A 112,564-nucleotide genomic window follows, 5' to 3' on the forward strand; every position below is an offset into this window, starting at 1 on the left:
AACACCCCAACTCGCCCTTCAACACGTAGTTATGCGGTGCTTGCACACAGTGCACATGTCTTGTGATGCTATGACCGCTTTTGACCGATGAGTTGACTCAAACAGTTGACGGATAGAGGTGGGGTTGACCGTGCCGGCCAGTACTGCGCCTCAGGCGCCGCAAGCACCGACCGCGAAGACCCGCGGGGCCGACACCCGAGCGCTCACCCAGGTGCTGTTCGCCGAACTCAAGGACCTGCCGCCGGGCAGCCCCGAGCACACCCGCGTGCGCTCGGCGCTCGTCGAGGCGAACCTGCCGCTCGTGCGGTACGCGGCGGCCCGCTTCCGCAGCCGCAACGAGCCGATGGAGGACGTCGTCCAGGTCGGCACGATCGGGCTCATCAACGCCATCGACCGGTTCGACCCGGACCGGGGCGTCCAGTTCCCCACCTTCGCGATGCCGACCGTCGTCGGCGAGATCAAGCGCTACTTCCGGGACAACGTGCGGACCGTGCACGTGCCCCGACGCCTGCACGAGCTGTGGGTGCAGGTCACCAGCGCCACCGAGGACCTCACCACCGCCTTCGGGCGCTCCCCGACGACCGGCGAGATCGCCGAGCGGCTGCGCATCGCCGAGGACGAGGTGCTCGCCTGCATCGAGGCCGGACGCTCGTACCACGCGACCTCGCTGGAGGCCGCGCAGGAGGGCGACGGGATGCCCGGGCTGCTCGACCGGCTCGGCTACGAGGACCCCGAACTCGACGGCGTCGAGCACCGCGACCTCGTCCGGCACCTCCTCGTGCAGCTGCCGGAGCGCGAGCAGCGGATCCTTCTCCTGCGCTACTACTCGAACTTGACGCAATCTCAGATCAGCGCCGAACTGGGTGTCTCGCAGATGCATGTGTCAAGGCTCCTCGCGCGTAGTTTCGCGCGACTTCGATCCGCAAACAGGATCGACGCGTAGCTGAATCGGGTAGACCGGCTCCGCAGAGATTTCTCGACAGAAACCCCGCCAACTTCGGCCACACCCCTTGTTATCAGCGCGTTTTCGCCCTATCCATGTCGACATGTCACTACAGCGCGTTGCCGACATGTGACATTCTGCTGGAACCGCGTTTGGCGCGGCCTTCCCTCCGGTATTCAGGTGGAGGCTGCGCTCCTAAATGACGGGAGCGTCCGCCGTGACCGTCCGCGACCTCAAGGGGGTGGCATGTCCGCAGACCAGGGCAGCTCGAAGGTGCTCACGCTCACGCCCGACGCATCCGTCGCGTCCGGTGACCTGAGCGAGTCCGCGACCGCCGCGCTGATCGACACTCCGCCCGCTCCTGCTCCGGCCGCCGTGCCGGCCCAGGCCCCGGAGAGCCCTGAGGCGTCGGGGCCCCTCGACACCCGCACCCTGTCCCGCTCCCTGTTCCTGCGGCTGGCCACACTCGACGAGCACAGCCCCGAGCGGGGTTATGTGCGCGACACCCTCATCGAGCTGAACCTGCCGCTGGTGCGCTACGCGGCGGCCCGCTTCCGCAGTCGCAACGAGCCGATGGAGGACATCGTCCAGGTCGGCACGATCGGCCTGATCAAGGCGATCGACCGGTTCGACTGCGAGCGGGGCGTGGAGTTCCCGACCTTCGCGATGCCGACCGTGGTCGGCGAGATCAAGCGCTTCTTCCGGGACACGTCCTGGTCGGTGCGGGTGCCGCGCCGGCTCCAGGAGCTGCGGCTCGCGCTGACGAAGGCGAGCGACGAGCTCTCCCAGAAGCTGGACCGCTCGCCGACCGTCCCGGAGCTCGCCGTCGTGCTCGGCGTCTCCGAGGAGGACGTCGTCGACGGCCTGGCGGTGGGGAACGCGTACACGGCGTCCTCCCTCGACTCGCCCGCCCCCGAGGACGACGGCGGCGAGGGCTCCCTCGCGGACCGCCTCGGGTACGAGGACACGGCCCTGGAGGGCGTCGAGTACCGGGAGTCGCTCAAGCCGCTGCTGGCCAAGCTGCCGCCGCGCGAGCGCCGCATCATCATGCTCCGCTTCTTCGGGAACATGACGCAGTCCCAGATCGGCGAGGAGGTCGGCATCTCGCAGATGCACGTCTCCCGGCTGCTCACCCGCACGCTCGCCCAGCTCAGGGAAGGCCTGATCGCCGACTGACACCCGAAGCCCCGCGACACCGGGACCCCGAGCCATCGGGATTCCCGTCGCGGGGTTCCTAATTGACGGACCGTCAGACACACTGGCGCGATGGTGCGCGCATGGGTGCGAGGTCGTAGAGGGGCGACTGTGGCGGCCGCTTCGGTCGCCGCCGTCTGCCTGGGTGGAACCGCCGCGTTCACGCTCGGCGGCGAGGCCCCACGGGCCGGCTATGTGGCGGTGGGTGCGGCGGGCGGCCCCGCCGACGCCTCCGGCCACGGTGCGGCTCCCCGCGGCAAGGTCGAGCTGGTCCCACTGGATCCACCCGGCCCGTCCGGCGCGGCCCGCGACGACGCGGACGGCTCCGCCGGATCGGCGTCCGGGGGCGGGACGAGCGGCTCCGGGGACGGCGGGTCGGCCGCTCCGGGCGCCGGGGACGGCACGGGCCCGGCGTCGCCCGGCTCGGAGACCCAGGCGGGCAGTGGCGGCACAGGCCCTGGCTCCGGCTCCGGCTCCGGGGGCGACACGGGCACGGATTCAGGTACGGACACCGGTACAGGTACGGGCACGGGTACAGGTACGAGCCCGAGCGCGCCCGGGACCTCGCCGCCGGACCCCTCGGGCGAGCCGTCCACCGGCGGCCCCGCCCTGCTCAAGCTCGTCGGCGACCCGGGACTCGACGACACCGATCGGCGCTGGTGCCAGGACGTCACCCTGAAACTGCTCAACTCCGGCGGCAGCGCCGTGCGTTCGGGCACCGTGACCTTCGAGACGCACATCATCGGCGCGCTCGGCGTCGACTGGGCGACCATCGAGAACACGGAGAAGCTCCCCGTGCCGATCGAGGCCGGGGAGAAGAAGGAGAAGACCTGGAAGGTGTGCGTCGACTCCTGGCGCGTACCGCTGGGCATGCACCTGGAGACGCGCGACGTCACGGTGGAAGCCGACTGAGCTCCGGGAACCGGAGCTCACGCAGGAGCTAGCCGAGCGCCAGCCACGCCACCGCCGCGATCACCGCGACGGCGACCACGATGCCGATGATCAGGCCCGCACCGGGGCCGGACTTCGCCGGGGCCGCCTGTCGGGGCGCGCCCTGGGGCTGCTCGTCGACGAATGCGCGGAACATCTGGGTGCTGCCCGCGGGGTCGTAGTTGCCTTCGGGGCCCGGGCCCTGGGGGTTGTGTGCCATGGGGCAGGACCCTAGCGAATCGGCGCGACAGGCGCCACAGCCTGCACAGATGCCACTTGAGCTGCAGCTTTACCCCTTCACACTTCCCCTTTGCCGTGATTTTAGGCTTCCGCACCCCCATTTCGTTTGCCTGCGGCAACCAACTGCTTCTATGGTTGCCCTAAGCAACGAATAAGGTTTCTGTCAGGAGGAGCAGCTGTGGCCGCACAGCGTCGCTACGACGAGCTCACGCGACAGTTCAGCGCCTTCGGCGCCGTCAAGCGGGACATGGCGCGCATACTGCCGCACGACTGCCCGGCCGGCACCGCCGCCGTGCTCACCCTGCTCTCGCGCTACGGCGCCATGCGGATGAGCCGCATGGCCGAGCTGCTCGCCGTCGACGTGTCGGTCGCCAGCCGGCACGTCGCGCACGCCGCCGACCGCGGCTGGATCGAGCGGAACGCCGACCCGGCCGACAAGCGCTCGCGCATCCTCAGCCTCACCGACATGGGCTCGAAGCAGCTGGAAGTGCTCAACGAGCGCACCACGCAGCTGCTCGCCGACCGGTTGAGCGACTGGTCCGACGACGAGGTCGACCAGTTGATCACCCTCATGACCCGGCTGCGCGACAGCTTCGGGGACTGCCGGACCACGGGCTCCGCACGAGCCCACGTCCCGGTCACCGACGCCGTCCCGGCGCAGTCCCCCACCCGTACACCCGCATAGACGTAAGAAAAGGAATCCCATGGCAACATCCACACCGGCCGGTGTGCGGGGCAGCCATGCCAAGCACGGAGGCGCCGCCCCCGACTCCGGCGCTCCCATGACGCACCGCCAGATCATGGAGGCACTGTCCGGGCTGCTGCTCGGCATGTTCGCCGCCATCATCTCGTCGACGATCGTCTCCAACGCGCTGCCGGAGATCATCGGCGACCTGGGCGGCGGCCAGTCCGCCTACACCTGGGTCGTCACCGCCTCGCTGCTCGCGATGACCGCCACCACGCCCCTGTGGGGCAAGATGGCCGACCTCGTCAGCAAGAAGGCCCTCGTCCAGATAGCCCTCGTCGTCTACGTCGTGGGCTCCGTCATCGCCGGTCTCTCGCAGAACCCGGGGATGCTGATCAGCGCCCGCGCCATCCAGGGCATCGGCGCCGGCGGTCTGTCCGCCCTGGCGCAGATCATCATGGCCGCGATGATCTCCCCGCGTGAGCGTGGCCGTTACTCCGGTTACCTGGGCGCCACCTTCGCCGTCGCCACCGTCGGCGGTCCGCTGCTCGGCGGCGTCATCACCGACACCTCCTGGCTCGGCTGGCGCTGGTGCCTCTACGTCGGCGTGCCCTTCGCGCTGATCGCGCTGTTCGTGCTGCAGAAGACGCTGCACCTCCCGGTGGTCAAGCGGAAGGTCAAGGTCGACTGGGCCGGCGCCTTCTTCGTCACCGCGGCCGTCTGCCTGCTGCTCGTCTGGGTCACCTTCGCCGACGACAAGTACGACTGGCTGTCGTGGCAGACCTACTCGATGGTCGGCGGCGCGATCGCCCTGGCGCTGATCTTCCTGTTCGTCGAGTCCAAGGCCAGCGAGCCGATCATCCCGCTGCGCCTGTTCAAGAACCGCACGATCACGCTGGCCTCGCTGGCCTCGCTGCTCGTGGGTGTCGCGATGTTCGCCGGCACCGTGTTCTTCTCGCAGTACTTCCAGCTCGCCCGGGACAAGTCGCCGACGATGTCCGGCGTCATGACGATCCCGATGATCGCGGGTCTGTTCGTCTCCTCCACCGTGTCCGGCCAGGTCATCACCAAGACCGGCAAGTGGAAGGCGTGGCTGGTCTCCGGCGGCGTCCTGCTGACCGCGGGTCTCGGCCTGCTCGGCACGATGCGCTACGACACCCCGTACTGGCACCTCGCGATCTTCATGGCGCTCATGGGCCTCGGCGTCGGCATGATGATGCAGAACCTCGTGCTCTGCACCCAGAACCAGGTCGCCCCCCAGGACCTCGGTTCCGCCTCGTCCGTCGTGACCTTCTTCCGGTCCCTCGGTGGCGCGATCGGCGTCTCCGCGCTCGGCTCGGTCATGACCACGCGGATCTCGCACTACGCCAAGGACACCATCGGCCAGCTCGACCCGCAGGCGCAGGCCGCGGCCGGCAAGGCCGCCGGTTCCGGTCAGATCCCGGACATGGACCTGCTGCCCGCCCCGGTGCGCAACTGGCTGGAGAGCGCGTACGGGCACGGCATCGCCGACATCTTCCTGTACGTCGCCCCGATCGCCGCGCTGGCGTTCGTCGTGACGCTCTTCATCAAGGAGGTTCCGCTGCGTACGTCCGGTGCCCTCGAGCAGGCCGCCCAGGGCGACTCCGCCCCGGCCGCCGCGGCTTCCGCCCCGGTCGCTCCGGTCGCCGAGGAGAAGGTGCCCAGCCTGGTCGCCGCCTCCTCCGCGCCCGTCGCCGACACCCAGACGCAGCAGCTCGCCGCGGTGGCCTCGGTCGCCGGTGACGCTCCGGCGCAGGCCGCCGGTGCGGCGGGCGGCGGCACCCCGGTCCGCGGCTTCGTCCGCGGCGCCGAGTCCGCCCCGGTCGCCCGCGCCGCGGTCACGCTGATCTCCCTCGGCGGACGGCAGCTGGGCCGCGCGGTCGCCCAGGGCGACGGTGCCTACGCGGTCGACGCCCCCGGCGCCGGTTCGTACGTGCTGATCGCCTCGGCCGACGGCTACCAGCCGCAGGCCTCCACGGTGGTCGTCGGCGAGGAGCCGGTCACGTACGACATCCTCCTCAGCGGCACCAGCGGTCTCAGCGGTGTCGTGAAGGCGGCCGAGACCAAGGACCCGGTCACCGGCGCCATGGTCATCGTCACGGACGTGCGCGGTGACGTGCTCGCCACCGGGCTCTCCGGCGAGGAGGGCGAGTTCACCTTCGCCGAGCTGGTGCCCGGCACGGTGACCGTCGCGGTGAACGCCGCGGGCCACCGTCCGACGGCGCTGCCCGTCGAGGTCGGCGGCACGGGTGTCACCCGGGTCGAGATCGAGCTGAACTCCGGTTCGCAGGTGCAGGGCACCGTGCGCGCCACGGGCCGGGCGCTGAACGACGCCCGGGTCACGCTGATCGACGCCGCGGGCAACGTGGTCGCGACCTCGACCACCGGTGAGGACGGCGCGTACGCCTTCACCGACCTGGACGGCGGCGACTACACGGTCATCGCGACCGGGTACCCGCCGGTGGCCACGCACCTCTCGGTGCAGGGCAGTGGCGTCGACGGCCACGACATCGAGCTCGCCCACCCCGGCGAGTAGTCGAACAGGACGCCGGGCCATCTGAAGGTCGGCGCGCGCTTCGAGCGGAGACGCGCGCCGCACCGGCCCGGATGTGGGAAAGGGGCCCCGGACGGTGTGGCGTCGTTAACGGCAGGGGACGGCCGGAGACGCCGCGGTCCGGGGCCCTTTCACGTGCGGGAGACGACCGACTCCCGCACGTACGCAGGAACATGAGCTTGAGCTAGGAGTGGTGACTGATGGGACTCAGTGCGCGGATCCGTACGCGGGACGGGTGGGCTCTGCCGCACGCCGTCGTCACGGTGACCGACATGACCGGCGCGCAGGTGCTGCGGGCCGAGGCCGACGACGAGGGCGCCGTGCACGACGCGAGCCCGCTGACGCCCGGCCCGTACACGGTGATCGTCACGGCCGTGGGCTACGCGCCGGCCGCCTCCACCGCGCTGGTGACGGCCACGGGGCGGGCCGAGGTCGGCACCGTCGTCCTGGCCCGGCAGGGCGGGGCCGAGCTGCCGCCGCCCGGGCCGTGGACCGTCGACCCGGCGCACTCCACGGTCGCGGCCACCGCGCAGCATCTCGGGATCACGTCCGTCCACGGGCGGTTCACGGACTTCGGCGCGCGGGTCGAGATCGCGCAGGACGTCGAGAAGTCGCGGGTCGAGGCGGTCATCAAGGCCGCGTCCATCGACACGGGCAACGGCATGCGGGACGGTCACCTGAAGTCGCCGGACTTCCTGGACGTCGAGGCGTACCCGGAGATCACGTACCGGTCGACCGGTCTTGAGCCCGCGGGCACCGACCGCTGGACCGTGCACGGGGAGCTGACCATGCGCGGGGTCTCCCGGCCCGTCGACCTGGAGCTGAGCTACCTCGGCACCGGGGCGGACCCGTGGGGCGGCACCCGTGCCGCGTTCAAGGCGACGGCCGAGCTGAAGCGGGAGGACTTCGCGATGAACTACAACCAGGTCGTGCAGGCCGGCATCGCGGCGATCGGCGCGACCCTCAAGGTCGAACTCGACATCCAGGCCGTCCAGGGCGACACCCTCCCCGCCGCCTGACCCGGGCGGCCCTACGGTGGGCCGTATGGCTTCGAACATCGCAAGCAGCAACCGGGTCACCCGCGACGAACTGCTCGACTTCGTGCGGCCCCGGCACCGCGCCCTCCTCATCACCACCCGCGCCGACGGCACCCCGCAGGCCTCCCCGCTGACCTGCGGGGTCGACGACTCGGGGCGGATCGTCGTCTCCACCTACCCCGAGCGGGCCAAGACCCGCAACGCCAAGCGGAACCCGCGCGTGAGCGTCGTCGTGCTGAGCGACGACTGGAACGGGCCCTGGGTCCAGGTCGACGGCACGGCGGAAGTGATCGACGCGCCCGAGTCCGTGGAGCCGCTCGTGGAGTACTTCCGGAACATCTCGGGCGAGCACCCGGACTGGGACGAGTACCGGGCCGCCATGGTGAAGCAGGGGAAGTCCCTGATCCGGGTCACGCCGGAGCGCTGGGGCCCGGTGGCCACCGGCGGCTTTCCGGCGCGGCTGGCACAACAGGACTAGGACTGCGCCGCGCGTTCCCGGGCGACCAGTGCCTCGATGCCCGCGATCTGGAGGTCGAGGGCGACCTCGAAGTCGCCGTCGAGGACCTGGTCCACGGAGCCGCCCTCGGGTCCCTGCTCCATCAACTGCTCGGCGTGCCGCACCGCTTCGGCCATCTCCGCCGGCGCGGAGAACCCGGCCATGGCCTTCGTGTAGTACTCGTCCTGGGTCATGCCCACCTCCACGCACCGCTGCCGGAAGTGGCCCTCGATCGTCCCGTAGCCGTAGACGAACTGGAAGACGGACGCGATCGCGCCGCGCTGCCGGGGCAGGGACAGGCCGGTGCGGGCGACGATGCGCTGCACGGCGAAGGAGAACTTCAGCGCGTTCGGGCCGATGTTGAGGAAGTTGCCGGCCAGCGGGGAGATCCATGGGTGCCGCACGATCAGCGACCGGTACGTGGTGGCCAGGTCGCGCAGCCACTCCCGCCAGTCGTCGTCCTCCGCGGGACCGTCCTCGGCGATCCCGAGCTCGCCGAAGACCCGGTCCAGGGCCAGTTCCAGCAGGTCGTCCTTGGTGTCGACGTACCAGTAGACGGACATCGCGGTGACCCCGAGCTCGCCCGCCAGGCGTCGCATGGAGAACTTGGCGAGCCCCTCGGCGTCGAGCAGCCGCACCGTGACCTCGGTGATCCGCTCCCGGTCCAGACCGCTCGGCTGCTCGGTGCGCCGGCCGCGCGGCGCCTTGGCCGGGTCCGTCTCCTCCAGCCAGACGCTCATCCGCGCTGCCTTCGCCATCGGGACACCTTCTCAAAGATCGTCGTGGGGACGGACGGACGGGCGGAACCGTCGGGTCCGGTCCGCCCGTCCACCGATGCTATGCGGAAGCCGGCACCGCTGATTCTGCCCGCTCCGCCCGCCGCAGCAACGCCGCGGCGAGAAGCCCGCCGACGAGTACGGCCACGGCCCCGACCAGTTGGCTGGTCTCCAGACCGGAGGAGAACGCGTCCGCGATCCGGGCCTTCTCCGGCGCCGAGTCCGCGGCGGCGAGCGCCGCCGGGAGCGAGGCGGCGGCGACGGGCACGAGCGCCGCGAAGCGGGCGTTGAGGACCGCGCCGAGGACCGCGACCCCCAGGCCGTTGCCGAACTCGGCCAGCGTGCCGTTGACCCCCGCGCCGACGCCCGCCTTCTCCGGCGGGATCGCGCTCATGATCGCGTTGGCCATCGCCGGCATGGCGAGGGCGATGCCCGCGCCCATGATGATCAGCCCCGCCAGCATCCCGCCATATGCGTCGCCGCCCAGCAGCGCGATCGCCGCGAGACCGGCCGCCAGGCAGGTCATGCCCGCCGCGATGGTCAGCGGCGTGCCCAGCTTGGGCAGCAGCTTGGCGCCCAGGCCCGTCAGGTTGAGCGCGACGACGGTGAGGGCGAGCGGGGCGGTGCGCAGTCCGGCCTCCAGCGGCCCGTACCCGAGCACGAACTGCAGGTGCTGGGTGAGCAGGAAGAGCGAGCCGCCCATGCCGAACGCGACGAGGATCGCGCCGGCCACCGCACCCGTGAACTTCTGGTTCCGGAAGAAGTGCATGTCCAGCATCGGGTACGGGATGCGCAGTTCCCACAGCACGAACGCGGCCATGACGACGAGCCCGATCGCGGCCGAGGTCAGCGTCGGCCCGGAGGTCCAGCCCTTGTCGGGGCCCGAGATGATCGCGTAGACGATCCCGGTCATGCCGACGGTGGACAGGAGCGCGCCGAGCAGGTCGGGGCGGTCGCCGCGCGGGTTCTTGGACTCGGGGACCAGCGCGATCACAGCGATCAGGCCGACGACCGCGACCGGGATGTTGATCAGGAAGATCGCGCCCCACCAGAAGTGGTCGAGCATCACGCCGCCGAGCAGCGGGCCGACGGCGAAGCCCAGCGAGTTCACGGTCGCCCACAGGCCGATCGCCTTGACCCGCTCGGCGTCGTCGAAGATCTGCACGACGACGGCCAGGGTCGTGGTCATCAGCAGCGCGCCGCCGATGCCCATGCCGGCCCGCGCCGCGATCAGCTGGCCGGTCGAGCCGGCGAGGCCCGCGACCAGCGAGCCGACGCCGAACAGGACGAGTCCCGCCGCGAGCATCTTCTTGCGGCCGTAGCGGTCGGCGCTGGAGCCCGCGGTGAGCAGCAGACCCGACTGGACGAGCGAGTAGGCGCTGATCACCCACTGGATGTCGGCCGTCGACGCGTCCAGCTCCCGGGTGAGGGAGGGGATCGCGACGTTCAGCACGGTGTTGTCGAGCAGCACGGTCAGCTGGGCGAGGCAGATGACCCCGAGGATCAGCCAGCGCTGGGGGTGGCCGCCGCCGGCCGGGGGCGCCGTCTGCTCCGGCTGCTCCGGGCCGTTGTGGTTCTCGGCGGTGGTCGCCGTCATTCGGTCTCCTGTCGGTGTCGGTGTCCGGGTCGATGTCCGGTCGGTATCGGTGTCGGTGTCGATCGGGGCCTCTTCGAACCCGTCTCCCATACACCGTAAGGGATTGCTCGTACGCTGTACAACGGCATTTTCGGCGTACCGTTCCGGCATGCCGAATCGCGCTCGCGCGCTCCCCCAAATGGCCCTGTCCGCCGCTCTGTTGAGCCTCATCGCGGCAGCCGCACCGGCCGCCGCAGACACGCCGGGAACGCCCTCGGTCCCGCTGCGCATCGCGACGTACAACATCCACGCGGGGGCCGGGGAGGACAACGTCTTCGACCTCGACCGGCAGGCCGCCGCGCTGCGCGCCCTCGACGCCGACGTGATCGGCCTCCAGGAGGTCGACGTCCACTGGGGCGCTCGCAGCCAAGGGCGCGACGTGGCACAGGAGTTGGCCGAGCGGCTCCGGATGCGGGTCGCGTTCGCCCCGATCTACAGCCTGGATCCGGCGGCGGCCGGACAGCCGCGCCGCGAGTTCGGGGTCGCCGTCCTGTCCCGGTACCGGATCCGCTCCGCCGTCAACCACGACATCACCCGGCTCTCCACCCAGGTCCCGAACCCGGTGCCGGCCCCGGCCCCCGGCTTCGGCGAGGTCACCCTCAAGGTGCGGGGCGTCCCGCTCCAGGTGTTCGTCACCCATCTCGACTACCGGGGCGACCCGTCCGTGCGGACCGCGCAGGTCGCCGACACCCGCCGGATCATGGGCGCCGAGCGCGCGGCCCTGCCCGGCGCCCGCCAGGTCCTGCTCGGGGACTTCAACGCGGCGCCGACCGCGCCCGAACTCGCCCCGCTGTGGCGGGAACTGCGTGACGCGGGGCCCGCGACCGGCGGCACGTATCCGGCGAACGCCCCCGTCAACCGGATCGACTACGTCGCGGTCGGCGAGGGCGTCGGCGTGCGGGACGTGACGATCCCGGCGGAGGCGGCCGCCTCCGACCACCGGCCGGTCGTCGCCGACGTGCGGCTCGACCGGTAGACCTCGTGGGCTGCCGGATCAGGACTTCGGCTGGGTCAGGTCGTAGAACGTCGCCGTTCCGGCCGTCACCTTCTCGAAGTTCTGCTCGACCCATGACGTGATCGTGGACGAGGAGCTCGCCCCGGAGCCCATGCCACCCATGCCGCCGCCCATACGTCCGCCCGTGCCTCCGCCGATGAAGTAGTGGATCTTTCCTTCCGCCACGTACTTCTTGAACTGGGCGAGGGTGGGCGACGGGTCGGTGCCGTTGAAGCCGCCGACGGCCATCACCGGGACGCCCGTGGCCAGTTGGTAGCTCGCCTGGTTCTGGGAGCCGACGGCCGCGGCCGCCCAGGTGTAGGCGTCGGCGTCCTTCAGGAGCAGCCGCTTCGCTTTGGCGCCGACCGTGGCGCCGTCGAGCAGACCGCCCATGCCGCCGCCTCCCGCGCCGCCACCGGGACCGCCCTCGGCCGTGGCTCCGCCGGGAAAGCCACCGGGGAAGCCGCCGCGCTGCTGCCCGCCGGGGCCGTTGCCCGTGGTGGTGCCGGGGCCGTTGCCGGTGCCGGGCCCGTTGCCCTGCGTCCGGCCACCGGGCGGCTGCATCGCACCGCCCCCGCCACCGCCATCGCCGCCGCCCGGGGCACCGCCCGGACCGCCGCGGCCGCCCATCATGCTCGCGCCGGCCGGGCCCGCCGTGACGATCGACCCGGTGTGCCCCGTGTTCAGCGTGCTGAGCGTGTACGCGGTCGGCGCGGCCAGCGACGCGGCGAGGCCGAGCCCCGCGGCGCCGAGCGCGAGCCCGCGCCCGAACCGGCCCGCCAGGGCGAGCCCCAGGCCCGCCGCGAGCCCGCCGATCAGCACGGCCCAGCGCAGCCACGGCAGGTAGTCGGGCGTGCGGCCGAGCAGCACGTGGCCCCAGATCCCGGTGACCGCGACGGCCGCGCCGAGCGTGACCGACCAGACGGGCCTGGCCCGTTCCTCCCACAGCACGGCCGCGCCCATGCCGATCACCGCGGCGAGGTACGGGGCCAGGGCCACCGTGTAGTACTGGTGGAAGATGCCGGCCATGAAGCTGAAGACGAGACCCGTCATCAGCAGGGAGCCGCCCCAGGCGAGGAACGCGGCGCGCGCGGTGTCCGTGCGCCGGGCCTTCCGGGTCAGGACCAGGGCCGCGACGAGCAGGATCAGCGCGGCGGGCAGCAGCCAGGCGATCTGGCCGCCGATCTCCGCGTTGAACATCCGGCCGAGACCGGTCTCGCCCCACTGACCGGTGCCGCCGCCCATGCCACCGCCGTCACCGCCGCCACCGGCTCCGGCTCCGCCTCCGCCGACGGAGCCGGTCTCGTCGCCGTTGATCCGGCCCAGGCCGTTGTAGCCGAAGGTCAGCTCCAGGAACGAGTTGTTCTGCGAGCCGCCGATGTACGGGCGGGAGGCCGCGGGCCAGAGTTCGACGACGGCCACCCACCAGCCGCCCGCAACTGTCATGACGAGCCCGGAGAGGGCCAGTTGGGCGAGTCGGCGGCGCAGCCTCACCGGTGCGCAGATCCCGTAGAGAAGAGCGAGCGGGGGCAGGATCAGGAAGGCCTGGAGCGTCTTGGCGAGGAAGGCGAGACCGACCGCCGCGCCCGCCAGGACCAGCCACTTCGTGCGCCCCCGCTCCAGCGCGCGCAGCACGCAGTAGACCGTGACGGTCATCAGGAGCGCGAGCAGCGCGTCCGGGTTGTTGAACCGGAACATGAGCGCGGCGACCGGCGTCGTGGCGAACACGGCCATCGTGATCAGGCCCGCCGCCGCGCTGAAGCGGCGCCGCACGGCCGCGTAGAGGACCGCCGCCGTGGCCACGCCCATCAGGACCTCGGGCACGAGGATCGCCCAGGAGTTCAGCCCGAAGAGCCGCACCGAGAGGCCTATCGACCACAGCGCGGCCGGGGGTTTGTCGACGGTGATCGCGTTCGCGGCGTCGGACGAGCCGAAGAAGAACGCCTTCCAGCTCTGGCTGCCCGCCTGGACGGCGGCCGAGTAGAAGGAGTTGGCGTAGCCGGAGGCGGAGAGGTTCCAGAGGTAGGCGAGGGCGATGACGAGGAGGAGGGCCAGGAACGCGGGGCGGACCCAGCGGGCGTCGGCGGGACGGTTCTCCGGGTCCGGGGCCGGGTCCGGGTCCGGGTCCGTCAGGGGCGTCGTCAGGGGCTCGGCGGTGGGGGTGTGGGTGGTCATCGTCGGCTCCCGTGGGTGAGCTCGGAGGACATGGCCGTGCGGTCGGTTCGGTCGGGGAAGACCCAGGCGCGCAGCAGCAGGAAGCGCAGCACGGTGGCCGCGAGATTCGCGGCGATGAGCACCGCCAGCTCGGTGGAGTGCGCGGCGCCGCCGTCGGACGCGGCACCGAGCGCGAGCAGCGAACCGCTGGTCAGCACCCATCCGATGCCGAAGACGACGATCCCCTGGGCCTGGTGGCGCACCGCGTTCGCCCGGCCCCGGACGCCGAAGGTGAGCCTCCGGTTGGCGGCGGTGTTGGCGACCGCCGAGACGAGCAGCGCGAGCGCGTTGGCGGTCTGCGCCCCCGAGAACGTACGGAAGCCGGTGTAGAGCAGCAGATACAGCAGCGTCGACAGGCCGCCGACGACGCAGAAGCCGACGAGCTGCCGGGCAAGTCCCTTGGGAACGCCGGGCAGTCGGCGGTCGCGCGGATCGTCGCCGAAGGGGCGCGCGAGACGGTCCAGGGGGAGGGAACCGGTGGCGAGCGCCCGGCCGACCCGCCACACGCCCTTCAGGTCCTCGGTCGCCGTCCGCACGATGTGGACGCTGGAGTGCGGGTCGTCGACCCAGTCGACGGGCACCTCGTGGATCCGCAGCCCGGCCCGCTCGGCGAGCACCAGCAGCTCCGTGTCGAAGAACCAGCCGGTGTCCTCCACCAGCGGCAGCAGCACCTGCGCCACCTCGCGCCGGATCGCCTTGAAGCCGCACTGGGCGTCGGAGAAGCGGGCCTGGAGCGAGCCGCGCAGGATCAGGTTGTAGGCGCGGGACACGAACTCCCGCTTGGGGCCGCGAACCACGCGCGCCGCGCGGGAGAGCCGGGAGCCGATCGCGAGGTCCGAGTGCCCGGAGATCAGCGGCGCCACCAGCGGGAGCAGCGCGTTCAGGTCGGTGGACAGGTCGACGTCCATGTAGGCGAGGACGGGTGCGTCGGACGCGGACCAGACGGCGCGCAGGGCCCGCCCGCGCCCCTTCTCCTCAAGGCGTACGGAGGCGACGCCGGCCAGCTCGGCGGCCAGCCGCCGCGCGACCTGCGGGGTCGCGTCCGTGGAGGCGTTGTCCGCGACCGTGATCCGGAAGCGGTACGGGAAGGTGCGGTTCAGGTGGGCGTGCAGGCGCCGCACACACGCGTCGAGGTCCTTCTCCTCGTTGAAGACGGGGACGACGACGTCCAGGACCGGCACGGCGCCGCTGCCGACGGGAAGGTGCTCCCGCGCCGGCAGCGTCCCCGGCCCGGGGGCGGGTGGAGCGGTGCTCGCAGAAGAGTCGGTTCGCATGCCACCGACCGTCGCCAACTGCTCTGTCAGGGCTGTGTGGTGAGGCTTTGACCCGCCTGTGAGTGTGGTTGCGCCTGTGAGTACGGATGCGCCCGATCCTGAACCTGGTCCTGCCGGTCCTGCCCGTCCTGCCCGTCCTGCCCGTCCTGCTCGGTCCGGGCCGGGAGGTGGACGGTGAACACGGTGCGGCCCGGGGCCGATTCCACGGTCACGGCGCCACCGTGCGCGGCCACGACCGCGTGCACGATGGCGAGCCCGAGCCCCGTGGAGCCCGCCGTGCGGGAGCGCGAGGAGTCGCCGCGCGCGAACCGCTCGAAGACGTGCGGCAGCAGCTCCGCCGGGATGCCCGGCCCGTCGTCCCGCACGTCGAGGCGGACCCACGGCCCGCGCCGGTGCACACGCGTGGTGACCGTGGTGCCGGGCGGGGTGTGCGTACGGGCGTTGGCCAGCAGGTTGACGAGGACCTGGTGCAGGCGGGCGGGGTCGGCGAGCACGGCGGCCGGTTCGTCGGGCAGGTCGAGCCGCCAGACGTGCTCCGGCCCGGCGGCGCGGGCGTCGGCGACCGCGTCCACGACCAGCGGCGACAGATCCGTCGGCGCGTAGGAGAGGGGCCGGCCCGTGTCGAGCCGGGCGAGCAGCAGCAGGTCCTCGACCAGACCCGTCATGCGGTGGGCCTCGGACTCGATGCGGCCGAGCGCGTGCCGGGTGTCGGGGCCGGTCGGCTCGGGGCCGCGCCGGGTCAGTTCGGCGTAGCCCCGGATGGAGGCGAGCGGGGTGCGCAGCTCGTGGCTGGCGTCCGCGACGAACCGGCGCACCCGGGTCTCGCTCTGCTGCCGTGCCTCCAGCGCGCCGTGCACGTGGTCGAGCATCCGGTTGAGCGCGGCGCCGACCTGGCCGACCTCCGAACGCGGGTCGGCCTCGGTGTCCGGGACGCGCTCGTGGAGGGCCACCTCGCCGCTGTGCAGGGGGAGTTCGGCGACGCGGGTGGCGGTCGCGGCGACCCGGCGCAGCGGGCGCAGCGCGACGCCGACCATGACGGCGCCCGTCACCCCGGCCGCGAGCAGGCCCGCGCCGGTCACGGACGCCTCGATGAGGACGAGCCGGTTCAGGGTCGCGTCGATGTCCGTGGAGGGGAGGCCGACGAGCAGGCTGCCGTCCCCGCTCGACTGGACGCGGTAGTCGCCGAGGCCGGGCAGGGCAACGCTGTGCGCACGGCCGTCGCGGGGGACCGAGGCGAGGGCGTCCGCCTGGGCGCCGGTCAGCTCGGTGGTGCGGGTGGGGGAGTCCTGCTCGGAGCGCTCAGCCTTGGTGAGGGAGCCGTCGGCGTCGACCAGCGCGCCCACGGTGTCGCCGCCGCCGGGGCCCGGCAGGCCCAGGAACGCCAGGTCGCTCGCCCGCGCGTCCGTCCCGGGCTCCCGGCCGCCGCCTTCTACGCCGGGCCCGTCGCCGCGCCGGGCCATGTGCACGACCTGGTCGACCTTGCCGTCCAGCTGCTCGTACAGATACGTGTGCAGAGCCAGCGTCGTCACCGTGCCGATCACCACGGCGACCAGCGCGATCAGGCCGACGGCGGTGACGACGAGCCGGGTCCGCAGGGTCCTGACGCGCGGCGCGCGGACCCGCCTCACGGCACCGGCGTCGCTGCGGGCTTGATCAGGTACCCGGCGCCGCGCCGGGTGTGGATCATCGGCTCGCGCCCGGCGTCGATCTTGCGCCGCAGGTACGAGATGTACAGCTCGACCACGTTGGCCCGGCCGCCGAAGTCGTAGCTCCAGACCCGGTCCAGGATCTGCGCCTTGCTGAGCACGCGGCGCGGATTGCGCATCAGGAAGCGCAGCAGTTCGAACTCGGTGGCGGTGAGGTGGATGTGGGTGCCGCCGCGCTCGACGTCGTGGCTGTCCTCGTCGAGCGACAGGTCGCCCACGACGAGCACGGAGTCGCTGTGCCGCTCGGCCGTACCGGTCCTGCGGATCAGACCGCGCAGCCGCGCGACCACCTCCTCCAGGCTGAACGGCTTGGTGACGTAGTCGTCGCCGCCCGCCGTGAGCCCCGCGATCCGGTCCTCGACCGCGTCCTTCGCCGTCAGGAACAGCACCGGCACGTGCGGCAGCTCGCGGCGCAGCCGGCCGAGCACGCTCAGCCCGTCCATGTCCGGCAGCATCATGTCCAGCACGACGGCGTCGGGCCGGAACTCCCGCGCGCTGCGCACGGCCCCGGCCCCGTCGCCCGCCGACCTGATCTGCCAGCCCTCGTAGCGCAGCGCCATCGACAACAGCTCGGTGATGGACTGTTCGTCGTCCACCACGAGCACCCGGACGGGCCTGCCGTCCGGCCTGAGCAGTTCGGTTCGCCCCTGGGGCGCGGCTGTGGTCATGGCACCACCCTGCGACCGCCCTCTGAGAAGCCCCTTTCCTGAACCTGTGAAAACCCTGAGAAACGCACAGCGGGCTCTCAGGAGACCTACAGCTCCGCGGACGGCGCAGGTGCGTCAGTGCATCAGGTGCGTCAGGTGCATCAGGTGCGTCAGGTGCGATCGAGGAACAGCTTCGCCCCGTTGTCGTGGCACACAGCCCGCACCCACGCGCTGCCGAGCCCCAGCCGCTCGATCGCCTCCAGCTGGTGCACGTACGGGTACGGGATGTTCGGGAAGTCCGTGCCGAGCAGCACCCGGTCCCCGAGATCCGCGAGCCGGGCCCGCTCCCGCACGGGGAGCGGCATGCGCTCCTCGCAGAAGTCCGTGAACGCCATCGTGGTGTCGAGCCGCACCTCCCCGTACCGCTCGGCCAGGTCCAGGAACTCGGTGTACTCCGGCATCCCCAGATGCGCGACCACCAGCGGCAGCCGCGGATGCCGCTCCAGGACCTTCGCGATCGGCTCGGGCCCGGTGTGCTTGCCGGGCGCAGGACCCGAACCGCAGTGCGTCACCACCGGCACCCCGGCCTCGGCGAGCAGCCCCCACACGGGGTCGAGCAGCGGATCGGCCGGGTCGTACGCGCCCACCTGCACATGCGCCTTGAAGATCCGCGCCCCGTCCTCGACCGCGCGCCGCACATACGCCTCGGCGCCCGGCTCGGGGAAGAACGTCGCCGTGTGCAGGCAGTCCGGCGTGCGGGCGGCGAACTCCGCCGACCAGCCGTTGAGCCACTGCGCCATCCCCGCCTTGTGCGGATAGAGCATCGACGTGAACGCGCGCACCCCGAACTCCCGCAGCCGCGCGAGCCGCCGGTCCTCCTCCTCGCGGTACGTGATCGGCCACGGGGAGCCGGTCAGCGGACCCGCCGAGTCGAAGTACGCCCACACCTTGCGCAGCACCCGGTCCGGCATGAAGTGCGTGTGCACGTCGACGAGCGCGGGCAGCCCGTGCCGCTCCCGGAACGCGGCGACCTGGGCGGCTTCGCCCGCCCCCGGCTCAGTCACGCTTCCATCCATGGCTGCGCACGACCTCGCCCACGTGCACCGTGTACTCCTCGTACCAGTCGGCGCGGCCCTGCTTCTGCGCGCCGCGGTGCTCGCCCACGGACCGCCACTCCTCGATCGCGGCGGCGTCGCGGAAGTAGGAGACCGTGATCCCGAGTCCGCCCGGGGTCCGCGCGGACTCGTGCCCGAGATAGCCCGGGAGCTCCTTCACGAGCTCGTCCATGCGGTCCGCGGTGGCGCCGTAGCCGCGATCTCCCTCGGTCCGGGTCGAGGTGAACACGACCATCTGGTACGGGGGTTCGAAGGCCGGCAACGGGCCGGCGGGGCTGTTCCCATGACGGTGATCACTCATGCCCCCACGGTCACCGCTCCCCCCGTCCCGTGTCCACACTCCTTACCGAACGGGATCCATCCCTTGACCTCCCGGTCTCCCGACCCGGGCCCTCAGACCCGTCGACCGCCCCGAGCCCCGCCCCCGGCCACCCTCAGAACAGCCCCCCTTGAACCCCGCGGACCTCCCGGACCGCCACCTCCGCGACCGCATCCGCCCCGACCCCTTCCAACGGCCACCCCGCCAACCCCCGCGTGTCCACGGCGAGCCGTCTCCCGCCCGCCTCCACCAGATGCAGATCCGGCCCGGCGACGGCCACCACGACCCCCGCCACCACCGCCCCCTCGACCACCCCGCCCACGACCCCGTCCAGCCCGTCGACCGCCGCGAGCCCGAACACCCCCGCGTGATCCACCACCCGGCACGGCACCCGCTCCAAGGACTCCGGCCACCCCTCCAGCTCCCCGGCCACCGCATGCGCCCGCGCCAGCTCCGCCCCTCTCTGCTCGGGCCCCCCGAGCCCCACCCGCACCAGGCGCTTCTTCGCGTACGGGATCCGGTCCGGCACCCCGAGCCCGACCCGCAGCAGCTCCTCCGCCCGCCGCGCGGCCATCAGCGGCCCCTCCCCGAGCCAGGTGAACGCCACCGCCCCCTGCTCCAGGAGCCGCGCCCCGCCCCGGTCGGCCCGCGTGATCCCCACCTTCACCAGCCCCTCCCCGAACCAGGCCAGATACACCCGGTACGGCCGCGGATCATCGGCCAGCGTGTCCGCCGCGACCGACCGCGCCCGGTCGATCCCCGCGCACTCCGCGCACTGCGCCCGCGTCCCCCGCTCCGGCACCACGTCCCGCCCCGGACACGGCGTGCGCCGCCCGCCCCGCCACACCCCGAGACACCGGCGCGGCCCGCAGACCCGGAACGCCACCCGCTCCCCGAACCGCACCGCGCCCGCCCGCTCCGCCGTCGCCCCCGACGCCGCCCCCGACCACCACCCGAACTCCGGCCCGTCCGCAGCCCACCGCATCCCCGTGCACCACCACGTCATACGGCCAGGATGGCGCACGCCACTGACAATCCCCGGGCCGCTCGCGTCGGCGCCGACTAGGATCCGGACCATGTCCGTGAGCCTGAACGACGTGGACCGCTTCGAGGCCGCGAGGCCCCGCCTGCAGGCCATCGCGTACCGCCTCCTCGGCTCCGCGAGCGAGGCCGAGGACGCCGTGCAGGACACGTATCTGCGCTGGCAGGCCGCCGACCCCGGACACATCGAGGTCCCCGAGGCCTGGCTCACCAAGGTCCTCACGAACCTGTGCCTCAACCAGCTGACGTCCGCGCGCGCCCGCCGCGAGACCTACGTCGGCCAGTGGCTGCCCGAGCCGCTGCTCCCCGGCGACCCGATGCTCGGCCCCGCCGACACCGCCGAGCGGCGCGAGTCCGTCTCGTACGCCGTCCTCACGCTCCTGGAGCGGCTCACGCCGAGCGAGCGGGCCGTGTACGTGCTGCGCGAGGCCTTCGACTACCCGCACCGGGAGATCGCCGAGATCCTCGACATCAGCGAGTCGTCCAGCCAGCAGATCCTGCACCGGGCGAAGAAGCACGTCGCCGACGGCACGCCCCGCGCGCCCCGCACCGAGATCGACGAGGCGACCGCCCAGCGCATCGTCGAGGAGTTCCTGGCCGCCGCCACGAGCGGCCGCACCGAACCCCTCGTCAAGCTCCTCACCTCGGACGCGATCGCGATCGGCGACGGCGGCGGGAAGGTGCCGGCCCGCGCCAGCGCGTTCGAGGGAGCGAAGGCCGTGGCCACGTTCATGCGCGGCCTGTTCAAGCCGGGCAAGGCCAAGCGGGCCATCACCGGCGGCCCGGCCGACATCTACGCGACGACGGCCAACGGCAGCCCCGCGGTCGTGGCGGTCGTCGACGGCCGCGTTATCGGCGTCATGTGCCTGGAGCTCGCCGACGGGCACGTCGCGGCCGTCCGCAGCCAGGTGAACCCCGACAAGCTGGAGCGCGCGACCCGCGTCTGGACCGCCACGGACCACGGAGAACCCCTGATCACAGCCTTCTAGCCAGGCTGTGACTCAGGTCACATCGCACTCCTGTCAGGAATCGACGGGCTGCCCGGTTCAAGGGGCGACACCGTCACAGACAGGAGCTGGACATGCAGCAGCACCGGATCATCGTTCTCGGGGCCGGATACACCGGAGCCATCGCCGCGGGCCGCCTGGCCAAGCGCCTGCACCGCGACGACGTGTCGATCACCCTCGTCAACGCGGAGCCCGACTTCGTCGAGCGCGTCCGCATGCACCAGCTGGCGGCCGGCCAGGACCTGACGCCCCGCCCCTTCGCCGAGATGTTCGCGGGCACCGGCGTCGCCCTGAAGCTCGCGAAGGTCACCGACATCGACGTCGACCGCAAGGCCGTCACGGTCACCGCGGACGGCGCGGCCCCCGAGGAACTCGCCTACGACACCCTCGTCTACGCCCTCGGCAGCGCCTGGAACACCCACGACGTCCCCGGCACCACCGAGCACGCCCACCAGATCGCGAGCCGCCCCGGCGCACTCCGGCTGCGCGAGCGCCTGGCCGCACTGCCCGCCGGAGGGACGGTCACCGTCGTCGGCGGCGGCCTGACCGGCCTGGAGGCCGCCACGGAGATCGCCGAGTCCCGCCCGGACCTGTCCGTCGCCCTGGCCGCCCGCGGCGAACTCGGCGACTGGCTCTCCCCCAAGGGCCGCCGCCACCTGCGCAAGGTCTGCGCCGGACTCGGCATCACCGTGCACGAGAACACCGCCGTCACCGAGGTCGGCCCCGACACGGTCACCACCGCCGCCGGACCCGCGCTCCCCTCGGACGTCACGGTCTGGACGACCGGCTTCGCCGTCCACCCGCTCGCCCGCGCCACCACCCTGGAGCTGGGCGACACCGGCCAGATCGTCGTCGACGGCACGATGCGCTCGGTCTCCCACCTCGACGTGTACGCGATCGGCGACGCCGCCCTCGCCATGGGCGCCGGCGACAAGCCGCTGCGCATGTCCTGCGCCTCCGGCACCCCGACCGCCTGGCAGGCCGCCGACTCGATCGCCGCCCGCCTCACCGGCAACAAGCTCCCGCACGCCCCGCTGCGCTACTTCAACCAGTGCATCTCGCTGGGCCGCAAGGAAGGCCTGATCCAGTACGTCACCGCCGACGACCGCGCGGTCGACGCGGCCCTGACCGGCCGCCTCGCCGCCTTCTACAAGGAACTGATCTGCAAGGGCGCGGCCTGGGGCGTCGCCAACCCGACCATGGGCCTCCCGACCCGCCGCCGCCGCGTCACCGACTCCGTCCGGACCGCGACCCCGGAGCCGGCCGGGGCCACGGCCTGAAACGCGAGAGGCCCCGGACTCTCGTCCGGGGCCTCTCGCTCGATGTGCACTCGGCAGGATTCGAACCTGCAACCTTCTGATCCGTAGTCAGATGCTCTATCCGTTAAGCTACGAGTGCTTGTTTTGTTGTCGTCTCCGTTCCCGGCCTTTCGGCCTGTCCCGGCGACAGGAAGAACATTACATGACTGCCGCCGTCATGTGAAATCCATTGGGCTCACCCCTTGTGACCTGCGAAAACGTCCCTGACGGCCGCTGAGCCCAGACGACCGACGCGACCCCGCGAGCCCTCCGGACACCCCAGAAACAGCGAAGCCCCGGTCCTGGTGGACCGGGGCTTCGGATCTTGCTGCGGAGGCGGAGGGATTTGAACCCTCGATGGGCTTTAAGGCCCAAACCGCATTAGCAGTGCGGCGCCATAGACCGGACTAGGCGACGCCTCCAGCACAAACCCTCCGCGCGAGCGCGTCGAGTTGCGTGCAGATGATGACACAGCTCAGGGCGCGTCACCAATCGCCCCCCACGGTACTAGGAGGGCAGGCCAGAGGGCAAAGCCCCCGCGCGGCGCGCAACGTCGTGGCGGTCCGGGCGTTAGACACGGCATGTTGCTGCGTCGTTTCTCCTCCCGTGCCTCCGCGTCGCCGACCCGCACCGCGGCCCGGCTGCTGCTCACCGCCGCCGCCTCCGCCGCGGCCCTCGGCGCCTCGCTGCCCGCCGCCGCCCACGCCGACACCGGCCCCATCCGCACCGCCCCCGGCCCGGTCGGCCTGCTCGACGGTCTCCTCCCGAAGAGCCCGGCCCCCGCCCCCTCTCCCGACAAGCTGACGCTCACGGTCGCCGACTCGGGCAACGGCAACGACGGAACGTACGAGCTGCGCTGCGCCCCGGCCGGCGGCACGCACCCGGACGCGGCCGCGGCCTGCGCGCGGCTCGACGAGATCGGGAACGAGGGACAGGACCCGTTCGCACCCGCGCCCAAGGACCAGCTCTGCACGATGCAGTACGGCGGCCCCGCCACCGCGCACATCACCGGCACCTGGCACGGCCGCGCGGTCGACGCCTCGTACAGCCTGGCGGACGGCTGCCAGATCGCCCGGTGGCAGCAGCTGAGCCCCGTGCTGCCCGCAACCGCGCAGTGACCCAGGGTCCATCGGTCACAGCGTCATGACCCGGCGCGCCCGGGATCCCCACATCCTCTACGTGGGCTCCCTCTCATCCGGCGTCGCGAGCGCAACCACTGCCCGTAGACTCCCTCCCGAGACACGTCGCGCGCCGCGGGGCAAAGAGGGCCCGTGCGGTGGACGGGTCGCGGTATAGCGGTACATCAGGGAGGAAGCGTCGTCGTGAGCAGCAGGCCATCCCGAGGCGCTGCTCGCCTCGCAGCCATACTCGACGCACTGCCGGACGCGTTGGTGCTGGTCAACACCAACGGGACCGTCGTCAACGCCAATTCGATCGCACTTGAGGCATTTGAGGCCCCGGGCACCGCGCTCGTCGGGCGCGGACTGCTCGATCTGCTGCCGGAGTTCGACTCGCGGCTGATCCCCGGCTCGATGCGCCGTCCGGACACCGCGACCGACGAGCGCGGGCGCACGAAGCCGACCCGGATGATCGCCCGTCGCACCGACGGCAGCGAGTTCCCGGTCGAGGTCACCTCCGCGAATCTGGCCGACGGCGCGCGTGACGCGGTGGACCCCTACGGCTCCGGCGGGCTCGGTGGCGGCGGCTACAGCGGGTCCGAGCTGCTCATGCTCGTCGTGCGCGACCTCTCCGGCACCCTCGACACCGAGGCCGAACTGGCCCGCTCGCAGCGGCAGACCGAGATGATCCTGCGGGCCGCGGCCGAGGGCGTCGTCGGCACCGACACCGACGGCCGCATCGTTCTGGTCAACCCGGCCGCCGCGCAGATCCTCGGCTTCCGCGCCAGCGATCTCGGCGGCAAGGAGCTGCACACCCTCGTCCTGCACTCGCGCGCCGACGGCGACACGTTCCCGTACGAGGAGTCGCCGCTCGCCGACACGCTGCGCTCCGGGCGCAAGCACCGCGTGCGCGGGCAGGTCCTGTGGTCGAAGAGCGGCGAGAAGGTGCCCGTCGACATGACGACGGCGCCCGTGCGGGACGGGGACCAACTGGTCGGCGCGGTGATGACGTTCACCGACCGCCGCCCCTTCGACGATCTCGTCACCGAGCACGCCGACGAGCTGGCGCGACGCGACGCGGCCGCCGAGAAGGAGCGCGAGGAGCGCGCCGCGGAGCTGGAGCGGGTGCGCGAGGAGCTGACCGCCGAGCTCGCCTCCGTCCGCGAGGACCTGACCGGGGAGCTGGCCGCCACGCGCGAGCAGCACGCGGAGGAGCTGTCGGCCGAGCGGGAGCGCGGCGCCGCGTTCGCCGAGCGCGAGAAGGACCGGTTCGAGGCGCTGGCGGCCCGTCACGCGCAGCTGCTCGCCGTCCTCGACCAGTCCCTGCGCGGTCCGCTGGAGGAGCTGCGCCGAGAGCTCGGGCAGCTCGCGGCGGACGACGCCGGGCAGCTGTGGCCCGAGGCCAACCAGGTGCTCCACCACCTGTCGGCCGGCTACTCCCGCATGACGACGCTGGTCGACAACGTGCTGGCGTACCAGCTCCTCGACACCGACGACGAGAAGCTCGCCCGTGTGCCCGCGATGCTGGACGCCGTCGTGGCGGCCGGTGTCGACGGGGCCGTCGAGCTGATCGGTCCCGGCCGGGTCCAGTTCGCCGTGCACGCGCCGCCGATCGAGGCCGAGGTCGACGCGCGGCGCCTCGCGACCGCGCTCGCCCATCTGATCGCCGATGTGGCCGGGATCGACGCGACGGGCAACTCGCGGGCCGTGGCGGGCGCCGGTTACGTCGACTCCACCGTCGTGGTGGCCGCGGCCCAGCGCGGGGACAGCGTCCGCATCGAGGTGCGCGGCCCCTACTCGGGCGGCGACCCGGTGCACGAGCCGATCGTCCGGGGCATCGTGCGGGCGCACGGCGGCGTGCTGCAGACGCACGAGGTGCCGGGCATGAGCGGCAGCGCGTACGTCCTCGAGGTGCCGATCGGGGGCGGGGCCGGGGTGGTTCCGGCCGCTCCCGCGCCGGTTTCCGAGCCGTCCGCCGTCGCGCCGGAGGCCGATGCCACGCAGGACGTGCCGGCGCAGGCCACGCGGGGTGGGCGCCGCCGTGCGCGCCGGGCCTCCGGGCCGTCGGTGGACGCGTTCCTGGAGAGCGGGCTCGCCGAGCCGCCCGCCGCCAGTGGCGGTACGGGCCGGCGGCGCGGGCGGCGGGCGGCCGAGGAGCCGGCGGCCGGTGCCGAGGTTTCCTCCGGTGCGGAGGCGTCGGTCGGGTCCGGTGTCGCGCTTCGGGGTGACGTGCCCGTCGAGGCCGGTGACTCCGGCGGCGCCGGGCGTCCCGAGCTGCCCGCGGCGCAGGCTCCGGTGCAGGACGCCCCTGTCGGTCCTACGGATTCCGGCGCACCGTCCACCGGTACCGGGCGGCGGCGCGCGCGTTCCGCCGACGGCGGCGGCGCGGTGGAGCCCGCGGCGGCCCAGGGTGCCGTCGTGACCTCGGCCGAACACGCGGCGGGCGCCCCGGCTCTCGGCGACACGGTGCCGCCGCAGGGCGTGCCTGCGCCGACCGGGCGGCGGGCCCGGCGGGCCGTGGACCAGGAGCAGCGGGCGCTGCCCGCGCTGCCGTCGGCGTCCGCGCACGAAGCCCCCGGAGCGGGGGCGAACGAGCCGGTGCCGGCCGATGCCGGTGCCGCGGCGCAGTCTTCCGGGCGGCGAGCGCGGCGCGCGCTCGGCACCACGCAGGCGGCGGCCCCCTCGCCGCAGCCGCGGGAGGCGTTCGCGCTGCCCCCGGCGGAGGCCGACCGCACGCCGCGGCCGATGCCTCAGCCCGCTCAGCCTCAGCCCGTTCAGCCCCAGCCCGCTCAGCCTCAGGCATCCGTGCCCGAACAGGTGCCGTTCGTCGTTCCGTCCGTGCCCGCCGCGGCGCCGCAGGACGATCCCTCGGAAGGCGCTGCGGCACCCGCTCCGGCGCCGGTCGCAGCCCCGACCGTGGCCCCCATGCAGTTCGAGGACGACGGCGACGACGACTACGAGGACGTCGGCGGGGCCGGTGCCGATGGCGGCGCGCAGGTCGCCCAGCCCGGCGCGGACGAGCCCCAGCAGCACGCGTCGGCCGAGCCGGACCCGGCCCAGGACCACACCCCGCCGCAGCCGCACCCGGCCCAGCCGACGCCCGCCCGGGGCATGCCGGCTCCTCAGCCGCAGACACAGCAGCAGGCGCAGCAGCAGGCGCGGGCCGCCCAGCCGCTGCCCGCGGAGGCCCCGCAGCCCCCTGCGGGTGACACGAACTCGACGCAGGGCCGGGCCTTCAGCGTGCGCACGCTCGGGCAGGGCGTGCCGTTCGGGCGTCAGATCGCCGAGCAGCAGCGTCGCGGTCAGACGCCGGGCCCGATCCCCGGATCCGTGCCGCCGCAGGCGCCCGCGCAGGCCGGGGCGACCCCGCCGCAGGGCGTGCCGCAGCCGGCGGACGGTCACTCGCAGGGCGGTGGCACGACGAGCGGTTCGGGCCGGCGGCGCAAGCTGTCGACCCGGCAGGAGCAGCCCGAGGCCACCGGTGCGCAGACGCCCGCGCAGGGCACGGCCACCCCGGCGGCCCCCGCACCGGCACCGGCCGCGGCCCCCGCTCCGGGCGCCGCCCGCCCGCACCCGCAGCCGCCCCGGCTGTCCCCGAACGCCTCGGAGGGCGCGGGCCGTTCCTACGCGATCGGCGCCCCCGACCAGAACGCCGCGGAGGGCCCCGAGCCGCTCGACGGTCCCGGCGGTGCCGTGGAGATCGCCAACCGGCCGCAGCCGCAGCCCATGGACGACGAGCTGCCCCCGGAGCCCCTCGACAACCCGCGCCGTCTCCTGGTGTGGCCCGCCCCGGACGTGACGACCCAGCAGGCGCTCAGCGACCGCGGCTACCGCCCGGTGACCGTGCACTCGCGCGAGGAGGTCGACGCGCAGATCGCGGCGTTCCCCGCCGCACTGTTCGTGGACCCGCTGACCGGGCCTATCACCCGGACCGCGCTCCAGTCCCTGCGTCAGGCCGCCGTCGCCGCCGAGGTGCCGGTCCTGGTGACGGCGGGCCTCGGACAGGCGACGCGCGAAGCCGCGTACGGTGCCGATCCGGCCGTGCTCCTGAAGGCGCTGGCTCCGCGCGACAGTGAGCAGCACCCGCCGCGGGTCCTGCTCATCGAGGAGCACGAGGAGATCGCGCTCGCGCTGACGGCCACGCTGGAGCGGCGCGGGATGCAGGTGGCGCGGGCCGCGAGCGACGCGGACGCGGTGACGCTGGCGGGCCAGATGCGGCCCAACCTGGTCGTCATGGATCTGCTCCAGGTGCGCCGCCGGCGCGCGGGCATCATCGACTGGCTGCGGGCGAACGGGCAGTTGAACCGCACGCCGCTCGTCGTCTACACCGCCGCCGTCGACGAGGCGGACCTGCCGCGCCTGGCGGCGGGGGAGACGGTGCTGTTCCTCGCGGAGCGGTCGACGAGCGACGAGGTGCAGGGCCGGATCGTGGACCTGCTGGCGAAGATCGGCACTAACTGACGGACCGGCGGGCCGGCGGACCGGCTGAAGATCCCGTGAGCGAGCACGGAACAGGGGCGGCCCCGAGGCGGGGCCGCCCCTGTTTCACGTGAAACAGTGCGCGGGTCCGGTCGTCAGATCTGCGTGACGTCCAGGTCGCCGTCGGCGTACTGCCGGCGCAGCACCTTCTTGTCGAACTTGCCGACGCTGGTCTTCGGGACGGCGGGGACGATCGTCCAGCGCTCGGGCAGCTGCCACTTCGCGACCTTCTCGGCGAGGAACGCGCGCAGCGTCTCGAAGTCCGCGCTCGCCCCCTCCTTCAGCACGACGGTGGCCAGCGGGCGCTCGCCCCACTTGTCGTCCGGGACGGCGACGACGGCGGCCTCGGCGACGTCCGGGTGCGACATCAGCGCGTTCTCGAGGTCGACGCTGGAGATCCACTCGCCGCCGGACTTGATGACGTCCTTGGCGCGGTCGGTGAGGGTCAGGAAGCCCTCGGCGCTGATGGTGCCCACGTCACCGGTCTTGAGCCAGCCGTCCTCGCTGAACTTGTCGGCGGGGCGCAGCGGTTCGGCGTCCGGGCCGTTGTAGTACGCGCCCGCGATCCACGGCCCTCGCACCTCCAGCTCGCCCGCGGACTCGCCGTCCCAGGGCAGCTGCTCGCCGCCCGGGCCGGTCAGCCGCGCCTCGACTCCGGCGGGGAAGCGGCCCTGGGTGAGCCGGTACGCGAACTCCTCGTCGCTGCCCGGCTCGACGCCGGCCGGCGGGCGGGCGACGGTGCCGAGCGGGGAGGTCTCGGTCATGCCCCAGGCGTGGCAGACCCGCATGCCGAGCTCGTCGAAGGCCTTCATGAGGGAGGGCGGGCAGGCCGAGCCGCCGATGGTGACCTGGGTCAGCGTCGACACGTCACGCGGCTTGGCGGTGAGTTCGGCGAGCAGGCCCTGCCAGATGGTGGGGACGGCGGCGGCGTGCGTGGGGCGCTGGGACTCGATCATCTCGGCCAGCGGCGCGGGCTGCAGGAAGCGGTCCGGCATCAGCATGTTCACGCCGGTCATGAACGTGGCGTGCGGCAGGCCCCAGGCGTTGACGTGGAACTGCGGGACGACGACGAGCGAGGTGTCCGCGTCGGTCAGGCCCATCGACTGCGTCATGTTCACCTGCATCGAGTGCAGGTAGATCGAACGGTGCGAGTAGACGACGCCCTTCGGGTCGCCCGTGGTGCCGGAGGTGTAACACATCGCGGCGGCCTGCCGCTCGTCCAGCTCCGGCCAGTCGTACGTGGTCGGCTTCCCGGCGACCAGCTCCTCGTACTCGTGCACCCGCGCCCGCGCGCCCTCGAGGAGCGAACGGTCGCCGGGCCCGGAGACCACGACGTGCTCGACCGTCGCCATTCCGGGCAGCAACGGTGCGAGCAGCGGCAGCAGCGACCCGTTCACGATGATCACGCGGTCGGCCGCGTGGTTCACGATCCAGTTCAGCTGTTCCGCCGGGAGCCGCAGGTTCAGCGTGTGCAGCACCGCACCCATCGCGGGGGCGGCGAAGTAGGCCTCGACGTGCTCCGCGTTGTTCCACATCAGCGTCGCCACGCGGTCGTCGCCCCGGACACCGAGGTCGTCGTGGAGTGCGTGCGCGAGCTGGGCCGCGCGGGCACCCGCCTCGGCGAACGAACGGCGGTGCGGCTCGCCCTCGCCCGTCCACGTGATGATCTGCGAGGTGCCGTGCACGCGTATCCCGTGGTTCAGGATGCGGGTCACGGTCAGCGGTACGTCCTGCATCGTGCTCAGCACGGCGTCCTCCCGGTGGGCGCTACGGAGCAGTAGAGTTCTGCCGATTCTCACCGCATACCGCGTGGTATGTCACTAGTCCCGGGAATGATCGATCACCTGGGCGCTCACCCGATCGGCGTCCTGAACCCCAGATCAGGCCCGCACCGGACCCAGCTCCGGGTCCTCCCGCAGCTTGCCCAGCGCCCGCGAGACCGCGCTCTTGACCGTCCCGACGGAGACCCCGAGCACCTCGGCGGTCTGCGCCTCGCTCAGATCCTCGTAGTACCGCAGGACGACCATCGCCCGCTGGCGCGTCGGCAGCTTCATGATCGCCCGCCACATCGCGTCGTGCAGGGCCTGCTGCTCCGCCGGGTCCCCGGCGGGAAGCACCGGCGGCTCCGGCAACTCGTCGCAGACGAACTCGTCCACCTTGCGCTTACGCCATTGGGAGGTCCGCGTGTTCAGCAGGGCCCGGCGCACATACCCGTCGAGCGCCCGGTGGTCCTCGATCCGGTCCCACGCCACGTACGTCTTCGCGAGCGCGGTCTGCAACAGGTCCTCGGCATCGCACGGGTTCGCCGTGAGCGACCGTGCCGTGCGCAGGAGCACCGGCTGGCGCGCCCTGACGTACGACGCGAACGACGGGTACGTCGTGTGCGCACCGTGCGCCGCACGCGCCCCGGCCGGGGTACGCGTCCCCGCCGCGGTGCGCGTCCCCGCCGGGGTACAGGTCCCCGCCGGAGTGCGCGTCCCGGCGGGGGTACGCGGTGCGGGCTGCGCTGCGCTGCTGCGGGCGGGCGCCAGGGTTGCGGTCATGGCTCCACGCTATGAGCGCACCCTGTCCCCGCGGATCGGCCGGAGGTCCCGAAGCGGCGTCCGCCTCAGGTTGTACGCGGGGTGGTAGCCCCACCTCCTGAAGGTGGAGGACGCGGTGAGGTCCCTTGGGGGTTCATCCCTGAGAGCCTCCCCCTCCGAAGGCCCGCCCGCGCCCCCTCACCCGTCCCGGCCGAGGACCAGTCCCGAGGTCGGCACCCCCGTGCCGGCCGTGACCAGAGCCGTCGCCGCACCCGGTATCTGGTTCACCGCCGTGCCCCGCAGCTGCCGCACGCCCTCCGCGATCCCGTTCATCCCGTGCAGATAGGCCTCGCCCAGCTGGCCCCCGTGGGTGTTCAGCGGCAGGCGCTCCTCCGCGACGAAGTCCGCCGCCTCACCCGGCCCGCAGAATCCGAACTCCTCCAGCTGCATCAGCACGAACGGCGTGAAGTGGTCGTACAGGATCCCCACGTCGATGTCCGAGGGTCGCAGCCCCGAGGTCCGCCACAGCTGCCGGGCCACCACACTCATCTCCGGCAGCCCCGTCAGACCGTCCCGGTAGAAGCTGGTCATCTGCTCCTGGGCCCGGCCGGCGCCCTGGGCCGCGGCCTCGATCACGACCGGCGCGCGGCGCAGGTCCCGGGCCCGCTCCACGCTCGTGACGACGATCGCCTGTCCGCCGTCCGTCTCCTGGCAGCAGTCGAGCAGCCGCAGCGGATCGACGATCCAGCGCGAGGCGGCGTGGTCGTCGAGGGTGATCGGCTTGCCGTAGAAGTAGGCCGCCGGGTTCGTCGCCGCGTACTTGCGGTCCACCACGGCGACGTGGCCGAACGCCTCCGGGGTCAGGCCGTACTCGTGCAGGTACCGCTGCGCCGCCATCGCCACCCAGGAGGCCGGCGTGAGCAGCCCGAAGGGCAGGGACCAGCCGAGCGCCGCGCCCTCCGCCGACGGCTCCCGGTGCTGCACACCCGAACCGAAGCGGCGGCCCGACCGCTCGTTGAACGCCCGGTAGCAGACGACCACCTCGGCCACCCCGCTCGCCACCGCGAGGGCCGCCTGCTGCACCGTGCCGCAGGCCGCGCCGCCCCCGTAGTGCACCCGGGAGAAGAAGGAGAGCTCTCCCATCCCCGCCGCCTGCGCGACCGTGATCTCCGGGCTCGTGTCCATCGTGAACGTGACCAGCCCGTCGACGTCGGCGGGGGAGAGGCCCGCGTCGTCGAGCGCCGCGTGCACGGCCTCCACCGCGAGCTTCAGCTCACTGCGCCCCGAGTCCTTGGAGAACTCGGTCGCGCCGATGCCGGCGATCGCCGCCCTGCCGCCGAGGCGGTCCTTCGCGCGCACGCTCATGCCGGCCTCCCCACGGCCCGGTCCCGGTCCGAAGACGGCACGGTGACCGTCACGGTGCCGGTGACATGACTGCCGATCCCGTTCTTCCCCACGACCTGGACCCGGGCCGTCTCCCCCTCGTCACCGGCCTCCACGTCGAGCACCGTGCCGGTCAGCACCATCGTGTCCCCCGGATAGTTCGGCGCGCCCAGCCGGATCGCGACCTTGCGCAGGACGGCGGCGGGACCGAAGTGATCCGTGATGTACCGCCCCACCAGTCCGTTCGTCGTCAGGATGTTCATGAAGATGTCGGGGGAGCCCTTCTGCCGGGCCCGCTCCGCGTCGTGGTGGACGTCCTGGTAGTCCCGGGACGCGACGGCCCCGGCGACGATCAGGGTCCTGGTCACCGGAATCTCCAGCGGCGGCAGCGCCTCACCTGCCTTCATGACGTGCTCCCTTCCGTGGTCCCCGTCTGCGTCCCCGCCCCTTGCCCGCTCGCAATCAACTCGCCCAGCTCCTCCAGCAGTTCACCGCCGGCCCCCAGATATCCGTCGATCTGCCGCCCCCACAGGAAGTGCCGGTGCACCGGGTGGTCCAGGTCGGCGCCCATGCCGCCGTGCAGGTGCTGACCCGTGTGCACCACCCGCTTGCCCGCCTCGGACGCCCACCAGGCCGCGGTCAGCGCGTGGCTCTCGTACGCGAGGCCCTTGTCCCGCCGCCAGGCCGACTCGTAGGCCGTGACCCGGATCGCCTCGATGTCCATATGGGCTTCCGCCGCCCGGAGTTGGACTCCCTGCTTGGCGGCGAGCGGCCGGCCGAACTGCTCCCGCTCGTTCGTGTACTCCACCGCCCGGGCCAGGGAGCCCGCGCACACGCCGGCCTGTAGCCCCGCGAACGCGGTCCGCGCCGTCGCCAGCACCTCCCCGTACGCCTCGGGTCCGCCGATCCGCTCCGCGACCGTCCCGTCGAGCACCAGCCGGCCCGCGGCCCAGGGCGCCGTCAGCTCCACCGGCTCACACCCGGCGCCGCCCGCCGAAACCATCCACAGGCTGTGGATACTTTCTCCGGCTTCCCCATGTGCGGCTCGGGCCGGGCCGTCCTCCCGGACCGCCACCAGCACATGCGTCGCATCCCCCAGCCACGGCACCCAGGGCACCGTCCCGGTCAGCCGTGCCCGTACACCCCCGGCGCCCGCGTCTTCCCGCCCGGTGATCACGATGCCACCCCGCGCCGGGAACGCCCCGGTCGCCACGGTCGCGCCGTCACGCAACCCCGGCAGCAGCCGCTCCCGCTGCTCCCGCGTACCGTGCCCGGCCACCGCGAGCAGCCCGTACACACCGCTCGCCGCGAACGGCACCTGCGCCGTCGCCCTCCCCTGCTCCTCCAGCATCAGGACCAGGCCGAGCAGCCCGGTCTCCTCCACGGCAGCGGTCAGGCCCGCGCCGCTCAGCGCCTTCCACAACTCGGCGTCGCTGCCGCCCCCCAGGCCGGCGAGCCGCTCCGGGGTGGACAGGTCGGCGAAGATCCGAGCGGCCAGCTCCCGCGCCGCCTCCTGCTCGTCCGTCGGGGTGAAGTCCATGTCACACCTCACCCGCCTCGACGGCCCGGAACACGGGCAGCTCCAACTCCTCGTCCACAGCCAGGAATTCCAGCCGGACCGGCATGCCGATCCGCACCTTGTCGTACGGCACGCCCACCACGTTGCTCACGATGCGCACGCCCTCCGCGAGCTCGACCAGGGCCACCGCGTACGGCGGGTCGAAGGCGGGGAACGGCGGGTGGTGCATGACGACATAGCTGAAGACCGTGCCCGCGCCGGACGCCTCCACCGTGTCCCACTCCTGCCCGCCGCAGGCGTTGCACCCCGGCAGCCAGGGGAAGCGGAGCGTCTCGCAGGTCCGGCAGCGCTGGATGAGGAGGCGATGGTCGCCGACGCCCTCCCAGAAGCCCGCGTTGTCCCTGTTCACCACCGGGCGCGGGCGCAGCTTCTTCACGGCCCCGCCCGCCTTCGCAGCCCCCGCGCTCTCCCTCGCCGCAGGCGTGTACTTCAGGATGCGGAAGCGGTGCGTGCCCACCAGCTCGCCGCCCACCCGGACGTCCATCCGTGTCGTGACGAAGTGCCCCGAGCCCAGCTTCGTCGTCTTCAGCGGGGAGACGGACTCGATCAGCGAGTCGTAGGTGATGGCGTCGCCGGGCCGCAGCGGACGCAGATACTCCTGCTCGCAGTCGGTCGCGACCACCGACGTGTACCCCGCGCCGTCCAGCAGCGCGAACAGCTCGTCGTGGGCCGGAGAGCGCCCCTCGAACCCGGAGAGCCCACCCATCGTCCAGGCCTGCAGCATCGTCGGCGGCGCGATCGCGTCGGGCCCCGCGTACGCCGGGTTCGTGTCCCCCATCGCCTCGCACCAGTGCCGGATCATCGGCTCGTTGACCGGGTCCTTGCCCTCGGCCGCGGTCGCCGCCGGCCGCCCCTCGAACGGCTTCAGCTCCTCCTCGGTGAGCTCCCTGCCCCCTTCTCGCACCATGGCCGTCACCGCTTCCCCCGCTTCATCCCGAGCCGCATCGCGGCCACGATCTCCCGCTGGACCTCGCTCACTCCGCCGCCGAACGTGTTGATCTGCGCCGCCCGGTTCATCCGCTCCAACTCCCCGTCCCCCACCGCGGGATCACCCGCCCCGAACGCCCCGGGCGATCCGGCCCGCACCCACCCGGCCTCGCCCGCGATCTGCTGACATATTCGATACACCTCGACCGCCGATTCGGTTCCCGCGAACTTCACGCCGCTGGCGTCCCCGGGGGCCAGCCGGCCCGCCCCCACATCACCCACCAAACGCCAGTTGAGCAGGCGCGTAGCCGCCAGCCGTGCATGCGCCTCGGCCAGTCCGGAACGGACCCAGGACGCGTCAATCCGGCGCTCGCCCGTCACCGGATCGGGTGTACGGGCGGCCTCGACGACCCGCTCGTAGAAGTCCTCGGCCTGCATGCCGATCGCGGCGAGCGCGACCCGCTCGTGGTTCAGCTGGTTCGTGATCAGACCCCAGCCGCCGTTCTCCGGCCCGACCAGGTTCGACCCCGGCACCCGGATCCCGTCGTAGTAGGTGGCCGTCGTGGTCAGGCCGCCCACCGTCTCGATCGGCGTCCACGAGAACCCGGGCGCGTCGGTCGGGACGAGGACGATCGAGATGCCCTGGTGCTTGGGGGCCTCGGGGTCGGTGCGGCAGGCGAGCCAGACCCAGTCGGCGTTCTGCGCGTTCGACGTGAAGACCTTCTGGCCGTCGATCAGCCAGTCCCCGCTCTCCTCCTCGCGCACCGCCCGGGTCCGCAGCGAGGCGAGGTCGGTGCCCGCCGACGGCTCGCTGTAGCCGATCGCGAAGACCAGCTCACCACTGAGGATGCGGGGCAGGAAGAAGGCCTTCTGCTCCTCGGTGCCGTACTTCATGAGGGTCGGGCCGACGGTGTTCAGCGTCACCATCGAGACGGGAGCGCCCGCCCGGTACGCCTCGTCGAAGAACACGAACTGCTCGTCGGGCCCGCGCCCCTGCCCGCCGTACTCGACGGGCCAGCCGAGCCCGAGCAGCCCCTCGGCCCCGAGGCGCCGCAGAACCCGGCGCTGACCTGGGATGTCGTCGGCCGCGGGCGGGCCGTCCGGCATCACCGTACGGAAGTGTTCGCGCAGTTGGGCGCGCAGCTCTCGCTGGCGATCGGTGGGGGCGAGGTGCACGGCGGCGGCCCTCCCGGACCTCGTACGAACAAGGGTTTCTGACTGTCCGTCAGATACTGCCGGGTGTCAAGAGATCAGCGGCCCCTCCGAGTTCACTCACGGAGTCCCGGAAAACGCCTGCGCGGCGGTGCCGATGGCGCCGCCGCGCAGCTGTCACGCACCCCACGCAGAGCCCCTGTCGCGCAGGAGCCGGGAGGTCACCAGAGCTCGGTGAAGTGGACCGCGATGTTCTCGTTGGACTGGTGGATCGCGGTGAATGCCGACCCGTTCACCTGCGCGTTGTTGTTCTGGTTCGAGGCGCCGTCGCCGACCGCCTGCTGCTGCGTGGTGCTGGAGTTCCCGAAGTTGTCGTGACCCACGCCGCTGCCGATGATCGACGCGACGCCCGCATTCGATCCGTCGTCCGCGATCGCGCCGTTGTCGGCCATCGCCACCCCGGAGAAGAGGGCGGCGGCCAGAGGCAGGGCGGCGACGGCGGCGAGGACGCGGGCGGTACGGATGGAAGCCATGTGTTTTCCTCCAGAAGTACGGGTTGCTCCGGGGAAGTTGGCCGACCGCCCCGGCGATGTTCACGACGTCGCGAGACCAGAGTTGCCCAGCGGATCCGCCCGGAACCACCCCGGACGGCCTCATTCGCTCGCAAGCGTGAGGACAAGTCGATAAACCTCCCTCACGCCCACAAAAGCCCAGCTCAGCTGCGAACACCCCACTCCGGGACGATCAACACCCAGTCGTCCCAGACGATGAAGCGTTTCGGCACATTTTTGGTAAATAGCCACCCCGGACGGCCCAACCCACTTCCCTCTTTCGAACGGATGTACGAACATGGAGTCATGGCCACCACCGACCGACACCCGGCACGCCCCACCTCCGCCGTGCCGCGCGCCTCCCTCGCGACCCTGGCCCTCGCGCACGCCCTCTCCGCCGCCGAGCGCGGGCTCGCGGTCATCCCGCTCTCCCGCACGAAGCTCCCCGCCCTGCCCTCACCGCACCGCGGCGACCCGCCGTCCGCCCCGCGCTGCCACGGCGAGTGCGGGCTCCCCGGGCACGGGGTGTACGACGCGACGACCGATCCGCGCCGCATCCGCGCCCTGTTCGCCGCCGCGCCCCGGGCCACCGGATACGGCATCGCCTGCGGCCTGCCGCCGTACCACCTGATCGGCGTCGACCTGGACACCAAGTCCGGTACGGATTCCTCCGCTTCGCTGCGTGAGCTGGCCTTACGGCATCTGTTCACCATCCCCGACACCGTGGTCGTGGCCACCCCCAGCGGCGGCCGGCACCTGTGGCTGACCGGCCCGCCGGACGTCGTGGTGCCCAACTCCGCAGGGCGCCTCGCCCCCGGCATCGACATCCGCGGCGCCGGCGGATACCTCGTGGGACCCGGCTCCCGCACCGAACACGGCGTGTACAGCGCGGTCCCGGGCACCGGACACCTCAGCCCCGCCGCGTGCCCGCCCGCGCTGCTCCGGCTGCTCACACCCCCGCCCCGGCCGCAGCACCCCGGCCGAGCCGCCGTCCCGCACTCCGGCCAACACGGCCACGGGCTGGTCCAGTTCGTGCTCAGCGCCCATGAGGGCCAGCGCAACACACGCCTCTTCTGGGCGGCCTGCCGCGCCTACGAGAACGGCCTCGGCGACGACGTCCTGGAGATCCTCGCCGACGCCGCGATGCGCACGGGCCTCACCGAACGCGAGACGCGCTCGACCCTCACGTCGGCGGCCCGCCTGACCGCGTCCCGCTGAAAGCGGCACGCAGGTACGTTGTCGATCATGGCCACCCAGATCTTCACCCTGGTCGGCGTCCTCATCGGCGCCCTGACGTCCTACGTAGCCACCACCGTCGCCGAACGGGCCAAGTTCCAGAGGGAGATGGCCACCCGCTGGGACGAGCGGAAGCTCGACACGTACATCGACTACGTGACCTGCATCAAGCAGATCCAGCGGGCCGCGATGGACGCGGGGCGGGCGCGCGACGAGGGAGCCGACGCGTCCGAGGCGCTGGCCGCCATGGAGGAGAGCGAGAACAGGAGGTCCGTCCTCTTCGAGACCTTCGTCCTGCTGAGCAACGAGAAGGCGGCCACCGCCGCCCACGCGGTCAACCAGCGGACCTGGGAGCTGCTGGGCACCACCCGGGTCTCCTCGAACGGGACGGCCGCACTCCGCCCGATCCCCCTGGTGGAGGCCCTCAACATGCTGCACGAGGCGGCTCGATCGGACCTCACGATATCGAGCGGCTCCTCCGCCAGGTGAGCCGAACGACCGACGGCCCCTGACCGATGATGCTGGTCAGGGGCCGTCGGCCGGCTGCGGTGGGTGTGGGATTTGAACCCACGGTGACTCGCGCCACGACGGTTTTCAAGACCGTTCCCTTAGGCCGCTCGGGCAACCCACCCGCGCCCCGCCTGCGGCGGAGCGGCTACAGCCTACCGGCTAGGGGCGCTGCCTCAACCGGTCGACGATCGCCCAGTCGACCACATGCGACACCTGGACGTACTTCTTGTCGCCGGACGCCGAGATCCGCTCGTCGCGGAAGCCCAGGAACGCGTAGGTCTTCGGGTCGAAGATGAGGTAGCGGCCCTTCGCGTGCGGGTCGCTGGAGGCGATCCCCACGCCGGTGCGCCCGGCGGAGTCGGTCACCCCGTCGACCGCCCTGACCCCGGGCACCAGGGCCAGCGCCTTGTACGCGGCCGGGCGCAGGCCGTCGGGCAACAGCGGCCATTTCAGGAGCTCGCCGAGCAGGAAGTAGGCCATGTACCAGTCGTCCTTGGTGAACTCGCTCGTCGGCTTGCCGGGCCTGCCGATGCCGATGACGGCCGAGGCGAGCTTCCCGGGGTCGGTGGGGAGCTTCTTCAGCTTGCTCCACTGCCTGGGCGGCCACACGCCCTCGCCCTTCTTCATAGGCTCTTCCCAGATCACATGGCCGAGTTCCATGGTCAGGGAGCGCCTGGAGCCGTCCACCGAGTCCCAGTTCGTGTCCACGTAGGTCCTGACCTTGCCGGTCCCCCGCTCCGTCTCCCTGATGATCCGCTTCGAGTAGATGTACTGGTCGTCGCGCGGTGCCACGGGTGTCTCGGCCCTGCCCAGCCGGGCCGCCGCCCCGTGCAGCACGGTCACGGCGCCGACCTCGGCCATCCGCGGAGTCTCCGTGGCCGAGGGTGAGGGGCCGGCACGGTCGGCCCCGCCGTCGCCGTCCCCGGCGATCAGTACGGCCGTGCCCGTCACCGCCGCGGCGGCCACGGCGGCGGTCGCGAGACGGAGGGCGTGACGGCGGCTGGGCGCGGCCTCGGAGTGCCGCTCGGCACGCGCCATCGTGTTGAGCAGGCGGTGGCGGGCCCGCGCGCGGGCCGCCTCGGTGAGCGGGGCCGCGTCCGCGTCCCAGTCCCGCAGGAGTTCGAGTTCGTCACTCATGGCCGGACACCTCTCGCAGGGTCGTCGGATCGGAACCGCCCAATGCTTCGCGCAGCTTGCCGCGGGCCCGGTGCAGCCGTGATCTGACCGTGCCGACGGGAACGTCGAGGGCCTGGGCCACCTCCTCGTAGCCGAGACCGCCCCACGCCACCAGGAGCACCACGTCCCGGTGCCGTGCGGGCAGCGCGGCCAGCGCCGCCGCCAGTTCGCGGCGTACGGCCTGCGCACCCACCCGGGCCGCGGCCCGCTCGGCCAGCGGCTCCTCGTGGTCGGCGGGGGCCGGGACACGCGCCAGCGCCCTGAAGCGCCGGGCCTCGGCCCGCCGGTGCCGTCCGACCAGGTTGGTCGCGATGCCGAACAGCCAGGGCCGGGCGCCCTCGCCCGCGGCCCGCGCCGGGTCGTACCGGTGCCGCTGCTGGAACGCGGTCGTGAACGTCTCCGCCATGAGGTCGTCGGCCGGCTCGCCGCCGAGTCTGCGGGCCAGATAGCGATGGACCGCGTCCGCGTACCGGTCGAAGAGGACGGCGAACGCCTCGGGTTCGTCCCGGGACCGCGAGATCACCGAGGCATCGCTCTCCACTCCCGTGCGAACGCCTGGCTCGCCGGTCATCGGGGCTCCTCTCGTCCAAGGAACGTGCTTCGAAGGATTGGGCTTTCACCTCTCCTTCGCCGCTCGGCCGTGACGAGTTCCCTCGGACGGGAAATCGGACGGGGAGACGGACGGGAAAACGCCGGAGGGGCTGCCGGTCGATCGGCAGCCCCTCCGGCGTCAGGTCCGGTCCTCGGGCCGTCAGCTGTCGCCCTTGCGCTCGCCCAGGGTCACGTCGACCGTGTGGTCCTTGCCGTCGCGCGTGTACGTGAGCTTCACCGTGTCGCCGGGCTTGTGGGTCCAGATCTGGCCGATCAGGGTCGGGCCGGAGTCGATCACGGTGTCGTCGAGCTTCGTGATCACGTCGCCGGGCTTGAGGCCCGCCTTGGCCGCCGGGCCGTTCGGCGTGACGGCCGCGGCGCCGCTCGCGCCCTGCTCGGTGATCTTCGCGCCGCCCGTGCCCTCCTCCAGGGAGACGGACGCGCCGATCACCGGGTAGAGCGGCTGGCCGGTCTTGATGAGCTGCTCGGCGACCATCTTGGCCTGGTTGATCGGAATGGCGAAGCCGAGGCCGATCGAGCCGGACTGGCCCGAGCCGCCGAGGCCGCCGCTGGGGGCGGACTGGATGGCCGAGTTGATGCCGATCACGTGCCCGTTGCCGTCGAGGAGCGGGCCGCCGGAGTTGCCCGGGTTGATCGAGGCGTCGGTCTGCAGGGCGCTCATGTAGGACGCCTTGCTGTTGCCCGAGCCGTCGCTGGAGGCGACCGGGCGGTCCTTCGCGGAGACGATGCCCGTGGTCACCGTGTTCGACAGGCCGAAGGGCGCGCCAATCGCGATGGTGGAGTCGCCGACCGCGACCTTGTCCGAGTTGCCCAGCGTGAGGGGCTGCAGGTCGTTCGGCGCGTTCTTGAGCTTGATGACCGCGACGTCGTAGCCCTGCGCGTGGCCGATGACCTCGGCGTCGTACTTCTTGCCGTTCGAGAACGTCGCCGAGAGCTTGCCGCCGTCGACGGCCTCCGCCACCACGTGGTTGTTGGTGAGGATGTGGCCTTCCTTGTCGTACACGAAGCCGGTGCCGGTGCCGCCCTCGCCGCTGTTGCCCTCGGCCTCGATGGTGACCGTGCTGGGCAGCGCCTTGGCGGCGATGGCCGCGACCGTGCCGGGGTCGCGCTTGAGGTCGGCCGGGTTGGACGCGGAGACGGTGGTGGAGCCGGTGCCCCCGTCGTCGCCGCGCTCCGCGGCCCAGTAGCCGATGCCGCCGCCGACCGCGCCCGCGATCAGCGCCGCGGCGACGACCCCGGCGAGCAGCCCGCGCCGACCGCCCGGCTTGGGCTGCGGCGGCTGGTACCCGGCGCCCCAGTGGTTCTGCCCGCCGCCCGAGCCCCAGGAGCCGCCGCCGTCACCGGGGGCGTGGCCCGCGCCGCCCGAGGCGTACGCGGGGACGGCCGGCGGCGGGGGCGGCCAGTCGCCCGCGGGGGCGGGTCCCGCCGGGTGGGGCGGCTGCGCTCCGGGGTCACCGGCGGGGCCGTGCTGCGCCGCCGGCGCGGGAGCAGCGGGAGTGTCCACCGGCACGGGGGGTGCGGACGGGGCCGGGGGGTGCTCGGTGCCCTCGTTCTCGGTGCTCACAGCTTCTCTCCTCGATCCACGGCTGTTCGGTCCATGGGCATGGCCTGCGACGGTCCGGGACCGTCACGGGTGACGCCGGTCCGGCATGGTCCTGTCACGACCCGGTCGTGCTGTTGTACGCGGTCAGCTTTTCCCACGGGACGTCAGGGCACCATAAGCCGAGCCTGTGCGTCTGTAGCCATCCTTTATGTGCGGCGAAACGGACGCATCCGCTGGGCCGGTTCTTCCCGGTCGCTCCGCGCGCGGTGGCACCATGACGCGGTGACCCACGCACCACAGCAACGCATCCAGGTCGTCGCCCATCGCGGCGCCTCGGAGGACGCCCCCGAGCACACGCTGGCCGCCTACAAGAAGGCGATCGAGGACGGCGCCGACGCCCTCGAATGCGATGTGCGGCTCACGGCGGACGGCCACCTCGTCTGCGTGCACGACCGCCGCGTCAACCGTACGTCGAACGGCCGCGGGGCGGTCTCGGCCCTGGAGCTCGCGGATCTCGCCGCGCTCGACTTCGGCTCCTGGAAGGACCCCGAGGAGGGGCCCGACTGGGCGAGCAGCTCGTCGGCGCCCTCGGCGGACACCTCGGTGCTCACCCTGGAGCGGCTGCTGGAGCTCGTCGCCGACGCCGGGCGGCCCGTGGAGCTGGCGATCGAGACGAAGCACCCGACGCGCTGGGCCGGCCAGGTGGAGGAGCGGCTGCTGCACCTCCTCAAGCGCTTCGGCCTGGACGCACCGGCGCCGGACGAGCCCTCTCCCGTACGGGTGATGAGTTTCTCGGCGCGCTCCCTCGCGCGCGTGCAGGAGGCGTCGCCGACGCTGCCGACCGTCTACCTGATGCAGTTCGTGTCGCCGCGCCACAGGGAGGGGCGGCTGCCCAAGGGGGTGGGCATCGCGGGCCCCGGTATGCGGATCGTGCGCAACCACCCCGCCTACGTGGAGAAGCTCATGCGCGCGGGGCACCGCGTCCACGTATGGACGGTGAACGAGCCGGAGGACGTCGACCTCTGTGTGCGGCTCGGCGTCGACGCGATCATCACCAACCGGCCGGCGGCGGTGCTGCGCCGGCTCGGCAGGGGCTGATTCCGGCCACTTTCACACCCTTCTGTCACGGGGAGTGCTCCGGCGCGTTCGGTCCGTAGCCGAACGTCATGAGTGCGTCACGGGACCCGGATTGGCCGGTTTCCGGTCCAGTCCATTGGGGCATTCACACCGTGGCGTGGGGCAAAGGAGGTCTCGGGGGTGGCGTTGGTGGTGGCACAGGAGGTGCCCGCGTCGTCGAGCATGGCCGTACCCCATGGCCCTGCGGGCGTGGGTGCGGCAAGACATCGGATGCGTGACCAGCTGCGGTCCGGCGGCGTGTCCGAATCAGTGATCGACGATGCTGTTCTGATTCTTTCCGAGCTGCTCAGCAACGCGTGCCGGCACGGCAGGCCGCTGGGCGACGATCTGGCCGGCGACGGGGACGTGAGAGCCGCGTGGCGGGTCGACGACCGGGGATGTCTCACGGTCGAGGTGACGGACGGCGGCGGCCCGACCCGCCCGGTTCCGGCCACTCCCTCGGTCACCGCGCACGGCGGCCGCGGGCTCAACATCATCACGGCCCTCTCCGACGACTGGGGCGTCCGCGACGATGCCCGGGGCGAGGTGACGGTCTGGGTGATCGTGCACAAGGACGTGCACGCCGAAGCGGCCATGCACCGTCGCGAGGACTTCGCGACGCGCGTAGGAGCCCCGGCCGTGGCGGATCTGGCGGGCCTGGATTTCGCGGATGCGTTCGACGATCTGGGCTGACCGCCCCTCCCCGGCGGCGAGTTGGACGGTATTCCCCTCCAAACGGCCTCCGGCCGGGCTCCGGTCAGTCCCTGGCCGCTCTCTGGCCGGTCTCTGGCCGGTCTCTGGCCGGTCTCTTGACGGTACGAGCGGCTAGGCTCGCGCGAGTACGTACGAGAGCCGTATCCGGGAGACACCCAAGATGGCCAAGAAGCGCCCCCAGACAAAGGGCAAGCCGCACATCACCAGTGGAGCCGAGGGGAACTTCCCGGTCGTCGGCGCGCGTGAACCCTGCCCGTGCGGCAGCGGCCGCCGCTACAAGGCCTGTCACGGCCGGGCCGCCGCGCACGCCGTGACCGAGCTGGTGCAGCGCCCCTTCGAGGGCCTCGTCGGCGAGGGCGACTGGATCGCGCTGCGCGAGCTGGTCCCGGCGGCGACGGTCGAGCTGACGCTGAAGGACGGGCTGCCCGAGGGCGTCCCGTCGGTCACCCTCGCGACCGTGCTGCCCATGGCATGGCCCGCGCTGCGCCGCGAGGACGGCTCGGTGCTGATCGGCCTGCAGAACGACACGCCGTCGGGCGACCTGAGCCGCGACCTGGCGGACACCCTGCAGCGCGCCCTGGAGGCGGAGCCGGGCAACCCGGTGCCCGCGCGCCGTGTGCCCTCCGAGGGCCCGCGCCTGCAGGACGTGCTCGACCCGGAGGGCGCCTTCGCACCCGTCGTGCACACGGGCTTCGAGTTCTGGGTCCCGGACTCGGAGAACGCGTCGGCGGACGTGACCGCCTCCCTGGAGCGGGCCAACGCGGCCGCGATCCCGACGGTGAAGCTGACCGGCGTGGACAGCGCCTACTGGTGCGAGACGCCGGAGAAGAACCACCTGCGGTGGGTCATGCCGCACCCGGAGGAGAAGCTCCTCGACGCGCTGGCGCGGCTGCACGCGGCCGGCCGGTCCTCGCTGGGCGAGGGCACGCGTCTGGTGGGCTCGTTCCGGGCGCACGGGCTGACCGTCCCGGTCTGGGACCTGCCGAGCGCGACGAAGGCCGAGGACATCGAGAAGCCGGCCGCCGAGTTCGCCGAGCGGCTCGCCGAGGCGCTGGCCTCGGACGCACCGCTGACCGGCGACGAGCGGCGCGCGCGGGGCGGCCTCACCAACCGGCAGGTCACGCTCAGCTGACACACGGCGACCACCGGGGGCCGGCCCGCACTGACCGACCGGTCAGCCCCTCGGACACCGGAGAACCCGTCCGGAAGAGGTGACTCCGGTCACAACTCCCGGTAGTTGCAGGTAAATCCATGTCCGAATAGAAGAGATCGAATTTGCGAACTGCCGATCTCTTGTTACCGTTCAGATAGCCCGGTTGCTGGTGCATCCCCCGTCGCCAGCAACCGGGCGTTTTCATGCCCGCAGCCGGGCCGCACCCCCGTGGACGCCGATCAACGCCGGTACTACGGCGCCGAGTTGCTCCCCGAGCGCAGCAGCAGCGGGCTCTCCGCGTCGCTCGCGTACTCCGCCACCGCCTGGTATTCCGCGGCCGCTCCGCGCGTGCGGCCCCGCGGCGTCTCGCACAGTCCCGGCTCGTCGCCGCCGCCCACCGCGCACGTGATCTGCACGGTGCGCCCGCCCGGCGCCATGAGGGTCAGCACCGTCGACAGCGCGACACCGGTCGCGTTCCGGTAGTACGTGCGCGCCCAGGTCTCGTCACCCTGGGTGAGCACACAGGTCTGCGCCTCCACCCCTTCGGGGGAGACCAGTTGGGGGCCGCACCGGGAGGCCGTGGAGCGGTCCGGGGCGCCGAGGAGCGACCGGGTCACGGAAGCCGAGTCCTCTGGGCTCGGGTCCTTGGAGCTCGGGTTCTTGGAGCTCGGGTTCTTGGGGGCCGTGTCGCCGGGAGCCGCGTCGCCGTGCGAACCCCCGTCCACCGGCCCGGCGAAGGCCCCGGCCAGGGGGAGCGCCGCGGCGAGCACCACGGCGCAGGCGAGCCCGGACAGGCGGAGGCGGGTGTGCGACCTCCGGTGCCCGGGCGGGGGTGTGACCTGGTCCTGGGCGGGAGGGGGCGCGGGAGGCATGCGCCGAACATAGCGGGGCCGTCCGACCCCGCCGGCGCGCCGCGCGCCCCGGCGGCTCACAACTCGGGGGCGCTCACACCCGTACGAGTGAGGGCGTCCACCACCGCGTCCACCACGGCCTCCACGTCCGGCACCCAGGGCTCGGCCGAACCGGGCAGCGGCGCGCGCTCCCAGCGGACCGGGCCCGCGCCCGTCGTGGACGGCGGCAGGGTGATGTACCCGCCCTCGCCGTGGAAGCGCAGGGAGCCGGGGACGAAGTCCTTGGCGTACAGGAGCTCGCCGAGCTGCTCCATCGTGTAGGGCGCCACGAGGATCATGAGGCGCTCGGAGGTCGCGAGCACCGGACCGAGCCGGATGCCGGTCCGGTCGAGGACCGCGAGCGCGCGGGCGCCCGCGGCGGCGGGCAGGCTCACGGCGCAGGGCGCGCGCCCGCCGGCCGGCCCGGAGGAGGCGCCGGTGGCGAGCACGATCGGCGCGTCGGGGCGCTTCGTCCACCACCAGCGGACCATGCGCGCGTCGGTCGTCGCCGCGAGCAGTCCGGGGTCGAACGGGTGTGCGCCGGGCACCGTGCACTCCGGATCGGGGCACGCGCAGCGGACGCCGTCCCGACGCCCCGCCGTCTCGAGCCCTATGCCGGGCAGAACCGGCCACCGCCACGCTGTCGCGAACGTGAGGGCCGCGCTGAGCAGGTCAGACTTCCCGTGGTCACGCTTGGACAGGAGCCTGCGTCGCCTTCCGGGGATCTCACGCATGAGCGCTCGTTCCTTTCCGTTGACCGAAGAGAACGCTGTGGGCCACATCACACTATGTGTCGAACAGTCACTGCGCGTACATGGTGGAGCGCCTGGCCTCGGCCGGGACCGCCGGCCCGGACAGGGGGAACCCCCATAGTCCGAGCGCCTGCTGTGTCCTTCAAAAGCCTGGCGTGGGGTGGCGACGCCTGGCGTTTGCCGTCCCGCGTATTTCTCGCCGCCTCCCTCGCGGGAGGATGGGGCACGGTCGTCGATGGTTATGACGCCCGGGTCCGTCACCAGGTTCCGGGGTCTCGATCCCAACTGGCCCTGGTCTTCACCGAGTACGTACCCATCGTGACCGTGGTGACGCTCCGTCGAACCAGGCCAGTCGACCGCAATACACCCATCCCCCGGTCAGTTTTTGGCCAAACTGGAATGGGATGAATCAGCAGGGTTTCACACGGTCGATCCGAGAAGGTTCAGAGATCACGTCAGAACAGCAGTCACGTGACCACCACGGACACCAGGAATCCCAGCAGGACAATGCTGGACATCCCCTCTCCAGTGCGTGTAGATGTGGAACCACTGCTGGCGGCGCAGAGCTGATAAGGCTGACATGGGGGTTTGCCATGCAATTGAGCGAAATGCACCGGTCAGAAAGCCGGAAGCCATGACAACCCCGCGCCTGCCGAAAGTGGCCGGAATCGATGCCCCTCCTGGACAGGTTCCCCCTCCTGCCCACACGGTCTCGTCCGCCGCCGCCCCCGCACCGTCACGGACACCGGCCGCGTCGCCGCCGACGCCCGCCCCCTCCGCCCTGATCCAGGACCGCCTCGCCGGCTGGGTCTCGGACCTCACGACCCTGCACGAACTCACGGAGCGGCTCGCCCGCACCGCCGTGCTCGAGGACGCCCTGCACGAACTGCTGCGCGCCGGAGCCGCCCTGGTGGGCGCCCGGCGCGGTCTCGTCGTGCTCGAACCGGGCGACGGCCGCGGCCCCGACACCACCGTCGGCCTCGGCCTGTCCCGCCCCGACCTCGGCCACATCGAGACCGTGCCGCGCGGCGCCACCTCGTACGGGCGGATCCTGGACGGGCTCACCACCGACCCCGAGGTCCACACCGACCTGCTCTCCGAGGACGGCCTCGACCCGCGCCACCGCGAGGTCGCCGCCCGCCTCGGCTACGCGGCCAGCTACGCGCTGCCGCTCGCCACCGACGCCGCGGGCCGGATCGGCGCCGCCGTCTGGCTCTACGACGAACCCGCCGAGCCCGTCGAGCGCCAGCGCCACCTCGTGGGCCTGTACGCGCGCTACGCCACCGAGCACCTGGACCGCCTCCTCGAACTGGAGCGCACGCGCGCGTGGTCGCGAACGGTCTCCGACGAGCTGCTGCCGCCCCGGCTCCCCCGCGTGGCCGGCGTCCAGCTCGCCGCGCGCCACCGCACCGGACCGCGCGGCGGCGGCGACTGGTACGACGCCCTGCCGCTGCCCGAGGGCGCGCTCGGCCTCGCCGTCGGCTCGGTCACCGGCTGCGGCGCGAGCGCGGTCGCCGCGATGGGCCGGCTGCGCGCCTCCCTGCGGGCGTACGCCGTCATGGAGGGCGAGGACCCGGTCGCGGTCCTGTCCGACCTCGAACTGCTGCTGCGGCTCACCGAGCCCGCGCGCAGCGCCACCGCCCTGTTCGCCTACTGCGAACCGGCCCAGCGCAAGATCGTTCTCGCGGGTGCGGGACACAGTCCGCCGCTGCTGATCGGCGCCCGCCGCACCGAGTTCGTCGAGACCACGCTGTCCGCGCCGCTCGGCATGCTCGCCTGCTGGGAGGCGCCGAGCACGGAGGTCGAGCCCGAGCCGGGCGAGACCGTGCTGCTCTACACCGACGGGCTGCTGCACCGCACCGGCGACCCCATGGACCGCGCCTTCGCCCGGCTGCACGCGGCGGCCGCCGGCGTCCCGCGCAGCATCCGCGACGACCCCGGCGCGATCGCCGACCACGTGCTGCACGCCGTGCTCCCCGACGGCCTCGACACCGCCGACAGCGACGAGGACGTCGTCCTCCTGGCCGCCCGCTTCGAGTAGGTCGCACAGGAACCCGCGCACAGCCTGTCAGGGACCTCCGGCCCTGGCCGCCCTTCCGTACGCTCGTACGATGGAGGGGGCCATCGCCCTATACAGGCTGCAAACAGGAGGAACCGTGTCGGAGGAGCTCACCACCCCGGAGACCCCGGAAGACGAGCCCATCAAGCAGCGCAAGAACGGCCTCTACCCGGGCGTGTCCGACGAGCTCGCCGAGAACATGAAGGCCGGCTGGGCCGACACGGAGCTGCACGACCTGCGGCCCATCGCCCAGGCCACCGAGACCGCCGCCCGCCGCAAGGCCCTCTCCGCCCGCTTCCCGGGCGAGCGCATCGTGGTCCCGGCGGGCAACCTCAAGACCCGTTCGAACGACACGGAGTACGCCTTCCGCGCCTCCGTCGAGTACGCGTACCTGACCGGCAACCAGACGGAGGACGGCGTCCTCGTCCTGGAGCCCACCGCGGACGGCCACGAGGAGACGATCTATCTCCTGCCGCGCTCGGACCGCGAGAACGGCGAGTTCTGGCTCGACGGCCAGGGCGAGCTGTGGGTCGGCCGCCGCCACTCCCTCACCGAGGCCGCCACCCTCTACGGCATCCCCGCCTCGGACGTGCGCGAGCTCGCCGACGCGCTGCGTGAGGCCACCGGCCCCGTCCGCGTCGTGCGCGGCTTCGACGCCGGCATCGAGGCGGCCCTGGCCGACAAGGTCACCGCCGAGCGCGACGAGGAGCTGCGCGTCTTCCTGTCCGAGGCCCGCCTCGTGAAGGACGCGTTCGAGGTCGGCGAGCTGCAGAAGGCCGTCGACTCCACCGTGCGCGGCTTCGAGGACGTCGTGAAGGTGCTCGACAAGGCAGAGGCGACCTCCGAGCGCTACATCGAGGGCACGTTCTTCCTCCGCGCGCGCGTGGAGGGCAACGACATCGGCTACGGCTCCATCTGCGCCGCCGGCCCGCACGCCTGCACCCTGCACTGGGTCCGCAACGACGGCGCGGTCCGCTCCGGCGACCTGCTCCTCCTGGACGCGGGCGTCGAGACGCACACGTACTACACCGCCGACGTCACGCGCACGCTGCCGATCAACGGCACGTACACCGCGATCCAGCGGAAGATCTACGACGCCGTGTACGAGGCCCAGGAGGCCGGTATCGCGGCTGTGAAGCCCGGTGCCAAGTACCGCGACTTCCACGACGCCGCGCAGCGCGTGCTCGCCGAGAAGCTCGTCGAGTGGGGCCTGGTCGAGGGCCCGGTCGAGCGGGTCCTGGAGCTCGGGCTGCAGCGCCGCTGGACGCTGCACGGCACCGGTCACATGCTCGGCATGGACGTCCACGACTGCGCCGTCGCGCGGACCGAGACGTACGTGGACGGCACGCTGGAGCCCGGCATGGTGCTCACCGTCGAGCCCGGTCTGTACTTCCAGGCCGACGACCTGACGGTGCCGCAGGAGTACCGCGGCATCGGCGTCCGGATCGAGGACGACATCCTCGTCACCGAGGGCGGCAACGAGAACCTGTCGTCCGGTCTGCCGCGGCGGGCCGACGACGTCGAGGCGTGGATGGCCCGCCTCAAGGGCTGACCGTCGTCACAACACACACGAGAACGCGCCCCTTGTAGTGGTCACACCGCTACAAGGGGCGCGTCCTTCTTCCACTTGAGGATCTTGTCGAAGCTGACGACGGCGCCGCCGTGGCCCGGCCGGTTCACGAAGTCCACGTGGTCGGCGAGTTCCTCGATGAGACACAGTCCGCGGCCGTTCTCCGCGTGCGTGCTCGGCGCGCGGCCGCGCACGGCGGGGAAACCCGGACCGGAGTCGGCCACCTCGATGCGGCAGCGCTCGCCCTCCAGGTAGGCCGTCACCTCGTACGCGCCCGAGGTGTCGCCCGTCTCGGAGGCGCCGCCGTGCTCCACCGCGTTCGCACACGCCTCGCTGAGCGCGACCGACAGGTCGTAGGAGATGTCGGGGTCGACGCCGGCCGTCTCCATGGCGCCCAGGAGGAGGCGTCGGGCGAGCGGGACGCTCGCCGCTTCGCGGCGCAGACGGAGGGACCACCAGATGCTCATGCTCCCGCCTCCCGGCCGCGGCTCGACATACCGATACGTATTGCCGTCACCGCCCGCGCGCAATCGCGCGGTTGACGTGATACCGCCCATATGGCGGATGCGATCCGTACTGTCCCCGTTGTAAAGGAGATCTCCAGGAAGCTCGACAGGGAGATCGACGGGGAGATCGACAGGGAGATTTCCGGACCTTGCGGACCTGCCGCACCGCGCCGAGGGGCCCAGTGCGATGATGAGGCCGCCATGTCTGCCCCCCACCCGCGCCAGGCGCGCAGCGCTGCCGATCTCCGGCTGCTGAGGGCCGCGGTGTTCGCCGCGGTCTGCGTCGTGCTGTCCGCGGCGGGGCACGTTCTCGGGTCCACGGCCACCGTCCCCCTGTGGACGCTCTCGCTGGGCTTCCTGACCGTCTTCTGCGCCGCCGTGCCCCTCGCGGGCCGCGAGCGGTCGCTGCCGGGTATCGCGGCGCTCCAGGGCGTCGGGCAGATCGGCCTCCACACGCTCTTCGGGGTCGGCCAGCAGCACAGCACCATGGCGATGGGCACCGGCGAACCGTCCGTGGTCGAGCGGGCCGCGCGGCTGATGTGCGGGGCGGGTGCCTCGGCGCTCAGCCCGGTCCAGGCGCAGCGGATCCTCGACGACGCCGGGCTGCCGAGCGGCGAGGCACAGCACCACATGACCGGCGCGGCCGGCGTGATGGCGCTGATGCCGTCGCTGCCGATGCTGCTCGGGCACCTGCTGGCCGCGGCCGGCGCCGGCTGGCTGCTGCGCCGCGGCGACCTCGCCCTGAGCGGCGCGCTGCGGCTCTCGCGGGCCTCGGCGCAGTCGGTCGCCGAGGGGGCGTTCGTACGGTCCTTGCGGGCTGCGCTCGCCCTCGTGCGCGTCCTGCGCGCGGGTCTTCCGGAGGCTCCCTCGGGGCTCGGGTGCGCGCCGCGTGCCGGGTTCCCGGCGCCGCCGCGGCTGCGGGCCGTCGTCCTGCAGCACTCGGTGAGCCGGCGCGGGCCGCCCGCCGACGAAGCGTTCCTTCTCGCTGCCTGACACGGCATCCGTACTCCACCTCCACCACGTGACGCGAGGGGTGAGGCGCGCTGCCGTGCGGCACGCGCGCGTGCCCGTCCCCGGGCGCGCTCCTCATCCTCGGAATCCTCGGAATCCTTCGTCGGACCCTGTGACGGGTCCCGCTGAACGTGGAGTTCTCATCTCATGAAGAAGATGTCCCGCGCCGCTCTCGTCGGTGCCGCCGCCGTCTCCTCCGTCGTCCTGCTGTCCGCCCCGGCCTTCGCGCACGTGTCCGTGCAGCCCGAGGGTCCGGCCGCCAAGGGCGGTTACGCCGTGGTCGACTTCAAGGTGCCGAACGAGCGCGACGACGCCTCGACGGTCAAGCTCGAGGTCTCCTTCCCGACCGACCACCCGCTCGCCTCGGTGATGCCCGAGCCGGTGCCGGGCTGGGAGGCGAAGGTGACGAAGTCGAAGCTGGACAAGCCGCTGGAGATGCACGGCGAGAAGATCAGCGAGGTCGTCTCCAAGGTCACCTGGACCGCGACCGGTTCGGGTGACGGCAAGGGTGTGCGGCCCGGCTACTTCCAGAAGTTCCCGGTCTCCGTCGGCCAGCTGCCGACCGACACCGACCAGCTCGTCTTCAAGGCCCTCCAGACGTACGACGACAAGGACGTCGTGCGCTGGATCGAGGCCCCGCAGGAGGGCCAGGAGGAGCCGGAGAACCCCGCGCCGGTCCTCGCCCTGACGGCCGCCGAGGAGGACGGTCACGGGGCCGCGGGCGCCGCCGCCAAGGACGACAAGAAGCATGCCTCGGCCTCCACCGAGACCGCTTCCGACAGCTCCACCAGCGACACCACCGCCCGCACGCTCGGCATCGTCGGCATCCTCGTCGGCGCCGCCGGTGTGGCGTTCGGCGTCCTGGCCGGCCGTCGGCGTACCAACAACTGAGCCACCCTCGGTTCCGCGCCGGGGTCGCGGTGGGCGACCCCGGCGCGGGCCGGACCCTCACCTATGGGACGTTTTTCTATGCGCAACACCATGAAGAAGACGAACAAGCCGTCGCACGACAAGAAGGCGGGCAGGAAGACCCTGTTCGCCGCCGCCGGACTGGTCACGGCGGCCGCCTTCGCGCTCTCCGCGTGCGGCACCGGCAGCGACGACAGCGCGAAGCCGGTCACCGAGGTGTCGACCGAGGCCGGTTCGCAGAAGGCCGCGACCGTGCTCGACAAGCCTTTCGAGAAGCCGGACCTGGTCCTCACCGACACGCACGGCAAGAAGTTCGACCTGCGCGAGCGGACCAAGGGCAAGCCGACCTTGATCTACTTCGGCTACACCCACTGCCCGGACGTCTGCCCGCTGACGATGAGCAACATCGCCGTCGCGAAGAAGGCCCTGCCCAAGTCCGAGCAGGACAAGCTCCAGGTCGTCTTCGTCACGACCGACCCGGACCGTGACACCCCGGCCGTGCTCGGCAAGTGGCTCAAGGCGCAGGACGCCGACTTCATCGGTCTGACCGGTGACTTCGCCACCATCCAGGGCGGCGCCCGCACCATCGGCATCTCCATCGAGCCGACCCAGAAGGACAAGAACGGCAAGCTCGTGTCGATGCACGGCACGCAGGTCATCGCGTTCTCGCCGAAGACCGACGCCGGTTACGTCCTGTACGGCGAGGACGCCACGGTCGACGACTACACCAAGGACCTGCCGAAGATCGTCACGGGGGCCAGGCCGTGAGGCGCGTACGGACCCCGCTCGCGCTCGGCGCCCTGACGCTGGCGGCGGGCCTCGCGCTCACCGCGTGCGGCTCCGGGTCCGGCTCGGGTGACGGGGACGCGGACGCGCCGGACGTGAAGGTCGAGGGCGCGTTCATCCCCGAGCCCGCCTCCGGCGACATGGCGGCCGGCTTCTTCCTCGTCCACAACGGCGGCGCGGCCGACACCCTGGAGTCCGTCAGCAGCGAGATCGCCGGCCAGGTCACCCTGCACACGACCAAGGGCGGCGTGATGAAGGAGCAGGCGTCGTTCGCGGTGCCCGCGAACGGCGAGCTGGACTTCGAGCGCGGCGCCAACCACCTCATGTTCGAGAACCTGAAGCGGAAGCCGAAGGAGGGCGACAAGGTGTCCGTGGAGCTGCACTTCGCCGAGTCCGGCACCGTGAAGGTCGACTTCCCGGTGAAGGCCGCCACCTACAACCCGACGTCGCACGCGTCTCATTGAGGGGCTGACCGCACGTGAAGACCATCGCTCCCCGTTTCCGGCACCTGGTGCTGCTGTTCCTCGCCGTCACCGGCGCGCTCCTGGCCGGTGCCGCTCCCGTGTCCGCGCACGCCGCGCTGACCGGCAGCGATCCCCAGAAGGGAGCGGTGGTCGAGACGGCGCCCAAGCGGGTGTCGCTCACCTTCTCCGAGACGGTCGCCCTGTCCGACGACTCGCTGCGCGTGCTCGACCCCGCGGGCAAGCGCGTCGACGACGGAAAGGCCCGCAGCGCCGGCGGCACGAAGTACAGCGTGGGCCTGCACTCCGGCCTGCCGGACGGCACGTTCACCGTCGCCTACCAGGTCGTGTCGGCCGACAGCCATCCCGTCGCGGGCGCCTTCACCTTCTCGATCGGCGCCCCCTCCAAGACCTCCGCGGTACTGACCGACCAGAACGCGGGCGGAGGCGTCGTCGGCGCCCTCTACGGCGTCACGCGCTACCTCGCCTACGCGGGCTACGTGCTGCTCGTGGGCGGCGCCGTGTTCGTCCTCGCGTGCTGGCCGCGCGGCGCCGGGATCAAGCCGGTGCAGCGCGTCGTCGTCGCGGGCTGGACCACGCTGACCGCCTCCACCATCGCCATGCTGCTGATGCGCGGCGCCTACACCGGCTCCGGGAAGCTCGGCGACGTCTTCGACATGACGCTGCTCGGCCAGGTCCTCCAGACGAAGACCGGCGCGGCGCTCACCTCCCGGCTGCTGCTGCTCGCCGCGGCCGCGCTCTTCATCGCCGTACTCTTCGGCGCCTATGTGAAGCGGGCCGAGGACGGCGACAAGAAGGAGCTCAAGGACCTCACCTTCGGGCTCGCCGTCGGCGGCGCGGTCGTCGCCGCCGGGCTCGGCGCCACCTGGGCCATGGCCGAGCACGCCTCCACCGGCATCCAGACCGGCATCGCGATGCCCGTCGACGTGCTGCACCTGCTGGCCGTCGCCACCTGGTTCGGCGGACTGACCGCGCTGCTCGTCGCGCTGTACCGGGCTCCCTCGATCGAGGGCTCGGCGGTACGCCGCTTCTCCCGGGTCGCGTTCGGCAGCGTCGCCGTGCTCGCGGCGACCGGGATCTACCAGTCGTGGCGGCAGGTCGGCTCCTGGTCGGCGCTGACCGGCACCCGCTACGGGCAGCTGCTCCTGATCAAGATCGGGCTCGTGGCGCTGCTCGTCGGCATCGCCTGGATCTCCCGCCGCTGGACCGGCCGGATCGCCGAGCAGGCGCTCACCACGACCGTGGTCGAGCAGCGGACGGCCGGGAAGAAGGAGCCGGTCGAGGTCGGGGGCGGCGCCAGGAGCAGGACGGGTGCCAAGGCCGGCAAGAGCGGCGGCGAGGACGGCGAGAGCGCGGAGCGGGCCGCCCAGCTGGCCCGGCAGCGCGCCGCGAGGGAAAGTGCCCGCGAGAAGCAGGTGCGCGACGCCGACCCGCAGCGCTTCGGACTGCGCCGCTCGGTACTCGCCGAGGCCGGTGTGGCCGTGGTCCTGCTCGTCGTCACCACGATCCTGACCAGCACCGAGCCGGGCCGCACGGAAGAAGAGGCCAAGGCCGCGGGCGCCGCCGCGCAGACGCAGGCGGGGCCGGTCTCCCTGAAGATGCCGTTCGACACGGGCACCGCGGACGGCAAGGGCTCGGTCCTGCTCGACGTGGACCCCGGCCGCACCGGCGACAACGACATGCACGTCTATGTGCTGCGCCCCAACGGCAAGGCCTTCGACGTCCCCGAGGTGAAGGTCGCCTTCACCCAGGAGGCGAAGAAGATCGGCCCGCTGTCCGTCGTGCCCGACCGCATCGCCACGGGACACTGGACGGCAAGCGGCGTACAGATCCCTGTGCCCGGCGACTGGAAGATCGCGGTGACCGTGCGCACCTCCGACATCGACCAAGTGACCGTCACCAAGAACGCGAAGATCGGCTGAACCACCATGGCTGACACCCAGAGCCGTACGGCCCCGGACACCTCCGGGCCCGTCGCCCCCGGCATCTCCCGACGCCGCCTGATCGGCACGGCCGGGGCGACCGGCGTCGCCCTGGGCGCCGTCGGGGCGGGCGCCGGATACGCCGTGGCCTCGGCGAACGCGCCGGAGCAGCAGACGGCACTGACCTCGCTCGGCGCGGACCGGGTGATGTTTCACGGGAAACATCAGCCGGGGATCACCACGCCGATGCAGGCCCGCGGCCATGTCCTGGCGTTCGACCTCGCGGCGGGCGCGGGGCGCAAGGAGGCGGCCGCGCTGCTGCGCCGCTGGTCGGCGACGGCCGAGCGGCTGATGGCGGGGGAACCCGCCGGTGCGGACGACACGGACGTCGCGCGGGACGCGGGCCCGTCCTCGCTGACGGTCACCTTCGGTTTCGGGCACAGCTTCTTCGCCCGTACCGGCCTGGAGAAGCAGCGGCCGGGCGCTCTGGACCCGCTGCCGGACTTCTTCTCCGACCACCTCGACAAGGCGCGCAGCAACGGCGATCTGTGGGTGCAGATCGGCGCGAACGACTCGCTGGTCGCCTTCCACGCCCTGCGCGCGATCCAGAAGGACGCGGGCGGGGCGGCGAAGGTGCGCTGGCAGATGAACGGCTTCAACCGTTCGCCGGGCGCCACCGCGCACCCCATGACGGCCCGCAACCTGATGGGCCAGGTCGACGGCACGAACAACCCGAAGCCGTCCGACGACGACTTCGACCGGCGGATCTTCGTGCCCGGCGCGGGCTCCCCCGACTGGATGGCGAACGGTTCGTACGCCGTCGTACGCCGTATCCGGATGCTGCTCGACGACTGGGAGAAGCTCGGCGCGCAGGCGCAGGAGGGTGTCATCGGGCGCCGGAAGTCGTCGGGCGCCCCGCTCAGCGGCGGCTCCGAGACGACCGAGCCGGACCTGGAGAAGACCGGCCCTGACGGCGATCTCGTCGTGCCGATCAACGCGCACGCACGCATCAGCCGGCCGGACCAGAACGGCGGGGCCGCGATGCTGCGCCGCCCGTTCTCCTTCCACGACGGCATCGCGGCGGACGGCACGCCGGACGCGGGCCTGCTGTTCATCTGCTGGCAGGCGGATCCGCTGCGCGGTTTCGTGCCGGTGCAGCGCAAGCTCGACCGGGGCGACGCCCTGTCGGAGTTCATCCGGCACGAAGCGAGCGGCCTGTTCGCCGTGCCGGGCGGCGCGACGAAGGGCGGATACGTGGGGCAGTCCCTGCTGGAGGGCTGAGCCTCGACCAGGACTCGGGGCGGGCCGGGGCCGGGCCGCATTAGGGTGACTGCATGCCAGCCAGCTACGCGTATCTCGGCCCCGAGGGCACCTTCACCGAAGTCGCCCTGCGCACGCTCCCGGAGACGGCCACCCGGGAGCTGGTCCCCGTGGTGTCCGTACCCGCGGCGCTCGACGCCGTCCGCAACGGCGAGGCCGAGGCCGCCTTCGTGCCGATCGAGAACTCGGTCGAGGGCGGCATCACGACGACACTCGACGAGCTGGTCGCGGGCGAGCCGCTGATGATCTACCGCGAGGTGCTGCTCGACATCACCTTCGCGCTGCTCGTGCGGCCCGGTACGCAGCTGTCGGACATCAAGACGGTGACGGCGCACCCGGCGGCCCAGCCCCAGGTGCGCAACTGGATGCGGACCCACCTGGCGGGCGACGTGATCTGGGAGTCGGCGGCGTCGAACGCGGACGGCGCCCGGCTCGTGCAGGAGGGCCGCTTCGATGCCGCGTTCGCCGGTGTCTTCGCGGCCGAGCGCTACGGGCTGACCCCGCTGGTCACCGACATCCACGACGCGGAGAACGCGCAGACCCGGTTCGTCCTGGTGGGCAAGCCGGCCCGGCCCGCGGCGCCGACCGGGGCGGACAAGACGTCCGTGGTCATCTGGCAGAGCGACGACCACCCCGGCGGGCTGATGGAGCTGCTGCAGGAGTTCGCGATCCGCGGGGTCAACCTGGTGCTGCTGCAGTCCCGGCCGACCGGCACGGGCATCGGCGACTACTGCTTCGCGATCGACGCCGAGGGGCACATCTCGGACCGCCGGGTGGCGGAGGCGCTGATGGGGCTGAAGCGGAGGTGTCCGCAGGTGCGGTACCTCGGCTCGTATCCGCGGGCGGGCGTCTCCGTCGCGGACGTGCGGACGCCGCGGGCCGGGACCTCGGACGGCGAGTTCGTGGCGGCGTCGGACTGGCTGGCGCGCTGCCAGGACGGCCGCTTCTAGGAGGCCGCTTCCAGGACGGCCACCTCCAGGTCGTTCCCCACAGCCGGGCCCGGTTTTCCACCGGCGGGCCCGGCTCTTCGCGGCCTCGACCCCCGGTCCTACCAGCGGATTTTCTTCATCCACAGAAGTTATCCACAGGTGCCCTTCTCGACCTGGGGACAAGTCGACAGGAAGGGGCGATTCCGTCGACAAATCGCCCTACCGACCCCAACTCCCTCCACAGGCCCGCACGTCACCCCTCGTCCACCCATTTCCGTCGATCAACTCTTCAGAGTGAAGCATTTCCACCCGAAAGTGAGTCCGAAGCGGGTTTGGATCGAGAATGCTTCGCTCCACATGCGGCTTTCGGAACGACCTCTTCCGCAGTCCACAGATCTCCCGCACAGCCTGTGGATAACTTTTCGGAACGGTGAATCCCTGTGGATAGCGAGCGCCAAATTCCGTGTGCCGCAAGGGAGTCGGGTCAAGGCCCCGCCCGCCCGCTGCCCCTATTCAGGGACGGGCCCGCTTTTCCTTGACGGGTTCCCGATCTTGCGTTCCAGGCTAAATCCACATTCCGGCAAATGGGACATAAATCGCCGTGTCGCCGCGCACCGGATATCGGGTCGTGAGGCCCGAGCGCACGACGGTAGCCTTGAGGGGTGATTGACCTTCGCCTGCTCCGTGAGGACCCCGACCGTGTTCGCGCCTCCCAGCGCGCCCGTGGAGAGGACGTCGCCCTCGTCGACTCCGTCCTGTCCGCCGACGAGCGGCGCAGGTCGTCCGGGCTCCGCTTCGACGAACTCCGCTCCGAGCAGAAGGCACTCGGCAAGCTCATGGGCAAGGCCACGCCCGAGGAGCGCGCGGAGCTGCTCAAGAAGGGCGAGGCCCTCAAGGCCGAGGTGAAGGCCGCCGAGGCCGAGCAGCGCGAGGCCGAGGAGGAGACCAAGGCCCTCGCCCTCCAGCTGGGCAACATCGTGCACCCCGACGTCCCGCGCGGCGGCGAGGAGGACTTCGTCGTCCTGGAGACGCACGGCACGATCCGTGACTTCGGCGCCGAGGGCTTCGAGCCCAAGGACCACCTGGAGCTCGGCGAGGCGCTCGGCGCCATCGACGTCGAGCGCGGCGCGAAGGTCTCCGGCTCGCGCTTCTACTACCTGACGGGCGTCGGCGCCCTCCTGGAGCTCGCGCTCGTCAACGCGGCGATCGCCCAGGCCACCGAGGCCGGCTTCATCCCGATGCTGACCCCCGCCCTGGTGCGTCCGCGCGCCATGGAGGGCACCGGCTTCCTCGGCCAGGCCGCGGAGAACGTGTACCACCTGGAGAAGGACGACTACTACCTGGTCGGCACCTCCGAGGTCCCGCTCGCCGCGTACCACATGGACGAGATCCTCGACGCGAGCCAGCTGCCGCTGCGCTACGCGGGCTTCTCCCCCTGCTTCCGCCGCGAGGCCGGCACGTACGGCAAGGACACCCGCGGCATCTTCCGCGTGCACCAGTTCGACAAGGTCGAGATGTTCTCGTACATCGACCCGGCCGACGCGGAGAACGAGCACAAGCGGCTCCTGGAGTGGGAGAAGCAGTGGCTCACCAGCCTCGAGCTGCCCTTCCAGGTGATCGACGTCGCCACGGGTGACCTCGGCTCCTCGGCCTCGCGCAAGTTCGACTGCGAGGCGTGGATCCCGACCCAGGGCAAGTACCGCGAGCTGACGTCCGCGTCGAACTGCGACGGGTTCCAGGCCCGCCGCCTGTCGGTCCGTATGCGCGACGGCAAGAAGGTCCAGCCGCTCGCCACGCTGAACGGCACGCTGTGCGCCGTGCCGCGCACGATCGTCGCGATCCTGGAGAATCACCAGCAGGCCGACGGCTCCGTACGGGTGCCCGAGGTCCTGCGCCCGTACCTGGGGGGACGAACGGTTCTCGAACCCAAGTAGGGCGTTCGTGAACCCGCGTCAGAACCGACTGGAGCCGATCACCAAGTGAGCCAGCCCGCTCCGATTGCACCCGCCGCCTTTCCGTACCGGCTCGTCGCGACCGACCTCGACGGGACGCTGCTGCGTCCCGACGAGACGGTCTCGGAGCGCACCCGTGAGGCGCTCGCCGCGGCCACCGCGGCGGGTGCGGCGCACATCGTCGTCACCGGCCGGTCCGTGCCCTGGACCCGGCACATCCTCGACGACCTCGGTTACGAGGGACTCGCGGTGTGCGGCCAGGGCGCGCAGGTCTACCACGCGGGGGAGCACCGCCTCCTGACGTCCGTGACGCTCGACCGGCAGCTGGCGGGGCTCGCCCTGTCGAAGATCGAGGCCGAGACCGGGCCGCTGGCGATCGCCGCGAGCCGCGACGGCATCGAGGGCGAGGTGATCGTGGGCCCCGGCTACCAGGTGCAGGAGGGGCCGCTCCCGGTCATCCCGTTCACGGAGGTCTCCGACCTGTGGGCGGCGCCGCTCAACAAGGTCTATGTCCAGCACCCGAAGCTGTCGGACGACGAGCTGGCCGAGGTCGCGCGTGGGGTGGCGGGCGATCTCGTGGGCATCGTGATGGCCGGCCCGGGCGTCGTGGAGCTGCTGCCGCTGGGGCTGTCGAAGGCCACGGGTCTGTCGCTCGCGGCGCGCCGGCTGGGCGCGAAGGCGGCGACCACGATCGCGTTCGGCGACATGCCCAACGACATCCCGATGTTCGGCTGGGCGGCGCACGGTGTGGCGATGGCCAACGCGCACGAGGAGCTGAAGGCCGTGGCCGACGAGGTGACGACGTCGAACGCGGACGACGGCATCGCGGTGGTCCTGGAGCGTCTGCTCGGCTGAGTGCCGATGGCTGTACCTGTTTGCGGAGGATGCGCGGATCGAACGCGCGCGGGGGGCAACCCCGACGACGACTCGCTTCTGAATGAGCACAGTGCAAGCCGCTGCCTTACCACTCGGCCAATCCTCCGGGTGGGCGGCCCACGCGTCCCGAAGGGCACGTGCTCGAAGCGGCCGCCCCGGGCAGCACCCCTGGGGCGGGGCTCCACGGAGTGCAGTGACTACTCCGGAGCCTGCCTCGGGCTGCCCTGCCGGGAGCTCGACGGACTACTGAACTTCATCGTCGCGCTCCTCTCCCGGTAGGTGGCCCGCCGGAGCCTGACGCCCCGGCGCGGTGACACAACTACTGTGCCGCGCCAGGCCGTTCACCGCCACCGATTAAAAGCCCGGGGCTTGCGGGCCCGGGGTCAGCGGCGCCGCCATCTGCGGCGCCTGGCCTTGCTGAAGAACCATCCCGCGGGCGGCTCGTCGGAGCGCCACGGCTGCGGGTCGGGGCCGCCGTCGCGCCAGCGGGCCGCGAGCATGCGGGCCCGCGCGGACGGCTCCTCGGTCTCCGCTTCGCGGATGAAGTCGGCGTCCAGCACCACGTCGTCCCAGGCGTCGGCGTCGTCCATCGCAGATCCTCCTCGGGCGGCGTACGGACCGCTCACCCTCCCCCAGTGTCCGGACGGGAGGGTGAGATCGGCGTCAAGATCCGCACAGGGTGCGCACCGGACTACTCCTCGCCCGCCAGCGTCAGCGCGCGGAGCTTCTGGCCCGCGTACCAGGTGGCCAGGACCGTGACCGCCACCAGGAGGACCGCCGCGAGGGGGAGGCCGACGTCCGAGGTGACGAGGTCGCCGCCGGCCACCTTGTGGGCGACCGCGAGGGACCACTGCTGCACGCTGAGGGTGCGGGCGCCGGCGACCAGGGAGCCGAAGAGCGCCTCCCACACGAGGGCGTAGACGAGGCCGAAGACGACCGCGTGCCGGGTCACCGTGCCGAGCAGCAGGAAGATCGCGGCGTACGCGATGGAGGCGACGAGGGCCGCGACCGTGTAGGCGACGGCGATCTGCTGCCCGTTCCCGTTCAGGATCAGGCCCGCGATCAGGGTCGGGACGGCGGAGAAGACCATGGTGACGGCGACGGCCACGATGAGCTTGGTGAAGATGATCGTGGGCCGCTTCACGGGCTTCGACAGGAGATAGACCACGGAGCCGTCGTCGATCTCGGGGCCGATCGCGCCCGTGCCGGCGATGACGCCGATCAGCGGCACCATCGTGGCGAGCGCGAAGCCGCCGAGGACGTCGGACGCCGTCTGGTCGTCGGCGCCGGTGAGGCCGCGGACCAGCGCCGAGATGCCGATGAGCAGCACGGGCAGGGCGAACAGGATGAGGGCCCGGCGGCGGCCGAGCAGGGCTCGGTAGGTGAGCCGGGCGACAGTGGGGTCGTACATCAGGGCCTCCTACGCCGTGACTAGGCCGCGACCAGATACGAGAAGACGGACTCGAGGGATTCGTCGGACGGCGAGACGGTGAGCAGGCGGATGCCGTGCGCCTGCGCGACCTTCGGGAGCAGCACCGTGAAGCGGCCGAAGTCGACGGCCTGGACGCGCAGCGCACCTTCCTTGAGGTCGACCTCGATGCCGGCGGTGGACGGGTCCGCGATCAGTGCGGCGGCCAGGGCGCGGTCGTCGCTGGAGCGGATCAGATAGCGGTGCGGGCGGTCGGTCATCAGGCGGCGGATCTTGCGGAAGTCGCCGCTGGCCGCGTGCCGTCCGGCGACGATCACCTCGATGTGGGAGGCGAGCTGCTCGACCTCCTCGAGGATGTGCGAGGAGAAGAGCACCGTGCGGCCCTCGTCGCCCATGCGCCGCAGCAGGTCCATGAGCTGCATGCGCTGGCGCGGGTCCATGCCGTTGAACGGCTCGTCCAGGAGGAGCACGGACGGTTCGTGGACGAGCGCGGAGGCCATCTTCACGCGCTGGCGCATGCCCTTGGAGTACGTCGAGATCTTGCGGTCCTGCGCGTACTCCATCTCCACGGTGGCGAGGGCCCGCCCCGCCTCCTTCTTGCCGAGGCCGTGCAACTCGGCGTTGGCGACGACGAATTCGCGCCCCGTGAGGAAGTCGTACATGGCCTCGCGCTCGGGGACGATCCCGATGTGGCGGTAGATCTGCTCGTTGCGCCAGATCGGCTGCCCGTCGAGGGTGACCGTGCCGTTCGAGGGGGCGAGGAAGCCGCCCATCATGTTGATGAGCGTGGACTTGCCCGCTCCGTTGGGGCCGAGCAGGCCCGTGACGCCGGGGCCGACCGTCATGGTGACGTCGTTGACGGCGACCACGTTGCCGAACCAGCGCGAGACGTGGTCGATGTTGATGGCACTCACAGTCCGACCTTCCGGTAGCGGCGCATCAGCAGCCCGTAGGAGCCGGCGATGAGGCCGAGGACGACGAGGAGGTAGACGACGCCCTGGCCGGACGAGGGGCCGTGCGCGCCCGGGAAGGCGGACGTGGCGCCCAGGAAGGCGGTCTGTACGCCGTCGATGAGCGTGATCGGCGAGAACAGGCCGAGCCAGGAGACCGCGCCGCCGTTGTCCTGCGCGTCGGCGATCGCCTGGACGGTGGAGACGGCGCCGAAGGAGATCGTCAGGACGGCGATCACGGCGGCGATGCCGAAGCCGCGGCGCGGGGTGACGGCGGAGATGACGAGTCCGATGCCGGCGAGGAGCAGTGACAGCAGTGCCACGGAGACCAGTCCCTGGGCGAATCCCTCGGTCTGCTCGGCGAAGTCGAGCTTGGCGAGCAGTGCGCCTACGTAGAGAACGACGAGCGGCGCGGCGGTGAGGATGAACAGGGCGGACGTCATGGCGGCGAACTTCGCCGCCACGTAGTCGCCGCGCTCGATGGGGCGCGAGAAGTAGAGCGGTACGGACTTGAAGCGCAGGTCGCGCGAGACGGCCTGGGGCGCCTGTGAGGCCACGTAGAGGGCGATCACCGCCTGGAGGACGACCGCGTAGCGCGTGTAGTCGAGCGGCAGGTCCTTCGCCTTGGTGGTGACGGCGACCGCGACCATGATCAGCGCGGGCACGCACATCACCACGAAGAGCAGCATGGGCAGCACCTTCGACTTCGCGGAGCGGCCCAGGCCGTACGCGCCGCGCAGGCTCTGCGAGAAGAGCGAGCGGCGGGCGTAGGCGCGGCCGAGGCGCGGGCCGTCGTAGTGGCGGTAGCCGATGTTGTGGATCTGGGTGGACGCGCGGTCCGTGGGCATGGGTTCAGTGGTCATCGTGGCCGCCTCCCGTCTGCTGTGCCGCCACGGGGGCGAGGGGTTCCTGCTGTTCGTCGGCCGGTCGGAAGACCTCCGCGATGTGGTGCCGGCGCTGCTCCATGCGCACCAGGCCGAGGCCGAGGTCGGCCACGACGTCGCGCACGAGGTCGTAGGTCTGCTCGCCCTGGGCGGTGAGCAGGACGATGTGTCCGGCCCCGGGCAGTTCGCCGCCGGTGTGGGTCTCGATGCCGCGCCCGGTGAGCGCCTCGCGCAACGCGCGCGTGCCGTCGGGGTGTTCGTCGCTGTCGGTGACCTCGACGGCGAGCGTCGCCGTGCTCTGGGTGAAGTCCTGGGTGGAGCTGGAGCGCAGCAGCTTGCCGCCGTCGATCACGACGACGTGGTCGCAGGTGCGCTCCAGTTCGCCGAGCAGGTGCGAGGTGACGAGGACCGAGATGCCGAAGTCGGAGTGGACGCGGCGGATCAGGTCGAGCATGTCGTCGCGGCCGACCGGGTCCAGGCCGTTGGTCGGCTCGTCCAGGAAGACCAGCTGCGGGTCGTGGACGAGGGCCTGGGCCAGCTTCACGCGCTGCTTCATGCCGGTCGAGTAGCCGCCGATGGGGCGGTAGCGCTCCTCGTACAGGCCGACGTGGCGCAGCGTGTCCGCCGTGCGTTCGCGGGCTGCGGTGGGCGGCAGGCCCGACATGCGCGCCATGTGGACGACGAACTCGGTGGCCGAGACGTCGGGCGGCAGGCAGTCGTGCTCGGGCATGTACCCGACCCGCTCGCGGATCTCGGCGCCCTTGGTCGCGACGTCGAGCCCGAGCACTTCGGCTCGGCCCTCCGAGGCGGGGGACAGACCCAGCAGGATCTTGATCATGGTGGACTTGCCGGCTCCATTGGCCCCGACGAGTCCGGTCACCCCGGGCTCGATGTCCATGGTCAGCCGGTCAAGCGCGGTCACCCGGGGGAACCGCTTGCTCAGGCTTTCGGTCGCGATCACAGTCACGCTTCGACGCTAGTGGCGCAGGCCACATCTGGCGTCAGACCGTGGGGTCGACCTCGTATGAGACCTGAGGCGTACGGATCCCTAGGGGGTCACCCTCCAGTAGTCCCCTGGGGACAGGCGCCCCACCCGTCACGGTGGTCCGGTTGTGCACATCCCGGATGTTTTCCACAGTCTGCCGCCGGACCCTTGACGTCGACGCCGGTCATTGTCACATTCATCAGTGTCAAGTTACGAGCGCGTACGGCGACGTCCCGGTCACGGGCGGCCGGGACCGGGACGGACGGTGGCATGACCACAGCAGTGGCACGGGAACTCTCCGCGGAGCTGCGGGGGTTCAGGGAAGTGCAGACCCTCGCGTACGCGTGCGCGGAGGCGGTCGCGGCGCAGCTCAAGCCGGGGGTGACCGAGCGCGAGGCGGCGCGCATGCAGCGCGACTGGCTGCGTGAGCGCGGGGTGCGGGACTGGTTCCACCTGCCCTTCGCCTGGTTCGGCGACCGCACGGCGTTCGTGAACTTCCGCGTCCCGCTCCAGTTCTTCCCGACGAACCGCAGGCTCGAGGCGGGCATGCCGTTCATCCTCGACATGGCACCGGTCCACAAGGGCTACACGGCGGACATCGGCTACTCGGGCTGTCTCGGCCTCAGCCCCCTGCACGACAAGCTGCTCGCCGACCTCCAGGCCCACCGCGAGCTGATCCTGCGCGAGGTGCGCGAGCGCCGCACGCTGCGGGAGATCTACGAGGACGTGGACCGGCTCATGGTCCGCCAGGGCTATGCGAACCGGCACCGGGCGTACCCCTTCGGCGTCATCGCCCACAAGGTGGACCGGGTCAGGGAGCGCCGGCTGAACCCGACGCTGTTCGGCTTCGGCGCGCAGTCCCTCAAGGGCCTGGCGAGCGACGCACTGCACGGGCACCGGGACGGCTGGTCGCCGCTGTGGTCCCCGTACCGGTTCTCCGACCATCCGCCGCGGCCCGGGCTGTGGGCGGTGGAGCCGCACCTCGGATTCCGCGGCACTGGCGCCAAGTTCGAGGAGCTCCTCGTGGTGACGGACTCCAAGGACCCCGAGGAGAGCGCGTTTTGGCTGGACGACGATCTGCCGCACGTGCGGCGCTGGGCGGAGGGCATCTGATGACGGACCTGACGAAGATCCACGGCGCGCGTGAGCGCACGGTGGCCACGGGCGGGATCGAGCTGTGCGTCGTGGAGCTCGGCGACGCGGCGCGGCCCACCGTCGTCCTGGTGCACGGCTACCCGGACTCCAAGGAGGTGTGGTCCGAGGTCGCCACGCGCCTCGCGGACCGCTTCCACGTCGTCCTCTACGACGTGCGCGGCATGGGCCGGTCCACGGCTCCGTCCCCGCTGCGCGGCGGCTTCACCCTGGAGAAGCTGACCGACGACTTCGTGGCCGTCATCGACGCCGTGAGTCCCGACCGGCCGGTCCACGTGGTGGGGCACGACTGGGGCTCCGTGCAGTCCTGGGAGTTCGTCACGGTCAAGCGCACCGAGGGCCGCATCGCGTCCTTCACCTCGATGTCGGGGCCGTCCCTCGACCACTTCGGGCACTGGATCAAGCAGCGCATGAAGCGGCCCACGCCCCGCAAGGTCGGCCAGCTCCTCGGCCAGGGCGCCAAGTCCTGGTACGTGTACATGCTGCACACGCCGGTGGTTCCGGAGCTGGCCTGGCGCGGCCCGCTCGGCAAGCGCTGGCCGAAGATCCTGGAGCGCGTCGAGGGCGTCCCCGCCGGCGACTACCCGACGGCGTCGCTGCCCACGGACGCCGCCCACGGAGCCTGGCTCTACCGGGACAACGTGCGGGCGCGCCTGACTCACCCGCGCGAGGACGCGTACGCGCACGCGCCCGTGCAGCTCATCACGCCCCTCGGGGACGCCTTCCTGTCGCCGCGGCTCTACGACCAGCTGGAGCTGTGGGCGCCCGAGCTGACCCGGCGCAGCCTGCCCGCCAAGCACTGGGTGCCGCGCACCCGGCCCGACCAGCTGTCGGCCTGGATCGGCGAGTTCGTCACCGCGCACGAGGAGCAGGAGGGTGGCGTGCCCGCCCGGCGCACCCCCGCGTCCGGCAAGTACGCGGACCGGTTCGGCGGCCAGCTCGTCCTGGTCACGGGCGCGGGCAGCGGCATCGGCCGGGCCACCGCGTTCGCGTTCGCCGAGGCCGGCGCGCGCGTGATCGCCGTGGACCGGGACGCGGAGAGCGTGGCGAGGACCGCCGAGATGGCCCAGTTGATCGGCGCGCCCGAGGCGTGGGCGGAGACCGTCGACGTCACGGACGAGCAGGCCATGGAGAAGCTCGCCGAGAAGGTCGCGGCCGAGTACGGCGTGGTGGACGTGCTGGTGAACAACGCGGGCATCGGCCTGTCGGGTTCGTTCTTCGACACGACCCCCGAGGACTGGAAGAAGGTCCTCGACGTGAACCTGTGGGGGGTCATCCACGGCTGCCGCCTGTTCGGGAAGCAGATGGCCGAGCGCGGCCAGGGCGGCCACATCGTGAACACGGCGTCGGCGGCCGCGTACCTGCCGTCCAAGGCGCTGCCCGCCTACAGCACCTCGAAGGCCGCCGTCCTCATGCTCAGCGAGTGCCTGCGCGCCGAGCTGGCCGGCCAGGGCATCGGCGTCTCCGCGATCTGCCCGGGTCTGGTGAACACGAACATCACGGCGACGGCCCGTTTCGCCGGCGCGGACGCCGAGGAGGAGAAGCGCCGCCAGGAGAAGTCCTCGCGCCTGTACGGCCGGCGGAACTATCCGCCGGAGAAGGTCGCCGACGCGATCCTGAGCGCCGTCGTGCAGAACAAGGCGGTCGTGCCGGTCACCCCGGAGGCCCGTGGCGCGCACCTGATGTCCCGCTTCACTCCCCGGGCCCTGCGCGCGATCGCACGGATGGAGCCGCCGTTGTGAGTGTCGTGGGCCGGCCGTGCCGGTCGTACCATCCCTCGCAGGAAGGTTCGCCGCGCAGGGCCGGCACGACCGAGGGGCGTGGGGTGTGACGGAGCAGTCGGTCGCCGAATACCGGATCGAGGACCTGGCGCACCACAGCGGCGCCACGGTCCGCACCATCCGTGCCTATCAGGACCGGGGCCTGCTGCCCCGGCCCGAGCGGCGCGGCCGGTCCAACGTGTACACGCACGCGCATCTGTCGCGGCTGCGGCAGATCGCCGACCTGCTCGACCGCGGGTACACCCTGGCCTCGATCAAGGAGCTCCTGGAGGCCTGGGACGCCGGCCGGGGGCTCGGCGGCGTGCTCGGTCTGGTCGCCGAGGTGGACAAGCCGTGGACCGACGAGCGGGCGGGCCGGATCACGCGCGCGGAGCTCGACGCGCGGTTCGGCGGCGACCCGGACGAGGCCGCCGTGCAGGACGCGATCGCGCTCGGGGTGCTGGAGCGCGTACCGGGGCGTGATGACGAGTTCCTCGTGCCGAGTCCTCAAGAGCTGGCCGTGGCCGTGGAGTTGTACGCCGCGGGCGTCCCGCTGTCCGCGATCTCGGGCCACCTGCGGGAGTTGAGGGGGCAGATCGAGCACATCGCCGCCCGTTTCCTGGAGTTCACGACCGAGCACGTCTTCGCCCGCTATCTCGGTCCGCTCCCGCCGACGGACGCGGAAGCGGCCGAGGCCGCCTCGCTGGTGCGGCGCCTGAGACCGCTCGCCCAGCAGTCGGTGGACGCCGAACTGGCACGCGCCATGCGTCTGTTCGCGACCCAGCACCTCAACCGGCACCTGGCCGCGGGACCGGTGACCACACTGCCCGATGAGCCGCAGGCGATCACGATGCCCGCCGGCACGATGCGGGCCGTACGCACGCTGGTTGGGCCCGAGCATGTCTCGGCGTTCATCGCGGCGGCGGCCGAACGCGAGGTACAGGCCAGGACATTGGACTCACTCGCCGCAAACCACAACAAAGAGAGCTGAGTTCACCAAACCAGGCATATTGCCTGGGAGTTGTCCACAGAATCGCCAATTCCCCTGTGGATAACGCGACTTGCTTGTGGATCAAACATGCGAGCAAAAAATTTCCGAAGACTTCGCCGGGGCTTCCGAGGCACTCTGACGCCATGGACGACCCCCGCACCGTGAAGGTGTCGAAGTACCTGTCCCGCCATCTGCGCCACCGGCCGGACCGCATCGGACTCACGCCGGACGACGCCGGCTGGGTCGAGATCGAGACCCTGCTCGCCGCGGCCGCCGCCCACGGCTTCCCCTTCACCCGCGCCGAGCTGGACCGCGTCGTCGCCGAGAACGACAAGCGGCGCTTCACGATCGACGGCACCCGCATCCGGGCCAACCAGGGCCACACGATCGCCGTCGACCTGGGCCTGGAGCCCGCCGAGCCGCCCGCGTACCTGTACCACGGCACCGTCCCCCGCTTCCTGGACGCGATCCGGGCCGAGGGACTGCGCCCGATGGCCCGGCACGACGTGCACCTGTCCGCCGACCGGGAGACCGCCACCCGCGTCGGCGCCCGGCGCGGCCGTCCCGTCGTGCTGTCCGTCGACGCGGGCGCGATGCACCGCGACGGCCACGTCTTCCGCGTGAGCGCGAACGGGGTCTGGCTGACGGCCGCCGTCCCCCCGCGCTACCTGCGCTTTCCCGGCTGATCCGGGCCCCGGCTCAGGCATCATCGACCGGTATGGACCAGGAACCCGGCACCCAGCCCCCGCTGCCCAGCACCGAGGCGGCCGTCACCGCGCTGCGCGCGCTCGCCGACGAGTTCGCCGTGGAGTGCGTGGTCGAGCACGACATCGGCAGCGACCGGACCTCCCGCCGCACCGCCGCGGGCGTCGGCACCACGACCGATCCCGACGGCTCGCTGCCGCACGAGGCGTACGTCGAGCTCGGCGGCTCGCCGCGGATCGACGTGCGGCTGTTCCCCGAGGGGGACGCGCTGATCACCGTCGAGGGCGTCGAGTTCCACGACGTACCCCGTGACGACGTGCCCGCCTTCCTGCGCGCCTGTCTCAGCGGCCTCGCCCAGGTCCGCGGCCGGTTCTTCCCGCCCGGATACCGGCTCCTGGTCCCGCTGCCCGGCGACCGCACCTACAAGGAGCTCGTACCGATGAGCCTGCTCACCCCCTGGCTGAACCGCCAGGTGCGCTGAGGGCGGCCGGGACACGCGCCGCTTAGGCTCGCAGGCATGACCGAATCGCCCCGCACGCCGCAGTCCCCGCTCCGTCTGAGCACCGTGATCCTGCCCTACCGCCGCTGGCACGAGGGCGCCCGCGAGGCCTGGGTGCGCGCCGAGGAGCTGGGCTTCCACACCGCGTACACCTACGACCACCTGTCCTGGCGCGTGCCGTTCCGCGACGGGCCCTGGTTCGGCGCGGTCCCCACGCTGACCGCCGCCGCGACCGCGACCGAGCGGCTGCGCCTGGGCACCCTGGTGACCTCCCCGAACTTCCGGCACCCCGTCACCCTCGCCAAGGAACTGATCTCCCTGGACGACATCTCCGGCGGCCGGATCACCCTCGGCATCGGCGCGGGCGGCACCGGCTTCGACGCCACCGCCCTCGCGCGCGGCGACCAGGAGCCGTGGACCCCGCGCGAACGGGCCGACCGCTTCGCCGAGTTCGTGCCGCTGCTCGACCGGCTGCTCACCGAGGACACCGTGACGTACGACGGCACGTTCTACTCGGCGGGCGGCGCGCAGAACATCCCGGGGTGTGTGCAGCGCCCCCGGCTGCCCTTCGCCGTGGCCGCGACCGGACCGCGCGGGCTGAAGCTCGCCGCGCGCCACGGGCAGGCCTGGGTGACCACCGGCGACCCGAAACTGTTCGCGGCGGGCACCCCGGAGCAGTCGGTTCAAGCCATTCGCGGACAGATCGAGAAGCTGACCGCGGCCTGCGACGCCGTCGACCGGGACGTGGCCGGGATGGACAAGATCCTGCTCTCCGGCTTCACCCCGGACCGGGCCCGACCGCTGGAGTCCGTCGACGCCTTCGTGGACTTCGCGGGTGTCCACCGGGAGCTGGGCTTCACCGAGATCGTGCTGCACTGGCCGATCCCCGACACGGACTTCGCCGCCGATCAGAAGGTCTTCGAGGCCATCGCCACGGACGCCCTCGCCCAGCTCGGCTGAAACCGGCTCCCGACGGTCCGGGGCGGGTGCGCAGACGCGCCAGACGCGTACTCATCTGCGCGCCCCGCCGCACGCCCGTGCACGCAGATGCGCGACCATGGGGCGGTGACCTCATCGACTCCTGGGCCCCGGACCCCGGCCCTCTCCGCGCCCCGGCTGATCGCCACGGACCTCGACGGCACTCTGCTGCACGACGACAAAACCGTTTCCCCTCGTACGGTCGCCGCGCTCGCCGCCGCCGAGGAGGCCGGCATCGAGGTCTTCTTCGTGACCGGGCGCCCGGCCCGCTGGATGGATGTGGTCAGCGACCATCTCCACGGTCACGGCCTGGCGATCTGCGGCAACGGCGCCGCCGTGGTGGACCTGCACGACGGCCCCGGCCGCCACCGGTTCGTCAAGATCCGCGAGTTGGCGGTGCCGGACGCGCTGGAGGTCGTACGGATCCTGCGGGACGCGGCGCCGGGCACCGCGTACGCCGTCGAGCGCACGGGCGGTCTGCACCACGAGCCGGCGTACCCGCCGCTGCACCTGGACCCGGGCGAGACCGTCGCACCGGCGGAGAAGCTGCTCTCCGCCGACTTCGAGGACGTCGCGGACCAGCCCGTGCTCAAGCTCCTCGCCTACCACCCCGAGCTCGACCCGGACGCGTTCCTGGCGCTGGCCCGCGCGGCCGTCGGCGAGCGGGCCGCCATCACGCGCTCCAGCCCGAGCGCCCTCCTGGAGATCAGCGCCCGGGAGGTCTCCAAGGCGAGCACGCTCGCGCTGTGCTGCGCCGAGCGCGGCATCGACCCGTCCGAGGTCGTCGCCTTCGGGGACATGCCCAACGACATGGAGATGCTCGCCTGGGCGGGCCGCTCCTACGCGATGGGCAACGCGCACCCGGACGTCCTGACCGCCGCGACGGGCCGCACCGCCACCAACAACGAGGACGGCGTGGCCCGCGTCATCGAGGAGATCCTCGCGAGCCGGTGAGCCCGCGCGGCGCCGGACCTGTCACAAGGACACGCCCCGCTGCGCGAACCAGGCCACCGGGTCCACCCCGGAGCCCAGATACGGCGTGAGCCGCACCTCGAAGTGCAGGTGCGGCCCCGTCGAGTTGCCGGTCGTGCCGGACTGCCCGATCCACTGGCCGGCCTTCACCTGCTCGCCCTGGTCGACCGCGACAGACGACAGGTGCGCGTACTGCGTGTAGTAGCCGCCCGCGTGCCGCACGACGATCTGGATGCCGAAGGCACCGCCGCAGGTCACGCTCACCACGCGCCCGTCCCCGGCCGACCGCACCGGCGTGCCGATGTCCACCGCGAAGTCCTGCCCGGTGTGCCGGTGCGCCCAGCGCGCCCCCGCGCTGTCGAAGCCCGCCGACAGCTCGTACCGCTCCACCGGTGGCATCCACGCGCGCGTGGAGGCGAACGCGGGCTGGTCGAGGCGGACCGCGCCCCGGCACTGACCGGCGGCCACCGAACTGTCGGCCTGACCCTGCAGCGTCCACTGCGCCGCCTGGAGCCTGCTCGCGATGCTCTTCTTCAGGACGGCCAGCTCGTCGTTGCGCTTCTTCAGGGAGAGCCACGCGGCCGTCGCCTTGCGCTGCCCCTCCTCCAGCTTCTTCTCGGCCCGCTGACTCTTGGCGACCGCGTTGTTCAGCGCCAGATCCGCCTGCCAGGCGGCACGCTGACCGTGCATCAGCTCTTCGGGGTCGTCGGAGAGCAGCATCTGGGCGGCGACGGGGATGTCGCCGCCGTTGCGGTACTGGGCGCGGGCGATGCGCCCGAGGTCGTCGTGGAGCACGGCGCTCTCCCGCCGCTCCTCGGCGAGCAGCCCCTCTATGCGCTGGGCCTCCGCCTTCTGGAGTTCGGCGGCCCTGCGCCCCTCCTCGTAGTGCTGCGAGGCCTTCGACGCCTCTTCGTAGAGGCGCGCCACCTCGGCGCTCGCCTCGGGGCCGTCGGCCCCCACGGACAGCGCGGGGGTGCCTCCGAGGGCGACGAGCGCGCACAGCGCCGCCGGAACGACGAGGGAACTGCGGGTACGACGGGGTCGTTGGGACATGTAACGGATCGTCACCCGCCCCGCCCGACCGCACCTGTGGAGCGCGTGCGCCCGGGGGAACCGCTGCCCCGGACGGCGCAGAAACGTAACTCCTCAGGCAGGGGAGGGAACGGACGAGCCAGGTATCAGTGCGGCGCCTGCCACACCAGCGTCGTGCCGCCCCCGTCCTCACCCGTCCCGGGCCCGTACCAGCTGTCGCCGCCGAGCGACTCCGCACGCCGCTTGAGGTTCTTCAGGCCGCTGCGCCGGCCGCCCTCGGGGATGCCCACGCCGTCGTCGGCGACGGTCAGGCGCACGCCCGGCCGGCCGTCCGGCAGCAGCACGGTGGCGTCCACGACGACCTCGATGGACCCGGCCCGCGCGTGCCGGAACGCGTTGGAGAGGGCCTCGCGCAGGGCCGCGATGAGGTTCTTGCCGGTGACCTCGCCGACGAGGGTGTCGACCGGGCCCACGAAGTGGTGGGCGGGCTTGAAGCCGAGCGGTACCGCCGCCATGTTGATCTCGCGCAGCACGCGCGTGCGCAGTCCCGCCGGCGCCTCCGTCGGCCCCTGCTGGAGCGCGAAGATGGCGGTGCGGATCTCCTGGATGGTGGTGTCCAGCTCGTCGACGGCCTTGCCGACCCCCCGCTGCACCTCGGGCACCACCGAGCGGCGCTGGGCCGTCTCCAGCATCATCCCGGTGGCGAACAGCCGCTGGATCACCAGGTCGTGCAGGTCGCGCGCGATGCGGTCACGGTCCTCGTAGACGGCCAGCCGCTCCCGGTCGCGCTGCGCCTCGGCCATCATCAGGGCCAACGCCGCCTGGGCGGCGAACTGGGCACCGAGCGTGCGCTCCGCCTCGCTGAAGGGCCGCGCTCCACGCGCGCGTGGCGTCACCAGCGTGCCGAGCACCCGGTCCTCGCTGCGCAGCGGGAGCAGCATCGCGGGGCCGTAGGGGCTCGCAAGATCGGTCGTGACCCGGGGGTCCGTGGCCGCGTCCTCGATGAACACGGGCTCCCCGCAGAGCAGTTCGGTGACGATCGCGCTCTCCGGCGGGAGCACGACGCCGAGCGCCGCGGAGGGGTGGTCGGAGGCCACCGCGACGACCTCCATGCCGCCCTCGGCGTCGGGCAGCAGCACGAGACCGGCCGCCGAGTCGGACAGGTGCCGGGCCTGCTCGGCGACCACCTGAAGGGCGTCCTCCGCGTCCCCTCCGGACAGGAGCGCCGTGGTCACGGCCACGGAGCCGTCGATCCACCGCTCCCGCTGCCGGGCCGCCTCGTACAGGCGCGCGTTGCCGATCGCGATGCCCGCCTCCGTGGCGAGCACCCGGACCATGTTCAGGTCGTAGTCGGTGAACTCCTCGCCGCCGCGCTTCTCCGTGAGGTAGAGGTTCCCGAAGATCTCGCCCTGGACGCGGATGGGCACCCCCAGGAAGGTGCGCATCGGCGGGTGCCTCGGCGGGAAGCCGCAGGAGCGCGGGTCGTCGGCGAGGTCGGCCATCCGCATCGGCTCGGGGTCGTGGATGAGGGCGCCCAGCAGCCCGCGGTGGCCGTCGGGCAGCCGGCCGATGCGGCGCGCCGTCTCCTCGTCGAGGCCGTGGTAGACGAAGTCCGACAGACCCTTGCCGTCCTCGGCGACGACGCCGATCGCCGCGTAGCGGGCGCCCGCGAGCTCGGCTGCGGTCTCGCAGATCCGGTCGAGGGTGGAGTGCAGCTCCAGGCCGGTGCCCACCGAGCGCATCGCCTCCAGGAGCTGCGGCACGCGCGCGGTCAGCTCGGCCGAGAGCCCCTGAAGGCCGCGCGTGGCCCGGGTGGCCGCCTCGGCGGGATCGGTGACCGCTGCGGCCGGCGCCGGATCAGGGGCGGGCTCGGCGGAGGCGGGGACGCCGGGGTCCGTGGGTGCAACCATGACCCCGAGGGTAATTAGTCCTATTTGGCGACGAAAGTCGGGTTCACTGGCCGGACAGGGCCGGAAGCGCGCCCTCCCGCTCCCGCAGCGCGCGCAGCGGACCCTCGACGGCGGCCAGCTCGGCGTACGGACCGCGCTGCACGACCGTCCCGGCATCCAGCACCAGCACCTCGTCCACGGCCTCCAGTCCCGCGAGCCGATGCGTGATCAGCACCGTCGTACGGCCCCGGGTCGCGTCCAGCAGGTCCGCGGTGAGGGCGTCGGCCGTCTCCAGGTCCAGGTGCTCGGCCGGCTCGTCGAGGACGAGGACGGGGAAGTCGGCGAGCAGGGCGCGGGCCAGCGCGAGCCGCTGCCGCTGCCCGCCGGACAGCCGCGCCGCGTGCTCGCCCACCAGGGTGTCGAGCCCCTCGGGCAGCGCGTCCACCCACTCCAGGAGGCGTACGCGGCCGAGGGCGGCCCGCAGCTCGTCCTCCGTGGCGTCCTTCTTGGCCAGCAGCAGGTTCTCGCGGACGGTGCTGTCGAAGAGGTGCGCGTCCTGGGCGCAGAGCCCGACCGCGCGGCGCACGTCGTCCCCGTCGACGTGCGTGGCGTCGACGCCGCCGAGCGTGTACGTCCCCGCGCTCGGGTCCAGGAAGCGCAGCAGCACCTGGGCGAGCGTGGTCTTGCCGGACCCCGACGGGCCCACGACCGCGACGCGGCGCCCGCGCGCCAGCGTGAGGTCCACCCCGGCGACCGCGTCCCGCACCTGCCCCTCGTACCGGGCCGTGAGCCCCCGTACGACGAGCGGGAACGGGTCCTGCGGCGCCGGCACGGGCCGCTCCGGCTCCCGTACGGGGTCGGGCGCGTCCAGGACCTCGTGGACCCGCTCGGCGCTCTTGCGGACCCGCTGGCGGTACTGCACCGCGAGCGGCAGCCCCAGCACCGCCTCGAACGCGGCGAGCGGAGTGAGCACGACAACCGCGAGCGCCACCCCGTCGAGCTGCCCGGCGCGCACGCCCTGGACGCCGGCCAGCGCGGCCCCGGCCACGGTCAGGCCCGTGATCAGGGCCGTGAGCCCGTCGCCGAGCGCGGTCGCGGTGGCGGCGCGCGAGGCGATCCGGGTCAGGGCGGAGTCGGCCTCCCGGGCCTCCTTCATACGGCGCGGCAGCGCGCCGGAGACGGTCAGCTCGGCGGTGCCGGTGAGCAGTTCGGCGGCGCGGGTGGCGAGCAGCCCGCGCGCGGGGGCGAGGCGGCGCTCGGCCCTGCGGGCGACGGCCGCGGACAGCAGCGGCACCCCGACCCCGGCGAGCAGCAGTCCGACGGCGAGCACGGCGCCCGCCGCGGGCAGCAGCCACGCGGTGAAGGCGACCGCCCCGGCGCCCACCAGGGCGGCGGCCGACGCGGGCAGCAGCCAGCGCAGCCAGTAGTCCTGGAGCGCGTCGACATCGCTCACCAGCCGGGACAGCAGGTCGCCGCGCCGGGTCGCGCGCAGCCCCGCCGGCGCGAGCCGCTCCAGGCGCCGGTAGACGGCGACCCGGGTGTCGGCCAGCATCCGCAGCACGGCGTCGTGCGACACGAGCCGCTCCGCGTACCGGAAGCAGGCCCGGCCGATGCCGAACGCGCGCGTGGCGGTGACCGCGACCATCAGGTAGAGCACGGGCGGCTGCTGCGAGGCCCGCGAGATCAGCCAGCCGCTGGTCGCCATCAGGCCGACCGCGCTGCCGAGCGCGAGCGCCCCGAGCAGCAGCGCGAGGGCGAGCCGGGAGCGGCGCGGCCGGGCGGCGGCGCGGAGCCGGGCGAGGACGCCGCGTCCCTCGGCCCGCATCTCGGGGCGCTGCGAAGCGACCGCCGGCGCTTCCTCGCGGGTCTGCGGCGGGACGGACACCGGGGCCGCCGGGGCGACCTGCGCCGGGTCGTCCGTGGTGGCGGGCGGCGCGAGCCGCACCACCCGGTCCGCGACGGCGAGCAGCGCCGGACGGTGCACGACCAGGACCACGGTGCGGCCCACGGCGAGCCGGCGCACCGCCTCGACGATGCCCGCCTCGGTGTCGCCGTCCAGCGCGGCGGTCGGCTCGTCCAGCAGCACGACGGGCCGGTCGGCGAGGAAGGCGCGGGCGAGCGCGAGGCGCTGCCGCTGACCCGCCGAGAGCCCGGTCCCGTCGTCGCCGAGCACGGTGTCGAGGCCCTCGGGGAGCGCCTCGACGAAGTCCAGGGCGCCGGCCTCGCCGAGCGCCGCCCGCACCGCCGCGTCGTCCGCGCCGGGCCGGGCGAGCCGTACGTTCTCGGCGATCGAGCCCGCGTACAGCTGCGGCCGCTGCGGCACCCACGCCACGCGCGCGTGCCAGGCCTCCCGCGCCGCCTCGGACAGATCGGTGCCGCCCACCAGGACGCGTCCGTCGCGCGGCCGGACGAAGCCGAGCAGGGCGCTCAGGAGCGTCGACTTGCCGGCGCCGCTCGGGCCCACCAGCGCGACCGTCTCGCCCTGGGCCACCTCGAAGGAGACCGACGAGACGGCGTCCGCGTCGCGCCCGTCGTAGCGGACCGAGACGCGGTCGAAGGCGATGCCGCCCTCCTCGGGCAGCGCCTTCGTGCCGCTCTCGGGCAGCGGCGTCTCCAGGACGTCGAAGATCTCCTCGGCGGCGGCGAGCCCCTCGGCGGCCGCGTGGAACTGCGCCCCGACCTGGCGCAGCGGCAGGTAGGCCTCGGGCGCCAGGACGAGGATGACGATGCCCACGTAGAGGTCCATGTCGCCGTGCACGAGCCGCATGCCGATGGTGACGGCGACCAGGGCGACCGACAGGGTCGCGAGCAGTTCGAGGGCGAACGACGACAGGAAGGCGATCCGCAGCGTGCGCATCGTGGCCCTGCGGTACTCGCCGGTGATCGTGCGGATGGACTCGGCCTGCGCCTTCGCGCGGCCGAACACCTTCAGGGTGGGCAGCCCGGCGACGACGTCCAGGAAGTGGCCCGAGAGCCGGGACAGGAGCCGCCACTGACGGTCCATCCGGGACTGGGTGGCCCAGCCGATGAGGATCATGAAGACCGGGATGAGGGGCAGCGTGCCGACGATGATCGCCGCCGACACCCAGTCCTCGGTGACGACGCGGGCGAGCACCGCCACCGGGACCACCACCGCGAGCCCCAACTGCGGCAGATAGCGCGAGAAGTAGTCGTCCAGGGCGTCGACACCCCGGGTCGCGAGCGCCACGAGGGAACCGGTGCGCTGACCCGTGAGCCAGCCGGGTCCGAGCCCGGCCGCCCGCTCGAGCAGCCGGCCCCGCAGCTCCGACTTCACGGCCGCGCTCGCCCGGTGCGCGGCCAGCTCGGTCAGCCAGGACACGAGCCCCCGGCCGGCCGCCACGGCCACCATCAGCAGCAGCGGCGTACTCAGCCGTGCCCCGTCGAACCCGTGCTGGAACGCGCCCACCACGACCTCGGCGATCAGCATCGCCTGAGCGATGACCAGGCCCGCCCCGGCGGCGCCGAGGACGACCACCGCGATCAGGAAGAGACGGGTGGCCCGGGCGTACCGGAGCAGACGCTGGTCGATCGGTTTCACGTGAAACACACCCTCACATCAGGTGGGTTGCCCCAAGGGACTCAGTGCGCGGCGTCGGCGATGTGGTGCGTGCCGATGCGCTTGCGGAACACCCAGTAGGTCCACGACTGGTAGAGCAGCACGATCGGGGTCGCGATGCCCGCGCACCAGGTCATGATCTTCAGCGTGTACGGGCTGGACGAGGCGTTGCTGACCGTCAGGTTCCAGTCCGCGTTCAGCGACGACGGCATGACGTTCGGGAACAGCGTCAGGAAGAGCATCGCGACGGCCGCCGCGATCGTGATCCCCGACAGCGCGAACGACCAGCCCTCGCGGCCCAGCTTGATGGCTCCGATCGCTCCGACGAGCGCGACCACGGCCACGATCATCGCGGCGAGCGAGCCTCCGTCCCCGTGGTCGGCCTGAGTCCAGATCAGGAAGCCGAGCGCGGCCACCGCGGCGACCAGCCCCACGGCGAGCGCCGTCCTCCGCGCCCGCACCCGGATGTCACCGACGGTCTTGAGCGCGCTGAACACGGCGCCGTGGAAGGTGAACAGGCTGAGCGTGACCAGGCCGCCGAGCAGCGCGTACGGGTTGAGCAGGTCCCAGAAGTTACCGACGTACTCGAAGTCCTTGTCGATCTTCACGCCGCGCACGATGTTGCCGAAGGCCACGCCCCACAGGAACGCGGGGATCAGCGAGGTCCAGAAGATCGCGTGCTCCCAGTTGGCCTGCCAGCGCTCCTCGGGCCGCTTCGCGCGGTACTCGAAGGCCACACCGCGGATGATCAGGCACACCAGGATGATCAGCAGCGGCAGGTAGAAGCCGGAGAACAGCGTCGCGTACCACTCGGGGAAGGCGGCGAAGGTCGCGCCGCCCGCGGTGAGCAGCCACACCTCGTTGCCGTCCCACACCGGGCCGATCGTGTTGATCAGCACCCGGCGTTCCGTGCGGTCGCGGGCCAGCAGCTTGGTGAGCACACCGACCCCGAAGTCGAATCCCTCCAGGAAGAAGTAGCCGATCCACAGGACGGCGATGAGTACGAACCAGACGTCGTGGAGTTCCATGACTCGTCAGCTCCCAGGGCCTAGTAGGAGAAGGCCATCGGCTTGTCGGCGTCCCGGTCGCCACCGATCTTGGTGGGCGGGTTGAGGTCGTCCTCGGTGAGCTCGGGCGGGCCGGCCTTCACGTACTTCAGGAGGAGCTTGACCTCGATCACGGCGAGGACCGCGTAGAGCAGTGTGAAGACGGTCATCGAGGTGATGACCTCGCCCTGCGAGACACCGGGGGAGACCGCGTCGCGGGTCTGCAGGACGCCGTAGACGACCCACGGCTGGCGGCCCATCTCGGTGAAGATCCAGCCCCAGGAGTTGGCGATCAGCGGGAAGCCGAGCGTCCACAGCGCGACGAGCCAGTAGAGCTTGGTGAACTTCGGGTTGAGCGCCTTGTTCTTGAAGAGGACCAGGTTCGGCACTTCGTCCTCACCCACCCTCAGATGCTGCGGCAGCATGAACTTCTTGCGGGTGAGCCAGAGTCCGAGGATGCCGAGCGCGAAGGACGCCATCCCGAAGCCGATCATCCAGCGGAAGGCCCAGAAGGTGACGGGGATGATCGGGCGGTAGTCGCCGGGCCCGTACTTCTCCTGCTCGGCCTTGTTGGTGTCGTTGATGCCGGGGACGTACGAGGTGAAGTCGTCGTCGGCGAGGAAGGACAGTATCCCGGGGATCGACAGCTCGACCGTGTTGTGGCCCTTGCTGACGTCGCCCACGGCGAACACCGAGAACGGCGCCGAGTCCTGACCCTCCCACAGGGCCTCGGCGGCGGCCATCTTCATGGGCTGCTGCTTGAACATCACCTTGCCGAGCAGGTCACCGCTGACGGCGGTGAGCAGGCCGGCGATCACGACGGTGACCAGGCCGAGGCGCAGCGAGGTCTTCATGACGCCGACGTGCTTCTTGCGGGCCAGGTGGAAGGCCGCGATGCCGACCATGAACGCTCCGCCCGTGAGGAACGAGGCGGTCAGAGTGTGGAAGAACTGGGTCAGCGCCGTGTTCTGCGTCAGCACGTGCCAGAAGTCGGTGAGTTCGGCGCGGCCGTTCGCCTTGTTGATCCGGTAGCCGACCGGGTGCTGCATCCAGGAGTTGGCCGCGAGGATGAAGTACGCGGACAGGACCGTGCCGATCGACACCATCCAGATGCAGGCCAGATGGATCCTCTTCGGCAGCTTGTCCCACCCGAAGATCCACAGCCCGATGAAGGTGGATTCGAAGAAGAAGGCGATCAGGGCCTCGAAGGCCAGCGGCGCCCCGAAGATGTCACCGACGAAGCGGGAGTAGTCCGACCAGTTCATGCCGAACTGGAACTCCTGCACGATGCCGGTGACCACCCCCATCGCGATGTTGATCAGGAAGAGCTTGCCCCAGAACTTGGTCGCCCTGAGGTACTTCTCCTTCTCCGTGCGCACCCAGGCGGTCTGCAGCCCGGCGACCAGAGCCGCGAGGGAGATCGTCAGGGGGACGAACAGGAAGTGGTAGACGGTGGTGATGCCGAACTGCCATCGCGCCAGCGTCTCCGGCGCCAGAGCCAGGTTCACTGCGTCACTCCTTACCTCGCCGTGGTCACAGCGGCAGTTTGCCCCTTTAATCCCACAAATCCTGGGAGGAACGGGACACGCTTGTGAACGCGTTCACATTCACAAGCATTATGTCGTACTGGCTGTCGGGATCCGCACGGGGGTCCCCTTACTGGGAGGAACGCCACAGCCCACGGCCCGGCCCCTCGGACGGGGCTCACGGGACGGGGCTCACAGGACGGGGTTCACTGGATGGACAGGGGCTTCCGGGGAACTTCAACATCTTGTTGAATCCGCGGCATGACGCGCATTCGCATCTCCTGGCCGGCCGGACACACCACGGCGACGGTCGAGTCCACCCCGACCGGCAAGGCCCTGCTCGCGAAACTGCCGTTGAGCTCGACGGCGAACACCTGGGGCGAGGAGGTCTACTTCGACACGGGCGTCAGCGTCCCGGCCGAGGAGGACGCCCGCCAGGTCGTGGAACCCGGCACCGTCGCCTTCTGGACGGACGGCGACGCCCTCGCCCTCCCCTACGGCCCCACGCCGATCTCGCGAGGCGACGAGTGCCGCCTCGCGAGCCCGTGCAACCTGCTCGGCCGGCTCGACGGGGACCCGCGGGTGCTCGCGACGGTGCGCGGCGGCGACCCGATCCGCGTCGAACTGGCCTGAACCGGCCCTGATCCGCCCGGCGGTCAGAGCTCCTTGCGGAACTGCTGCGCCGCGTGCAGGAAGATGTCGTTGGCCTCGGTCTCGCCGATCGTGGCCCGCATCCCCTCACCGGCGAAGGGCCGCACCACGACACCGGCCGCCTCGCAGGCCGCCGCGAAGTCCATCGTCCGGTCCCCGAGCCGCAGCCAGACGAAGTTCGCCTGCGTCTCGGGCACCGTCCAGCCCTGCTCGCGCAGCGTGGCCACGACACGGGTGCGCTCGGACACCAGCGTGCCGACCCGGCCGAGCAGCTCGTCCTCCGCGCGCAGCGAGGCCACGGCCGCGTCCTGCGCGAGCTGGCTGACGCCGAAGGGCACCGCCGTCTTGCGCAGCGCGGCGGCCACCGGCTCGTGGGCGATGGCGAAGCCCACCCGCAGCCCGGCCAGACCGTAGGCCTTGGAGAAGGTGCGCAGCACCGCGACATTGGGCCGGTCCCGGTAGAGCTCCACGCCGTCCGGCACCTCGGCGTCCCGGATGAACTCGCGGTACGCCTCGTCGAGCACGACGAGCACGTCGGAGGGCACCCGGTCGAGGAAGCGCTCCAGCTCGGCCCGGCGCACCACGGTGCCCGTGGGGTTGTTGGGGTTGCAGACGAAGATGAGGCGCGTGCGGTCCGTGATGGCGTCGGCCATCGCGTCCAGGTCGTGCACCTCGCCGTCGGTGAGCGGCACCTGGACCGACTTCGCGCCGCTGATCTGCGTGATGATCGGGTACGCCTCGAAGGACCGCCAGGCGTAGATCACCTCGTCGCCGGGCCCGCTGGTCGCCTGCAGCAGCTGCTGGGCGACGCCGACCGAGCCGGTGCCCGTGGCCAGATGCGTCACCGGCACGCCGAACCGGTCCGCCAGCTCGTTCATCAGACCCGTGCAGGCCATGTCCGGGTACCGGTTGAAGGTGCCGGCCGCGGCGATCGCCCGCTCCATGACACCGGGGAGCGGCGGATACGGGTTCTCGTTGGAGGAGAGCTTGTACGCCACCGGCCCCCCGGCAGCCGCGGGCTTGCCCGGCTTGTAGGCGGGGACACCCGCCAGCTCGGCACGCAGCTTGGGGTTCGTCTCGCTCACCGCAGTCCTCCTAAGGCCACCGTTCCAATACTGCACACCTTAAGAGGATTCGGCGCGCACCCCAATGGGGCGGAGCCAGGAGGTGCCCGCAGGGGTCCGGCCGGCGTACGACGGGCGCACCCGACGGCACACCCGAGGCGTGCATCCCTGGGGGGAGCGCTCGGCGTCCTGGCGTGCGCCGGTGGCTTGCGCCGTGGCGCGCATCACCCGTGAAGGTGAGTTGAGACCTGTTCGCAACATCGCCGACTTGGCAGGCCCACGCGTACCGACAAGTGAGGTATTACAGTCAGAGCCAGTAACTGCCTTTCAATCCATGGTCATTGACGATGTATCACCTTGCAGAAACGTGCCTGTCAACCCCGGCATATGCGCCCCCGCCATGCGGCCGCATGAGCCCTACTATCGGCTCGCCATGACAGCAGCAGGGAAGCACCAGGTGAGCCGGGCGGAGACCACCCGCAGGGGCACCCGGCAGGGACGGGCCGGCATCAGAGACGTTGCCGCCGCCGCCGGGGTCTCCATCACGACTGTCTCCGATGCGCTCAACGGCAAGGGCCGGCTCCCCGACGCCACCCGAAGCCATGTCCGCGAGGTCGCCGACCGGTTGGGCTATCGCCCCTCCGCGGCGGCCCGCACGCTCCGTACCGGCAAGTCGGGCCTCATCGGTCTGACCGTGACGACGTACGGGGATGAACCTTTCACCTTCACGGAGTTCGCGTACTTCGCGGAGATGGCGAGAGCCGCGACCTCGGCCGCGCTCGCCCGCGGCTACGCCCTCGTCATCCTGCCCGCCACCTCACGCCACGACGTGTGGTCGAACGTCGCGCTCGACGGCACCGTCGTCATCGACCCCTCCGACCACGACCCGGTCGTCACCGAGCTGGTCCGCCAGGGCCTGCCGGTCGTCTCCGACGGACGTCCCGCGGGCACCCTTCCCGTGACCGCCTGGGTCGACAACGACCACGAGGCCGCCGTCCTCGGCATCCTCGACCACCTCGCCGAGGCCGGCGCCCGCCGCATCGGCCTGCTCACCGGCAACACCACGGACACCTACACCCACCTGTCCACCTCCGCCTACCTGCGCTGGTGCGAGCGCATCGGCCAGGAACCGGTCTACGAGTCCTACCCCGCGCACGACCCGTGCGCGGGCGCCGTCGCCGCCGACCGGCTGCTCGCCCGGCCCGACCGCCCGGACGCCGTCTACGGCCTCTTCGACCCCAACGGCACGGACCTGCTCGCCGCGGCCCGCCGCTACGGCCTGCGCGTCCCGGACGACCTGCTGCTCGTCTGCTGCAGCGAGTCCACGATGTACGCCAACACCGAGCCGCCCATCACGACGCTCTCGCTGAAGCCCCGGCGCATCGGCACGGCCGTGGTCCAGCTCCTGATCGACGCCATCGAGGGCGTCGAGTCCGACCAGCCGGTCGAGCAGGTGATACCGACCGAACTGATCGTGCGCGCCTCCTCGCAGCGCCGCCCGCCCCGCACCACCGTCAGTCCGCCCCGCTCCCCGGGCAAGGGCTGACCGCCGCCCGCCGCCTCCGCGCGCCCGTGACCGAGAGGAAAAGTCCACACCAATTCGGGAGAAAAGCACGGTGAACAGCCGTCCGTCACGGATTCACCACCCCTGGTGCATCACACAGCCCGAGCGGCGTTCCTATGATGGGCGCACGACACCGCGGGCCGCTGCGACCAGGCAGTCCGATCCGGTGCACAGGCGGCGCAAGGGTGGAGGGGTCGATGACTCAGGGGGCCGGTCAGGGATCCGCAGCGCGCACGGAGACGCTGCGTGACTTCCGTGTTCCCGCGTACGTCCACGACGTACCGACGAACATGGTGCCCGCCGACCCCGTCCCCGGCCCCGGCGCGGCTCCCCGCGAGGACACCGAGGCCTACCCGGACGGCTACACCCCGACCGAGCGGAACCTCCCGGTCATCAACCGCGGGGACACCGTCCAGGTCGAGCTCCCGCAGCCCGCGCCGGCCGCCCCGGCGGCCGACGGCCTCGGCCCGCTGTACGTCGTCGGCGACGTCCACGGCTACCTCGACGAGCTGATCGCGGCGCTGCGGGACAAGGGCCTGCTCGACGAGAACGACAACTGGGCCGCGGGCAACGCCCGCCTGTGGTTCCTCGGCGACTTCACCGACCGCGGCCCCGACGGCATCGGCGTCATCGACCTCGTGATGCGGCTCTCCGCCGAGGCCGCCGCGGCCGGCGGCTACTGCAAGGCGCTCATGGGCAACCACGAGCTGCTGCTGCTCGGCGCCAAGCGCTTCGGCGACACCCCCGTCAACTCCGGCGCGGGCACCGCCACCTTCCAGGCGGCCTGGTTGCTGAACGGCGGGCAGAAGTCCGACATGGACCGCCTGCAGGACGTGCACCTGCAGTGGATGTCCCGGCTCGACGCGATCGAGCTCGAGGACGACCACCTCCTCATGCACTCCGACACCACCGCCTACCTCGACTACGGCGACTCGATCGAGGCGGTCAACGACACGGTCCGCGAGACCCTCACGCGCAACGACGCGGACGAGTGCTGGGACCTGTTCCGCAAGTTCACCAAGCGCTTCGCGTTCCGCGACGAGGAGTCCGGGCCCGGCGCGGTCCGCGAGCTGCTCGGCGCGTACGGCGGCTCGCGCGTCGTCCACGGTCACAGCCCGATCCCGTACCTGCTGGGCGAGGTCGGCGGCGAGGACGCGGACGGCGAGGACAGCCGGCCCGCCGTCGAGGGACCGCACCGGTACGCCGGCGGTCTGGCGATCGCCATGGACGGCGGCGTGACCATGGCCGGAAAGCTGCTGGTCCAGCAACTCCCCATGGATGAATGACGGTTGATCGGGCAGGCGCGTAAGCGGAGGATCCGGCTGGCCACCGGGCCAATTTCCGGAAACCCCCTGTCACCGCTTGCCGTGACCGCTCTACCATCGGCTTATCCGTAGCAGGCTCCCCTCCGTTTCTGCCCTACGGCTCGTAACCATGCGGGCCACCAAGCCCTACGGAGCATCGGGGGATGCACATGAACAGCGCTCCGCATTTGCTGAACGAGGACCGCCCCGAGTTCGAGCGGATCCTCGATGAGGCGCTGCGTACCGCGACCGACCGCCCTGATCTCGCCGCCGTGGGCAGGCGGCTCAACCCCGAACAGCTGCGCACCATGGCGCTGGGCGCCGCCGCACTCATCAACACCGCGGCCGCCACCGAGTACCAGCACTTCCTCAAGGTCCGCGAGGACATACGCACCGCCCCGCGGCCCGTCCGTCCCGAAAGGGAAGGAGACAGCCCCGCCGCGGCGGAAAGCACCGGTCCGATCGGGCTCGTCGCGGAGACGGCGGGACCGGGCGTCGCCGCGGTCGCCGTCGTCCTCGCCCCGGTCCTCGCCGGTACGGCCGCCGCGATCTTCCTGCTGGTCGGCTACATCCTGAAGATGCTCGACCCGGCACCGGACTTCGCCGACACGATGCTGATGGCGGGCTGGATCTTCGCGGCCTGCACCGCGGCGGGCATCCTCGTCGCGGCCGTCTGCCTGCTCCTCGCGGCGCTGCGCAACGGTTCGACGTCGGTGCGGGCCGGTGCGCCGGACGAGGCCGACGAGGCTCTGGCACGGGCCAGGGAGGCCTGGGGAGAGGCGCTGCTCGAGCGCGGCATCGTGCCGTTCCTGCGGGAGGCCCAGACGGACCCGCCGGAGGGCGGCACACCGCTCGGCGGGGGCCACGGCGGCCCCGCCGGACGCATGCCGCAGCTCGGCTACAACCGGCCGGGGTTCACGAGTCCGGAGAGCGGCGGGGGCACGGCCACGGGCCAGCGCGCCGGCTTCTCCAGCCCGGACTTCACGAGCCCGGACTTCGGCGGCCCCGAGCACCGACCGGACTGAGGTCCGGCGGCGCACGGGGCCGTGCTCTCGGCTCGGATCGGCCCAAAGGCCCCCGGGCCCACCGTCATGCCGTCATGCCGTCATGCCGTCATGCCGTCATGCCGTCATGCCGTCATGCCGTCATGCCGTCGTATCGCCGGACGTGTGATCGCCGTCCGCGGAGGCCGCGCCGGTCAGGCTCAGCAGCCGCTCGCCCGTCGCGTACAGCTCCACCAGCAGCGCGCGCAGGGCCCGGCCCGCCTCCGTCAGCTCGTACCGGGTCCGTACGGGGAAGCCGCGGCGCCGCTCGACCGTGACGAGCCCGCGTTCCTGGAGCGCGTGGAGCCGCTCGCTGAGCACCTTCGGGGACAGGTCGGGGAGCAGGGCGCGCAGTTCGGTGAACCCGCGGGGGCCGCCCATCAGCTCGCGCAACAGCAGCGTGGTCCAGCGGCCGGAGACCGCCGTGAGGGCCACCTCCACCAACGACGCGTTCCTGCGGCTGCGGGTCCCGATCCGGGTCGCTCCCCGTCACACGTACGTCGTCGGTGATCTGGCCCTGCTGATCGTCGACTTCGTCATCGAGGGAGTCGCCGCGGACGGCAACGGTGTCCGCGTCGAAGGGACCGCGACCGATGTGGCGCGGCGTGGGCCGGACGGCTTCTGCCGGTATGTGATCGACAACCCGTTCGGCGTCGCGGGCGCTCCCGCAGCGCTCTGAGCGCCCTGAGCGCCCGCGGCCGGGTGCCGTGGGCGCTCAGTCGGTGACCGGGTCGAGTCAGTCGGCCATCGGGAGGTACACGCGGTTGCCGCTCGCCGCGAACTCCTTCGACTTCTGCTCCATGCCCGCCTCGACCTCGGACTTGGTCGTGCCGTGCTCGCGGCGGATGTCCTGCGAGATCTTCATCGAGCAGAACTTCGGACCGCACATCGAGCAGAAGTGCGCGGTCTTCGCGGGCTCGGCCGGAAGCGTCTCGTCGTGGAACTCCCGTGCCGTGTCCGGGTCGAGGGCCAGGTTGAACTGGTCCTCCCAGCGGAACTCGAAGCGGGCGTCCGACAGCGCGTCGTCCCACTCCTGCGCGCCGGGGTGCCCCTTGGCGAGGTCGGCCGCGTGCGCCGCGATCTTGTACGTGATGACGCCGGTCTTCACGTCGTCCTTGTTCGGCAGGCCCAGGTGCTCCTTGGGCGTGACGTAACAGAGCATCGCGGTGCCCCACCAGGCGATCATCGCGGCGCCGATGCCGGACGTGATGTGGTCGTACGCCGGGGCGACATCGGTGGTCAGCGGGCCGAGCGTGTAGAACGGCGCCTCCTCGCAGATCTCCTGCTGGAGGTCGATGTTCTCCTTGATCTTGTGCATCGGGACATGGCCCGGGCCCTCGATCATGGTCTGCACGTTGTGCCGCTTGGCGATGGAGTTCAGCTCGCCGAGCGTGCGCAGCTCCGCGAACTGCGCCTCGTCGTTGGCGTCCGCGATGGAGCCGGGGCGCAGGCCGTCGCCGAGCGAGTACGTGACGTCGTACGCCGCGAGGATCTCGCAGAGCTCCTCGAAGTTCTCGTAGAGGAAGCTCTCCTTGTGGTGCGCGAGGCACCACGCGGCCATGATCGAGCCGCCGCGCGAGACGATGCCGGTCTTGCGGTTGGCGGTCAGCGGCACGTACGGGAGGCGGACGCCGGCGTGGACCGTCATGTAGTCCACGCCCTGCTCGGCCTGCTCGATGACCGTGTCCTTGTAGATCTCCCAGGTCAGCTCCTCGGCCCGGCCGTCGACCTTCTCGAGGGCCTGGTAGAGGGGCACGGTGCCGATCGGGACGGGGGAGTTGCGCAGCACCCACTCGCGGGTGGTGTGGATGTTGCGGCCGGTGGAGAGGTCCATGACCGTGTCGGCGCCCCACTTGGTCGCCCAGGTCATCTTCTCCACCTCCTCCTCGATGGAGCTGGTCACGGCCGAGTTGCCGATGTTGGCGTTGACCTTCACCAGGAATCGCTTGCCGATGATCATCGGCTCGATCTCCGGGTGGTTCACGTTCGCCGGCAGGACCGCCCGGCCGGCCGCGATCTCCTCGCGGACGACCTCGGGCGCGACGTTCTCCCGGATCGCCACGTACTCCATCTCCGGGGTGATCTCGCCCCGGCGGGCGTACGCGAGCTGGGTCACGGCCTGGCCGTCGCGGCCCCGGCGCGGCTGGCGCGGGCGGCCCGGGAAGACCGCGTCGAGGTTGCGCAGACCGCCGCGCGGCGAGGTGTGCTTGATGCCGTCGTCCTCGGGGCGGACGGGGCGTCCCGTGTACTCCTCGGTGTCGCCGCGGGCGATGATCCAGTTCTCCCGCAGCGGCGCGAGGCCCCTGCGGACATCGGTGTCGACGGTCGGATCGGTGTACGGGCCGGAGGTGTCGTACAGCGTGACGTCCTGCCCGTTGGTGAGGTGCACCTGGCGGACCGGCACCTTGAGGTCGGGGCGGGAGCCCTCGATGTACCCCTTGTGCCAGCCGATGGACTTCCCGGCCTCCGGCTCAGAGCCGTTGGAGGCAGGCGTGCGTGCGTCCGTTGTGGTCATGAGACCTACTCCCTACGCCGGCATTACCCGGTAACAGGTTCGGCGGTCGACGCAGCGGCTCTCGTCCACGGCGTTCCACGTTTCACGTGAAACACGCGCTGGGACGAAGGTCAGCGCCCTCTCAGCCCGGTGCTCCGAGCTCCCGCGTTTGCAAAGGTGCCCCCACGCTAGCGTCATGACGGACACGTTGAACAGAGGGCCCCTCCCGTTCTTGCGATGATCGGGCGGTGACCACGACGCATGAGTCCGATCCTCCCTCGTCCCCGCCGCCGCACGGGCACTCCCACAGCCACGGCCCGGCGGCGCCCGTGTCCCGGCATCTGCGGAGGGTCATCGCGGCTGTCCTGATCCCGTTCACCGTGGCGGTCGTGGTGGGTCTGGCGGTGCTCTGGCCGGGCGGCGCACCGGCCCACGACCGCACCGGTGTGGGCTTCGACCGGCAGACGCAGCAGGCCACGGTGACCAAGGTCGAGAAGGTCGACTGCAAGTCGGTGCACGCCTCGGGCGGGGCGCCGAGCGGCGACCCGGGCGCGGTGCCCGCGGGCGGGAAGCCCGGTGCCGCCGCGGGCGAGTGCGAGATCGCGACGGTGCGCGTGGACACCGGCAAGGACAAGGGCCGTACGTTCACGGAGGTCGTGCAGCCCGACTCGCCCCGCCAGCTGCACGAGGGCCAGCAGGTGATCGTCGCCTACGCGCCGGACGCACCGAAGAACCTGCAGTACTCGGTCACGGACGTGAACCGGAAGATCCCCATGACGGTGCTGGCCGGGATCTTCGCTCTGGCGGTGGTCGTGGTGGGACGCATGCGCGGGGTCATGGCGCTCGTCGCGCTCGCGATCAGCTTCATGGTGCTGACCTTCTTCATCCTCCCCGCGATCCTCCAGGGCTCGAACCCTCTGGTGGTGGCGGTGGTCGGGTCCAGCGCGATCATGCTCATCGCGCTCTACATGTGTCACGGCCTGTCGGCCCGCACCTCCGTCGCGGTGCTCGGCACCCTCGTGTCGCTGCTGCTGATCGGCCTGCTCGGCTCGCTGTTCATCGGCTGGGCCGCGCTGACCGGCAACACCGACGACAGCACCGGCCTGATCCACGGCCTGTACCCGGACATCGACATGAGCGGTCTGCTGCTCGCCGGCGTCATCATCGGCTCGCTCGGTGTCCTGGACGACGTGACGGTCACCCAGACCTCGGCCGTCTGGGAGCTGCACGAGGCGAACCCGTCGATGGGCCGGCGCGGTCTGTACCGGGCGGCCATCCGGATCGGCCGCGACCACATCGCTTCGGTCGTGAACACCCTGGTGCTCGCGTACGCGGGCGCGTCGCTGCCGCTCCTGCTGCTCTTCTCGATCGCGCAGAGCAGCGTGTCCGACGTCGCCAACAGCGAACTGGTCGCCGAGGAGATCGTGCGCACGCTGGTCGGCTCGATCGGACTGGTCGCCTCCGTGCCGGTGACGACCCTGCTGGCCGCTCTGGTGGTGTCCGCCGACCGTCCGGGGTCCCACGAGCCCGCGAAGGCCGTACCGGGGCGGTCCGGCCGGGGCCGGCGACGCAAGCGCTGAACCCGCGCGCGGAACTGCTCGGGCGCACCGCGCTGCTGAAGCGTTACGTCTGCCGTCCCGCGGGCTGCCGGAAGGTCAGCCCGCGCTCTGCTCCTCGGCCAGGATCCGGTCCAGGGCCTGGTCGAGATCGGCCTCGAAATCGGCCATCGCCTGCTCCTGGCCGAGCGGGACCAGCTTGTCCGTGCGGTCCAGGAACGCGATGATCGGCGCGACCCCGGCCCGGAAAAGGGCCTGGTCGCTGCCGACCTGCAGCCTGATGTGGACCTCGCCGGGCAGCTCGTCGGTGTCACGCCCGCCCGCCGGTTCCACGGGGGAGACCCGGACATCGCCGTCGCCGGTCGCCCCGTTGACCCCGTCAACCAGCAGCTCGCGACCGAACGCCCAGGTCACCGGAGCGTCTCCGGGAAGGTGGAAGGTGAGCCGCACCGCGTACGGATCCGTGGGCTCGTACTTGAGCTCCACCGGGATACGGAACGAGAGCTCCTCGGAGACGAGGAAGCTCATCATGACCTCTGCCTGAACTGCTTGTACCGACTCGCGCATCGCCTACCCCGTCAACTTGCCGTCGATTGGCCAGGAATGAGCTTCCTGACACTGTTCGCATCTTGCTCAACGTACACAGAGGATCACAAGGAGTGAGTTTTCAGATGCTGATAGAGAAGGCGAGTGTCGCTACGAGTCGCCCGATCTCGTGCTGCAGCCGGCGTGCCACCGGAAGGAGCCGCTCGGCCTGGTGAGCTGGGAGGGAGACCGCCAGAGTGGCCGCCGTCGAGCCGATGGTGATGGGAAACGCGGCACAGGCCGTCCCGAGCGCGTACTCCTGTCTTTCGACGAGCGGTTCCATCCGTCCGACCCCGTTCAGCTTGCGCAGCAGTGACTGATCGTCACGAACGGAGTACGGCGTGATGGACCGTGCGGGGTAACGGTCGAGGTGGTCCCGGCGCGCGCGGTCGTCGAGCTGGGAGAGCAGGCACTGCCCGATCGCGTGCGCGTGGCCCGTCTCGCGGAAGTCGGCCCATTCCTCGACGGCCGGGTTGGCCGGAGTGTCGGCGACGTCGACGAGCTCGATCTCACCGTCGCGGTAGACCGCGAAGTAGACGGGGACGCCGATGGTGTCCCGCCAGTGCCGCAGCGCGTCGGTGATCATGCTGCGACGATTCTGCTGAGCTGCCGCGCTGCTGAGGCGCTCGGCCGCCTCACCGAAGACGAAGAGGCCCTGCTCCTTGCGGAGATATCCCTCGTGGGCGAGCGTGCGCAGCAGGTGGTAGGCGGTGGGGAGGGCGACACCGGCCTCCCGGGCGAGCTGCTTGGCCGGGGCCCCGTCCTCGTGTGCCGCGACCGCTTCGAGCAGTCGCATGGCTCGCTGCACGGAGCCGATGAGTGTCTGCGGGGCTGGGGGTGCGGAGTCAGCAGCCGTGGCCAAGGTTCGCTCCCGATGCGTGAGGCCCCCGCATACCCAGGGCTCACGGGGGTGAAGCCGTCGGAATCCGGACTTTAAACCTTGGCCGGCACCGGGCGTAGACCCGGAACAGAAACTTCCCCCGGTCGTGCGAACCTTCGCGCGACGCGGCGACCGGGGGCCTCGGATGTGTCCTCCGGGGTCACCAGTCGCCGCGCGACGAGGACCCCGCCATGAACTTCCGTACGACATAGACGAGTCCACCGACGATCGCGGCGAACACCAGCACCTTGAACAGCAGCCAGACGACGAAGTTGACGATGCTGAAGATCAGCCCGCCGAACACCACCAGGGCGATGACCGGCACCGCGACCCACTTCACCCACCACGGCATGCTCGCGAATATCTCTCGCACTGCCCTCGCTCCTTCGTTCGCGGCCCCCGACGGGGGCTCCTCCGACGTCCTGTACTCGATGCTGACATGCCGAAGGGCCGATCGGGGGCCTCGGATCCCTTGTCCTCCCCTGACCCGACCCTGAGGGAACCCTGGGGTCCGGCAGCGGCCGCACGTCGGGGGAGCTCAGCCCTTCGGATCGGCCCTCCGGCTCAGCCCTCCGGCGGCGAGAAGACGACCATCACCCGCAGGTCCTCGCTGATGTGGTGGAACTTGTGGGCCACGCCCGCCGGGACGTACACGACGCTGCCGCGCCCGACCTGAGTGGTCTCCATGCCGACGGTGAGCGAGGCGCGCCCGCTGACCACGAGGTAGACCTCGTCCTGCTGGTGCGGCTGCTGCGGGTCGTGCTCCCCCGCGTTCAGCGCGTAGAGGCCGACCGACATGTTCCGCTCGCGCAGAAACTGCAGATACGCGCCGTCGTTGGCGGCCCGCTCCGCCTCCAGTTCGTCCAGCCGGAATGCCTTCATCGCTGCTCGTCCGCCCCTGTCCACCCTCGTCAACGCCCTTGTCTGCCACGATCAGACACATGAAGAATTTCGTAGTCAAGACGCTCGCCAACGCGGGGGCCCTCGCCGTCGCCGTCTGGCTGCTCGACAAGATCACGCTCACCGGGGACAGCACCGGCAAGAAGGTCGGCACGCTGCTCCTGGTGGCCCTGATCTTCGGTCTGGTCAACTTCCTGGTGAAGCCCGTCGTGAAGGTCCTCACCTTCCCGCTCTTCATCCTCACCCTGGGCCTGATCACGCTGATCGTGAACGCCCTGATGCTGATGCTGACCTCCTGGCTCGCCGACAAGCTGGACCTCAGCTTCCACGTCGACGGCTTCTGGACCGCGGTCCTCGGCGGCCTGATCATCTCGATCGTCTCGTGGGCGCTGAACGTCGTGCTGCCCGACGACAAGGACTGACGCCCGTCATGACCTTCCGCGTCTGCTTCGTCTGCACGGGCAACATCTGCCGGTCTCCCATGGCCGAGCACGTGTTCCGCTCCCGCGTCCGGGAGGCCGGGCTCGCCGGTCTCGTCGAGGTGGACAGCGCGGGCACGGACGGCTGGCACGAGGGCGACGGCGCCGATCCGCGCACCGTCCACGTCCTCCGGGAGGCCGGCCACGGTTCCGGGCACACCGCCCGCCAGTTCCGGCGCGACTGGTTCGACCGGCTCGACCTGGTCGTCGCCCTCGACGCGGGGCACCTGCGCACGCTGCGCCGACTGGCCCCGACGCCGCAGGACGCGGAGAAGGTGCGGCTCCTGCGCTCCTTCGATCCGTCCGCCGATCCGGACGACCTCGACGTCCCCGACCCGTACTACGGCGACACGGCCGGGTTCGAGCACTGCCTGAAGCTCGTCGAGGCAGCGAGCGACGGGCTCCTGGACGCCGTACGCGCCCGGCTCGCGGCCTAGCGCGATCGGGCGCCCGCCACATGTGACGGACGGTCCGAGCCTCCCCCCTCGTGGCTCGGACCGTCCCGGTTCTGCGCGCGAAGAACCGCACCAACAAGGCTAGTTGACTCTGTGTCAGTGTCCAATCACAGTAGCGACAGAGACCTATCGACATATTTATAGTGGGGCGCGACCGGGACACCGGAGGGGAGGGACGCCGTCACCCATGGATCTCGCCCTGCTGCGCACCTTCGTGACCGTCCATCGAGCCGGGTCCTTCACCCGCGCCGCCGCGCTCCTCGGGCTCTCGCAGCCCGCCGTGACCTCCCAGATCCGCACCCTGGAGCGCCAGCTGGGCCGCCCGCTGTTCCTCCGGCAGGCCCGCGGCGTGACGCCCACGACCATCGGCGACGAGCTGGCCCACAAGGCGGCCCCGCACCTCGACGCCCTCGTGGAGATCACCGAGGCGGGACTCGACGAGGAGTCCTCCGTACGGACCCTGCACCTCGCAGGGCCGCCGGAGTTCACCGCCGAGCGCGCCCTGCCCGCCCTGACCGCGCTGACCCGCGACGACGGCCACGGCATCGCGCTGCGGGCGAGCTTCGGCACGGCCGAGGAGTCACTCGAGGGCCTCGGCGCAGGGCATCACGATCTGGCCATCACCACCGCCCGGCCGCGCGGCGCCCTGCTCACCGCGACTCCGCTCTGCGACGAGGAGCACGTCCTGGTCGCGGCGCCGCGGTGGGCGGCCCGGATCGGCCCGGGCAAGCTGCACCGGGACGCCGCGCCCTCCCTGGAGAAGTTCCCGGTCGTCGAGGTGCACGAGTCGCTCCCGCTCGTCTCCCGCTACTGGACCGCGGTCTTCGACGCACGCCCCGCCGTGTCCGGGACGGTCGTCGTCCCGGATCTCCGCGCGGTGCTGGCCTGCGTCGCATCAGGCGCCGGCCTCGCCGTCGTGCCCCGCTATCTGGCCGCACCCGCCCTGGAGAGCGGGGAGCTCGTCGCGCTGCTCGACCCGCCCGTGCCGCCCCTGCGCACGTACTTCCTCGTCGTACGCACCGGCACACTCGCCCTGCCGCACATCGCGCGGGCGCACGAGTGGCTGCTGCGCGCCGCCGTCGACTGGACCTGAGGACGGACGAAGAGGGGCGAGGAGGGACAAGGACGGTGCGGGATGTTTCACGTGGAACCGTCGGGGCCACATTTCTCCCATGACCGTACGACCCGTGGTCAAGCGCACCGCACGCGCCATCCTGCTCGACGGCGACCACCTCATCCTGATCAAGCGGACCAAGCCCGGCGTCGACCCGTACTGGCTGACCCCCGGCGGCGGCGTCGAGGCCGAGGACACCACCGTCGTGGACGCCCTCCACCGCGAGGTGCACGAGGAGCTCGGCGCCAAGATCACCGACGTGGTGCCCTGCTTCGTCGACACCGTCGAACACATCGGTGACGACGGCGGCGCGACGGGCGTGAAGGTCCAGCACTTCTTCGTCTGCCGGCTGGAGTCGATGGACCTCACCCAGCGGCACGGCCCCGAGATCGACGAGCCGTGCGGGGAGTACGAGATCGTCCGGGTGCCGTTCACCCGTGTCGGCATCGCCTCGGTCCATCTCGTCCCGCTCTCCCTGCGCCATTACCTGGACGGCAACATCGAGGGAGTACGCGCGATGCACGCTCCCGATCTGGGCTGATCCACACCAGGCGGGCCCGAGGGACGCCCCCGTACGCCGGAGCCAGTACACGGGGATACTCCCGCTGTCAGACGTGCTCGGCGCCCGTGCGCGGCACCGTGTTTCACGTGAAACTTCAGCGCCGCCCTCGACGGGCACTCCTCGTTGTCCACGTCGCCGCCTCCGCCTGCTGGCTGGGCGTCACGCTCGGGCTGCTCGCGCTGGCCGTCACCGCGACGACCACCGGAGCCGGACCGGCCGTGGAGGCCTCCGCCCGCGCCATGAAGCTCTTCGCGGACTGGCTGGTGATCCCGCTCGCCCTGCTGACCCTGCTCAGCGGCCTCGTGCTCTCGCTCGGCACGCCCTGGGGCCTGGCCCGGCACCGATGGGTCTACGTCAAGTTCTGGCTCACTCTCGCCACGACCGCCGCATCGGTCCTCGCCCTGCGGCCGGGTGTGAACGACGCCGTCACCACACTTGCGGCAGGCGGGCAGCTGTCCCGCGCGACCGACCTCCTCGCCGGTCCCGTCGTCTCGCTGACCTCGTACGTCTTCATGACGGCCATCTCGGTGCTCAAGCCCTGGGGCCTGACCCGACGTGGCCGAAAGCACCGGGTCAACGCCCGCAAAGCGGTGGACGACAGGGTGCCGCATCCGACAGCCTGACCTGCGTGTCGACACCTTCGCTCTCCGACCTGCCCATCCGCCGTCTCACCCCGCGTGATCTCCAGGCCTGCGCCGACCTCTCCGAGGACCGGGGCTGGCCGCGCGAGGAACACAAATGGGGTCTGCTGCTCGCCGCCGGAACCGGCTACGGCATCGACGACCCCGCCGGCGGACTCGTCACCGCCTGCGTGGTGACCGACTACGGCTCCCGGGAGCGGCCCGAGCTCAGCGCCATCGGCATGGTCCTCGTCGCGGAGCGCCACGCCCGCAAGGGGGTCGGCCGGCGCCTGATGCGGCACATCGTCGAGTCGGCGGGCACCACCGCGCTGACCCTGCACGCGACGCCGTACGGGCGGCCGCTCTACGAGGAGCTGGGCTTCAAGGTCACCGGACGGGCCGAGATGGTGCGCGGCCGGTTCACCCCGGACGGCACGGGCTCCCCGGTCCGTACCCGTCCGGCCACCGCCGAGGACCTTTCCGCCATCCTGCGCCTGGACGCCGAGGTCTTCGGCTCCGACCGCACCCACGTGATCACCCGCCTCCCGGCCTTCGCGGACCAGCTGCGGGTCGCCGAGGACGGCAGCGGGATCACCGGCTACGCCGCCGCCTGGCCCAACATGGACACGCATGTCGTCGGCCCGCTGATCGCCCGGGACACCGAGACCGCGAAGGCCCTGGTCGCCTCGCTCGCGGAGGGCACCGACCGGCCGCTGCGCACCGACATCGACGTACGCCACGAGGAACTGCTCGCCTGGCTGAAGGAGCGTGGCCTCGAAGGAATCTCCATGAACGCGGTGATGAACTTCGCCGCGCCGGATCTCCCCGGCGACTGGACCCGCCGCTTCGCCCCGCTGACGGTGGCCGCCGGCTGACCCACCGCGGCTGGACCGGATCCGCCCCCGAGCACCACATGATCGTGGCTGCTCGGGGGCGGATCCGTGCGGGTGAGCCGGAGCGGCGCGAGGGCTGGGCGGGGTCGCCGCTCCTGGTTACTTGCAGACGCTGGCAATTTCACGCCATCGACTACCCTGGTGCGCAGCCACTCCGGAACGGAGGATCCACCCGACATGACCGCCACAGACCCCGCACTCACCGCCCTCGCCCAGGGCTGGTGCGCCCTCTCCCTGCTCCACGGGAGGATCGAGGCCCACATCGAGCGCGCCCTGCAGTCCCGCCACGACCTCAGCGTGCGCGAGTACTCCCTGCTGGACGTCCTCAGCCGCCAGCACGACGGAGAGGGCGGCCACCTCCAGATGAAGCAGGTCGCCGACGCCGTCGTCCTCAGCCAGAGCGCCACCACCCGCCTCGTCACCCGCCTCGAGGACCGCGGCCTGCTCATGCGCTACCTGTGCCCCACCGACCGGCGCGGCATCTACACCAACGTCTCCGACCAGGGCCTCCAGCTCCTCGCCGAAGCCCGCCCCACCAACGAGGCAGCCCTTCGCGAGGCCCTCGACGCCGCGGCCGAGAACCCCGAGCTCACTCCGCTCGTCCGGGCCGTCGAGGGACTCCGCACGCCTGTGTAAAAAAGGGCCTGAGGCACCGCGCCCGTCCGCCTAGGCTGCGGCCCATGGAAGAAGATCTTGAGATCAGGCCGGCCGTGGCCCAGGACGTCCCGGAGATCGTCGCGATGCTGGCGGACGATCCGCTGGGAGCCACGCGCGAGTCGCCGGACGACCTCACGCCGTACCTCACCGCGCTCGCGCGACTCACCGACGAACCGAACCAGCACGTCGTCGTCGCTGTGCGCGGCGAGCGTGTCGTCGGCACCCTGCAGCTCACTGTCATCCCCGGCCTCTCCCGCAAGGGCTCCACGCGCTCGATCATCGAGGGCGTACGCGTGCACGGCGACGAGCGCGGCAGCGGTCTGGGGACACGGCTCATCACCTGGGCCGTCGACGAATCCCGGCGCCAGGACTGCCAGTTGGTCCAGCTGACCTCGGACGCGACCCGCGCCGATGCCCATCGCTTCTACGAGCGCCTCGGCTTCGTGGCCTCGCACGTGGGTTTCAAGCTCCAGCTCTGAGGCGCCGCCTGTTTCACGTGAAACAGGCGGCCGCCCCTGATCAAGCTCACCGCGGAAGGCCGCGCCAGCCCTCCGGGTCCACCCCGCCGGGCACCGGCGCGTCCGTGTCGTACGGCTCGCGCGTGAACATGAACGAACCGAGGTCGAGATGGCTCACCGAGCCGTCCGGCCGCCGTACGGCCCGCAGGACCTCTCCGGCGTAGTAGCCGTCGAGCCCGGTCCAGGTGCCGTCGCCGTTCGTCCGGAAGCGGGAGCTGCGGCCGCCGCCGGCCACGGGCCCCAGCGTGACTCCGTCGCCGTCTGCGAGGCGGAGCGCCACCACCTGGGTGCCCCAGTACCAGGGCCCGGCCAGTTCCAGGACAGAGGAGTCCACGTCGGGGAGGGGCCGCCAGGGCTCGGGGATCCTCGGTTCGGCGTCGGCCACGATCGCCAGGAGATCCGCGGCGACGGATGCCGCGGGCACGCCCGACGTGCAGTTGGCCAGCGCGACGGCCGCGAGCCCCTCCTCCTCGCAGAACCAGAGCCCGGCGACGAATCCGGGCAGCGACCCGCTGTGCCCCACGAGCGTGCGCCCGTCGCGGCGCGCCACCTGCACCCCGAGGCCGTAGGAGGCGCCCCAGTCGCCGGGCAGGGTGGGAGCGGCCGGCGCCCGCATCTCGCGCAGCGAGTCCGCTCCGAGCACGCGCTCGTCCCCGGCCACGAGGAACGCGGCGAAGACCGCCAGGTCCCGGGTGGTCGACCACAGTTGCCCCGCCGGCGCCATCAGCCCCAGATCCTGGCTGGGTTCGGGCAGCAGCACATCCGCGTACGGGTGCACGGCCCATCCCCCGGCGTGCGGGGCCTGTGGATCGGCACTGGTACGGGTCAGGCCGAGCGGCTCGAGGACCTCCCGCCGGAGCACCTCGGCCCAGGGCGCCCCGCGCAGCTTCTCGACCAGCGAACCCAGGAGCGTGTAACCGGGGTTGGAGTAATGGTGGCGGCGACCCACCGGGTGCCGGAACGGCTGCTCGCCGAGGATCTCCGCCAGCGTCGGCCGGAGCTCGGCCGACGACCGCTCCCACCACTCGCCCGGTGTCTCGGCGGCCAACCCACCGGTGTGTGCGAGGAGTTCGGCGACGGTCACCTCGCCCGCGCCGGTGCCGGGCAGATGCTTCTCCAGCGGGTCGGCCAGATCGAGAAGGCCCTCGTCCCGCAGGCGCAGCACGAGAACGGCGGTGAACGTCTTGGTGATCGAGCCGATCCTGTACTGCACGTTCTCGTCCGGCCCGTGGCCGTCCACGGAGGTGCGCGACCCCGTCCACACCAGGGCGCCGTCCCGGGCGACCGCGGCGACGAGCGACGGGGCGCGCCCCTCGCTCTGGGCCACGGCGATGCGGTGCAGGAGCGCGCGCCGCGTGGAGGGCAGCAGTTCTTCCGGGGTTGCCTGGGGTACCGGGGACACCGGCGATGTCGTCATGGCCCCAGTCCATCGTGCGCACGCGCGCCCGTCGAGCCGATTACCGCCCGGCCGGTGCGGCCGACCGTCCGCAGGTCACCGCCCGATGCGGGCGGCGATGCCGTCGAGCAGGCAGTCGAGGCCGATCCGGAAGGTGGCGTCGGCGTCCAGGTGCGCGGCGTCGTGCACCACTGCGGCCAGCGCGGGGAACCGGCCGGTGGCGAAGCTCCGTTCGAGGTAGGGCCCGAGCGAGGCCTGCCACTTCTTCTCGTCCATCCCGGTGGACCGCTCGGCCCGCCGGTCGGCGATCTCCCGGCGCACCGCCCCGATCACGTACGCGTTGACCGCGGCGACCAGCGGCATGACGGCGTCCACGTCGACCTCGCCCAGGGCGGCGACCACGCTCTCCCCGGTGGCCAGCGCGTGCGGCCCGAGCTGGGGCCGGCCGCCCAGGAGATCGGCGAGCCATTCGTGCTCGTGAGCGGCGTGCCGGGTGGATTCGGCCAGGGACCGGAGCACCTCCCGCCAGCCGTCTCCGCTCGGCCGGATCCCGGCGTGAGCGGCGTCGACCATCAGGTCGAGCAGCTCGTCCTTGCTGTCGATGTAGCCGTACAGCCGCATCGGACGGACGTCGAGCACGGTGGCGACCTTGCGCAGCGACACCGCGTCCAGACCGTCCGCGTCGGCCAGCCGGATCGCCGCTCGCACGATCCGTTCCCTGCTCAACGGGGCCGGGACCGGTCGTTCCGGCGGCTCCGGCCTCTCCCACACCAACATGCCGCTCACCATACAACGCATGAGGCGATACAGTGTATCGCCAGATACGGCGTATCACTGGTGCATCACTCTAGGGAGACGACCATGACCATCGCGATCGTCGGAGCGGGATTGGGCGGCCTGGCCCTGGCCCGGGTCCTGCACGTGAACGGCATCGAGTCCGTCGTGTACGAGCGGGAGACGTCCCGCCACGCGCGCGGCCAGGGCGGCATGCTCGACATCCACTCCGGACAGCGGGCGCTGCGTGAGGCGGGTCTCATCGACGGGTTCCACGCGATCGCCCGTGGTGAGGGACAGGACATGCGCCTGCTCGAACCGGACGGCACGCTGCTCCTCCAGGAGGACACCCCGGACGACGCCCCGCTCGCCCGGCCCGAGGTGGACCGCGCCGATCTGCGCGATCTGCTGCTGGACTCCCTGCCCGAGGACACGGTGCGCTGGGGACACGCGTTCAGGTCCGCCGGTGACGGCCTGCTGCATTTCGCGGACGGTGCCAGTACGCAGTACGAGCTGCTGGTCGGCGCGGACGGCGCGCACTCACGGGTCCGCCCGCTGCTCACCGCCGCCCGGCCGGTGCACATCGGCCAGAACGTCGTGGAGATCGGCATCCCCGACATCGACCGCACCCACCCCGAGCTCGCGGCGATGGTCGGACGCGGCACCTACTGGGTGCTCGGCGACGGAAAGTCCCTGGCGGCGCAGCGCAACGGCGACGGCCGCGTCCGCATCGGCCTCAGCTTCCACGGCACCACCGAGGACTGGTTCGACACCAGCGGGATACCGCTCGACGACCCGGCCGCGGCCCGGGCACGGCTGATCGAGCTGCTCCCCGGCTGGGACGCGCGGTTCACCGCGCTGATCGAGGCCTGCGACGACACGGTCGTACCGCGGTCGCTCTTCACCCTCCCGGTCGGCCTGACCTGGCCGTCGGCGCCGGACGTCACACTGGTCGGCGATGCCGCGCACCTGATGCCGCCCGTGGGAGAGGGCGCCAACATGGCGCTGCTCGACGGCGCCGAGCTCGGCCTCGCGCTGGCCGCGCACCCGGGCGACCACGCCGCGGCCGTCAGCGCGTACGAGCGCGAGATGTTCGATCGGACCGGCGCCGCCGCCCGGATGTCCACGGACCTCCAGAAACTGCTCACGGCGCCGGACGCCGCCCGGAAGATGCTCGCGTTCTTCCAGCCCGACTGAACCCGACCCGACTGAACCCGGCCCCGGCCGAGCGGCTGACCTGGATCAGGTCTGCGCCATGTCCACGAAGCGGGAGTAGTGGCCCTGGAAGGCGACGGTGATCGTCGCCGTCGGGCCGTTACGGTGCTTGCCCACGATGATGTCGGCCTCGCCGGCGCGCGGGGACTCCTTCTCGTAGGCGTCCTCGCGGTGCAGCAGGATGACCATGTCGGCGTCCTGCTCGATGGAGCCGGACTCACGCAGGTCGGACACCATCGGCTTCTTGTCCGTGCGCTGTTCGGGACCACGGTTCAGCTGCGAGAGCGCGATGACCGGGACCTCCAGCTCCTTGGCGAGCAGCTTCAGGTTTCGCGACATGTCCGAGACCTCCTGCTGACGGCTCTCGGAACGCTTCGAACCGCCGGCCTGCATCAGCTGGAGATAGTCGATGATCACGAGCTTGATGTCGTTGCGCTGCTTGAGGCGACGGCACTTGGCGCGGATCTCCATCATCGACAGGTTCGGGGAGTCGTCGATGTAGAGCGGGGCGGCCGAGACCTCGGGCATCCGGCGCGCGAGGCGCGTCCAGTCCTCGTCCGTCATCGTGCCGGACCGCATGTGGTGCAGGGCCACCCGCGCCTCGGCCGACAGCAGACGCATCGCGATCTCGTTGCGCCCCATTTCGAGGGAGAAGATGACGCTCGGCAGGTTGTGCTTGATGGACGCCGCGCGGGCGAAGTCCAGGGCGAGCGTCGACTTGCCCATGGCGGGGCGGGCCGCGATGACGATCATCTGGCCGGGGTGCAGGCCGTTGGTCAGCGAGTCGAAGTCGGTGAAGCCGGTCGGCACACCGGTCATCTCGCCGCTGCGCGAACCGATCGCCTCGATCTCGTCGAGCGCGCCCTCCATGATGTCGCCGAGCGGGAGGTAGTCCTCACTGGTGCGCTGCTCGGTGACCGCGTAGATCTCGGCCTGCGCCCTGTTGACGATCTCGTCGACCTCGTCGTCGGCCGCGTATCCCATCTGCGTGATGCGCGTGCCCGCCTCGACCAGGCGGCGCAGGACCGCGCGCTCGTGGACGATCTCCGCGTAGTACTCGGCGTTCGCCGCCGTCGGCACCGTCTGGACGAGGGTGTGCAGATAAGAGGCGCCACCCACCTTGTTGATCTCGCCGCGCTTGGTGAGCTCGGCGGCGATGGTGATCGGGTCGGCCGGCTCGCCCTTGGCGTAGACGTCGAGAATCGCCTGAAAGATCGTTTCGTGGGCGGGTTTGTAGAAGTCCGCCGCCTTGAGGACCTCGACGACGTCGGCGATCGCGTCCTTCGACAGGAGCATGCCTCCGAGCACGGACTGCTCGGCGTCCAGGTCCTGCGGCGGAACGCGCTCGAAGGTGGCGGGACCCTCGTCCCAGCCACCTTCTTCCCGGCCTCGCTCGTGCTGGTCCCCCGGACCTCGCCCACCGTCACGTCGGCGGCGGGTGGGGGGCAGACGATCACTCGGACCGCTGTCGGCCCAGGGGTCGTCCAATGGCTCGGAGATACTCACCGGGCCACCTCCTCCCGTCCGCCGAGCGGACCTCGCCGTGCCTCTCATTCCTACGGCACGACACTGACAAATCAGGGGCCCGATTCCGCTTCTGACGCGTCGGATCCGCGAGGTTTCCGAGGTGTCAGGACACAGTGGGCGCCGCACCACGGTAGGCGCGTGGGCACCGTCAGCCAATCTGGTTATCCACAGGCGTTGTGGACGACGGGCCTCTCGCTGTGGACAACTGGGGAAAACCTGTGCACGACACGGTGGACAGCCCTGTGAACAAGCCCTCAGGCCTTTCTGCACACACCCTCTGACCTGGTGCTTTACCGTCCACCGGCTGTGCAGAAGAAAAACTTTCCCGGTCGGCGCAAGATCTCTGTGGATACCGCCGCGCGACACGCGGAAGACCCACACAAGTAAGGGTCTCTAGACGATTGCATCTCTTACCTGTGGAAGATTAGATTGGTGCCCATGACACAGGCTCCCGCGACACCCAAGGCCGCCCGGCGCCGGCACGACCGCGAGATCGTCGCCCTGGCCGTCCCGGCCTTCGGCGCACTCGTCGCGGAGCCGCTCTTCCTCATGGCCGACAGCGCCATCGTCGGCCATCTCGGCACGTCCCAGCTCGCCGGTCTCGCCGTGGCCTCGGCCCTGCTGACGACGGCCGTCAGCGTCTTCGTCTTCCTCGCCTACGCGACCACGGCCGCGGTCGCCCGCCGGGTCGGCGCCGGTGATCTGCGCGCCGCGATCCAGCAGGGCATGGACGGCATCTGGCTCGCCCTGATCCTCGGGGCCGCGGTCATCGCCGTCGTCCTGCCCACCGCACCCGCCCTGATCGACCTCTTCGGCGCCTCCGACACCGCCGCGCCCTACGCGGTCACCTATCTGCGGATCTCCGCCCTCGGCATCCCCGCGATGCTCGTCGTCCTCGCCGCCACCGGCGTCCTGCGCGGCCTGCAGAACACCAAGACCCCGCTCTACGTCGCCGTCGCCGGCTTCATCGCCAACGGCGCGCTCAACGCGGGCCTGGTCTACGGCGCGGACCTCGGCATCGCCGGCTCCGCCTGGGGCACCGTCATCGCCCAGATCGGCATGGCCGTCGTCTACCTCGTCGTAGTCGTCCGGGGAGCCCGGCGCCACGGCGCCTCACTCCGCCCGGACGCGGCCGGCATCCGAGCCTGCGCCCAGGCCGGCGCACCGCTCCTGGTCCGCACGCTCTCGCTGCGCGCCATTCTGATGATCGCCACGGCGGTCGCGGCCCGGCTCGGTGACGCCGATGTGGCGGCCCACCAGATCATCCTGTCGCTGTGGAGCCTGCTGGCCTTCGCCCTCGACGCCATCGCCATCGCGGGCCAGGCCATCATCGGGCGCTACCTCGGCGCCGACGACGCCCAGGGCGCCCGCGACGTGTGCCGCCGCATGGTCCAGTGGGGCATCGCGTCCGGCGTGGTCCTCGGCGTCCTGGTGATCCTCACGCGGCCGCTCTTCGTACCGCTGTTCACCAGTGACCCGGTCGTGCAGGACACCGCCCTGCCCGCCCTCGTCGTCGTGGCCCTGTCCCAGCCGATCTGCGGCATCGTCTTCGTGCTCGACGGTGTCCTCATGGGCGCGGGCGACGGCCCGTACCTGGCCTGGGCCATGCTGATCACCCTGGCCGTCTTCACACCGGTCGCCCTGTTGGTACCGGTCCTCGGCGGCGGGCTCACCGCCCTCTGGGGTGCGATGACCCTGATGATGGCGGCCCGGATGGCGACCCTCTGGATGCGCTACCGCTCCGGCCGCTGGGCCATCACCGGCGCGACCCGCTGATCCGTCCGGATACGACCCCAAGCACGCCGATGCGCACCGTTTCACGTGAAACACCGTGCCGGGGTCGTGAAACCCCGGGATGCGTCGGCGCCGTGATCTCACACCGGCAAGCATGTGGGGCCGCACCCCGGAGGGTGCGGCCCCACATTCGCTTCAGCGCTGCTCAGAGCAGGGCTCAGGCAGAGACGACCTCGACGTTGACCTTGGCGGCAACCTCGGGGTGCAGACGCACGGTCGCCGAGTGGGCGCCCAGCGTCTTGATCGGCGAGCCCAGCTCGACGCGGCGCTTGTCGACCTTCGGGCCGCCGGCGGTCTGGATCGCCGAAGCGACGTCAGCCTGCGTGACGGAACCGAAGAGACGACCGGCGTCGCCGGAGCGGACGGCCAGCGTGACCTTGACACCCTCGAGCTGGGCCTTGATCTCGTTGGCCTGCTCGATGGTCGCGATCTCGTGGATCTTGCGGGCGCGGCGGATCTGCGCCACGTCCTGCTCGCCACCCTTGGTCCAGCGGATCGCGAAACCACGCGGGACCAGGTAGTTGCGGGCGTATCCGTCCTTGACGTCGACGACGTCGCCGGCGGTGCCGAGGCCAGAGACCTCGTGGGTCAGGATGATCTTCATTTTTCGGTCACCCTTCCCTTATCGCGCGGTGGACGTGTAGGGCAGCAGCGCCATCTCACGGCTGTTCTTCACGGCCGTGGCGACGTCACGCTGGTGCTGCGTGCAGTTGCCGGTCACGCGGCGGGCACGGATCTTGCCGCGGTCGGAAATGAACTTCCGCAGCATGTTCGTGTCCTTGTAGTCCACGTACGTGACCTTGTCCTTGCAGAATGCGCAGACCTTCTTCTTCGGCTTGCGCACAGGCGGCTTCGCCATGGTGTTTCTCCTGTGTGATCAAGAAGTGTGGGTACGAGCCCGGCCCCGGAAGGGCACTGGTCCCTAGAAGGGGGGCTCGTCCGAGTAGCCGCCGCCGGAGCCGCCGGAGCTTCCGCCCCAGCCGCCACCGCCGCCGCCCTGCTGCTGCTGGCCGCCACCGGCCGGCGAACCGGTCGCCCAGGGGTCGTCGGCGGGAGCACCGCCGCCACCCTGCTGCTGACCGCCGCCGGAGCCACCGCTCCAGCCGCCGCCCTGCTGGCCGCCACCGCCGCCGCCGTATCCACCCTGGCCACCGCGGCCGCCACCACTGGTCTTGGTGACCTTGGCCGTGGCGCTGCGCAGGCTGGCGCCGACTTCCTCGACGTCCAGCTCGTAGACCGTGCGCTTGACGCCCTCACGGTCCTCGTAGGACCGCTGCTTCAGCCGGCCCTGCACGATGACGCGCATGCCTCGCTGGAGCGACTCCGCGACGTTCTCCGCCGCCTGACGCCAGACCGAGCAGGTCAGGAACAGGCTCTCGCCGTCCTTCCACTCGTTCGTCTGACGGTCGAAGGTGCGGGGAGTGGACGCGACACGGAACTTCGCGACCGCCGCACCGGAGGGGGTGAAGCGCAGCTCGGGGTCGTCGACAAGATTGCCGACGACCGTGATGACGGTCTCGCCTGCCATGGAAAACCTCTCGACGGGTTTGCTGCGGACTGCTTGCTGCTACTCGAATCCCGAGTGCCGCTGAACTAGGAAGTTCAGTGGGTCTCGGGGCGGAGGACCTTGGTCCGGAGGACCGACTCGTTCAGGTTCATCTGGCGGTCGAGCTCCTTGACGACCGCAGGCTCGGCCTGCAGGTCGATGACCGAGTAGATGCCCTCAGGCTTCTTCTTGATCTCGTACGAGAGACGACGACGGCCCCAGGTGTCGACCTTCTCGACCTTTCCGTTGCCCTCACGGACGACGGAGAGGAAGTTCTCGATCAGGGGGGCGACAGCGCGCTCCTCCAGATCGGGGTCGAGGATGACCATCACCTCGTAGTGACGCATGTGGAACCCACCTCCTTTGGACTCAGCGGCCACGGTCGTTCCGTGGCAGGAGGGTTGTTATGCGTGAGCAACGGTATCCGGGACCACTGACAATCGGCCCTCGTCGAAGAGGGCCGAGCAGATCAGCGGGCCTGCATCCCTGGTCGGGATGTGGACAGACACCGATGCAGACGGTACAGACTACCCGCACCTCGGCTTCCGGTTGAAATCCGGCGCCGGACGGCCGCACTCTGTACACATCGGGTGTGTATGGCGCTACGATGCGCCGCCTTCCGCAGGAGGTGCCCTCATGGCACAAGCAATGCGACCCAACAGCACCACGGCCGGCTCTCTTCTCGCCACGGACGGGAAGCCCCACCCGTTCCAGGACACGCTGCTCGGCGTGACAGTAGTGCTCGGCGCGATCGCGATCATCACCTCGATCTGGAGCGGGCTGCACCTGCTCAGCTCGTGGGCGGGGCTCGTCGGGATCCTGACCGGGGCGTACGGACAGTTCATCTCCGTGACGACCCGCGAGCGGTTCGGGATGATTCTGGGGCTCGGTGCCTCGGCGGTCGGCTTCTTCATCGGCATGGCGCACGGGGGTCTCTTCGGCGGCGTCATCGGCTGAACCGACACGGTCTGGCCAAGACTGACCTCCATACGGCCAGTCGGGGCGCTCGCAGGGCGCAGTAGGCTTCGGCGCGAGAGCCGGAGCCCCTGTACCCATGGGGACACACCAGCCCGAGGAGCGCCCCGAATGAGCCTGACCCTGAGGACCATCAGTCGCGAGCAGCATCTGGCATACATCCAGAGCCTGCCGTCGGCTAGCCACATGCAGGTCCCCGCATGGGCAGATGTGAAGTCGGAGTGGCGCTCCGAGAGCCTCGGCTGGTTCGACGACAAGACCGGCGAGATGGTCGGCGCGGGCCTGGTGCTCTACCGCCAGCTGCCCAAGATCAAGCGTTATCTGGCGTATCTGCCCGAGGGCCCGGTCATCAACTGGTACGCGCCGAACCTCGAAGAGTGGCTGCGGCCGATGCTCGCGCACCTCAAGCAGCAGGGCGCCTTCTCCGTGAAGATGGGCCCGCCGGTCATCATCCGCCGCTGGGAGGCTCCTTCCATCAAGAAGGGCATCCAGGACCCCGATGTGAAGCGCCTGCGCGACATCGAGGCGGACTTCATCGAGCCCCGCGCCTTCGAGGTCGCCGACAAGCTGCGCCGCATGGGCTGGCAGCAGGGCGAGGACGGCGGCGCCGGATTCGGCGACGTGCAGCCCCGCTACGTCTACCAGGTGCCGCTCGCGAACCGCTCCCTGGAAGAGGTCCACAAGCAGTTCAACCAGCTGTGGCGACGCAACATCAAGAAGGCCGAGAAGGCCGGCGTCGAGGTCGTCCAGGGCGGTTACCAGGACCTCGCCGAGTGGCAGCGCCTGTACGAGATCACGGCCACGCGCGACCACTTCCGGCCGCGCCCGCTCTCGTACTTCCAGCAGATGTGGACGGCCCTCAACTCCGAGGACCCCAACCGCATGCGGCTGTATTTCGCCCAGCACAACGGGGTGAACCTGTCGGCCGCGACGATGCTCGTCGTCGGCGGGCACGTCTGGTACTCCTACGGCGCCTCCGACAACATCGGCCGTGAGGTCCGGCCCTCGAACGCGATGCAGTGGCGCATGCTGCGCGACGCCTACGCGCTCGGTGCCACGGTCTACGACCTGCGCGGCATCTCCGACTCGCTCGACGAGACGGACCACCTCTTCGGCCTCATCCAGTTCAAGGTCGGCACGGGCGGGCAGGCCGCCGAGTACCTCGGCGAGTGGGACTTCCCGCTCAACAAGCTGCTGCACAAGGCGCTCGACATCTACATGTCGCGGCGCTGACGGTCGGCCGTGCGGGGGACCGTCACAGGTCCTCCCCGGCCCCACCCGCTTCGCTTTCGCGGCGGACCCGGCACAATTCACGTAGCTCCAAAGTTTCTTCATACCTCTGATACACCGCAGCCACGAGAAAGGTTCCGGGACCGGCCATGGCGCTCACGCTCTATGTCGACACCGCGCGCTGGCGGGCACACCACAAGCACGTGCTCGAGCAGTTTCCGGGGCTCGTCCCCGTCTGCAAGGGCAACGGCTACGGATTCGGCCACGAACGCCTCGCGGAGGAGGCGACCCGTATGGGGTCGGACATCCTCGCCGTGGGCACCACGTACGAAGCCGCCCGGATCAAGGACTGGTTCAGCGGTGACCTGCTGGTCCTGACGCCGTTCCGGCGCGGCGAGGAGCCGGTGCCGCTGCCCGACCGCGTCATCCGCTCCGTCTCCTCCGTGGACGGCGTCCACGGTCTGGTCGGTGCCCGTGTCGTCATCGAGGTCATGTCCTCGATGAAGCGGCACGGGGTGAGCGAGCAGGACCTGCCACAGCTCGCGCACGCCATCCAGGACGTGCGACTGGAGGGCTTCGCCATCCACCTGCCGCTGGACCGCACCGACGGCTCGGACGCCGTCGAGGAGGTCATCGGCTGGATGGACCGGCTGCGCGCGGCCCGGCTGCCGCTGCACACGATGTTCGTCAGCCACCTCAAGGCCGAGGAACTCGCGCGCCTGCAGCAGCAGTTCCCGCAGACCCGCTTCCGCGCGCGCATCGGCACGCGCCTGTGGCTGGGCGACCACGACGCCACCGAGTACCGCGGCGCCGTCCTGGACGTCTCGCGGGTCGCCAAGGGCGACCGGTTCGGCTACCGGCAGCAGAAGGCGGCCTCCGACGGCTGGCTGGTGGTCGTCGCGGGCGGTACGTCGCACGGGGTGGGCCTGGAGGCCCCGAAGGCGCTGCACGGCGTCATGCCGCGCGCCAAGGGTGTCGCCCGCGCCGGCCTCGCGACGGTGAACCGGAACCTCGCGCCGTTCGTCTGGGGCGGCAAGCAGCGCTGGTTCGCCGAGCCCCCGCACATGCAGGTGTCGATCCTGTTCGTGCCCGCGGACGCTCCCGAGCCGCAGGTCGGCGAGGAGCTGGTGGCCCATCTGCGGCACACCACCACGCAGTTCGACCGCCTCGTGGACCGCTGACAGGCGCCACAGAGCCCAACGGGAGGGGCCGGACACCAACGGTGTCCGGCCCCTTTCGCGTGCCCTGAGCGCACCCTGAGCGCACCCTGACAGCTTGTTCGCTCAGAGCGAACTGTCGGGGTCCTTGCCCCAGTTCACCGGTGGCGGCGGCTCCGCTTCGTGCTCCTTCTCCCACGCCATGTAGGCCGCGTGCCCGAAGACGAACCGGTCCTCGGCCCCGTCCAGCACCCCGCCCGAGGGATCGTCGTCGCCGGAGCGCCGCACCACGTCGCGTTCGGGCAGCCAGATGTCGCGCACGATGATCGCGCAGAGGTAGAGCGTGCCCAGGAGGTGGACGATCACGGCGGCCTGGTAGCCGTCGGTCGGCAGACCCTGGTGCTTGTCGCCGCTGGTCGTGTACGCGAGGTACAGCCAGATCCCGAGGAAGTACACGACCTCGCAGGCCTGCCAGACGAGGAAGTCACGCCACTTGGGTCGGGCCAGCGCGGCCAGCGGGATCAGCCAGAGGACGTACTGCGGCGAGTAGACCTTGTTGGTGAGGATGAAGGCCGCGACGACCAGGAACGCGAGCTGAGCGAAGCGGGGGCGGCGCGGCGCGGTCAGCGCGAGCGCGGCGACTCCGAGGCAGGCCAGGACCATGAGGGCCGAGGCCAGGGTGTTGACCACGTCCGTGTCGAGCGGGGTGTCCATGTGCTGGGAGATGACCAGCCAGAACGAGCCGAAGTCGACACCCCGCTCCTGGCTGAAGGTGTAGAACTTCGACCAGCCGTCCGACGCCATGAGCATCACCGGCAGGTTCATGGCCAGCCAGGCCACGACCGCGCCGGACGCGGCCACCGCGAAATCCCGCCATTTCCCGGCCCGCCAGCACAGGACGAACAGCGGGCCGAGCAGCAGGGCGGGGTAGAGCTTGGCGGCCGTGGCGAGCCCGATGAGGATGCCGAACGCGAGCGCGCGGCCGCGGGACCACATGAGCATCGCCGCGGCCGTGAGCGCCACGGCGAAGAGATCCCAGTTGATGGTGGCCGTCAGCGCGAACGCGGGCGCGAGAGCGACCAGGAGGCCGTCCCAGGGGCGCCTGCGGTGCGTCCGGGCCACGCACGCGGCGATGACCGCGGCGCAGATCATCAGCATCCCGGCGTTGACCATCCAGTACACCTGCTCCTGGTGCTGGATGGTGCCGCTGCCGGGCGTGAGCCAGGCGGCGACCTCCATGAACACACCGGTGAGCACCGGGTACTCGAGGTACTCCATGTCGCCGGGCAGCCGGTCGAAGTACGGGATGAGGCCGTCGGCGAATCCGCGGCCCTGGTAGAGGTGCGGGATGTCCGAGTAGCAGGCGTGCGTGTACTGCGAGCTGGCGCCGTAGAACCAGGCGCCGTCGTAGCAGGGGAACTTCTGCACCATGCCGAGCGCGAACATGCCGATCATGACGAGCGCGATGACCCGTACGGGGGTCCACCAGGACCGGCCGGTCAGGGCCCGCCATCCGATCGGGCCCCCGAGGAACTCGCTGCCGGCGGCGGCGACCTTGTCCTCCCTGGTCGGCCGCACCTGCTCCGGCTCCTCCGGCTTCACATACGTCGTCTCTGCACTGGGCATGCCGCACATCCTGCCGTACGAGTCTGAGTACAGGGCGAGGGCCGCCGCACCGGAATGGTGCGGCGGCCCTCGGCGACCCTCGGTCACGCTGTGTTTCACGTGAAACACAGCGTGTTCACTCAGCCTGTGCCTCCGAAGAGGCCACCTCCGTTGCCGTTGCCGCGGGTGCCCCCGGTGGTGTCCGTGGCGCTGCCTGACGGATCCGGAGTGACTCCGCCGTCCGTGGCTCCGCCGTCGGTCGTCCCTCCGCTGGTCGTGCCGCCGTTAGTCGTGCACGTCCAGTCCTTCCACTTGTTGCAGGTCTCGGTGGGTGACGGGGACGTGCTCTCGGTCGACTGGCTCGGGGAGGGGGTCGCCGGAGCGGACGAGGACGGCGACGTCGTCATCGACGGGGTCGGCGAGGGGCTCGGCTTGCCGACGACCGAACCGATGGGCTCCGGCGTCGGGAAGGACTCGAAGGGCTGGCCCTCCATGGCCTGCGACATGTAGTCGTGCCAGATCTCGGCCGGGAACGACGCACCGTGGATCTTCTCCTCGCCACCGGTGCCGTACATCTCGAGGAACTCGCGCTTCTTGTTCTTCTCGTTGTCGTCCATCCGGTACATCGTGATCGCGGTGGACAGCTGCTTGGTGTAGCCGACGAACCAGGCCGACTTGTTGCCGTCGGTCGTACCCGTCTTGCCGGCCACGTCACGGCCCGGCAGCTGCGCCGCGGTACCGGTGCCCTTGTCGACCACGGTCTTCAGCACGTCGGTGACGTTGTCGGCGACCTTGTTGTCGAAGGCGCGCTTGGCCGGCTCGTCGTGCTGGTAGATCGTCTCGCCCTCGTGGTCGATGGACTTCACCGAGTACGGGTCGTTCTGCTGACCGCTGTTCGCGAACGTTCCGTAGGCCCCGGCCATGCGGATCGCGCTGGGGTCGGAGGTGCCGAGGGAGAAGGACGGGTAGTTGGAGTCCGCGAAGCTGTCCTCCAGGAGGCCCGCCTTCGTCGCGGTCGCCCTGACCTTGTCGAGGCCGACGTCCATGCCCAGCTGCACATACGCCGAGTTCACGGACTCGCGCATGGCCTCACGCAGGTCGATCTGGTAGCTGGGCGGGTTGTAGGACCGCTTGCCGTCGTTCTCCTGGTTCCACTCCTCGCCCTTCTCGTTCCGCCAGATGGCGCCGTCGTAGTCCTTGATCTTCAGCCCGTTCTTGCCGCTGAACAGACTCTTCGGCGAGACGATCGTGCGCGTCGTCTCATCCTGGTCGTTCCCGGCCTCCGGGTCCTTGACGCCGTACTCGAAGGCGGCCGCCAGGACGAACGGCTTGAAGGTCGAGCCGACCTGGACACCGGTGACGTCGGCGTTGTTGGTGAAGTGCTTGGTCGCGTCCTCACCGCCGTAGATGGCCTCGATGGCCCCGCTCTTGGGGTTCACGGAGGCACCACCGAATTGGACGTGCGTGTCGACCTTCTTGCCCTGGAACGTGCGCTTCGGGTCGAGGTTCTCCTTGCGGACCTTCTTGACCGCGTTCTCGAGCTCGTTCACCTTCTTGCGGTCGAAGGTGGTGTGGATCTCGTAGCCGCCCTTGCTGAGCTGCTGCTCGGTGATCTTCGTGTTCCTGAGGACACTCGCCTTGGCAAGGTCGACGAGATAACCGATCTGACCGCTGAGCTGGGCGTTGCTGCGCGGGTTCTGCAGCTTGGGGAACTCGTCGAACTTGCTTCGCTGGGCCTGAGTGAGCCGGCCGTCCTTGACCTCTTCGTC

Annotated in this window: 104 protein-coding genes, 4 tRNA genes and 1 riboswitch (1 of these 109 cut by a window edge); of the genes, 54 read left to right on the plus strand and 54 right to left on the minus strand. The window is 71.5% G+C overall.

Annotated features, from left to right (window positions below; translation table 11 throughout):
- Positions 1-118 precede the first annotated feature (118 nt).
- The 3 genes from ACIBTU_RS03980 (at position 119) to ACIBTU_RS03990 (ending at position 3,049) form a co-directional block, all read left to right on the plus strand.
- Positions 119-943, plus strand: coding sequence for an RNA polymerase sigma factor SigF (locus tag ACIBTU_RS03980; protein ID WP_399124304.1), 825 nt, complete (start codon positions 119-121; stop codon positions 941-943).
- 246 nt (positions 944-1,189) lie between these two features.
- Positions 1,190-2,119, plus strand: coding sequence for an RNA polymerase sigma factor SigF (locus tag ACIBTU_RS03985; protein ID WP_399124305.1), 930 nt, complete (start codon positions 1,190-1,192; stop codon positions 2,117-2,119).
- Between the two features lie 129 nt (positions 2,120-2,248).
- A complete protein-coding gene (locus ACIBTU_RS03990) occupies positions 2,249-3,049 on the plus strand; it encodes a hypothetical protein (RefSeq protein ID WP_399124306.1) in 801 nt (266 codons plus the stop codon).
- Between the two features lie 28 nt (positions 3,050-3,077).
- On the opposite strand, the gene ACIBTU_RS03995 is transcribed toward ACIBTU_RS03990, so the two are convergent.
- Entirely contained in the window at positions 3,078-3,287 is a 210-nt protein-coding gene (locus ACIBTU_RS03995; protein ID WP_399124307.1) for a hypothetical protein, read from the minus strand.
- A 198-nt stretch (positions 3,288-3,485) separates the two neighbouring features.
- Between ACIBTU_RS03995 and ACIBTU_RS04000 the strand changes: the two genes are divergently transcribed.
- The 4 genes from ACIBTU_RS04000 (at position 3,486) to ACIBTU_RS04015 (ending at position 8,082) form a co-directional block, all read left to right on the plus strand.
- The gene (locus ACIBTU_RS04000; protein WP_399124308.1) at positions 3,486-3,992 is read left to right on the plus strand and encodes a MarR family winged helix-turn-helix transcriptional regulator; all 507 of its coding nucleotides are present in this window, start codon (positions 3,486-3,488) and stop codon (positions 3,990-3,992) included.
- 19 nt (positions 3,993-4,011) lie between these two features.
- Positions 4,012-6,549, plus strand: coding sequence for an MFS transporter (locus ACIBTU_RS04005; RefSeq protein ID WP_399124309.1), 2,538 nt, complete (start codon positions 4,012-4,014; stop codon positions 6,547-6,549).
- 218 nt (positions 6,550-6,767) lie between these two features.
- Positions 6,768-7,586 (plus strand): YceI family protein, encoded by an 819-nt coding sequence (locus tag ACIBTU_RS04010; RefSeq protein WP_188337861.1) that lies wholly within the window; start codon positions 6,768-6,770, stop codon positions 7,584-7,586.
- A gap of 25 nt (positions 7,587-7,611) precedes the next feature.
- The gene (locus tag ACIBTU_RS04015) at positions 7,612-8,082 is read left to right on the plus strand and encodes a PPOX class F420-dependent oxidoreductase (protein ID WP_399124310.1); all 471 of its coding nucleotides are present in this window, start codon (positions 7,612-7,614) and stop codon (positions 8,080-8,082) included.
- On the opposite strand, the gene ACIBTU_RS04020 is transcribed toward ACIBTU_RS04015, so the two are convergent.
- On the minus strand, positions 8,079-8,858 hold the full coding sequence (locus ACIBTU_RS04020) for a TetR/AcrR family transcriptional regulator (RefSeq protein ID WP_399124311.1): 780 nt from the start codon (positions 8,856-8,858) through the stop codon (positions 8,079-8,081). The genes ACIBTU_RS04015 and ACIBTU_RS04020 overlap by 4 nt on opposite strands.
- 79 nt (positions 8,859-8,937) lie before the next feature.
- A complete protein-coding gene (locus ACIBTU_RS04025; protein WP_399124312.1) occupies positions 8,938-10,473 on the minus strand; it encodes an MFS transporter in 1,536 nt (511 codons plus the stop codon).
- 148 nt (positions 10,474-10,621) lie between these two features.
- Between ACIBTU_RS04025 and ACIBTU_RS04030 the strand changes: the two genes are divergently transcribed.
- Positions 10,622-11,488 (plus strand): endonuclease/exonuclease/phosphatase family protein, encoded by an 867-nt coding sequence (locus tag ACIBTU_RS04030; protein ID WP_399124313.1) that lies wholly within the window; start codon positions 10,622-10,624, stop codon positions 11,486-11,488.
- An 18-nt stretch (positions 11,489-11,506) separates the two neighbouring features.
- On the opposite strand, the gene ACIBTU_RS04035 is transcribed toward ACIBTU_RS04030, so the two are convergent.
- The 7 genes from ACIBTU_RS04035 to ACIBTU_RS04065 all read right to left on the minus strand — a co-directional run bounded on the left by ACIBTU_RS04035 (position 11,507) and on the right by ACIBTU_RS04065 (position 19,766).
- Positions 11,507-13,681 carry an ArnT family glycosyltransferase gene (locus ACIBTU_RS04035; RefSeq protein WP_399124314.1) on the minus strand — a complete coding sequence of 725 codons (2,175 nt, stop codon included), beginning with the start codon at positions 13,679-13,681 and terminating at the stop codon, positions 11,507-11,509.
- Positions 13,678-14,994 (minus strand): glycosyltransferase, encoded by a 1,317-nt coding sequence (locus tag ACIBTU_RS04040; RefSeq protein WP_399124315.1) that lies wholly within the window; start codon positions 14,992-14,994, stop codon positions 13,678-13,680. The genes ACIBTU_RS04035 and ACIBTU_RS04040 overlap by 4 nt, the downstream gene beginning before the upstream one ends.
- A 26-nt stretch (positions 14,995-15,020) precedes the next feature.
- A complete protein-coding gene (locus ACIBTU_RS04045) occupies positions 15,021-16,622 on the minus strand; it encodes an ATP-binding protein (RefSeq protein ID WP_399124316.1) in 1,602 nt (533 codons plus the stop codon).
- A complete protein-coding gene (locus tag ACIBTU_RS04050) occupies positions 16,619-17,368 on the minus strand; it encodes a response regulator transcription factor (RefSeq protein WP_399124317.1) in 750 nt (249 codons plus the stop codon). Before ACIBTU_RS04050 ends, ACIBTU_RS04045 begins: the two co-directional genes overlap by 4 nt.
- Before the next feature lie 149 nt (positions 17,369-17,517).
- A complete protein-coding gene (locus ACIBTU_RS04055) occupies positions 17,518-18,423 on the minus strand; it encodes an amidohydrolase family protein (RefSeq protein WP_399124318.1) in 906 nt (301 codons plus the stop codon).
- On the minus strand, positions 18,404-18,763 hold the full coding sequence (locus ACIBTU_RS04060; RefSeq protein ID WP_399124319.1) for an antibiotic biosynthesis monooxygenase family protein: 360 nt from the start codon (positions 18,761-18,763) through the stop codon (positions 18,404-18,406). The genes ACIBTU_RS04055 and ACIBTU_RS04060 overlap by 20 nt, the downstream gene beginning before the upstream one ends.
- Positions 18,764-18,896: 133 nt before the next feature.
- A complete protein-coding gene (locus tag ACIBTU_RS04065; RefSeq protein WP_399124320.1) occupies positions 18,897-19,766 on the minus strand; it encodes a DUF2797 domain-containing protein in 870 nt (289 codons plus the stop codon).
- A gap of 91 nt (positions 19,767-19,857) precedes the next feature.
- Between ACIBTU_RS04065 and sigJ the strand changes: the two genes are divergently transcribed.
- Together sigJ and ACIBTU_RS04075 are read left to right on the plus strand one after the other, a co-directional pair.
- On the plus strand, positions 19,858-20,811 hold the full coding sequence (gene sigJ / locus ACIBTU_RS04070) for an RNA polymerase sigma factor SigJ (protein WP_399124321.1): 954 nt from the start codon (positions 19,858-19,860) through the stop codon (positions 20,809-20,811).
- A 92-nt stretch (positions 20,812-20,903) separates the two neighbouring features.
- Positions 20,904-22,109, plus strand: a complete 1,206-nt coding sequence (locus ACIBTU_RS04075; protein WP_399124322.1) for an NAD(P)/FAD-dependent oxidoreductase — start codon at positions 20,904-20,906, stop codon at positions 22,107-22,109.
- A 45-nt stretch (positions 22,110-22,154) separates the two neighbouring features.
- Here the strand turns inward: ACIBTU_RS04075 and ACIBTU_RS04080 are convergent.
- A tRNA-Arg gene (locus ACIBTU_RS04080) sits at positions 22,155-22,227 on the minus strand.
- A 231-nt stretch (positions 22,228-22,458) separates the two neighbouring features.
- Positions 22,459-22,549, minus strand: a tRNA-Ser gene (locus ACIBTU_RS04085).
- 159 nt (positions 22,550-22,708) lie between these two features.
- Between ACIBTU_RS04085 and ACIBTU_RS04090 the strand changes: the two genes are divergently transcribed.
- Complete coding sequence (locus tag ACIBTU_RS04090) at positions 22,709-23,245, plus strand: SSI family serine proteinase inhibitor (protein ID WP_399124323.1); 537 nt, start codon at positions 22,709-22,711, stop codon at positions 23,243-23,245.
- A gap of 204 nt (positions 23,246-23,449) precedes the next feature.
- Complete coding sequence (locus ACIBTU_RS04095; protein ID WP_399124324.1) at positions 23,450-27,706, plus strand: PAS domain-containing protein; 4,257 nt, start codon at positions 23,450-23,452, stop codon at positions 27,704-27,706.
- A 113-nt stretch (positions 27,707-27,819) separates the two neighbouring features.
- On the opposite strand, the gene ACIBTU_RS04100 is transcribed toward ACIBTU_RS04095, so the two are convergent.
- The 8 genes from ACIBTU_RS04100 to ACIBTU_RS04135 form a co-directional block, all read right to left on the minus strand.
- Positions 27,820-29,472: a long-chain fatty acid--CoA ligase gene (locus ACIBTU_RS04100; protein WP_399124325.1), complete on the minus strand. Its 1,653-nt coding sequence runs from the start codon at positions 29,470-29,472 to the stop codon at positions 27,820-27,822.
- A 132-nt stretch (positions 29,473-29,604) separates the two neighbouring features.
- Complete coding sequence (locus ACIBTU_RS04105) at positions 29,605-30,267, minus strand: SigE family RNA polymerase sigma factor (protein WP_399124326.1); 663 nt, start codon at positions 30,265-30,267, stop codon at positions 29,605-29,607.
- Between the two features lie 177 nt (positions 30,268-30,444).
- A complete protein-coding gene (locus tag ACIBTU_RS04110) occupies positions 30,445-31,611 on the minus strand; it encodes a lipid-transfer protein (protein WP_399124327.1) in 1,167 nt (388 codons plus the stop codon).
- Positions 31,608-32,036 carry a MaoC family dehydratase gene (locus ACIBTU_RS04115; RefSeq protein ID WP_399124328.1) on the minus strand — a complete coding sequence of 143 codons (429 nt, stop codon included), beginning with the start codon at positions 32,034-32,036 and terminating at the stop codon, positions 31,608-31,610. The genes ACIBTU_RS04110 and ACIBTU_RS04115 overlap by 4 nt, the downstream gene beginning before the upstream one ends.
- A complete protein-coding gene (locus ACIBTU_RS04120; protein WP_399124329.1) occupies positions 32,033-33,169 on the minus strand; it encodes an acyl-CoA dehydrogenase family protein in 1,137 nt (378 codons plus the stop codon). The genes ACIBTU_RS04115 and ACIBTU_RS04120 overlap by 4 nt, the downstream gene beginning before the upstream one ends.
- 1 nt (position 33,170) lies before the next feature.
- Positions 33,171-34,115 (minus strand): bifunctional MaoC family dehydratase N-terminal/OB-fold nucleic acid binding domain-containing protein, encoded by a 945-nt coding sequence (locus ACIBTU_RS04125; protein WP_399124330.1) that lies wholly within the window; start codon positions 34,113-34,115, stop codon positions 33,171-33,173.
- A gap of 5 nt (positions 34,116-34,120) precedes the next feature.
- Positions 34,121-35,311, minus strand: a complete 1,191-nt coding sequence (locus tag ACIBTU_RS04130; RefSeq protein WP_399124331.1) for an acyl-CoA dehydrogenase family protein — start codon at positions 35,309-35,311, stop codon at positions 34,121-34,123.
- 197 nt (positions 35,312-35,508) lie between these two features.
- Positions 35,509-35,820: a hypothetical protein gene (locus ACIBTU_RS04135; protein WP_188337882.1), complete on the minus strand. Its 312-nt coding sequence runs from the start codon at positions 35,818-35,820 to the stop codon at positions 35,509-35,511.
- A gap of 324 nt (positions 35,821-36,144) precedes the next feature.
- Between ACIBTU_RS04135 and ACIBTU_RS04140 the strand changes: the two genes are divergently transcribed.
- Both ACIBTU_RS04140 and ACIBTU_RS04145 read left to right on the plus strand, forming a co-directional pair.
- A complete protein-coding gene (locus ACIBTU_RS04140; RefSeq protein WP_399124332.1) occupies positions 36,145-37,056 on the plus strand; it encodes a bifunctional DNA primase/polymerase in 912 nt (303 codons plus the stop codon).
- 27 nt (positions 37,057-37,083) lie between these two features.
- The gene (locus ACIBTU_RS04145) at positions 37,084-37,563 is read left to right on the plus strand and encodes a hypothetical protein (RefSeq protein ID WP_399124333.1); all 480 of its coding nucleotides are present in this window, start codon (positions 37,084-37,086) and stop codon (positions 37,561-37,563) included.
- A gap of 57 nt (positions 37,564-37,620) precedes the next feature.
- Here the strand turns inward: ACIBTU_RS04145 and ACIBTU_RS04150 are convergent.
- From ACIBTU_RS04150 to ACIBTU_RS04165, 4 genes are all read right to left on the minus strand, one after another.
- Positions 37,621-37,705: transfer RNA gene (locus ACIBTU_RS04150), tRNA-Ser, on the minus strand.
- Positions 37,706-37,743: 38 nt separating this feature from the next.
- Complete coding sequence (locus tag ACIBTU_RS04155) at positions 37,744-38,721, minus strand: CU044_5270 family protein (protein ID WP_399124334.1); 978 nt, start codon at positions 38,719-38,721, stop codon at positions 37,744-37,746.
- Complete coding sequence (locus ACIBTU_RS04160) at positions 38,714-39,331, minus strand: RNA polymerase sigma factor (protein WP_399124335.1); 618 nt, start codon at positions 39,329-39,331, stop codon at positions 38,714-38,716. The genes ACIBTU_RS04155 and ACIBTU_RS04160 overlap by 8 nt, the downstream gene beginning before the upstream one ends.
- Positions 39,332-39,511: 180 nt before the next feature.
- Positions 39,512-40,936 (minus strand): S1C family serine protease, encoded by a 1,425-nt coding sequence (locus tag ACIBTU_RS04165; protein WP_399124336.1) that lies wholly within the window; start codon positions 40,934-40,936, stop codon positions 39,512-39,514.
- A gap of 261 nt (positions 40,937-41,197) precedes the next feature.
- Here ACIBTU_RS04165 and ACIBTU_RS04170 point away from each other — a divergent pair, with 261 nt between their 5' ends.
- From ACIBTU_RS04170 to ACIBTU_RS04180, 3 genes are all read left to right on the plus strand, one after another.
- Complete coding sequence (locus ACIBTU_RS04170; RefSeq protein WP_399124337.1) at positions 41,198-42,013, plus strand: glycerophosphodiester phosphodiesterase; 816 nt, start codon at positions 41,198-41,200, stop codon at positions 42,011-42,013.
- A gap of 72 nt (positions 42,014-42,085) precedes the next feature.
- On the plus strand, positions 42,086-42,724 hold the full coding sequence (locus ACIBTU_RS04175; protein WP_399124338.1) for an ATP-binding protein: 639 nt from the start codon (positions 42,086-42,088) through the stop codon (positions 42,722-42,724).
- A 181-nt stretch (positions 42,725-42,905) separates the two neighbouring features.
- Positions 42,906-43,877 (plus strand): DUF5926 family protein, encoded by a 972-nt coding sequence (locus ACIBTU_RS04180; RefSeq protein WP_399124339.1) that lies wholly within the window; start codon positions 42,906-42,908, stop codon positions 43,875-43,877.
- Between the two features lie 272 nt (positions 43,878-44,149).
- On the opposite strand, the gene ACIBTU_RS04185 is transcribed toward ACIBTU_RS04180, so the two are convergent.
- Positions 44,150-44,770, minus strand: a complete 621-nt coding sequence (locus ACIBTU_RS04185) for a hypothetical protein (RefSeq protein WP_399124340.1) — start codon at positions 44,768-44,770, stop codon at positions 44,150-44,152.
- A gap of 56 nt (positions 44,771-44,826) precedes the next feature.
- Positions 44,827-45,522, minus strand: coding sequence for a bifunctional DNA primase/polymerase (locus ACIBTU_RS04190; RefSeq protein ID WP_399124341.1), 696 nt, complete (start codon positions 45,520-45,522; stop codon positions 44,827-44,829).
- Between the two features lie 652 nt (positions 45,523-46,174).
- Here ACIBTU_RS04190 and ACIBTU_RS04195 point away from each other — a divergent pair.
- Together ACIBTU_RS04195 and ACIBTU_RS04200 are read left to right on the plus strand one after the other, a co-directional pair.
- Positions 46,175-47,581, plus strand: a complete 1,407-nt coding sequence (locus tag ACIBTU_RS04195) for a PP2C family protein-serine/threonine phosphatase (protein ID WP_399124342.1) — start codon at positions 46,175-46,177, stop codon at positions 47,579-47,581.
- A gap of 115 nt (positions 47,582-47,696) precedes the next feature.
- Positions 47,697-49,151, plus strand: coding sequence for an aminopeptidase P family protein (locus tag ACIBTU_RS04200; RefSeq protein WP_399124343.1), 1,455 nt, complete (start codon positions 47,697-47,699; stop codon positions 49,149-49,151).
- A 41-nt stretch (positions 49,152-49,192) separates the two neighbouring features.
- Here ACIBTU_RS04200 and ACIBTU_RS04205 read toward each other — a convergent pair whose 3' ends face one another.
- Entirely contained in the window at positions 49,193-49,636 is a 444-nt protein-coding gene (locus tag ACIBTU_RS04205; protein WP_399124344.1) for an ATP-binding protein, read from the minus strand.
- Between the two features lie 240 nt (positions 49,637-49,876).
- Here ACIBTU_RS04205 and ACIBTU_RS04210 point away from each other — a divergent pair, with 240 nt between their 5' ends.
- The 9 genes from ACIBTU_RS04210 to ACIBTU_RS04250 all read left to right on the plus strand — a co-directional run bounded on the left by ACIBTU_RS04210 (position 49,877) and on the right by ACIBTU_RS04250 (position 59,841).
- Positions 49,877-50,668 carry a hypothetical protein gene (locus ACIBTU_RS04210; RefSeq protein ID WP_399124345.1) on the plus strand — a complete coding sequence of 264 codons (792 nt, stop codon included), beginning with the start codon at positions 49,877-49,879 and terminating at the stop codon, positions 50,666-50,668.
- 165 nt (positions 50,669-50,833) lie between these two features.
- The gene (locus tag ACIBTU_RS04215; protein WP_399124346.1) at positions 50,834-51,577 is read left to right on the plus strand and encodes a YcnI family protein; all 744 of its coding nucleotides are present in this window, start codon (positions 50,834-50,836) and stop codon (positions 51,575-51,577) included.
- A 90-nt stretch (positions 51,578-51,667) separates the two neighbouring features.
- Complete coding sequence (locus tag ACIBTU_RS04220) at positions 51,668-52,363, plus strand: SCO family protein (RefSeq protein ID WP_399124347.1); 696 nt, start codon at positions 51,668-51,670, stop codon at positions 52,361-52,363.
- Positions 52,360-52,845, plus strand: coding sequence for a copper chaperone PCu(A)C (locus tag ACIBTU_RS04225; RefSeq protein WP_399124348.1), 486 nt, complete (start codon positions 52,360-52,362; stop codon positions 52,843-52,845). Before ACIBTU_RS04220 ends, ACIBTU_RS04225 begins: the two co-directional genes overlap by 4 nt.
- A gap of 14 nt (positions 52,846-52,859) precedes the next feature.
- The gene (locus ACIBTU_RS04230) at positions 52,860-54,785 is read left to right on the plus strand and encodes a copper resistance CopC/CopD family protein (protein ID WP_399124349.1); all 1,926 of its coding nucleotides are present in this window, start codon (positions 52,860-52,862) and stop codon (positions 54,783-54,785) included.
- Between the two features lie 6 nt (positions 54,786-54,791).
- Entirely contained in the window at positions 54,792-56,066 is a 1,275-nt protein-coding gene (gene efeB / locus ACIBTU_RS04235; RefSeq protein WP_399124350.1) for an iron uptake transporter deferrochelatase/peroxidase subunit, read from the plus strand.
- Positions 56,067-56,119: 53 nt separating this feature from the next.
- Positions 56,120-57,055: a prephenate dehydratase gene (pheA, locus tag ACIBTU_RS04240; RefSeq protein WP_399124351.1), complete on the plus strand. Its 936-nt coding sequence runs from the start codon at positions 56,120-56,122 to the stop codon at positions 57,053-57,055.
- A 641-nt stretch (positions 57,056-57,696) separates the two neighbouring features.
- Positions 57,697-58,968 (plus strand): serine--tRNA ligase, encoded by a 1,272-nt coding sequence (gene serS / locus ACIBTU_RS04245; RefSeq protein ID WP_399124352.1) that lies wholly within the window; start codon positions 57,697-57,699, stop codon positions 58,966-58,968.
- A 45-nt stretch (positions 58,969-59,013) separates the two neighbouring features.
- Positions 59,014-59,841: an HAD family hydrolase gene (locus ACIBTU_RS04250; RefSeq protein ID WP_399124353.1), complete on the plus strand. Its 828-nt coding sequence runs from the start codon at positions 59,014-59,016 to the stop codon at positions 59,839-59,841.
- Positions 59,842-59,864: 23 nt separating this feature from the next.
- Here the strand turns inward: ACIBTU_RS04250 and ACIBTU_RS04255 are convergent.
- The 6 genes from ACIBTU_RS04255 to ACIBTU_RS04280 all read right to left on the minus strand — a co-directional run bounded on the left by ACIBTU_RS04255 (position 59,865) and on the right by ACIBTU_RS04280 (position 64,086).
- Positions 59,865-59,968: transfer RNA gene (locus ACIBTU_RS04255), tRNA-OTHER, on the minus strand.
- Positions 59,969-60,245: 277 nt separating this feature from the next.
- The gene (locus tag ACIBTU_RS04260) at positions 60,246-60,452 is read right to left on the minus strand and encodes a hypothetical protein (protein ID WP_399124354.1); all 207 of its coding nucleotides are present in this window, start codon (positions 60,450-60,452) and stop codon (positions 60,246-60,248) included.
- A 101-nt stretch (positions 60,453-60,553) separates the two neighbouring features.
- On the minus strand, positions 60,554-61,273 hold the full coding sequence (locus ACIBTU_RS04265; protein ID WP_399124355.1) for an ABC transporter permease: 720 nt from the start codon (positions 61,271-61,273) through the stop codon (positions 60,554-60,556).
- 20 nt (positions 61,274-61,293) lie between these two features.
- On the minus strand, positions 61,294-62,205 hold the full coding sequence (locus tag ACIBTU_RS04270) for an ABC transporter ATP-binding protein (RefSeq protein WP_399124356.1): 912 nt from the start codon (positions 62,203-62,205) through the stop codon (positions 61,294-61,296).
- Entirely contained in the window at positions 62,202-63,104 is a 903-nt protein-coding gene (locus tag ACIBTU_RS04275) for an ABC transporter permease subunit (RefSeq protein WP_399124357.1), read from the minus strand. Before ACIBTU_RS04275 ends, ACIBTU_RS04270 begins: the two co-directional genes overlap by 4 nt.
- Positions 63,094-64,086, minus strand: coding sequence for an ABC transporter ATP-binding protein (locus tag ACIBTU_RS04280; protein ID WP_399124811.1), 993 nt, complete (start codon positions 64,084-64,086; stop codon positions 63,094-63,096). The genes ACIBTU_RS04275 and ACIBTU_RS04280 overlap by 11 nt, the downstream gene beginning before the upstream one ends.
- Before the next feature lie 294 nt (positions 64,087-64,380).
- On the opposite strand from ACIBTU_RS04280, the gene ACIBTU_RS04285 reads away from it, so the two are divergent.
- The 7 genes from ACIBTU_RS04285 (at position 64,381) to ACIBTU_RS04315 (ending at position 71,149) form a co-directional block, all read left to right on the plus strand.
- Positions 64,381-65,223, plus strand: coding sequence for a M24 family metallopeptidase (locus ACIBTU_RS04285; protein WP_399124358.1), 843 nt, complete (start codon positions 64,381-64,383; stop codon positions 65,221-65,223).
- On the plus strand, positions 65,223-67,004 hold the full coding sequence (locus ACIBTU_RS04290) for an SDR family oxidoreductase (protein WP_399124359.1): 1,782 nt from the start codon (positions 65,223-65,225) through the stop codon (positions 67,002-67,004). Before ACIBTU_RS04285 ends, ACIBTU_RS04290 begins: the two co-directional genes overlap by 1 nt.
- Before the next feature lie 85 nt (positions 67,005-67,089).
- Positions 67,090-68,013 (plus strand): MerR family transcriptional regulator, encoded by a 924-nt coding sequence (locus ACIBTU_RS04295; protein ID WP_399124360.1) that lies wholly within the window; start codon positions 67,090-67,092, stop codon positions 68,011-68,013.
- Positions 68,014-68,156: 143 nt separating this feature from the next.
- Positions 68,157-68,699 (plus strand): RNA 2'-phosphotransferase, encoded by a 543-nt coding sequence (locus ACIBTU_RS04300; RefSeq protein ID WP_399124361.1) that lies wholly within the window; start codon positions 68,157-68,159, stop codon positions 68,697-68,699.
- Between the two features lie 32 nt (positions 68,700-68,731).
- The gene (locus ACIBTU_RS04305) at positions 68,732-69,199 is read left to right on the plus strand and encodes a hypothetical protein (RefSeq protein WP_399124362.1); all 468 of its coding nucleotides are present in this window, start codon (positions 68,732-68,734) and stop codon (positions 69,197-69,199) included.
- A gap of 36 nt (positions 69,200-69,235) precedes the next feature.
- Entirely contained in the window at positions 69,236-70,177 is a 942-nt protein-coding gene (locus ACIBTU_RS04310) for an LLM class flavin-dependent oxidoreductase (protein WP_399124363.1), read from the plus strand.
- A gap of 87 nt (positions 70,178-70,264) precedes the next feature.
- Entirely contained in the window at positions 70,265-71,149 is an 885-nt protein-coding gene (locus tag ACIBTU_RS04315) for a Cof-type HAD-IIB family hydrolase (protein ID WP_399124364.1), read from the plus strand.
- 21 nt (positions 71,150-71,170) lie between these two features.
- On the opposite strand, the gene ACIBTU_RS04320 is transcribed toward ACIBTU_RS04315, so the two are convergent.
- From ACIBTU_RS04320 to ACIBTU_RS04340, 5 genes are all read right to left on the minus strand, one after another.
- Complete coding sequence (locus tag ACIBTU_RS04320) at positions 71,171-72,220, minus strand: peptidoglycan DD-metalloendopeptidase family protein (protein ID WP_399124365.1); 1,050 nt, start codon at positions 72,218-72,220, stop codon at positions 71,171-71,173.
- Between the two features lie 125 nt (positions 72,221-72,345).
- Positions 72,346-74,109, minus strand: coding sequence for a GAF domain-containing sensor histidine kinase (locus ACIBTU_RS04325; RefSeq protein ID WP_399124366.1), 1,764 nt, complete (start codon positions 74,107-74,109; stop codon positions 72,346-72,348).
- Between the two features lie 43 nt (positions 74,110-74,152).
- Entirely contained in the window at positions 74,153-77,647 is a 3,495-nt protein-coding gene (gene cydD / locus ACIBTU_RS04330; RefSeq protein ID WP_399124367.1) for a thiol reductant ABC exporter subunit CydD, read from the minus strand.
- Between the two features lie 41 nt (positions 77,648-77,688).
- On the minus strand, positions 77,689-78,693 hold the full coding sequence (gene cydB / locus ACIBTU_RS04335; protein ID WP_399124368.1) for a cytochrome d ubiquinol oxidase subunit II: 1,005 nt from the start codon (positions 78,691-78,693) through the stop codon (positions 77,689-77,691).
- Between the two features lie 20 nt (positions 78,694-78,713).
- Complete coding sequence (locus ACIBTU_RS04340; protein ID WP_399124369.1) at positions 78,714-80,219, minus strand: cytochrome ubiquinol oxidase subunit I; 1,506 nt, start codon at positions 80,217-80,219, stop codon at positions 78,714-78,716.
- 279 nt (positions 80,220-80,498) lie between these two features.
- Between ACIBTU_RS04340 and ACIBTU_RS04345 the strand changes: the two genes are divergently transcribed.
- Positions 80,499-80,870 carry a cyclophilin-like fold protein gene (locus ACIBTU_RS04345; RefSeq protein ID WP_399124370.1) on the plus strand — a complete coding sequence of 124 codons (372 nt, stop codon included), beginning with the start codon at positions 80,499-80,501 and terminating at the stop codon, positions 80,868-80,870.
- 23 nt (positions 80,871-80,893) lie between these two features.
- On the opposite strand, the gene hisC is transcribed toward ACIBTU_RS04345, so the two are convergent.
- Positions 80,894-81,973, minus strand: a complete 1,080-nt coding sequence (gene hisC / locus ACIBTU_RS04350) for a histidinol-phosphate transaminase (protein ID WP_399124371.1) — start codon at positions 81,971-81,973, stop codon at positions 80,894-80,896.
- Between the two features lie 412 nt (positions 81,974-82,385).
- Between hisC and ACIBTU_RS04355 the strand changes: the two genes are divergently transcribed.
- From ACIBTU_RS04355 to ACIBTU_RS04365, 3 genes are all read left to right on the plus strand, one after another.
- A complete protein-coding gene (locus ACIBTU_RS04355; RefSeq protein WP_399124372.1) occupies positions 82,386-83,498 on the plus strand; it encodes a LacI family DNA-binding transcriptional regulator in 1,113 nt (370 codons plus the stop codon).
- Between the two features lie 215 nt (positions 83,499-83,713).
- The gene (locus ACIBTU_RS04360) at positions 83,714-84,802 is read left to right on the plus strand and encodes a metallophosphoesterase (RefSeq protein WP_399124373.1); all 1,089 of its coding nucleotides are present in this window, start codon (positions 83,714-83,716) and stop codon (positions 84,800-84,802) included.
- A 182-nt stretch (positions 84,803-84,984) separates the two neighbouring features.
- Positions 84,985-85,845: a hypothetical protein gene (locus ACIBTU_RS04365; RefSeq protein ID WP_399124374.1), complete on the plus strand. Its 861-nt coding sequence runs from the start codon at positions 84,985-84,987 to the stop codon at positions 85,843-85,845.
- Positions 85,846-85,965: 120 nt separating this feature from the next.
- Here ACIBTU_RS04365 and ACIBTU_RS04370 read toward each other — a convergent pair whose 3' ends face one another.
- Positions 85,966-86,304, minus strand: a complete 339-nt coding sequence (locus ACIBTU_RS04370) for a winged helix-turn-helix transcriptional regulator (protein WP_399124812.1) — start codon at positions 86,302-86,304, stop codon at positions 85,966-85,968.
- Here ACIBTU_RS04370 and ACIBTU_RS04375 point away from each other — a divergent pair.
- Positions 86,288-86,542, plus strand: a complete 255-nt coding sequence (locus ACIBTU_RS04375; protein WP_399124375.1) for a hypothetical protein — start codon at positions 86,288-86,290, stop codon at positions 86,540-86,542. The two genes, ACIBTU_RS04370 and ACIBTU_RS04375, sit on opposite strands and share 17 nt — an antisense overlap.
- Positions 86,543-86,599: 57 nt before the next feature.
- On the opposite strand, the gene thiC is transcribed toward ACIBTU_RS04375, so the two are convergent.
- Positions 86,600-88,378, minus strand: coding sequence for a phosphomethylpyrimidine synthase ThiC (gene thiC, locus ACIBTU_RS04380; protein WP_399124376.1), 1,779 nt, complete (start codon positions 88,376-88,378; stop codon positions 86,600-86,602).
- Positions 88,371-88,534: riboswitch (TPP riboswitch) on the minus strand. Its footprint overlaps the gene before it by 8 nt.
- A 71-nt stretch (positions 88,535-88,605) precedes the next feature.
- On the opposite strand from thiC, the gene ACIBTU_RS04385 reads away from it, so the two are divergent.
- The gene (locus tag ACIBTU_RS04385; RefSeq protein ID WP_399124377.1) at positions 88,606-89,937 is read left to right on the plus strand and encodes a YibE/F family protein; all 1,332 of its coding nucleotides are present in this window, start codon (positions 88,606-88,608) and stop codon (positions 89,935-89,937) included.
- A gap of 75 nt (positions 89,938-90,012) precedes the next feature.
- Here the strand turns inward: ACIBTU_RS04385 and ACIBTU_RS04390 are convergent, their stop codons facing one another.
- The 4 genes from ACIBTU_RS04390 to ACIBTU_RS04405 form a co-directional block, all read right to left on the minus strand.
- A complete protein-coding gene (locus tag ACIBTU_RS04390; RefSeq protein WP_188337927.1) occupies positions 90,013-90,480 on the minus strand; it encodes an SsgA family sporulation/cell division regulator in 468 nt (155 codons plus the stop codon).
- Positions 90,481-90,580: 100 nt separating this feature from the next.
- Positions 90,581-91,306 (minus strand): IclR family transcriptional regulator, encoded by a 726-nt coding sequence (locus ACIBTU_RS04395; protein WP_399124813.1) that lies wholly within the window; start codon positions 91,304-91,306, stop codon positions 90,581-90,583.
- A 232-nt stretch (positions 91,307-91,538) separates the two neighbouring features.
- The gene (locus tag ACIBTU_RS04400) at positions 91,539-91,751 is read right to left on the minus strand and encodes a DUF5326 family protein (RefSeq protein WP_399124378.1); all 213 of its coding nucleotides are present in this window, start codon (positions 91,749-91,751) and stop codon (positions 91,539-91,541) included.
- A gap of 191 nt (positions 91,752-91,942) precedes the next feature.
- Positions 91,943-92,260 carry a cupin domain-containing protein gene (locus tag ACIBTU_RS04405; RefSeq protein WP_399124379.1) on the minus strand — a complete coding sequence of 106 codons (318 nt, stop codon included), beginning with the start codon at positions 92,258-92,260 and terminating at the stop codon, positions 91,943-91,945.
- A gap of 59 nt (positions 92,261-92,319) precedes the next feature.
- Here ACIBTU_RS04405 and ACIBTU_RS04410 point away from each other — a divergent pair, with 59 nt between their 5' ends.
- From ACIBTU_RS04410 to ACIBTU_RS04445, 8 genes are all read left to right on the plus strand, one after another.
- Positions 92,320-92,700, plus strand: coding sequence for a phage holin family protein (locus ACIBTU_RS04410; protein WP_188337930.1), 381 nt, complete (start codon positions 92,320-92,322; stop codon positions 92,698-92,700).
- An 8-nt stretch (positions 92,701-92,708) separates the two neighbouring features.
- A complete protein-coding gene (locus ACIBTU_RS04415) occupies positions 92,709-93,194 on the plus strand; it encodes a low molecular weight protein-tyrosine-phosphatase (protein ID WP_399124380.1) in 486 nt (161 codons plus the stop codon).
- Positions 93,195-93,399: 205 nt separating this feature from the next.
- The gene (locus tag ACIBTU_RS04420; protein ID WP_399124381.1) at positions 93,400-94,305 is read left to right on the plus strand and encodes a LysR family transcriptional regulator; all 906 of its coding nucleotides are present in this window, start codon (positions 93,400-93,402) and stop codon (positions 94,303-94,305) included.
- Between the two features lie 79 nt (positions 94,306-94,384).
- Positions 94,385-94,867 (plus strand): NUDIX domain-containing protein, encoded by a 483-nt coding sequence (locus tag ACIBTU_RS04425; protein ID WP_188337933.1) that lies wholly within the window; start codon positions 94,385-94,387, stop codon positions 94,865-94,867.
- A 107-nt stretch (positions 94,868-94,974) separates the two neighbouring features.
- On the plus strand, positions 94,975-95,511 hold the full coding sequence (locus ACIBTU_RS04430; RefSeq protein WP_399124382.1) for a DUF2269 domain-containing protein: 537 nt from the start codon (positions 94,975-94,977) through the stop codon (positions 95,509-95,511).
- Positions 95,512-95,516: 5 nt separating this feature from the next.
- Positions 95,517-96,383 carry a GNAT family N-acetyltransferase gene (locus tag ACIBTU_RS04435; protein WP_399124383.1) on the plus strand — a complete coding sequence of 289 codons (867 nt, stop codon included), beginning with the start codon at positions 95,517-95,519 and terminating at the stop codon, positions 96,381-96,383.
- 195 nt (positions 96,384-96,578) lie between these two features.
- Complete coding sequence (locus ACIBTU_RS04440) at positions 96,579-97,037, plus strand: MarR family winged helix-turn-helix transcriptional regulator (RefSeq protein WP_399124384.1); 459 nt, start codon at positions 96,579-96,581, stop codon at positions 97,035-97,037.
- A gap of 44 nt (positions 97,038-97,081) precedes the next feature.
- Positions 97,082-97,537 (plus strand): GNAT family N-acetyltransferase, encoded by a 456-nt coding sequence (locus tag ACIBTU_RS04445; protein WP_399124385.1) that lies wholly within the window; start codon positions 97,082-97,084, stop codon positions 97,535-97,537.
- A 46-nt stretch (positions 97,538-97,583) separates the two neighbouring features.
- Here the strand turns inward: ACIBTU_RS04445 and ACIBTU_RS04450 are convergent, their stop codons facing one another.
- Positions 97,584-98,993, minus strand: a complete 1,410-nt coding sequence (locus tag ACIBTU_RS04450; protein ID WP_399124386.1) for a serine hydrolase domain-containing protein — start codon at positions 98,991-98,993, stop codon at positions 97,584-97,586.
- A 75-nt stretch (positions 98,994-99,068) separates the two neighbouring features.
- Entirely contained in the window at positions 99,069-99,749 is a 681-nt protein-coding gene (locus ACIBTU_RS04455) for a TetR/AcrR family transcriptional regulator (RefSeq protein WP_399124387.1), read from the minus strand.
- Positions 99,750-99,833: 84 nt separating this feature from the next.
- On the opposite strand from ACIBTU_RS04455, the gene ACIBTU_RS04460 reads away from it, so the two are divergent.
- Positions 99,834-100,943: an FAD-dependent oxidoreductase gene (locus ACIBTU_RS04460; RefSeq protein ID WP_399124388.1), complete on the plus strand. Its 1,110-nt coding sequence runs from the start codon at positions 99,834-99,836 to the stop codon at positions 100,941-100,943.
- Between the two features lie 45 nt (positions 100,944-100,988).
- Here the strand turns inward: ACIBTU_RS04460 and dnaB are convergent, their stop codons facing one another.
- Positions 100,989-102,467: a replicative DNA helicase gene (dnaB, locus tag ACIBTU_RS04465; RefSeq protein ID WP_399124389.1), complete on the minus strand. Its 1,479-nt coding sequence runs from the start codon at positions 102,465-102,467 to the stop codon at positions 100,989-100,991.
- Positions 102,468-102,917: 450 nt separating this feature from the next.
- On the opposite strand from dnaB, the gene ACIBTU_RS04470 reads away from it, so the two are divergent.
- Positions 102,918-104,264 (plus strand): MATE family efflux transporter, encoded by a 1,347-nt coding sequence (locus tag ACIBTU_RS04470; RefSeq protein ID WP_399124390.1) that lies wholly within the window; start codon positions 102,918-102,920, stop codon positions 104,262-104,264.
- 175 nt (positions 104,265-104,439) lie between these two features.
- On the opposite strand, the gene rplI is transcribed toward ACIBTU_RS04470, so the two are convergent.
- The 4 genes from rplI to rpsF all read right to left on the minus strand — a co-directional run bounded on the left by rplI (position 104,440) and on the right by rpsF (position 106,175).
- The gene (gene rplI, locus ACIBTU_RS04475; protein ID WP_399124391.1) at positions 104,440-104,886 is read right to left on the minus strand and encodes a 50S ribosomal protein L9; all 447 of its coding nucleotides are present in this window, start codon (positions 104,884-104,886) and stop codon (positions 104,440-104,442) included.
- Between the two features lie 18 nt (positions 104,887-104,904).
- Positions 104,905-105,141, minus strand: coding sequence for a 30S ribosomal protein S18 (gene rpsR / locus ACIBTU_RS04480; protein ID WP_003949403.1), 237 nt, complete (start codon positions 105,139-105,141; stop codon positions 104,905-104,907).
- Positions 105,142-105,204: 63 nt separating this feature from the next.
- On the minus strand, positions 105,205-105,810 hold the full coding sequence (locus ACIBTU_RS04485; protein ID WP_399124392.1) for a single-stranded DNA-binding protein: 606 nt from the start codon (positions 105,808-105,810) through the stop codon (positions 105,205-105,207).
- Positions 105,811-105,884: 74 nt separating this feature from the next.
- Positions 105,885-106,175 (minus strand): 30S ribosomal protein S6, encoded by a 291-nt coding sequence (gene rpsF / locus ACIBTU_RS04490; protein ID WP_005482942.1) that lies wholly within the window; start codon positions 106,173-106,175, stop codon positions 105,885-105,887.
- Positions 106,176-106,464: 289 nt separating this feature from the next.
- On the opposite strand from rpsF, the gene ACIBTU_RS04495 reads away from it, so the two are divergent.
- The 3 genes from ACIBTU_RS04495 (at position 106,465) to ACIBTU_RS04505 (ending at position 109,214) form a co-directional block, all read left to right on the plus strand.
- Entirely contained in the window at positions 106,465-106,785 is a 321-nt protein-coding gene (locus tag ACIBTU_RS04495) for a hypothetical protein (protein ID WP_399124393.1), read from the plus strand.
- Positions 106,786-106,914: 129 nt separating this feature from the next.
- Positions 106,915-108,036 (plus strand): lipid II:glycine glycyltransferase FemX, encoded by a 1,122-nt coding sequence (locus ACIBTU_RS04500; protein ID WP_399124394.1) that lies wholly within the window; start codon positions 106,915-106,917, stop codon positions 108,034-108,036.
- A 146-nt stretch (positions 108,037-108,182) separates the two neighbouring features.
- A complete protein-coding gene (locus ACIBTU_RS04505) occupies positions 108,183-109,214 on the plus strand; it encodes an alanine racemase (RefSeq protein ID WP_399124395.1) in 1,032 nt (343 codons plus the stop codon).
- A gap of 102 nt (positions 109,215-109,316) precedes the next feature.
- On the opposite strand, the gene ACIBTU_RS04510 is transcribed toward ACIBTU_RS04505, so the two are convergent.
- Entirely contained in the window at positions 109,317-110,825 is a 1,509-nt protein-coding gene (locus ACIBTU_RS04510) for a glycosyltransferase family 87 protein (protein ID WP_399124814.1), read from the minus strand.
- A gap of 110 nt (positions 110,826-110,935) precedes the next feature.
- A protein-coding gene (locus ACIBTU_RS04515; protein WP_399124815.1) for a transglycosylase domain-containing protein crosses the window boundary here: on the minus strand, positions 110,936-112,564 show its 3' portion. The gene runs 1,110 nt beyond the window's last position; 1,629 of the gene's 2,739 nt are visible here — the last part of the coding sequence; the start codon falls outside the window, past its right edge — the gene reads right to left on this strand; it ends in the stop codon at positions 110,936-110,938.

This window comes from Streptomyces sp. NPDC050145, assembly GCF_044460245.1.
Taxonomy (GTDB): Bacteria; Actinomycetota; Actinomycetes; order Streptomycetales; family Streptomycetaceae; genus Streptomyces.

Excerpts from the sequence above, each read along its gene's own strand:
- cydB (WP_399124368.1), bottom strand. The coding sequence starts at position 78,693 with ATGGAACTCCACGACGTCTGGTTCGTACTCATCGCCGTCCTGTGGATC.
- ACIBTU_RS04210 (WP_399124345.1), top strand. The coding sequence starts at position 49,877 with ATGTCTGCCCCCCACCCGCGCCAGGCGCGCAGCGCTGCCGATCTCCGG.
- ACIBTU_RS04205 (WP_399124344.1), bottom strand. The coding sequence starts at position 49,636 with ATGAGCATCTGGTGGTCCCTCCGTCTGCGCCGCGAAGCGGCGAGCGTC.
- ACIBTU_RS04060 (WP_399124319.1), bottom strand. The coding sequence starts at position 18,763 with ATGAGTGATCACCGTCATGGGAACAGCCCCGCCGGCCCGTTGCCGGCC.
- ACIBTU_RS04440 (WP_399124384.1), top strand. The coding sequence starts at position 96,579 with ATGACCGCCACAGACCCCGCACTCACCGCCCTCGCCCAGGGCTGGTGC.
- ACIBTU_RS04020 (WP_399124311.1), bottom strand. The coding sequence starts at position 8,858 with ATGGCGAAGGCAGCGCGGATGAGCGTCTGGCTGGAGGAGACGGACCCG.
- ACIBTU_RS04180 (WP_399124339.1), top strand. The coding sequence starts at position 42,906 with ATGGCCAAGAAGCGCCCCCAGACAAAGGGCAAGCCGCACATCACCAGT.
- ACIBTU_RS04360 (WP_399124373.1), top strand. The coding sequence starts at position 83,714 with ATGACTCAGGGGGCCGGTCAGGGATCCGCAGCGCGCACGGAGACGCTG.
- ACIBTU_RS04355 (WP_399124372.1), top strand. The coding sequence starts at position 82,386 with ATGACAGCAGCAGGGAAGCACCAGGTGAGCCGGGCGGAGACCACCCGC.
- ACIBTU_RS04090 (WP_399124323.1), top strand. The coding sequence starts at position 22,709 with ATGTTGCTGCGTCGTTTCTCCTCCCGTGCCTCCGCGTCGCCGACCCGC.
- ACIBTU_RS03985 (WP_399124305.1), top strand. The coding sequence starts at position 1,190 with ATGTCCGCAGACCAGGGCAGCTCGAAGGTGCTCACGCTCACGCCCGAC.
- ACIBTU_RS04140 (WP_399124332.1), top strand. The coding sequence starts at position 36,145 with ATGGCCACCACCGACCGACACCCGGCACGCCCCACCTCCGCCGTGCCG.
- pheA (WP_399124351.1), top strand. The coding sequence starts at position 56,120 with ATGCCAGCCAGCTACGCGTATCTCGGCCCCGAGGGCACCTTCACCGAA.
- ACIBTU_RS04450 (WP_399124386.1), bottom strand. The coding sequence starts at position 98,993 with ATGACGACATCGCCGGTGTCCCCGGTACCCCAGGCAACCCCGGAAGAA.
- ACIBTU_RS04300 (WP_399124361.1), top strand. The coding sequence starts at position 68,157 with ATGGACGACCCCCGCACCGTGAAGGTGTCGAAGTACCTGTCCCGCCAT.
- ACIBTU_RS04495 (WP_399124393.1), top strand. The coding sequence starts at position 106,465 with ATGGCACAAGCAATGCGACCCAACAGCACCACGGCCGGCTCTCTTCTC.
- ACIBTU_RS04220 (WP_399124347.1), top strand. The coding sequence starts at position 51,668 with ATGAAGAAGACGAACAAGCCGTCGCACGACAAGAAGGCGGGCAGGAAG.
- thiC (WP_399124376.1), bottom strand. The coding sequence starts at position 88,378 with ATGACCACAACGGACGCACGCACGCCTGCCTCCAACGGCTCTGAGCCG.
- ACIBTU_RS04460 (WP_399124388.1), top strand. The coding sequence starts at position 99,834 with ATGACCATCGCGATCGTCGGAGCGGGATTGGGCGGCCTGGCCCTGGCC.
- ACIBTU_RS04115 (WP_399124328.1), bottom strand. The coding sequence starts at position 32,036 with ATGAAGGCAGGTGAGGCGCTGCCGCCGCTGGAGATTCCGGTGACCAGG.
- ACIBTU_RS04325 (WP_399124366.1), bottom strand. The coding sequence starts at position 74,109 with ATGGTTGCACCCACGGACCCCGGCGTCCCCGCCTCCGCCGAGCCCGCC.
- ACIBTU_RS04120 (WP_399124329.1), bottom strand. The coding sequence starts at position 33,169 with ATGGACTTCACCCCGACGGACGAGCAGGAGGCGGCGCGGGAGCTGGCC.
- ACIBTU_RS04455 (WP_399124387.1), bottom strand. The coding sequence starts at position 99,749 with ATGTTGGTGTGGGAGAGGCCGGAGCCGCCGGAACGACCGGTCCCGGCC.
- ACIBTU_RS04260 (WP_399124354.1), bottom strand. The coding sequence starts at position 60,452 with ATGGACGACGCCGACGCCTGGGACGACGTGGTGCTGGACGCCGACTTC.
- ACIBTU_RS04035 (WP_399124314.1), bottom strand. The coding sequence starts at position 13,681 with ATGACCACCCACACCCCCACCGCCGAGCCCCTGACGACGCCCCTGACG.
- ACIBTU_RS04040 (WP_399124315.1), bottom strand. The coding sequence starts at position 14,994 with ATGCGAACCGACTCTTCTGCGAGCACCGCTCCACCCGCCCCCGGGCCG.
- ACIBTU_RS04320 (WP_399124365.1), bottom strand. The coding sequence starts at position 72,220 with ATGTCCCAACGACCCCGTCGTACCCGCAGTTCCCTCGTCGTTCCGGCG.
- ACIBTU_RS04025 (WP_399124312.1), bottom strand. The coding sequence starts at position 10,473 with ATGACGGCGACCACCGCCGAGAACCACAACGGCCCGGAGCAGCCGGAG.
- ACIBTU_RS04365 (WP_399124374.1), top strand. The coding sequence starts at position 84,985 with ATGCACATGAACAGCGCTCCGCATTTGCTGAACGAGGACCGCCCCGAG.
- ACIBTU_RS04445 (WP_399124385.1), top strand. The coding sequence starts at position 97,082 with ATGGAAGAAGATCTTGAGATCAGGCCGGCCGTGGCCCAGGACGTCCCG.
- ACIBTU_RS04410 (WP_188337930.1), top strand. The coding sequence starts at position 92,320 with ATGAAGAATTTCGTAGTCAAGACGCTCGCCAACGCGGGGGCCCTCGCC.
- ACIBTU_RS04275 (WP_399124357.1), bottom strand. The coding sequence starts at position 63,104 with ATGACCACTGAACCCATGCCCACGGACCGCGCGTCCACCCAGATCCAC.
- ACIBTU_RS04105 (WP_399124326.1), bottom strand. The coding sequence starts at position 30,267 with ATGACCGCAACCCTGGCGCCCGCCCGCAGCAGCGCAGCGCAGCCCGCA.
- efeB (WP_399124350.1), top strand. The coding sequence starts at position 54,792 with ATGGCTGACACCCAGAGCCGTACGGCCCCGGACACCTCCGGGCCCGTC.
- ACIBTU_RS04505 (WP_399124395.1), top strand. The coding sequence starts at position 108,183 with ATGGCGCTCACGCTCTATGTCGACACCGCGCGCTGGCGGGCACACCAC.
- ACIBTU_RS04125 (WP_399124330.1), bottom strand. The coding sequence starts at position 34,115 with ATGGTGCGAGAAGGGGGCAGGGAGCTCACCGAGGAGGAGCTGAAGCCG.
- ACIBTU_RS04425 (WP_188337933.1), top strand. The coding sequence starts at position 94,385 with ATGACCGTACGACCCGTGGTCAAGCGCACCGCACGCGCCATCCTGCTC.
- rplI (WP_399124391.1), bottom strand. The coding sequence starts at position 104,886 with ATGAAGATCATCCTGACCCACGAGGTCTCTGGCCTCGGCACCGCCGGC.
- ACIBTU_RS04285 (WP_399124358.1), top strand. The coding sequence starts at position 64,381 with ATGACCACAGCAGTGGCACGGGAACTCTCCGCGGAGCTGCGGGGGTTC.
- ACIBTU_RS04405 (WP_399124379.1), bottom strand. The coding sequence starts at position 92,260 with ATGAAGGCATTCCGGCTGGACGAACTGGAGGCGGAGCGGGCCGCCAAC.
- ACIBTU_RS03995 (WP_399124307.1), bottom strand. The coding sequence starts at position 3,287 with ATGGCACACAACCCCCAGGGCCCGGGCCCCGAAGGCAACTACGACCCC.
- ACIBTU_RS04160 (WP_399124335.1), bottom strand. The coding sequence starts at position 39,331 with ATGACCGGCGAGCCAGGCGTTCGCACGGGAGTGGAGAGCGATGCCTCG.
- ACIBTU_RS04190 (WP_399124341.1), bottom strand. The coding sequence starts at position 45,522 with ATGCGTGAGATCCCCGGAAGGCGACGCAGGCTCCTGTCCAAGCGTGAC.
- ACIBTU_RS04050 (WP_399124317.1), bottom strand. The coding sequence starts at position 17,368 with ATGACCACAGCCGCGCCCCAGGGGCGAACCGAACTGCTCAGGCCGGAC.
- ACIBTU_RS04420 (WP_399124381.1), top strand. The coding sequence starts at position 93,400 with ATGGATCTCGCCCTGCTGCGCACCTTCGTGACCGTCCATCGAGCCGGG.
- ACIBTU_RS04185 (WP_399124340.1), bottom strand. The coding sequence starts at position 44,770 with ATGCCTCCCGCGCCCCCTCCCGCCCAGGACCAGGTCACACCCCCGCCC.
- ACIBTU_RS04010 (WP_188337861.1), top strand. The coding sequence starts at position 6,768 with ATGGGACTCAGTGCGCGGATCCGTACGCGGGACGGGTGGGCTCTGCCG.
- ACIBTU_RS04315 (WP_399124364.1), top strand. The coding sequence starts at position 70,265 with ATGCGCGACCATGGGGCGGTGACCTCATCGACTCCTGGGCCCCGGACC.
- ACIBTU_RS04055 (WP_399124318.1), bottom strand. The coding sequence starts at position 18,423 with ATGGATGGAAGCGTGACTGAGCCGGGGGCGGGCGAAGCCGCCCAGGTC.
- ACIBTU_RS04510 (WP_399124814.1), bottom strand. The coding sequence starts at position 110,825 with ATGTGCGGCATGCCCAGTGCAGAGACGACGTATGTGAAGCCGGAGGAG.
- ACIBTU_RS04500 (WP_399124394.1), top strand. The coding sequence starts at position 106,915 with ATGAGCCTGACCCTGAGGACCATCAGTCGCGAGCAGCATCTGGCATAC.
- ACIBTU_RS04265 (WP_399124355.1), bottom strand. The coding sequence starts at position 61,273 with ATGTACGACCCCACTGTCGCCCGGCTCACCTACCGAGCCCTGCTCGGC.
- ACIBTU_RS04310 (WP_399124363.1), top strand. The coding sequence starts at position 69,236 with ATGACCGAATCGCCCCGCACGCCGCAGTCCCCGCTCCGTCTGAGCACC.
- ACIBTU_RS04015 (WP_399124310.1), top strand. The coding sequence starts at position 7,612 with ATGGCTTCGAACATCGCAAGCAGCAACCGGGTCACCCGCGACGAACTG.
- ACIBTU_RS04145 (WP_399124333.1), top strand. The coding sequence starts at position 37,084 with ATGGCCACCCAGATCTTCACCCTGGTCGGCGTCCTCATCGGCGCCCTG.
- ACIBTU_RS04485 (WP_399124392.1), bottom strand. The coding sequence starts at position 105,810 with ATGGCAGGCGAGACCGTCATCACGGTCGTCGGCAATCTTGTCGACGAC.
- ACIBTU_RS04415 (WP_399124380.1), top strand. The coding sequence starts at position 92,709 with ATGACCTTCCGCGTCTGCTTCGTCTGCACGGGCAACATCTGCCGGTCT.
- ACIBTU_RS04390 (WP_188337927.1), bottom strand. The coding sequence starts at position 90,480 with ATGCGCGAGTCGGTACAAGCAGTTCAGGCAGAGGTCATGATGAGCTTC.
- ACIBTU_RS04155 (WP_399124334.1), bottom strand. The coding sequence starts at position 38,721 with ATGAGTGACGAACTCGAACTCCTGCGGGACTGGGACGCGGACGCGGCC.
- ACIBTU_RS04305 (WP_399124362.1), top strand. The coding sequence starts at position 68,732 with ATGGACCAGGAACCCGGCACCCAGCCCCCGCTGCCCAGCACCGAGGCG.
- ACIBTU_RS04110 (WP_399124327.1), bottom strand. The coding sequence starts at position 31,611 with ATGAGCGTGCGCGCGAAGGACCGCCTCGGCGGCAGGGCGGCGATCGCC.
- ACIBTU_RS04075 (WP_399124322.1), top strand. The coding sequence starts at position 20,904 with ATGCAGCAGCACCGGATCATCGTTCTCGGGGCCGGATACACCGGAGCC.
- rpsF (WP_005482942.1), bottom strand. The coding sequence starts at position 106,175 with ATGCGTCACTACGAGGTGATGGTCATCCTCGACCCCGATCTGGAGGAG.
- ACIBTU_RS04030 (WP_399124313.1), top strand. The coding sequence starts at position 10,622 with ATGCCGAATCGCGCTCGCGCGCTCCCCCAAATGGCCCTGTCCGCCGCT.
- ACIBTU_RS04345 (WP_399124370.1), top strand. The coding sequence starts at position 80,499 with ATGACGCGCATTCGCATCTCCTGGCCGGCCGGACACACCACGGCGACG.
- sigJ (WP_399124321.1), top strand. The coding sequence starts at position 19,858 with ATGTCCGTGAGCCTGAACGACGTGGACCGCTTCGAGGCCGCGAGGCCC.
- ACIBTU_RS04195 (WP_399124342.1), top strand. The coding sequence starts at position 46,175 with ATGACAACCCCGCGCCTGCCGAAAGTGGCCGGAATCGATGCCCCTCCT.
- ACIBTU_RS04005 (WP_399124309.1), top strand. The coding sequence starts at position 4,012 with ATGGCAACATCCACACCGGCCGGTGTGCGGGGCAGCCATGCCAAGCAC.
- ACIBTU_RS04290 (WP_399124359.1), top strand. The coding sequence starts at position 65,223 with ATGACGGACCTGACGAAGATCCACGGCGCGCGTGAGCGCACGGTGGCC.
- ACIBTU_RS04065 (WP_399124320.1), bottom strand. The coding sequence starts at position 19,766 with ATGCGGTGGGCTGCGGACGGGCCGGAGTTCGGGTGGTGGTCGGGGGCG.
- ACIBTU_RS04215 (WP_399124346.1), top strand. The coding sequence starts at position 50,834 with ATGAAGAAGATGTCCCGCGCCGCTCTCGTCGGTGCCGCCGCCGTCTCC.
- ACIBTU_RS04135 (WP_188337882.1), bottom strand. The coding sequence starts at position 35,820 with ATGGCTTCCATCCGTACCGCCCGCGTCCTCGCCGCCGTCGCCGCCCTG.
- rpsR (WP_003949403.1), bottom strand. The coding sequence starts at position 105,141 with ATGGCGAAGCCGCCTGTGCGCAAGCCGAAGAAGAAGGTCTGCGCATTC.